The following is a 115,343-nucleotide window of genomic DNA, read 5'->3' as shown; positions in this document are numbered from 1 at the left end:
GCCTCCATCCTCGGCATCCGGCAGGCATGGCTTGGATTCGTCGACTCGGGCCTGCCCGAAGGTGATCCGCTTCCGCCGCTTCCGGCCGGTTCCTTCGCCTCGCTGCCCCTGGAGCGGGCCGCGGCGCCGCTGGTGCGGCTGGTGCGTTCGTTCAAGCCGCACGTCATCCTCAGCTACGACGAAAATGGCGGCTACCCGCACCCGGACCACATCATGGCCCACCGCGTGGCGGTGGAAGCTTTTGAAGCCGCCGGCGATCCCGGACGCTACCCGGACGCGGGGGAGGCCTGGGAGCCGAGCAAGCTCTACTATGACCGCGCCTTCAGCCCGGATCGGTTCCGTGCGCTGCACTTTGCGCTGGAAGAAGCGGGACTCCAGTCCCCGTATGCCGAGCGTTTGGCTGCGTGGCTGGAGTCCGACGCCGAGGGCCACACCCCGCCGCCGGCGCCGCATCCCACCACCACGCAGATTGACTGCGGCGACTACTTCGAAGTGCGTGATGACGCCCTGCGCGCCCATCGGACGCAGGTGGACCCACTGGGGTTCTTCTTTGCCGTCTCACCTGACATGCAGCGCCGGACCTGGCCTTGGGAGGACTACTCCCTGATCCATTCAAGGGTGCCGTCCGAGCTCCCGGAGAAGGATCTGTTCGCCGGGCTAAGATAGTCAGAGCAGGCTATTTCTATCCAGCGTAGAAGTCGGGTGCGACGCCAAGGCCCGTGCTGTCCGCTTCCTGCTGCATCCGTTCCACCAGAAGGTATCAACCGTGCATTCTCTGCTCCTCCGCCTCGCCACCACGCCGACTCCGCTGCCCACTCCGACACTTCGGGACGGGATCTCCGAGGACCAGGTAACCCCAGGCCTGCTGGGGTTCATCATGACGGCCTTCTTCGTGGTGGCCACGGCCCTGCTGATCGTCGACATGGTGCGGCGGATCCGCCGGGTGCGCTACCGCGCCCAGGTAGAGGAAGAACGCATGGCGGCCGCAACCGCGGCAGACGTGGAGGCTGCTGACGCCCAGGACGGGCTCGACGACGGCCCGCACCCGGCAGCGCCCGACTCCAACGGAAGCGGGCTCCAGGGGCCGAGGGAGTAAACCGGCGTCAGGCGAGGACCGCCAGGGCGATGGCAGCGAAGTGGGCTGCGAAGGCGAACACCGTCAGCGCATGGAACAGTTCGTGGAAGCCGAAGTGGTGGTAGCTGAAGTTTGGTTTCTTCAGGGCGTAGAAGACGGCGCCCGTGATGTACAGGACCCCGCCCACGCAGACCAGGACTGCTGAGGCAGGGCTGGCCTGGAAGAACTGCGGCAGGTAAAACAGGGCGCCACAACCCAGTGCAATGTAGATGGGCACGTACAGCCAGCGGGGTGCGTCGGTCCACAGCAACCGGAACAGCACGCCAAGAATGGCCCCGGTCCAGATGACCCACAGGAGTATCACCGCCTGCGAGCGTTCCAGGAGCGTCCAGGCAAGCGGCGTGTAGGTGCCGGCGATGACCAGCATGATGTTGGTGTGGTCCAGCCGCTTGAGGACCAGCTTGACCCGCGGGGACCAATTGCCGCGGTGGTAGACCGCGCTGACGCCGAACAGCAGCACACCGGTGGCGGCGAAGACGGCAGACGTAATCTTCCGGTCGGCGGTGGGGGCCAGGACAACGAGGGCGATGCCCGCGGCAAGCGCGAGCGGGGCCGTGACGGTGTGGATCCAGCCCCGCCATTTCGGCTTGATCATCAGCAGTTCAGCAAGCCGGACGGCGGCATCATCAACTGCGTTGGGCCCCGTGCCTTCGCCGGGGTTCCGGTCCTCCGGGCTGGATGGCTGGGAAGCCTGCGGGGAGTTGCTGTTCATTGCTCCAGAATAACTTACGCGTCGGTAAGTTACTGGCTGGTAACTTACTGGATGCCCCGCCACCGCCGCTCCGCGCGTCCCGGGGCGGTTCGGGCGGTAGCCTAGGATGTGGATGTACGTACGGCAGGAAAGTCAGGTGAGTGGACGCGTGGAGTTGCCCGGGTTCCTCTATGGCTACTACGAACGCCGGCTGCTCAAGGACCTCCCGCGCGACCGGATTCCCCGGCACATTGGCGTCATGGTGGACGGCAACCGGCGCTGGGCCAAGCAGTTCAACGCTCCCACCAGCCAGGGCCACCAGGCCGGGGCGGACAAGATCCACGAGTTCCTCGGCTGGTGCCAGGAACTCGGCGTCAAGGTGGTCACGCTGTACATGCTGTCCACGGACAACATGAACCGGTCCAGCGAAGAACTGGACCTCCTCATGGGCATCATCGCCAACACGCTGGACCGGCTCGATGACGACGCCAATATTTCCGTCCATGCGATGGGCGCGCCTGAACTGCTTCCGGACTACCTGGCCGAGCGGCTCAACAAGCTGACTGCCAGGACCCCGGTGCGGGAGAAAATCCACGTCAACGTGGCGGTCGGGTACGGGGGGCGACGGGAAATTGTCGACGCCGTCCGCGAACTCCTGCACGACGCCGTCGCCAAGGGTATGGACATCTCCAAACTCGCCGATGACCTGTGTGTCGATGACATCTCGCGCTTCCTCTACACCCGAGGCCAGCCTGACCCGGACCTGGTGATCAGGACATCGGGGGAGCAACGGCTCTCCGGCTTCCTCATGTGGCAGAGCGCCTACAGCGAGTTCTACTTTTGCGAGGCCTTGTGGCCTGCCTTCCGCAAGGTCGATTTCCTCCGGGCCCTGCGTGACTACGCCGGCCGGCAGCGGCGCTTCGGCGCCTGAAACCCCCGGTTCATAACGAGTTCACACACAGGCAAGGAAATCGCCGGGAAATGGTTGCGGAAATTACCCCGAATGGATTTACGTTATAACCATCAGCAGGCAAAACCGCCCGCTGATCGGGGAGGCCAATACATGGAGCGAAACATCGCACCGGTTGTATGGGAGGCCGGACCCGGCCTCGTGGCCGAGCCGCCTCACCAATAACAATTCCGGGCTGGTGCCCGGGGCTGGAGTCGATGTGGCTACTTCTGAACAACTGCCCGAGGTCCTGGCTGGACAGGGCGGGAAAGCTACCTCTCGCGCCGAGCGCGTCACTTTTGAAACCGGCGCAGCAAGTGATGCTGCGGCCGGTTTTGCTGTCTCCGGAAGGGAAGCCGACATCCACACCTTCGTCATCGACACGTCCGTCCTGCTCTCGGACCCGCGGGCACTGCTGCGGTTTGCCGAGCACGAGGTCGTGGTGCCAATCGTTGTCATCACCGAACTCGAGGCAAAACGGCACGATCCCGAACTCGGCTACTTCGCCCGGAAGGCCCTGCGGCTCCTGGATGACCTCCGGGTCAAGCACGGCGGCCTGAACCAGGCCATTCCAATTGGTGACGACGGCGGCACCCTGGTGGTGGAGCTCAACCACATCTCGGCGGAGGTACTGCCGCTGGGGTTCCGCAGCGGTGACAATGACAGCCGGATCCTTGCCGTCGCCAAGAACCTGGCCAACGAGGGCCGCAACGTCACGGTCGTCTCGAAGGACCTCCCCATGCGGGTCAAGGCCTCCGCCATGGGGCTCACCGCCGACGAGTACCGCAACGAGCTGGTCAAGGACTCCGGCTGGACCGGCGTTGCCGAAATCGAAGCCGACGAACAGGAAATCTCCACCCTGTACGGGCACGAGCCCGTGTTCATCCCCGCCGCGGCGGAACTGCCGGTCAACACCGGGCTGGTCCTGCTCTCCAACCGAGGCTCGGCCCTGGGCCGGGTGGGGGCGGACAAGCAGGTGCGCCTGGTGAAGGGCGATCGCGACGTGTTCGGCCTCCATGGCCGGTCCGCCGAGCAGCGGCTGGCCATCGACATGCTGATGGATCCCGGCGTCGGCATCGTGTCCATTGGCGGACGGGCCGGCACCGGAAAATCGGCGCTCGCCCTCTGTGCCGGCCTCGAAGCCGTGCTCGAACGCCGCGAACACCGGAAGGTGATCGTGTTCCGGCCCCTGTACGCCGTGGGCGGCCAGGAGCTTGGCTACCTGCCCGGCTCGGAATCCGAAAAGATGAACCCCTGGGCTCAAGCCGTCTTCGACACGCTTGGTGCCTTGGTCAGCCAGGAAGTGGTGGAGGAAGTCATGGACCGCGGCATGCTGGAAGTCATGCCCCTCACCCACATCCGCGGCCGGTCCCTGCACGACGCCTTCGTGATCGTGGACGAGGCACAGTCGCTGGAGAAGAACGTCCTGCTGACCGTCATGAGCCGGATGGGCCAGAACTCCAAGATCGTCCTCACCCACGACGTCGCCCAGCGGGACAACCTCCGCGTCGGCCGCCACGACGGAATCGCCGCCGTCGTCGAAACCCTGAAGGGACACCCGCTCTTCGGCCACATCACCCTGACCCGCTCCGAACGCTCGCCCATCGCAGCCCTGGTAACAGAACTGCTCGAGGGCTAGCCGGGGTGCGTAGGGCACCCTTCCTCTGCGTGCTGGCTCGTTCCTCGCCTTTGACGCACGCTGCCGGAAGGCTGCCCTACGCACAAGCCGGGTTACGGGGTCTTCTCGTAGGAACGCATCGCCGCCCTCCGCGCTAAGCGACGGAGAAGGACCGTGGCCCGGCGTACCCAGCCCGGACTTACGTGGCGTGCAGGAACTTCGCCGCTGCTTTGTGGCCGTCTACCTTCAGCTTCCATTCGGGGCGTTTGAAGGTTTCGGGGGTGAGGCGGACGTGCTGGAGGGTTTCGACTTTGGTGCCCCAAGTTTTGCGGGTGGTGCCGTTCAGTTCGTAGCCGAGGGAGCGCGAAACGCCCAGGGAGGCGGTGTTCCAGGCGGCGGCCTCGGATTCTGCGACCTCTGCGCCAAGCCAGTCAAAAGCCCACAGAACGACGGCGGCACGCATCTCTTTGCCCAGGCCGCGGCCCTGGACGGACTGCTGCAGCCAGGAGCCGGTGCTGACGGTCTTGAGCTGAGAAAAGTCCTTGGCGCCAATGTCCTGGCAGCCGACAAAGCGGCCCTCGTGCCAGATGCCAAGGAGCAAGGTCCAGTTTTCGGCGGAGCATCCAGCCCTGCACCGCCAGTACCAGCGGGCCATGTTCGGGCCCAGTTCGTCCTCCGGAAGCTCTGTCCAGGGCATACTGAACGGGTTCCGGCCCGGCTCATGGATGCCGCTGCGCGCCGCTGCCACGGCGGCGGGGATGTCCTGGTCGGTGATGGGGCGGAGCTCCAGCCGGGGCGTCGTCAGCTTAAGGCCGAACAGGGGCCAGATGGAGCTCATGGAGGTCATCCGGGAAGCCTAGCTGATCGCTGGCGCCGGCTCCTGTCACGCTCACGCGGGGAGGTCCCAGCTGATATGCCGCCGGACGTCCGTGAGGTTCATGGACTGGGCCAGGAACAGGTCATCGAGCATGTATTCGTCCACCGCAATGATCCGGATCCAGTGCCCGTAATCCTCGGTCCCTGGTTCCAGTGACTGGCTGGCGACGCAGACCCCCGTGCCGACGTCCACGCGGAGTCGCGTGCGCCCGGGAAGGCACAGCGGAGCAGCGGCATCCCCTGGATGGTAGGCGGCGTTCGGGACCACCACCGCTTCCAGGACGGGCCTGCCATCGTGTTCGCCATACCGGACGTCCTTGATGTCCAGCGCATTGCTGCCCGGGAACTCGATCGGCACAGGAGCGTTGCCGGCAAGTTCAACAGGGTCCAATGCAGCCGAGAAGCGGCCGTTGCCGAACCCCGGTTCGCCGTAAGCGGCCTCAGGCCGGCGGCGGACCTGCCCGGCGTCGTCATACACGGGGGTGACCAGGTGCGGCGGCAGGAGCCAGGACTTGCGGGTGGCGCTGACGTAGAAAACGTCACGGGAATCGTTGATTCCGGTGGTGCTGTGCAGAACCAGGCCCGCCGGATTTTCCAGCCTTAGCGCCCCCGGCCGCCGCAGCCAGGCCCGGACGAAGGGCGCACCGGGCGCGGGTGCGGTCTCGAACGCCTGGTCCCAGTACTCGAACCTCAGCGACTGCCACTTCCAGGGGGATGACCGGCACAGGTTCCGGAACATGGCGGCGGGGTCCGCGGGCGCGGCAGGAGGGTCCGGAACCGCCCGGCGCCGGGACTCCCAGGTCGACATATCCACAGTTTACGCGGTGGCGCTACGGCCGGTACGGGTGGATCCAGTAGCATCCGAGGGGTGATTGGACGACTGGGCGAGCTGTGGCTGTACACCCCCGTGGCCTTCTGGCTGGTACTTGCCGCGTGCCTCTACTTTGTGGTGATGGCTGTTCGGCTCACCGTCATCGATGTCCGGCACCACCTCCTGCCCAACCGCATCGTGTTCCCGTCCTATGCCGTGGCGGGGCTCCTTCTCCTGGCCGCAGCGGCAGTGGCGGCCTGGGGCGGTTCGGTGCCGGACACGGGGGAGCCGAACGGAATGCCCGTCATGCCTGTCCTCAGGGTGGTGGCCGGTGCGGCGATCCTCTGGCTTTTCTATTTCGTCCTTCGCCTCGTTTATCCACCCGGGATGGGGTTCGGCGACGTCAAGCTGGCTGGAGTGCTGGGCATGTACCTCGGCTACCTCAGCTGGGGGCACCTCTTCGCCGGTACATTCCTGGCGTTCCTGCTCGGCGGACTGTGGTCCCTGGCACTCCTGGCGGCCCGCAGGGGAACGCTGAAGTCTTCCATTCCGTTTGGCCCGTTCATGCTTGCCGGGGCCGCGGCCGCCATGTTCCTGCCGGCCTGAGGCGTTCGTGGTCTTGGGTAGGCTGGCATTATGCCTGCACCCGAATACGTCCTGAAACTGCGCAAGAAGATCGGCAACGACCCCCTCTGGGTTCCCGGCGTCCGGGGCGTGGTGGTCGACGACGCGGGCAGGATCCTGCTGGCCCAGCGGGCGGACAACCGGCAGTGGGCGCTGATCAGCGGGATGCTGGACCCTGGGGAGCAGCCCGCGCGCGGCCTGGTCCGGGAGATCTTCGAGGAAACCGCCGTGGTGGCAGAAGCCGAACGCGTGGTGTCCGTGGGAGCGGTTGGTCCGGTGACTTACCCCAACGGGGACGTCTGCGAGTTCCTCGACATCGTGTTCCTGTGCCGTTACGTCTCCGGCGAAGCCAGGGTGAACGATGACGAGTCCCTGGCCGTTGGCTGGTTCGGCCTGGACGAGCTTCCCGCTCTCATGCCCGGGCACCTCACCAGCATCCGCCAGGCGCTGACGCCGGCAGGAGCCGTCCACTTCGAGCCCTAAGAATGGTGGCGCCCCGCCTGGTATAGCTGCCAGGCGGGGCACCAGGGACTACATACGGAGCAGGGACGCCGCAACCCCCAAGAGTGCGGCGTCCCTGCTGGTTTTTCCGGTCGGTCTGGGGGGTGGCCCGGCACCCGGCCGGCCGCGGCCGGCCCAGGCTTCCGACGACGGTCAGCGGCCCGGGGAGACCAGCTCGCCGTCGTCGTCCCTGGCATGTGCTCCGTCAGCGCCGGGGGCGGCGAGCCCGGCCTCGGCGGCAGCGGGCAGGCCGGCGGCGAGCCGTTCTGCTTCCTCCCCGCCGACCGCCTCGCCGCGTGCCACCATACCGGCGGTGTCCGACAACGGGATCTGCTTCAGCGTGAGGGCCAGCAGGAGGGCCACGGCGATGAACGGCAGCAGGTACCAGAAGACCGGTGCCAACGAATCCGCGTAGGCATTCACGATGGCATCGCGCAGCTGTGCCGGGAGCTGGCTCAGCGCCTGCGGGTCCAGCGTCCGGGCGGACTGTCCGGCCTGCGCTGCGGAGGCTCCAGCACCGGTGAAGGCGTTGGTCAGCGCCTCGGAGAGGCGCGTAGTGAAGATCGACCCGAAGACGGCGACGCCCATGGCGGCGCCCACTTCGCGGAAGTAGTTGTTGGTGCTGGTGGCGGTGCCGATCTGGTCCGCGGGGACGGAGTTCTGGACCACCAGGACCACCACCTGCATGATCAGGCCCAGCCCGGCCCCGAAGACGAACAGCTGGAGGCAAATGACCCAGATGGGCGTGCTCGCGGCAAGCGTCGTCATCCACAGCATGGCGGCCATGGTGAATGCGGCACCCAGGATGGGGAACATCTTGTACTTGCCGGTCTTGGAAATCCGGATGCCCGAGTAGATGGACGTGCCCATGAGGCCGGCCATCATGGGCAGCATCAGCAGCCCGGACTCGGCAGCGGACGTGCCCGAGGACATCTGCAGGAACGTGGGGACAAACGCGATGGCGGAGAACATGCCAAGGCCCAGGGTGAAGCCGATTGCGGTGGCATTGATGAAGATCCGGTTCCTGAACAGGCTCAACGGGATAATCGGGTCCTCAGCGCGGCGCTCCACCATGACGAACGCGGCGGCCGAGACCAGCAGGCCCGCTCCAAAGGCCCAGGTGAGGGGTGAATCCCAGCCTTCATCTTTCTTGCCGCCAAAGTCGGTGAAAAAGATCAGGCAGGTGGTGGCCGCGGAGAGCAGAACCACGCCAAGGATGTCGATCCGCTTGTCGGCCTTCTTGTTGGGCAGCGTCAGCGCGAACCAGGCGATGGCGAACGCGGCAACGCCCACCGGGATGTTGATGTAGAACGCCCATTCCCAGGTGAGGTGGTCAACGAAGAAACCGCCCAGCAGCGGGCCGGCCACGGCAGACAGGCCGAAGATGGCGCCCAGGGGGCCCATGTATTTGCCGCGTTCCTTGGCGGGGACGATGTCGGCGATGATCGCCTGGGACAGGATCATCAGGCCGCCGCCGCCCAGGCCCTGGATGGCGCGGAAGATGACGAAGCCCCAGAAGTCTGTAGCCAGTGCGCAGCCCAGGGACGCGAGGGTGAAAAGCGCGATGGCTGCCAGGAAGAGGTTGCGGCGGCCCAGGATGTCGCCGAACTTGCCGTAGATGGGCATCACGATGGTGGTGGCCAGCAGGTAGGCAGTGGTGATCCAGGCCTGGTGTTCCACGCCGCCCAGCTTGCCCACGATGGTGGGCATGGCGGTGGAAACGATGGTCTGGTCAAGGCTGGACAAGAGCATTCCGGCGATCAGCGCGGAAAAGATGATCCAGATGCGTTTTTGCGTCAGCAGGAGTGGCCCTGCCGGCGCCTTGGTGGTGGCGGTACTCATGATTGTCCTTCTGCGGCGGTGGTGTCCGGAATGTCGAATGGCTGGGAGAAGAGCAGGCTGGCAGCGGAGATGTTCTCCAGGAGCAGGTCCCGGTACGGGCGTGTGTTGCCGTCGGAGAAGTAGGCCATGCTGCTCTTCCGGGCGATGGTGCTCAACAGGACCACGGCCATCTGCACCACGGGGTGGTCCGGGTTGACTCCTTCGCGGCGGGCGACGTCCTTGGCGAACTGGGCTTCCCGCTGCTCGGTCACTCCGATGATGCGGAGGATGAGCTGCGGTTCCTTGCGGACCACGCCTATCAGTTGCCGGGTGTCTTCCTCGGACGCCGTCATGTCCTCGGCCAAACGCAAGGAGAGCCCGATCAGGTCCCGGAAGAGGGTGGGCGAAATGTCCCCTGGCGGCGAGCCTGCGCCGCCGGCCACGAATTCGTCGATGATCCCGGACGGGATGTCATCATCAGCGTGGCCGATGATGGCGTCTTCCTTGGTGGGGAAGTAGTTGAAGAACGTGCGGCGCGAGATATCCGCGGCCTCGCATACGTCCTCCACGGTGTAACCGTTGAGCCCCTGCTCGGCGGTCATGCTCCGCGCGGCAGCGGTGATGGCGCGCCGGGTGGCAGCCCGTTTGCGTTCACGAAGGCCGGGGTCTGAAGTTGCACTGTGGTTCACATAGTAAAGTTTTGCACTGAATCCATTGTAGTGCAACTTCATGATGCGCCGCAGGCAGTGGGCTTAAAGTACGACGGCGGCCCGTACCTTTCGTGCGAAAGGTGCCGGCCGCCGTCGGGCGCTGTGGCTTGTTATGCCTTGTGCGCCGGAGACGTCATGGTGGTGACGTCCAAGGCCTTGTCCAGGTCCGCCTCGGAAACCTTGCCGTCGCCTTCGCCGACGAAGCCGAGCTTCTCGGTGGCCTGGCGGATGGTCAGGCCCTCCTTGACGGCCGTCTTGGCGATCTTGGCGGCGTTCTCGTAGCCGATGTACTTGTTCAGGGGCGTAACGATGGACGGCGAGGCCTCGGCCAGGAAGCGGGCGCGCTCCACGTTGGCGGTGATGCCGTCGATCATCTTGTCCGCCATGACACGGCTGGTGTTGGCCAGCAGGCGGATGGACTCGAGCAGGTTGGCGGCCATGACCGGGATGCCGACGTTGAGCTCGAAGGCGCCGTTGGTGCCGGACCAGGCGATGGCGGTGTCGTTGCCGATGACCTGGGCGGCCACCATGATGGACGCCTCGCAGATCACCGGGTTGACCTTGCCGGGCATGATGGAGGAGCCGGGCTGCAGGTCCGGGATGGCGATTTCGCCGAGGCCGGTGTTGGGGCCGGAGCCCATCCAGCGGAGATCGTTGTTGATCTTCATGAAGGAGATGGCGATGTTGCGCAGCTGGCTGGAAGCTTCGATCAGGCCGTCGCGGTTGGCCTGGGCTTCGAAGTGGTCGCGGGCTTCGGTCAGCGGCAGGCCGGTGTCCGTGGCGAGAAGCTCGATGACACGCTCGGGGAAACCCGCGGGGGTGTTGATGCCGGTGCCCACGGCTGTGCCGCCCAGCGGAACCTCTGCCACACGGGGGAGTGAGGCGTTGATCCGTTCGATGCCGTAGCGGACCTGTGCGGCGTAGCCGCCGAATTCCTGGCCCAGGGTCACCGGGGTGGCGTCCATGAGGTGGGTGCGGCCGGACTTGACGACATCCTTGAACTCGACGGCTTTGCGCTCCAGCGACTCGGCCAGGTAGCCCAGGGCCGGGATGAGGTCGTTGATCAGCGCGGAGGTGGCGGCCACGTGGACCGACGTGGGGAAGACGTCGTTGGAGGACTGCGAAGCGTTGACGTGGTCGTTCGGGTGGACAACCTTGTCACTGCCGGCGGCCTTCAGCGCACGCGTGGCCAGCTCTGCCAGGACCTCGTTGGTGTTCATGTTCGAGGACGTTCCGGAGCCGGTCTGGAAAACGTCGATGGGGAAGTCGCCGTCGTACTTGCCCGCGGCCACTTCGTCGGCAGCGTCTGCAATCGCCTTGGCCAGCTCGCCGTCGAGCACGCCCAGTTCTGCGTTGGCCTGGGCGGCAGCCTTCTTGACCCGGGCCAGCGCCTCGATGTGGGTGCGTTCCAGGGTCTTGCCGGAAATGGGGAAGTTTTCCACTGCCCGCTGCGTCTGCGCGCGGTACAGTGCGTTCACGGGGACGCGGACTTCGCCCATCGTGTCATGTTCAATGCGGAACTCTTCAGTGGAAGTCATGGGGCTAGCTTATGGCGATCAGGCGCCCCATCGAAAACCGTTAAGGGGGCCGCACGGTCGCCCGTGCGGCCCCCTGCGAGGTGAGGCTAGAGCTCGCCCTTTCCGTAAACCAGGTCAGCCCGGCCTTCGGCCAGGCGGTAGGAAAGGCCAACGACGGCGGTACGGCCGGCCTCGATTGCGTCGGAAATCACACGAGAGCTGTCCGCCAGGCGCTGCGACGTCTGCTTGACGTGCTCCACCACCATGTCGTTGACCTCGGGCTGGTCATTGCGCAGTGAGGTCAGGACGGAGGGCGTGATGCGCTCCACGAGGTCGCGGATGAAGCCTGCCGGCATCTCGCCGGTCTGCACGGCGTCCTTCGTGGCTGTCACGGCGCCGCAGCTGTCATGGCCGAGGATGACGATCAGGGGCACGTTCAGCACGCCGACGCTGTACTCCAGGGAGCCCAGGACGGCGTCGTCGATCACCTGGCCCGCGGTGCGGACCACGAAGACGTCGCCCAGGCCGACGTCGAAAATGATTTCTGCGGCGAGCCGGGAGTCGGAACAGCCGAAGATCACCGCAAACGGATTCTGTGTCTCCACCAGCGATGAGCGGCGCGACGCATTCTGGTTCGGATGGGAGGACTCGCCGTTTACGAAACGTTCGTTGCCTTCGCGCAGGCGGCGCCAGGCCAGTGCAGGGGTCAGGTTAGTCGTCACGGCCCCACCTTACGGCGTCGGGGCCGCCGAGGGTGAAACTGTGACGGCCGGGCTGCTGTCCAGGGAGGTCACGACGGCGGCTGCCAGCGTGGAGAACTCGTCCAGTTGGGCGGCACCGGAGAGGACGACGGTACTGCCCCGGTAGTTCAGGATCATCGACTTTTCCCCCTTGCCGGTATCGCGCAGTTCCCAGTCCTTGCCGCCGGCGTTCCTGGTACCAGTGACGGGGGCGTTCTTTGTCTGCTGGAGGAGCCAGGTGGGGTTGGCGCTCTTGGTCTGCACCAGGGCGATGAACGAGGTCTTGGGTGTCAGGTAGCCGACCTCCCATGTGGGCACGCCGCTGCCCGTGCCGGTCTCCCACCGTGCGTAGTTGGCGCGGAAGGCGTTGCCGGTATCCGGCGCGACGGGTGTGAATCCGGCCACATCCGCGGCATTCCGGGCCACCGACGCAACATCGATGTCCGGCCGGTAGCCGTCACTCTTCGGCTGCGGGTTCATCAGGACCACAGGCAGGAAAGCGGCAATGCTGAGCACCAGGGCGATGATCATGCCGATCACCGAGGCGTTGGCCCGCTTGGCGGCCGCCGCCGGAATGACGGGCTTTACGGGGGTATCCGCGCCGGCCCTTGCGGCCTCGGGCCGGCCTTCGGGCTGTGCCTGGCCGGAGTTGGGGCTGGTGGCTTCCTGCATGTCATTCACTTCTCTATAGTCGCCCATCCCGGAGCCGGAGTTCCATTCGGCGGCATCAGGCCCCGGTGGCACCCGCACGCACATTGCGCTGCCGCGTCATGGGCCGCCCGCCACGCGGCCTACCGCGACTATGATCGATACCAGAGGAATCACCGCTCTGCTGCACCGGCAAGCGGGTTCAATGATCGCCACTCGAAGAAGAGGTTCACGTGTCACCAGCGTCCATGACCCAGAAGTACTCCACGATTTCACCGTCCCTTGCGGTGGGCCACGACGAGCCGGACCGCAACCTTGCCCTTGAACTCGTCCGCGTCACCGAGGCCGCTGCCATCGCCGGCGGCCACTGGGTTGGCTTTGGCGACAAGAACACCGCGGATGGTGCGGCCGTCGATGCCATGCGTTCCTTCCTGCAGACCGTCCACTTCAACGGCGTCGTGGTGATCGGCGAAGGCGAAAAAGACGAAGCACCCATGCTGTTCAACGGCGAGCGTGTCGGCGACGGCACCGGCCCGGAGTGCGACGTCGCGGTCGATCCGATCGACGGAACCCGGCTGACCGCCCTTGGCATCAACAACGCCCTGGCCGTCCTCGCCGTGGCCGAGCGCGGCTCCATGTTCGATCCCTCCGCCGTGTTCTACATGGAGAAGCTCGTCACCGGCCCTGAAGCTGCGGACATGGTGGACCTGCGCCTGCCGGTCAAGCAGAACCTGCACCTGATCGCCAAGGCCAAGGGAGTGAAGGTGAACCAGCTCAACGTCATGATCCTGGACCGTGACCGGCACCGCCCGCTCGTGGAAGAAATCCGCGAAGCCGGCGCTCGCACCAAGTTCATCATGGACGGCGATGTCGCCGGCGCTATCGCGGCGGCCCGCTCCGGCACCGGCGTGGACGCCCTGATGGGCATCGGCGGAACTCCTGAGGGGATTGTGGCCGCCTGCGCCATCAAGTCCCTTGGCGGCGTCATCCAGGGCCGTCTCTGGCCCACCAGCGACGAAGAGAAGCAGAAGGCCATCGACGCCGGCCACGACCTGGACCGCGTGCTTTCAACCAACGACCTCGTCTCCAGCGACAACTGCTACTTCGCCGCGACGGGCATCACCGACGGCGACCTGCTCAAGGGCGTGCGGTACTCCAAGGACAAGGTCCTGACCCAGTCCATCGTGATGCGGTCAAAGTCGGGAACCATCCGCTTTGTGGACGGCGAGCACCAGGCCAGCAAGTGGGAGGGCTACGCCCGCAAGAGCTGATCTTCATCCGGTAACGGATACCAAAGCCCCGGGGCGCCGTGCGCGCTCCGGGGCTTTGCCATTAACGCCTTGGTATAGGGTTTAAGCCATGATTCCTGCCGTTGTGCCCTGTACTGACCGCGCCCTCTGGGACGAAAATGTCGACCGGTTCCAGGGCCACCCGCAGCAGCTGTGGGGCTGGGGCGAGACCAAGGCGATGCACGGCTGGTCCGTGGACCGGGTGCTCGTCAAGGCCGGTGAGGACACCATCGGCTGCGCGCAGCTGCTGGTCCGGAAGCTGCCCGTCCCGTTCCGCGCGCTGGTCTACATCCCGCGCGGGCCAATGTGCTCGGCGGAGAACACCCAGGCAGTACTCAACCGGTTGGCCGAGCACGCAGCCCTCCGGCACCGGGGCGTTGCCCTCAGCATTGAACCGGACTGGGACCGTGATTCCGCCTTCGCCGGTGCGGTGGCCGCCGCCGGCTTCCGGGAATCGACCAACACCGTGCTGATCCCCAGGACGCTCATCCTGGACCTCACCCGGTCAGACGACGAACTGATGGCGGAGATGTCCAAGTCAACGCGGGCCAACATCCGCAAGGCGATGCGCAGCGACGTGGAATTCCGCAAGGTCAAGAATGACTCCGAACTTGAGCAGGTGCTCGCCATCTACCACGACACCGCCGAACGTGCGGGCTTCGGCATCCATGAGGACCAGTATTACCGCGACATCTTCCGGAACCTGGGTGACGCTTCGCCGATCATCGCAGCGTTCGACGGCGAGCAGATGCTTGCCTTCACCTGGCTTTCCCGCAGCGGGAGCACCGCGTTCGAACTCTACGGCGGGGTGTCCGCCGAAGGACAGAAGCAGCGCGTGAATTACGGGGTCAAGTGGGCGGCGCTGCAGTCCATGCGGGAAGACGGCTGCAGCCGGTATGACTTCAACGGCCTGCTGAACGACGGTATCTCCGACTTCAAGAAGCAGTTCGCCAAGCACGAGGACATGCTCCTGGGCACCTGGGAGAAGCCGCTGTCGCCGTTCTACCCCGCCTACTCCACAGCCATGCCCCTGGCCCGCATGGGCCTCCAGGGGGCCCGCCGGCTCGTCAAGAGCGCGGCGGGCCGGGCGCAGGGGGCTGCTAAAGCGCCGCTAGAGGCCGGTGGTCACCGCGAAGGCAAGGGCAGGCTCACTGCTGCCCGCCGCGCGGTGGACGTTGACGGGGGCTTCGGCTGCCGCCACGAACGCGCTGGCGCCACGTGACAGCTCCAGGTCGCCCTTGGGGGAGTCCAGGTAGACGGCACCGGCCACCACAATGACCACGGCGGCGCCGGACTGGGCCAACGGGACGGGACCGGAGTCCGGGCCCAGCTCGATGCGCTGAAGCTGGAACTCCCCGAACGGCGGCCGGTACAGTTCCTGGTCCATCATGGTCTTCTCGGCACGAAGCATCGGTACTGCCACGGGGCGGAAATCGACGGTGTGCAGGAGTTCGGGAACATCCACGAACTTGGGCGTCAGGCCGCCGCGCAGGACGTTGTCCGAGGACGCCATGACCTCCACGCCGAGGCCGTGCAGGTACGCGTGGACGTTCCCCGCCGGCAGGTAGACGGCCTCACCCGGTTGCAACGAGATCCTGTTCAGCAACAGCGAGATCAGGACTCCGGGATCCCCAGGGTACTTCTCGTTGAGGCTGATGACGGTTCCAAGTTCGGACTCGTACGGCGCCAGCGCAGCCCCTGAGAGCAAAGCTGCCACCACCAGCGCCGTATCCTCCGCCACAGCCTGGCCGCCGGCGATCAGCCGTTCGAAGGCGTCGTGGAGGCCCGCGCCTTCGTCTGCCGCGGAGAGGTCGGACAAGAGCGCCTGCAGCAGGGCAGGGCACTCGTCCGGAGACGGGAAGGTCCCGGCAATGTGCAGCAGGATCTTCCGGGTCTCCGCAGCGGGGCGAAACCCACACAGCGCCTCGAAGGGCGTGAGGGCGAAGATCATCTCCGGCTTGTGGTTGTCGTCCCGATAGTTCCGGTTGGCGGCATGGGGGGCGAGCCCGGCGTCGTTCTCCCGTGCGAACCCGGCCCGTGCCTGCTCCAGGCTCGGATGGACCTGGAGGGACAGCGGCTGGGCTGCGGCCAGGATCTTGGCCAGGAAGGGCAGCCGGGGGCCAAAAGCGGAGACTGATTCCGCGCCCAGGAAATGTTCCGGGTCGGAAGCAATCAGGTCGTCGAGCGGGCGTCGGGCGCCGTCCTCGGGCACATAGGCCAGCGACGGCGAATCAGGGTGCGCGCCGATCCACAGTTCGGCCTCGGGGCGCCCGGATTCGGGGCGGCCAAGCAGCGAGGCGATCGCCGTCGTCGAACCCCATGCGTAATCCCGAAGGACGTTCTCGATCTGGTACAAGGATGTTCCGTTTCCCTAGGTGTGATGGGCCGGCTACAGTGCGGCGCACTGGCCGTTGGTGGCCACGAGGTTGCGGATGGCCTGTTCGTTGCCCTGGCGCTTGAAATCGTCCAGCATCTGCTCGGTAATCGGCTCACCGTCGGGAGTGGTGGTCACCGGCGTGAAGTCCGACGGCGCCGCGGACTCCTGCGGCAGTCCTCCGGTCATGGCCCGGGATAGTCCGGCCGGCCCTGCGGCCTGGACGTGCCCGGCACCCGCTGCCGGTGCGGTGATGGCGTCGTCGCCCGCTCCGGCTGCCTGGGGTCCTGACGCGGACGCCAGAAGCTGGTCGACGCGTTCGTGGATCTGGTCGAAATCGGGGTTGGTGGAGAAAGCGGGGTCGAAGTCCGGCGGCCCGATGGTGAGCCGCTTGACCTCCTTGCCCTTGGCCTTGATGGCCAGGTCCACAAAGCTGCCCAGCTGCGTGGAGGAGATGTTGGACTCCACCACCTTGGTGCCGGCGTTGGCAATGTCCTCGAACTTGGACAGCAGGGTGGCCGGGTCCAGTTGCTTGAGCATGGCCTGCTGCACGCACTGCTGGCGGGCAATACGGGCGTAATCGTCCACGAACTCGCGCGAACGCCCGTACCAGAGGGCATGGTAGCCGTCCAAGGTGTTGTCGCCGGCCGGTATCCAGCCCAGGGGCATGCCGTGGATGCCGTTTGCCTCATCGATGGTTTCGCCGCTGATGGGCACCCAGCCCAGCCGGCCTTGATCCTGATGCCGCCCATGGCATCGATCAGCTTGGAAAAGCCATCCATGTCCACCAGGACGTAAGCCTGGATGTCCATGCCCAGCGTCCCGGACACGGCCTCCAGGGTGGCCTGCGCCCCAGGGTCCGCTACGCCCGGGTAGAGATTGGCGTGCTCGTTGGTGACCTCCGTGTTGATGGCGTTGATCAGGCATTCGTCGCCACAGTCGTAGCCGTCGGGGTAGATGGCGCGCATGGGGGAGTTTGCGCTGAACTGGGCGTTCTGGAAGTTCCGGGGGATGGAAATAATGGCTGTCTGCCCGGTCTTGGCGTCAACACTCAGCACGGAGAGGCTGTCCGGGCGGCGACCCGTGCGGTCGTTGCCGGCGTCGCCGCCCATCATCAGGAAGTTGTACCTGCCGTCCACGGGCTGAATGGCCGGACCGGACGAGAAGATGCTGCCGATCGCGTTGCGGCCCACGTTCAGCAGGTAGGCCGCATAGCCCATGGAGCCGCTGCCCAGGACCAGCGCCAACACCAGGGCGATCCCGACGGCGGGGCGGGCCCGCGGTGCCAGCAGGACCGGGCGGATGATTCGCAGGGTGTTGACGAACAACAAGGCCCAGCCAACAGCCAGGGCCGTCAGCAGGATCACCAGGACCAGCGACGTGACGGTGTTGGTGAAGACGTTGATCACCAACGTCCGGTCCAGCAGCAGCAGGACCCCTGCCAGGATCAGGAGTGCCCAGACCCCCAGCGTGACGCGCAACGCGATCCGGCCCAGCCTCCGGTCACCGGCCACGAGCTGGGCACTCCCCGGCACCAGCAGCGTCAGGAGGACCAACACAAACGCCCGTTTAGTGCGGACTGGCTGTGACGCGCTGGCCGGGTAGCGGACCGGATCAGTCAACATCGCTCCGGTGCCTGGCTTCTGAGTGCTGCTGGCCATGCCCGCCGCCCTAACGGCTGCCCCGAAGGGAGCTGGACCCGTCAGGGAAGACTTCGCTCACTTTTTGGCGCAGGCTGGCGCCCTTGCGGGAGGCGACGGCGTTGAGGTCGGCGGCGAAGTCCAAGAGGTCGGCGCGCAGAGACGCGGCGAGTTCGTCCGTGCCGGAGGCAAGCATCCGCACGGCCAGGAGGCCTGCATTGCGTGCACCGCCGATGGATACCGTGGCCACCGGAACGCCCGCAGGCATCTGGACGATGGACAGCAGGGAGTCCATGCCGTCAAGGGTCTTCAACGGAACGGGCACACCGATGACAGGCAGGGGCGTGACGCTGGCCAGCATGCCCGGCAGGTGCGCAGCGCCGCCGGCTCCGGCGATGATGACACGCAGCCCCCGCTCGTGCGCCGTCTGGCCATAGCGGATCATCTCGGTCGGCATCCGGTGTGCTGAGACGACGTCGGCTTCGAACGGAATGCCGAACTCGGCGAGGGCCTCGGCCGCCGCCTCCATGACAGGCCAGTCGGAGTCGGAACCCATGACCAGGCCCACCAGGGGGCTGGCACCGGGACCGGCGGCTGGGGTGGCTTCGGCGCTCATGCGTTCTCCTCGAAAATAGGGGAAGGTTCCTCGGCACGGGCACGTCCATCACGGATGATGGCCGCCACCGCCGTTGCCCGGCGCCTGACCGAGTCAACGTCCGTCGTCGAACTTCCCACCAGGTTGACATGGCCGATCTTACGTCCAGGCCGCACGGATTTGCCGTAGCAGTGGACCTTGGCGGCCGGCTCGCTGGCGAGGGCCATCGGATAGGCCGAGAAAAGGTCCTGGTTTTCCCCGCCCAGGAAGTTCTTCATCACTGTCACGGGGGCCAGCGCATCGGTGGCACCCAACGGCAGGTTCAGGACAGCGCGTAGATGCTGTTCGAACTGGCTGGTAATGGAGCCGTCCTGGGTCCAGTGACCGGTGTTGTGCGGCCGCATGGCCAGTTCGTTGATCAGGAAGCCGGCGCCGGCACCGGGCGTCTCGAAAAGTTCAACAGCAAGGACACCGGTGACGTTGAGTTCCGCCGCGATGCGCAGGGCGGCGTCCTCGGCGGCGGCGGCAACCTCCAGCGGGATGTCCAGTGCAGGGGCGATCACCTCGTCACAGACACCATCCACCTGGATGGTGTGGACCACCGGCCAGGCCCGGGCTTCGCCATCCGGGGTCCGCGCCACCAGGGCCGACAGTTCGCGGGTGAACTCCACCTTCGCCTCGGCCAGCAGCGGACTCATGGCGGCGAACCATTCTTCGGCGCCGGCCGCCTCCTCGGCGGACGCAACAATCCGGACGCCCTTGCCGTCGTAACCGCCGCGCGGCATCTTCAGCACCACGGGCCATCCCGTTTCCTCGCCGAAGCTGACCAGGTCCGCGACATCGGCCACCGACGCCCAGGCGGGGTTGGGCAGCTCAAACCGGTCGATGGCGGCGCGCATGACCAGTTTGTCCTGGGCGTGGACCAGGGCGTCAGGTCCGGGCTGGACATTGACCCCGGCTTCCTGGAGAGCCCTGAGGTGCGCCGTGGGCACATGCTCGTGGTCAAAGGTCATCACATCAAGGCCCCGGGAGAAGTCCAGGAGGGTCTGCAGGTCCTTGTAATCGCCCACCGGCGTGGCCGGTACGGCAGACACCGCGGAAACGTCGTCGCCTTCAGCGAGGACACGGAGTTCAAAGCCGAGTGCTGTAGCGGCAGGGGCCATCATTCGCGCAAGCTGGCCGCCGCCAACTACACCTATTACTGGAAAAGTCACGTAAGCCAGCCTACCGAAGACGTGCCGTATCCCGCTTTTCCGGCCAGGAAGCAAAAGACATTTTCTGCTGCGGGGCCGGGAGCGGGGACGTCCGGGGCCAGTCCAAAGCTTTGGGGGCTAAAATAGGTCCTTGGCCGAGTGGCCCACAGTTCGGACGGCCATGGAGGGTCATGTTTAGCGCACTTGCAGATCGAATCCGGGGGCTAGCCTCGCTCTTCTGGCGGGAAGTGGCCAAATTCGGGGCCGTAGGCGGTGTGGCATTCGTCATCGATAACGGGCTCACGTATTACCTGATGCACGGCCCGATGTCAGACAGCGAAGCAAAGGCGCGCTTCGTGGGCGCCACCGTGGCCACGGTCTTCTCGTGGGTCGCAAACCGTTTCTGGACTTTCCGGCACCGGCGCCAGGCCAACGTGCTTCGCGAATTCGTCATGTTCGTCATCATCAACGGCATCGGGATCGGGATCTCCACCGGGTTCACCGCGCTGGCCAAGTACGGGATGGGCATCAACGACAAGAACCTGCTGTTCCTGGCAGGGGTCGCCGGCATCCTCGTCGCCACGGTGGTCCGCTTCTTTGCCTACCGTTTCCTGGTCTTCAACCAGGAACTGGACCAGGAGCCGGAGTTCTCCCACGACCACGAACTCATCGAAGCCCATCCGCACCGGGAGCCCGCGCGCACGGAACGTCCGGCTTCCACCCCTGTCGACGGTGGCCCGAAGGCCTAGGACCCGCCGCTGCTAGCTGCCGTGGATGCGTTCGTCGGCCAGCAGCTTGCCCGTGAGTTCAACATCCGCGTGGGTCAGGACCACGGAACCGCCGTGCTGCCAGGCGCCCAATGCGTTGGACAGCACCCACTCGAGTCCTTTGCCCGCCGGAATATGGAGGCGGACGCCTTCATCATGGGCTGCACCAAAATCCGTGAGCAGGTCTTTGTGCTGCACCGGGCGCCCGACGCCCGTCAGGAGCGCACGGGCTGAGGGGTCCGGATCCGCGTGCGGCATGAACACGTCCCCGTGGGACCGCACCTCCGCCGCGTAGTCGATGCAGCCGCCCGGAAGGTCGCCTGCCCAGCGCATGGCGAGGGCAGGCAGCGCTACTGCAATCACGGCGTCGTGCGCATTCATTGCTTCGCCAGGCGTGTCGGTCACCAGGAAGTCTGCCGGGCCGCCGTCGAGCACTGTTTCCAGGCCGAGCTGCCAGCCCGCCAGTGCCCAGACCAGGGCTTTCCAGTGCGCCGGAAGCGCAAGCCCGAGCCGCATGCCGGGCTCCGCGTCGAGCTCGTCCTGCAGCAGGTTGCTGGTCTTGGCCACCCAGTTGTCCAGGACCCGCCCCGACAATTCCACGCGTTCCGAATCCGGCCCGTACCACGTCAGGCGCGGTGCCGTGGAGTTGCCGGAGCGGAGGCTGCCCATCAGGTTGATGGCGGGGATCGATGTCATGGCTTCATCCTGCCATCCTGGAATCCCCCGGGGCACCAGCGGGGAGGCGCTGTTACCCATCCGCTGCCCGAGTGATGTTTATCACTCCAGCTACTAAGCGTGCTTGCTATTTTGGCTTACAGCGGGTATTTTCCCCGTCGTGGCGCTGTTTTTGTGGCTTTCCCGCCCGGAATGTACTGCTTCGGACCCGCGCCACGCCGAGGCCGGCAAAAAACCCGGGCGTGGCGTGCGCAAAGTTCTCAGGTTCCACTGTCTATTATCCCGGCTACGGCTTGACTCGACCTAGTTACACGCGTGTAATTAGGTATCTAAAGCAATTGCGCAAATACCGGCACACAACCGAGTGTCCAAGTATGAAGGCAGTGGCTGCAACGTCAGGAGGGTCGCCGTGGGGCAAGCAGAGCGTATCCAGGAAGATGCCGTCGTAGCCGGCCAGGCAACGGCAAAGTACCGTGCACGGGGGGTGCCAAGCGATTGGTACGTGGACCCCGCCGATCCTGATGCGGCGGAGCGGTACAAGAGGAATACCGGCAGCGTCCTCGAGGACCAGGCCACTGCGTTCCTCGCGGCGCACGAGGCCCTGCTGGACGGTGCGGAGGCGGAGGAAGATCTGGATCCGCCCATGGAGCTTGCCGCGGGAAGCGCGCAGCCGGTATGGATCGGGCTGCCCTTCCAGCAGGATTTCGACGACGAAGGCGAACTTGGCTGGCAGACTGACGCCCTGTGCGCCCAGACTGATCCGGAGGCGTTCTTTCCGGAAAAGGGCGGTTCCACCCGCGACGCCAAGAAGGTCTGCGGCGCCTGCAACGTAAGGTCGCAGTGCCTGGAGTACGCGCTGGCCAATGACGAACGGTTCGGCATCTGGGGAGGCCTTTCCGAGCGTGAGCGCCGGCGGCTTAGGAAGCGAGCGATCTAATTCTTCAGGATGTCCATGTCACTGCCGTTGTGGTCGCCCACAACGGCAGTGCCTATCTGCCCAGAACCCTGTCGGCCCTGGCTGGCCAAACCCGGCCAGTTGACCGTGCCATCGGCGTGGATGCCGGATCCACCGACGACTCCCACAACCTGCTCCGGGAATACCTGGGCGATGCCAGCGTCCTGGCCTACCCCCGGTCCAAGGGCGGCATGGGCGCGGCCATCTCCGCCGGGCTCGCCGGGCTGGTTCCTCCGGCCGGAGCGGGTGGCGGTGACAGGGCGGAATGGATCTGGCTGCTGCACGACGACGCTGCGCCGGCGCCGGAAGCACTCGCTGAACTCCTGGGGGCCGTGGAGCGTGCGCCCTCTGTGACCGTGGCCGGCTGCAAACAGCTCGACTGGCACTCGCCGCGGCGGCTCATCGACGTCGGTCTCTCCACCAGCCGGTGGGCTGAGCGGCTCACCCTGATTGACGCCGACGAGATGGACCAGGGCCAGTATGACGGCCGCACCGACACTTTCGCCGTCAATTCCGCGGGAATGCTGGTCCGCCGGGACGTCTGGGAACAACTGGGCGGTTTCGACCCCGCCCTGCCGGGCAGCGGCGACGACGTGGATTTCTGCTGGCGGAACCGGCTCGCCGGCCACCGGGTGGTGGTGGTACCCGCCGCCCGCATGTTCCACGTCGCGCACCGGCCCCATGCCCTGGGCAACCCGGCAGCAGCCCGCAAGGCGCAGGTACACCTGCGGCTCAAGCACAGTCCCCTCTGGATGGTTCCGGTCCACGGCCTTGGCGCGTTTCTGGGCAGCCTCTTCAAACTCGTCTTGAGCATCGTCGTCAAGGATCCCGGCCACGGCATCTCCCAGCTCCTGGCCACCTGCGCGGCCCTGGGCAGGCCGCAAGCCGTGGCCAAGGCCCGGAGGGCGGCCAAGCGTACCCGGCGGATCCGACGCTCGGTGATCCGTAAGCTGCAAACCCCACGCCGCGAAGTGTGGAGCCACCGCCGGTCCCTGATGGAGGCGCTGGGATCGGACGGATCCGGCGCTGACCACTTGGTGCAGGATCCGCTCGCGCACCAGCCCAGCGGCGACGCCGCCGATGACTTTGCCGCCCTCGCCACCGCCAAGAGGGGATGGGTGGGCAATGGGGCCCTGGCCGCCGTCATCATCGCGTCAGGCGCCTCTCTCCTGGCCTTGACCGGCCTTTTACGGGCCGGTGCCGTGACCGGCGGCGGTCTGATTCCGGTGTCGGCCGGCTTGGGGGACATCTGGCACAACGCCTCCAGCTGGTGGATCAGCCTGGGCGCCGGACTTCCCGGCCACGGCGACCCCTTTGACTATGTGCTGTGGATCATCGGCGTCCTGGGCGGCGGCGATGCCAACCCTGCCATGCCCTGGCTGCTCCTTCTGGGCGCACCGCTCTCCGGACTCACCGCTTGGTTTGCGGCGGGCGGGCTGACGGTCCGGCGCCGGCTTCGCCTCGCGGCGGCTCTCTTCTGGGCGGCCGCGCCGGCCCTGCAGGTTGCCCTCAACCAGGGCCGCGCCGGCGCGCTCATAGCGCACATCATGATTCCGTTGGTGGTCCTGGGCCTGCTGCGCGCTACCGGTTCAGCCGTCGGCCACGGCCGCTTCAACCTGGATTCCCCTGCCGATGCCCGGCCCGCGGACCAACCGGCCGCCAAAGCGGGAGTCAACGGCATGCCGTCCTGGACAGCCGCAGCCGCAGCCGGCCTGGCGCTGGCCGTCACCACAGCCTCGGCGCCCTCCCTGCTTGTCCCTGCCGTTGTGCTCATCGTCCTCTGCGGCGTCCTGCTGGGCCGGCGCGGGCGGACCGTGTGGTGGGCCCTGCTGCCCAGTGCGGCCCTGTTCGTCCCGTTCGCACTTTCCACCCTCGACCGGCCGCGTGCCCTCCTGGCCGACCCCGGCCTCCCGCTCGGATTCGATGCCGCGCCATTGTGGCAGCAAATCATCGGACAGCCCTTGGCGTTCGACCCCGCCGGCGGCCTTCAGGGACTGGGATTGTTCGCCGCCGGGCCGGTGCCATGGGCCCTGCTGATGGCACTCCTCATCGCGGTTCCGATGCTGGCCCTGGCCGTCATTGGCCTCTTCTTCCCGGGACGCCCGGTCCGGGCCGTGCGATGGTTCTGGGTTGCGGCGCTGGTGGCCCTGGCCAGCGGATGGCTGACCAGCCATGTGGCCACGGGCATCAATGCGGATTCCCTGGTGACCCCCTTCCCCGGGCCGGCAGTCTCGGCCGCCTCCTTTGCCCTGCTGTCCGCCGCCGTCCTGGGAGCCGGCCAGGTCATGTCCGCCGTGGACCGCAAGGGCGCTGCCGCGTCCAAGGCCAACACTGCGGCGCGCGCCGGGCTGGCATTGGGCCTGGTTGTACTCCTGGCCGGACCGTTTGCCGGTATGGCCGCCTGGTCCGCGCAGAACCTGTTGCGTCCCGCCGCAGTTCCCGCGTCCCCTTCGGCGGCACCGGGCGGCACTTCCGTTCAATCCGGTTCCGGGACCGGGGGAGAACTGGGCGCACCACGGCTGGTGGAGGCCGCGAACGAACGGTCGCTTCCCGCTACGGCCATCGACCGCGGCACCGGACCCGAACAGACCCGCACCCTGCTCATCAGCACCGGTGATGACGGAACCTACAAGGCCTCCCTGATGCGGGGGGCCGGCACCACGCTCGACAACCTTTCCGCTATTGCCTCCGCCCGTAACATCATTGGTGGCCCCGGTGCGGAAGAGGTTCGTGACGACGACGACGTCACAGCCGCTGTCCGCCGCGTCGTGGCCACGCTGGTTGCCGGTCAGGGAGTTGATCCCCGTACCGACCTCGAACAGCTTGGCGTGGGGTTCGTGGTGCTGCGGGCCGCGGACACTGCGGCCCAGCTGACGGCCAGCCGGATGGATGCCGTACCCGGGCTGGTGGCGGTGGGGCAGACCGACGTCGGCTGGCTGTGGCGCATCAGCCCGTCGAACCAGGCGGTCCTGCAGGCTGCGGATGTCGCCCACCGTGTCCGCATCGTGGATCCACGGGGTGCCACCACAACCTCCCTCCCCTCGGGCACGGACGTGGTTGACGCTGCCGTACCGTCCGGTGCAGAGGGTCGGCTGGTGGTCCTCGCCGAGCGGGCAGACCCGGGCTGGAGTGCCTGGCTCGATGGCCGCAAGCTGACTTCCACGACCTCCGGCTGGTCACAGGCCTTCACCCTTCCGGCCTCGGCCGGCCAGCTTACGGTCCGCTACGAAAACCCGTGGGCTTTTTGGACCGCTGCCGGCCAGATCACGGTGATCGGCCTGACCCTCATCCTCGCCATCCCGATGCCGACGCAACGGCCGCGGACCGGCATCTCCCGCGACGAGGGCTCCCTGCGTAAGGAACACCAACATGCATGAGCACACCCCGCCGGTGGCCGCCGAGGCTCCGGCCCCGGTCCACGCACCGGCCACAGTCCACGGGGGAACCGGCGGGGACGCCAAGCCGTCCGACGACGGTTCAACCCGGGTGCCGCGCGGCAGGGGCCGGGCAGCATCGGTGGCCGGAGTGGCGGCAGGGGTTCTCATCCTCGCCGGCGGCGGAGCCGTGGTGGCCGCCGGATCGCTGGTACAGGGGCCGGCGTCGAGCCGTGTTCTTCCAGCAGCCGAGGCAGCTGTTCCGGCGGGAGCCAGCGTTGGTGTGTGCCCCGGCCCTGCGAGGCTGTTGGAAGGCACGGCCACAGGTACTGATGCCCAGTTCCGGCCGGAGTCGGCCACCGCCGCGACCAAGGTCACCGCCGCCGTGCTCGGCGCGGGCGGCGTACTGCCGGCGAGCCGCCTGACCCGCCTGGACGGGGCAGCCGTCGTCGAGATCGCCAAGGACGCGGGGCAGGCTCCCGCTGCCGGTACACCGCAGGAGCTCCTCGCCGGAGTGGTGGCCGACCGGGCCGCAGACCAGGTCAATGTCCTCAGCGCCAATGCGGTGGCCAACCAGAACGCATCTGCTGCAGGTGCCATGAAATACACCGCCACCGACGGCGACCTGCAAGGGAGCGCCGCGGCCACCTGCGGACAACCTTCGAACGACCAATGGCTGGCAGGAGCCAGCACCACGGTGGGCCGCACGTCCGTCCTGGCCCTGACCAACGCCTCCAGCACCCCTGCCACGGTAAGCCTTGAGTTGTACGGTGGCGCAGGGCAGATCCAGGCGCCGGGCAGCCGTGGCCTGCTGGTGGCGCCCGGCACCACGCGCAGCGTCGTACTTGCCGGCCTGGCGCCCAACGTTCCCCAGCTCAGCGTCCGTGTCCGCAGCGCCGGTGGTCCTGTGGCCGCGTCGATCCAGCAAAGCGTCCTGCGCGGCCTGACCCCGGGCGGAGTGGACTTCATTGCGCCAGGGGCGGCTCCGTCTGTCCGGCAGGTGGTGACGGGCGTGGATATCCAGGACCCGGCCGGGGTTGCCGCGCTGGCGTCCCGCAGTGGCTACGGGGATGCCGCGCCGGTGCTCCAACTGACGGTTCCGGGTGCTTCCGACGCAGTAGTGGAGATCAAACTCTACGGACGGGGCGGCCAAACCGCGCTTCCTTCGGGCGGTGTGGTCACGGCAAAGGCCGGCTCCGTCACCGAAGTATCCCTGGCCGGAGTTCCGGCGGGCCAGTACACCATTGCCGCCTCATCAGACGTTTCCTTCGTGGCCGCCGCACGAATGAGCCGCGGCCTCCAGGCCGGGCAACCCTCGGATGTAGCGTGGGCGGGCTCCGCCGTGCGGCTGGGCAGCCAGCACGTTGTTCCCGTCCCCAAGGGCGGCCTCCGTCAGCTGGTGTTCGGGGCACTGGACACGAGGGCCACCATCACCTACGCCCCCATCACCGCGGACGGCAAGGTGCGGGCGGCCGCCACCGCGGACATCGCCGGCGGAACCACCGCCACCATCACCGTTCCGGAGCAAGTCGAGGGTGCCGACGTCGTGGGTTATGTGGTGTCGGCGTCGGGAGATGCCGCCTACGGTGCCGTGCTTCTGGGCCAGGACGGGCGCAATGACATCTCCAACCTGGCCTTCCTGCCGGCCGCCGCCGGACAGGAAACCGTCCCGGTCACGCTGGGCTATTAGCAGCCCCGGCAACCAAGACCAGCCGGGCCAGCGCCGGGGGAGGTTCCGCCGCGGGGCAACCCTGCCCCCGGGTCAGTAGCGGCGTCGGTAAACTGGGTCCAGGGTCTCCGGTGCCACCCCGAGCATTTCAGCCGTGTGCTCCACCACGACGTCGTGGACCAGGTCCTGGAGCTCTTCGACGCTGGAGCATGCCTGCTCAACAACGCGGCGGTACACGGTAATCATGGGGCCATCCCCACCGGCGGCGGGACTGTAGGCCCCCATGGGCGGCGTCGTGCCGTTGGCAGCCAACTGTTCGAGGTCCGCCGGAATTTCGTCGACGCCGAACCTGACGCCGTCAAGGGTCTTGCCCCAGATGTCATGGAGCCGCTGCGCGGAGTCCAGCACCAGGTCGTCGAAGCGGTCGCCGCGGGTCCGGTAACCGGGGTGGGTGGGGAGCATCACTTCGCCGCGGAGGCCGCGTCCGTGGCGGTTCCGGCGCCGCCGCATAAAGCTTCTGCCGGTGGTTTCCATGCCCGGCGCGGCCGTGGCATCCGGGTCAGCCAACCGGACCGAAAAACCTGATTCATGGTTCGATGACTGCATACATTGACTCTAAACCCGGGGGCGGATTTACGCGATATATTCCCTTGGCGGGCCGGGCGCGTCGGGAGGGCCGCCAATGCGCGGCTTTCGCGGGATATGGGGGTAGTCTGTGATGTCGTGGGAGCTATCCGTCAGTGTTCAAGGTCCGCCTGCCGCCAGTCGGCGGTAGCCACCTTGACGTACGTGTATGCGGACTCCACCGCCGTCCTGGGGCCGCTGGCCACCTATGCCGAGCCGCACTGCTACGACCTCTGTGAACAGCACGCGGACTCGCTGACGGTTCCGCGTGGCTGGGAAGTGTTGCGGCTGGCCATGCCTTCCACCCCGCAGCAGCCCGGGCCGGATGACCTCCTGGCGCTCGCAAACGCCGTCCGGGATGCCGCGGCGCGCCCCTCGGAGCCTCAGCCGTCCGCCCAGCGCGGCCCCCATTCCGCCCTCGAAGCGCCGGCAGGAACCGAAGGGACCCGGCGGGGGCACCTGCGGGTCCTTCGGGAACCTTCCTGACCGGCATCTGGCGGTAGGCTGGTTGCTGCACATCTTTTCCGCTACCGGCGCGAGCGCGCCCGCCAGGGAGCAAGAACACATGCCAAAGATCAGTCCCGAGCTGTTGTCCGTCCTGCGCTGCCCCGTGACCGGCTCGCCCCTGGTCCAGGAAGGCGAAGAGCTGGTGGCCACCGCCGCAGATGAAGCCGGCGTCAGGAACCGGTACGCCATTGAAGATGGGATTCCGTTGCTGCTTCCGCCGGAACTGCTGGCAGCAGCGGCAACGGCGGGTTCGGACCAGCACGATCCTGCCGCGGCGGGGCAATAGATCCAACTGCATCAGCCCGCACAGAGAAAAAGCAGAGCGGGGACCAGGACCCCGGACCAAGCAAAGGACCATTCATGACTTTTGAGTACAAAGTTGCCGACATTTCCCTGGCGGAAGCCGGACGGCACCAGATCCGCCTGGCGGAGCACGAAATGCCCGGCCTGATGTCCTTGCGCGAAGAGTTTGGACCGACGCAGCCGCTCAAGGGTGCCCGGATCGCCGGCTCCCTGCACATGACGGTGCAGACGGCGGTGCTGATCGAGACGCTCACCGCGCTGGGCGCGGAGGTCCGCTGGGCCTCCTGCAACATCTTCTCCACCCAGGACGAGGCCGCAGCGGCAGTAGTTGTGGGCAACGGCACCGTTGAAGACCCTCAGGGCGTGCCCGTGTTCGCCTGGAAGGGCGAGACCCTCGAAGAGTACTGGTGGACGGCCGAACAGATCCTCACCTGGCCCGGTGCCGAGTCCAACCCCGAGCTGGGTCCCAACATGATCCTGGACGACGGCGGCGACGCCACAATGCTGGTCCACAAGGGCGTTGAGTTCGAGGCCGCGGGCAATGTCCCCTCCGCCGACCCCGAAGACTCCGAGGAGTACGGCATCTTCCTTGAGGTGCTCCGCCGCTCCCTCGCTGCGGACCCGAAGAAGTGGACCCGCACGGCGGCCACCATCAAGGGCGTCAGCGAAGAAACCACCACCGGCGTCCACCGCCTGTACCAGCTCGCGGACCAGGGCAAGCTGCTGTTCCCGGCCATCAACGTCAATGACTCCGTCACCAAGAGCAAGTTCGACAACAAGTACGGCATCCGCCACTCCCTGCCTGACGGCATCAACCGTGCCACCGACGTGCTCATGGGCGGCAAGGTCGCCGTCGTCTGCGGTTACGGCGACGTCGGCAAGGGTGCCGCGGAGGCCCTCCGCGGCCAGGGCTCACGGGTAATCGTCACCGAGATCGATCCCATCTGCGCGCTGCAGGCAGCCATGGACGGCTACCAGGTGGCCAAGCTGGAATCGGTCCTGGCCAAGGGTGACATCTTCATCACCACCACGGGCAACAAAGATGTCATCATGGCCGGGCACATGACGGGCATGAAGAACAAGGCCATCGTGGGCAACATCGGCCACTTCGACAACGAAATCGACATTGCCGGGCTGGCCCGCGTTCCCGGCGTGAAGAAGGTTGAGATCAAGCCGCAGGTCCACGAATGGGTCTTCGATGCCGGCAGCGATGCCGAGCGCTCCATCATCGTGCTCTCCGAAGGCCGGCTCCTCAACCTGGGCAACGCCACGGGCCACCCGTCCTTCGTGATGAGCAACTCCTTCGCCAACCAGACCATCGCGCAGATCGAGCTGTGGACCAAGAAGGACCAGGACGAGTACGGGAACAAGGTGTACGTCCTGCCCAAGGTCCTGGACGAAAAGGTGGCGCGCCTGCACCTGGACGCCCTGGGCGTGGAGCTTACCGAGCTGACCAAGGACCAGGCTGAATACCTGGACATCGACGCAGCCGGCCCCTACAAGCCTGAGCACTATCGTTACTGACACGTAAGGGCCCGGGCGCCGCAACGCGCCCGGGCCGTTATTTTCTGCACGTAGGATCAACAATATGGAGCCTGAGGTAAAGCCCCGCCGCCGGGGGAGCGTAACGAAGATTCTCGCCGTCGCTGCCGTGTGTGTCCTGGCTGCCGTGGGCGGGGTTTTCGCCGCCGTCGCACCGGGCCTTGCAGGCGGTCCGCTCGAATCGGAAGCCGCCTCCGCACTGCGGACCGCGCCCGGCATCGCTTCCCCCGTGGTGCCTCCGGTGACGCTGGATGCGGCACCGGCCAACGGCGCCAAGCAGGTCAACCCTGCGGCACCGGTTTCCCTCAAAGTGGCCAACGGGACCATCCAGCGCGTTACCCTCACCAGCACCGCCGGGAAGATCGTCGAGGGCAGCATTGACCCCAACGGCACGGCATGGTCCGCTTCCGGCCCGCTGGAGTTCAACACCGACTACAGCTACACCTACGTGGTCAAGGACTCGGCCGGACGCGAAACCAGCACCACCCAGGCCTTCAACACAGTCTCCAGCTCGCATGAGGCGGACGCCGCCATCTACCCGCTCAACGGCATGAAGGTAGGCGTAGGACAGCCCCTGCAGATCATTTTCAGCGAGCCGGTGGTCAACCGCGACGCCGTGGAAAAGGCCATCAAAATCACCACCACGGCGGGCCAGGGCGGTGCTTTCCACTGGTACAGCGACACCATGGTCCGGTACCGGCCAGAAAACTTCTGGGCGGCCAACTCCACCATCACCATGGACATGCAGCTCTTCGGTGTCGACCTGGGCAACGGCCAGATCGCGAACTTCAACAAAAAGGTCAACGTCTCGATCGGCGACAAGAAAGTGGCGGTCGCTGACGCCACCGCCCACACGTTCACGCTCAGCATCAACGACCAACCCGTCAAGACCTTGCCGGTCAGTATGGGGGACAAGCGGTTCCCTTCGGCCAAGGGATACGCGGTGCTGATGGAAAAGAACCGGTTCGACCACTTCCGTGCCTCCACCATCGGCCTGAAACCCGGTGACCCCGCCTACTACGGTGAAGCCGACGTCGAATACACCATTCGCCTCACCCTGAGCGGCGCCTACATCCACCAGGCACTTGAATCCGCCTACCCCTATATCGGAAACACCAACGTCTCCCACGGCTGCATCGGATTCCTGCCGGACGGCGCAGCCTGGGTGTTCGACAATATGGGAACCGGAGACGTGGTCCAGATCATCAACACTGAGGGCGATTACGCGGCCAACACCGACGGCTATGGCGACTGGAACATCCCGTGGAACGAGTACGCCAACTGAATCAGTTGCTGAACGGGAGCCGCTGGAGCCGTTGACCCACCTCGGTATTCCGGTGGCGCGACTCTGAAAGCCTGGTGAATTCCCGGTTCCGCCGTTCTGCCACGACGGCGGCGAGGAAGTCGTCAGGCCCGGTCCCCGGCGGCGGGGCAGGTGATACGTGCGCCGACAGTTCAGCGGCGATCGCCGAGGCCATCCCCGCCCTGGACTGCGGTGCCATCCGGCCGGCCTGGCGGATGAACTGCGCGGCCCTGCGCGCCGTGGCGTCCGGGATCCGGCCAATGTCCGCGGCCCCTGCCCAGGGTTGCAGGTGGGGCGGCACGAACACGCGGATTGCCTCGTCGGCGGGCACCCGGCTGCGGACCGCGTAGGTGCCGGCCAACATGTCGCCCAGCCGCCGGGATTTGTCATTGAAAAGCGCTACGGCACACGCCAGGCCGCCGAACGTCAGGTAGATTTCGAGGAATCCGGTAAGCCCCCGGATCAAGGCGTGCCGGAACCTGATACTGCCGCCGTCCTCGCGGACAACCCTCAGCCCGGTGGCCAGCTTGCCCAGCGACCTGCCCCGGCTCAGTGTCTCGACGCCCACCGGCACGACGACGAGGCAGAACACCGCTGCGGCCAGGGCCAGGGCACGCGCGGCGGCCTCATCCAGGCCTTTGCCGGCGGCCGCCAGGCCAAACATGAATCCCACCAGCAGGACCACATGGAAAACGACGTCGATGACCAGGCCCAGTGCGCGGGCGGCGAAGGTGGCCGGACGAAGTTCGAGTACGACTGCCTCGCCGGTGATGATCGGACTCACTGCGTCCCTGCCCTTCGCAGCTGGTGATGCGGACGACCGCATGGTGCGGACGGTCAAAGTCTAATGCCGGGCGCTAGGCTGTAGCCGTGGATATGGACGCCTTCTCCGCCGTCAATGCGGACAAGTGGTCGCGGCTGAAGGAGCTCGCTGCCAAACGCAGGCTCTCCGGCGCCGAGGCCGATGAACTGCTGGCCCTGTACCAGTCCGCGTCAGGGCATTTGTCGCTGGTCCGCTCCATCGCGCCCGAGAGCGCATTGTCCGCCTCCCTCTCCGCCACGCTCGCCCTGGCCAGGACCCCGCTTCACCGGTGCAAGGTCCAATGCCACGGCCGACCTCGCAAGGTTCTTCGTGGCGGCCCTGCCGGCGGCGCTGTACCGCCTGAGGTGGATCACGCTGGCCTGCGGGGCAGTATTCGTCCTTGTCGCTGCCGCCTACGCGGCGTGGATCGGGACATCACCGGACGCGCTGCGTGCCGTGGCGTCTGAGACTGCCGCTGCGCAGTACGTCGACCAGGATTTCATCAACTACTACTCGGAAAATCCGGCAGCGTCCTTCGCCGGTGCGGTGTGGACCAACAACGCCTGGATCTGCGCGCAGGCTGTGGCACTTGGTATTACCGGTGCTTGGGTGCCGATGATCCTGTTCAACAACGCCCAGGGGGTGGGCATCGCGGCCGGGATCTTCGCGTCGGCCGGTAAATCCGACGTCTTCTTCAGCTACATCCTGCCGCACGGCCTGATGGAGCTCACCGCTGTGTTCGTGGCTGCGGCCGCTGGTCTGCGGATCTTCTGGGCGATGGTCTCACCGGGCCCGCGGACCAGGAGCCGCGCCGTCGCGGAAGAGGGCAGGTCGCTGGTCACGGTGGCCCTGGGACTGGTCCTGGTGCTGTTCGTCTCGGGCCTGGTGGAAGGCTTCGTCACGCCCAGCCCGCTGCCGGCCTGGGCCAGGATTGGCATCGGTGCGGCGGTTCTTTCGGCTTACTGGGTCTACGTACTGGTGTGGGGCCGGCGGGCCTTCATGGCCGGGGAACGCGGGGACCTCCGCAGCGAAGACGCCGGGTACACGGAAATCGCTGCCTGAATCGTTGTAATCCAGCCGGGGTGGTTCCTCGCCCAGCAGAAGTTCCGGAAGGTAGGCTCGAAGGCAGAATGAATCGCGCCGGCAGACTGGGACCGGTGCGGAACCCGACGGAAGTGACGCTGCTGTGAACGACGAAACACCGGCCCGCGCCAAAAGCGATGCGCCGCAGGCGGAACCACTCCTGGACAGCTCCGGGGATTCCGACGAGCCCGCGTTTTCCTGGCTGGCGCCCGCCGGCGGCAAGAACTCCGGCCGGGAAGAAGCCGTGGAAGAAACCAAAGCACCGCAGCCTGACAGCAGGGCCGGCCGCAGGGCGGCGGAAACCGCCGTCGGCTCCTCAAGCGCCGGATCGTCAGGGGCCGGGACCCCGGCCGCCGGGTCCACGCCGGAAGCTGCCGGCACCTCCGCGGATGAGACCCGCGGAAGCGCCGGCTCGCAGGTCTTCAAGGAGCCACTGCCCACCTCCGCACTGCATGTCCGCCCGCCCGAGGAAGAGGTGGAGCGCCGCAACGCCCAGCGTGAAAGCGCCGCCAACGCCAAGCCCGTGGCGCCCCGCGTCATGCAGGTCCTGCTGGCCATCATCTCTCCCGTGATCCTCCTCATCCTGGCCGTCCGGGCCGTGACCAGCCCGCTCTTCCTGTGGGTGGAGTACAACCGTCCCGGCTTCCCCGGCGACGGATACGGCTTCAGCACCGACGACAGGATGACCTACGGTTCCTATGCCGTGGACTACCTGAGTAATTGGGCCGGCCCGCGGTACCTGGGAGACCTGGTGCAGCGCGGCGGCGAAAAGCTCTTCAAGGACGGCGAAGTCAGCCACATGGCGGACGTCAAGGTGGTCATCCTCTCCACCTTCGGCGCCGGCACAGCGCTGCTCATCCTCGCCCTGATCGCCATCTTGTACCTCCGCAAGCGCAGCACCGGTGGGATCCGGCGCGCCCTCTTCGCCGGTTCGATCATCACCCTGGTGCTCATCCTGGGCCTGGGCACGCTGGCGGCCCTGGGCTGGCAGCAGTTCTTCACCGAATTCCACCGGATCTTCTTTGCCGACGGGTCCTGGACCTTCAGCCTGGACGACACCCTGATCCGGTTGTTCCCGAGCCAATTCTGGATTGATGCCGGCATCGGAATCGGCGGCATGGTGCTCCTGGCGTCCATCATTACGCTGGTGCTGACCTGGCCGACCCGCCGCCGTCGCGGTATTGTCCGGGAAGAAACAAGCGCCGCCGCGGAACCGGCAACGGTGGATCAGCCGTAGATCCTGGCGATCTCCGCCTGGTACTCCTTGACCACGGCGGCACGCTTCAGTTTCAACGACGGCGTCAGGTGCCCGGATTCCACGCTGAATTCGGTATTGAGCAGCGCAAAAGTCCGCACCGACTCGGCCTTGGACACCAACTGGTTGGCCAGGTCCACCGCTTCCTGCACGGCGGCCAGGACCTGGGGATCGCGAGTGGCTTCGCTGAGGGCGAGCGGGGGCAGGCCACGCTCGGCCCGCCAGTTGGCCACGCCTTCCGGGTCCAGGGTGAGTAAAGCGGACACGAACGGCTTCCCGTCACCCACCACCACCGCATGGCCCACCAGCTGATGGGCTCGGATCTTCTCTTCCAGCGGCCCCGGCGCCACGTTCTTGCCGCCCGCGGTGACCAGCAGGTCCTTCTTCCGGCCGGTGACGGTGAGGAAGCCGTCCTTGTCCAGCACGCCAAGGTCTCCGGTCCTCAAGAAGCCGTCCACGAACGCCTCGGCATTCGCGGCCGGGTTGGCGTGGTAACCCCGGAACACGCCGATTCCCTTGACCAGGATCTCGCCGTCCTCGGCCACACGGATGGTGGTGCCCGGGACGGGGATCCCCACCGTCCCCACCTTCGTGCGGGACGGGGTGTTGGCTGTGCACGGTGCCGTGGTTTCGGTGAGCCCATAACCTTCCAGGACGGGAATGCCCACGCCCCTGAAGAAGTGCGCGTCCTCGGAGGCAAGTGGACTGGCTCCCGATACGGTGTATCCCACCTCGCCACCGAGCGCCTGCCGCAGCCGGGGATAGACCAACCGGTCGAACACGGCGTGCCGCACGCGGTTGAGCAGCCCGGGGCCGGGACCCTCTCCGCGGTTCTGCCGGTCCTGCGCCCGTGAGAACTCGATGGCTGCCGCCGAGGCAGCCTCGAACAGCCGGCCCTTGCCCGCCACCGCGGCCTTGTGCGCCGCCGTTGCCCGGACTTTCTCGAAGATCCGCGGCACCACCAACAGGAACGTCGGCCGGAACGAGCCAAGATCCTCCAGCAACTGCGCAGCGCCGGGAGTGTGCCCCAGGGTTGCCCCGGCGGTAAGGCACACCACCTGCACGGCCCGTGCCAGCACATGGGCCAACGGAAGGAACATCAGCGTGCGTGCCTGGTCCTTTTGCAGGATTTCCGGCAGGAACGCAACGATGTTCTTGGCTACCAGTGCGAAGTTCCCGTGCGTGATCTCGCATCCCTTGGGCTTGCCCGTGGTGCCCGACGTGTACACCAGGGACGCCAGGTCGTCCAGGCGGGCGCGGCTGCGCTGCCGTTCCAGCTCGGCGTCGCTGACCCCTGCGCCGGCAGCGGCGAGGCTGGCAAGGTCCGGGGCCTCGCCGTCGTAATCCATCCGCACCACGTTGACCAGGCGGTCCCTGAGCGCGGCAGAGCCGGCCAGGACGCCGGCCACGAGCTGCACCGTGGCGTGGTCACCGGCGAACACCCGGCGGACCCCAGCGTCCTGGATGATCCACTCCACCTGGCTGGCGGATGACGTTTCGTAGATCGGCACGGTGACGCCGCCGGCGAACCAGATGGCAAAGTCCACCAGTGTCCACTCATAGGAGGTACGGGCCATCACGGCCACCGTGTCGCCGGGTTCGAGGCCGCCGGCGATGAGCCCTTTGGCCAGGGCGCTGACGTCCTGGAGGAACTTCTGCGCGGAAACGTCCACCCAGCCGTTTGGGCCCTTGCGCCGGTACAGGGCGTGGGCCGGGTTGGCGGCGTGCTGCTCCAGCAGCAGGTCAGTCACGTTGCTGTTGGCATCAAGCTCAACCAGCAGTTCCGTGCTCGCTTCTCTCACAGCAGGTCTCCGTTTCCGCTGCTACGCCGCGGCGGCGTCTCCAACAGGTCTCTGTTGCCATCCTGCCCTAGATCCAGGACGGCATCCACATCCGGACTTTCCAGTCGACATAGGGGATGACTTCGGCGGTCCAGATCGGGTAGAAGAACGCCGAAAGCAGGACGACGGCGGCAAGGTACAGCGCCACCAGGTACAGGCCGGAGCGGAGCCGCCAGGGCGGGTCGGTGGCGCGGCCCAGGACCAGGCCCAGGCAATACACCAGGGCAAGGATCAGGAAGGGCTCAAAGGACACCGCGTAGAAGTAGAACATGGTGCGCTCGGGGTACATGAACCACGGCAGGTATCCCGCCGCCACGCCCGCCAGCACCGCGCCCGCGCGCCAGTCCCGGCGGCCCGCCCACCAGAACAGCAGGACCACCAGGGAGATGGCGGCCGCCCACCAGATCAGGGGGTTTCCAACGGACAAGATGGCGGAGGTGCACTTTTCCACGTCGCAGCCGGGGGTGCCCTGCGGAGGGGACTCATAGAAGAACGACGTCGGCCGTCCCATCACCAGCCAGCTCCAGGGGCTTGCCTGGTACGGGTGCTCGGAGCTCAGGCCCTGGTGGAACTTGTAGGCTTCCAGGTGGTAGTGGATGAGGGACCGGACGGAATCGGGGAGCCAACCCCACTCGGTGGAGGGATTGCTCTCGGCCCAGTGGCGGAAGTAGGCGTTGTCCGAGAGGAACCAGCCAGTCCACGTGGCCGAGTAAACGATGCCTGCCACGGGTACCAACGCGCCGAAGGCGGGGATGCCGTCACGGATGACACCGCCGCTGATCCAGCCCCGGATGCCCGCTACCCGGCGCGCGTTGAGGTCCCAGAGCACCGTGAGGATACCGAACCCGGCGAGGAAGAAGAGGCCTGACCACTTGGTGCCCACTGCCAGGCCCAGGCAGATCCCGGCGGCGACCCGCCACCAACGGACCCCAAGCCAGGGCCCGGCCAGCAGGGCCCCGCCCGGCGGTTGTCCGCCGTTCGCGGCGGCAGTCCGCGCCAGCCGCGCTGCCAGCCGACGGCGCCCGTCGTCCCGGTCCATGAGCAGGGCGCCGAACGCGGCGAGGATCCAGAACGTCAGGAAGATGTCCAGGAGCGATGTGCGGGACATCACCAGGTGGTGGCCGTCGACGGCGAGGAGCAGCCCCGCGGCGCCCGCCAACGGAAGGGAACGGAACAGTTTCAAGGCGATCAGCGACACCAGCAGCACCGTGAGGGTCCCCGTCAGCGCCGCTGCGAAGCGCCAGCCGAACGGATTGTCCGGCCCGAAGAGCCACATGCCTGCCGCGATCATCCATTTGCCCACCGGCGGATGGACGACGTACTCCGGGGTGTTCAACAAGACATCGGGGTTGCCGGTGTTGAACGAGTCGTTGGCCTTGTCCGGCCAGCTCCGCTCGTAACCGCTGATCAGGTAGGAGTACGCATCCTTGACGTAGTACGTCTCGTCGAACACCAGCTTGTGCGGCACCTCGAGGTGGACGAACCGGAGGACACCGCCGATGAGCGCCGTCAGGACAGGGACCAGGACGAACCACAGGCGCAGCGACGCCGGGTAGTCCCGCCAGGACGAGTGCGCGCCCAGAAGCCGTGCCGTCAGGGCCGGGACGGTAAACGCCTCGTCCGGCCGGCTGATCCATCGATGGGCCTGCTCCTTGCCCTCCACGGCTGTTGCCGCAGCTCCGGCCGGGGACGGCGGCCGGGTGGGTTCACCGGCGCCGGCCGGCCGCGTCGAGGTCTGCGTCACGAGCCCCATGCTACCTTTTGCGGCTGGAAGACCCGGCAGCAGTAGGCTGGGTGGGTGGACCCGAACCCCAGCACCCTTCCTGATCCAGGCCCGTCGACGACGGGACGGATTGTCCTTGCCGCCACCCCGATCGGGAATACCGGTGATGCCTCCGCGCGCCTCGTGGAACTGCTGGGCACCGCCGACATCGTGGCGGCAGAGGACACCCGCCGCCTGCACCGCCTGGTCCAGAGCCTGGGGGTGGAAGTGTCCGGCCGGGTTATCAGCTACCACGAGCACAATGAGGCAACCAGGACGGCCGAGCTCCTTGACCAGGTGCGGGCGGGCAGCACGCTGGTCATGGTGACCGACGCGGGCATGCCGGCGGTCTCAGACCCCGGCTTCCGGCTGGTGGAGGGCGCCATCGCGGCCGGACTTCCCGTCACTGCGGTTCCGGGTCCCTCCGCGGTGCTCACTGCCCTGGCGCTGTCCGGCCTGCCCACAGACAGGTTCTGCTTTGAAGGGTTCCTTCCCCGCAAGGCAGGCGAACGGGCGTCGCGACTGGCTGACCTCTCCGCGGAGCGCCGCACCATGGTGTTCTTCGAGGCCCCGCACCGGCTGGAAGCCATGCTCCGGGCGCTGCGGGAGCGGTTCGGTCCGGACCGGCCCATCGCGGTGTGCCGTGAACTGACCAAAACGTACGAGGAAGTGATCCGCGGAACCATCGGCGAACTCCTCCAGTGGGCGGAAGGTAACGAGGTCCGCGGCGAGATCGCGGTGGTCCTGGGCGGGGCTCCGGAACAGGCGGCCGGGAAGCCGGAGGACCACGTCGCTGCCGTCAACGAGCTGGTGGCCCAGGGCATCCGGCTGAAGGAGGCCGTGGCCGCGGTTGCCGAGGACGTCCGGGTCAGCAAGCGCGAGCTCTACTCGGCAGTCCTCGCCGCCCGCTGACGACCGCTCCCCGGAGCGCTTCTGCATCTGTGCAGGTGCACAGTACCGGGCCGATTTGGCAGTGCGCAACGGCGTAGACCGGGGGAGGGGCCCGCAGTAGTCTGGCTGTTAATCAGCCCAATGATCCCGGTCACTCCGGCCGCGGCGCAGGGCTGCCAGAAACCCTACTGACGAGGGAGTCATCGTGACTGTCACTGCACAGCCGGCCGTTACCGCCGAGCGCGAAACCCGGCTTTTGGCCTCCGTTCCCACCGGGCTGCTCATCAACGGTGAGTGGCGCGACGCCGCTTCGGGCAAGACGTTCGACGTCGAGGACCCCGCTACCGGGAAGGTGCTGCTGAGCATCGCCGACGCCGGCCCCGAGGATGGTGCTGCAGCCCTGGACGCGGCCGCTGCGGCCCAGGAATCCTGGGCGAAGGTGCCGCCCCGTGAACGCGGCGAAATCCTCCGCCGGGCCTTCGACCTCGTGACCGAACGGGCCGAGGACTTCGCACTGCTGATGACCCTGGAAATGGGCAAGCCGCTGGCCGAGGCCCGCGGCGAAGTAACGTACGGCGCTGAGTTCCTGCGCTGGTTCTCCGAGGAAGCCGTCCGGGCCTTCGGCCGGTACTCGGTCTCCCCGGACGGCAAGTCCCGGCTGCTGGTGACCAAGAAGCCGGTGGGCCCGTGCCTGCTGATCACGCCGTGGAACTTCCCGCTGGCCATGGCCACCCGCAAGATCGCCCCGGCCGTGGCCGCCGGCTGCACCATGGTGCTGAAGTCCGCCAACCTGACGCCGCTGACGTCCCAGCTGTTCGCCGCCGTGATGCAGGAAGCCGGCCTGCCCGCCGGTGTCCTGAACGTCATCCCGACCTCGACGGCCGGGGCCACCACCGGGCCGCTGATCAAGGACTCCCGGCTGCGCAAGCTCTCCTTCACCGGCTCCACCGAAGTGGGCCGGCGCCTGCTCTCGGACGCATCCGAGACCGTGCTGCGGACCTCCATGGAACTGGGCGGGAACGCCCCGTTCGTGGTCTTCGAGGACGCCGACCTGGATGCGGCCGTGACCGGTGCCATGCTGGCGAAGCTGCGGAACATGGGTGAGGCCTGCACCGCCGCCAACCGGTTCATCGTGCACGAGTCCGTGGCAACCGAATTCGCGGAGAAGTTCGCTGCGAAAATGAAGGACATGACTACCGCCCGCGGTACCGAACCCGAGTCCAAGGTGGGCCCGCTGATCGATGCCAAGAGCCGGGACAAGGTCCACGAGCTGGTCTCCGATGCCGTCGCCTCCGGTGCCAAAGCCGTCCTGGGCGGCGCACCGGTGGAAGGGCCGGGCTACTTCTACCAGCCCACCATCCTCTCCGGCGTCACTGAGGGCACCCGGATCCTCTCCGAGGAAATCTTCGGCCCCGTTGCCCCGATCATCACCTTCAGCAGCGAGGACGAAGCGGTGAGGCTGGCCAACAACACCGAATACGGGCTGGTGGCCTACGTCTTCACCAAGGACCTCAACCGAGGCATCCGTATGGGTGAGCGGCTCGAGACCGGCATGCTCGGCCTGAACGCCGGCGTCATCTCCAACGCCGCTGCACCGTTCGGCGGAGTCAAGCAGTCCGGACTGGGCCGCGAAGGCGGCCTCGAAGGCATCGAGGAATACCTCTACACCCAGTACATCGGCATCGCCGACCCCTACGCGGGATAGCTCCGGCGGTTCCATTTCCACACGTGCCGGCCGGGACTTTTCCCGGCCGGCACTTTTTGGTTTACCGCCCGCCCGTCCCGCGAACGCCGTCGTCCGCCGCTGCCCCCGGACGTCCCGCAACCGGTGCTCCGTCCTGTGCGGTGGAACGGCTGTTTCGGGCATGGGCGGCCACGTGGAAGGCTTTCCGGATGCCCGTGCCGGCCGCCCGGAACGGCACGTCAACGAGCAGACCCAACCTGCGGATGACCGACGGAGGAAGCCAGGCCGCCCGCAGGCGGCGGGGCAGGGTGGCGTTCTGCCGGAGGGAGTCCGCCAGGGCGGCGACTCCGGCCTTGATGTCCTGGGCGGCCGGGTGCGCCCGGCCGCGGGTCGGCGGGGAGCCGTCGTCCGGGCGGCCGTACCTGTGGTGCTCGAAGGCGGAGGTGAGCAATGCCACGGCCTGGTGTGCCTCACGGTCCATGCCGTCGGGTTCGCCCAGCAGGGTTTCCCGGAACCGGGCCGAATACGCCCGGGGAGACTCGCTGGGTCCGGCCGGCAGGCCGTAATCGGTGCCAAGGTCCGTCAGTTCATTCCACGCCAGCGGGACGGCCTGATCCGGCGATCTTGGGTTCAGCCGCCGCGTCCTGGTGGCGGAACGGGCCAGGTGCGGTGCGGCCGCCAGGAGCAGCACGCCCAGCACCGCGGCTGCACTGAGGAGCCACGGCATCACGCGGGCGGCATCGCCCTCGCCGCTGCCGGTGCCTCCGGGAACCGGGAGGGCGGTGGCGCTGGCGGAGGCGGAGGGCGCCGGGGCGGCATCCGGGACGAGGCCGTCATTGTTGCCCAGGGTATCCGGGACGGCGGGCGCCGGTCCGTCGACGGCGTAGTCCGGGACCACGCCCCGCGACGGCGTAGGTTCGAACGGAACCCAGCCCAGGCCCTGGAAGTACAGCTCGGGCCAGGCGTGGGCGTCGCGGGCGTCAGCCTCGTATTCCGGGAGCGCACCTTGCCCGGCCACCGTTATGGTCGCCCCGGTCAACCTGCCGGGGGCATAGCCCACGGCGATCCTGCTGGGAATTCCTTCCAGCCGCGCCATTACGGCCATGGCGGAGGCGTAGTGGATGCAGTATCCGCTCTTTTGCTGCAGGAAGTCCGCCAGGACAGAGAGGCCGTTTCCGTCATAGCCGCCCTGTACCGGGGACTGCAGGGAGTACGTGAACTCGGAGGATCGCAGGTACCTCTGGATGGCCATGGCCTTTTGGTACGGTGTCCCTGCGGCACCGGCTACTGTCTTGGCGGTGGTTTTGACGATGTCCGGGACATTGCCCGGAATCCGGCTGAAGTCGTCAGGGATACCGCGGACGGGCCCGGAAGCCTGGGCAAGGAGGGCGGCCGAGAGCTTTGGCTCCGTCGACGTCACGACGTATTCCTGGCGCCGGGTGGTGGTGTCGGTACCTTTGATGCTCAGGGTGGCAGGGTCCCACGTCCACTCGCCGCCGAGGCCCCGGATGGTTTCCGGCGCATAGGGGACCGGCAGGTAGGGACTCGTGAAGGATCCGGTGTCGACGGCGGTGACCACGCGCACCTGCTCGTCCGCGAGGACTGCGTAACCGGGGTCGATCCGGCCGTCCAGCGGGACCCGGGACGCGGTGCGGTCATCCGGGCCCCAGGAGTCGCCGTCGAAGTTGTCGACGGTGACCGAACGCAGGTAGAGGGGGGTGGCCGAATTCGTGGCGTAGGTGATCCTCCCGCTCCCGTCCGGTGCACGGAGGCTGCTTCCCAGCGTGATCATCGGGTTCAGGCCGGCGGTGCCGCCCCACGGATTGAGCCTTGACCCTTGCGGGAAGGTGCCCTGGTCGAAGCCGGGAATGGCAAGTGGCAGCAGCAAGGTGGCCACCAGGGCCACGGCCCCGGTCAGCGCTGCGCGCCTGGCCAGGCCGGGGCTGCGGGGCGCGCCGGGCTGTATCCGTCCGTCCGGGGCAAACCCCTGGCTGCAGGCCAGGATCAACAGGTAGCCGGCTGCGGTGGCAGCGAAGCTCCATGCGCCCACGCTCTGGGGCTTGATCATGGCCGGAACCACCAGCAACGCCAGCAGGCCCGTCCCGGAGGCGGCCGGCATGCCGAGGGGCACTGCGAGGGCATCCACCAGGATGACGGCCAGGCCAAGCACGGCGCAGACCACCATCACGATTCCAGCGTTCGGAGCCACCGGCGCCGTCTCCGACAGGACGGTCTCGCCGGCCCGCCGCATCAGCCGGTCCAGGTCGGGAAAGGTGGCGCCGGTTGGAAAAACCCAGAGGAAACTTGAACTGCGGAAGAACGTCAGCGTGAGGACGGCAGCCAGGGAGATAAATCCGCCTGCCGCGACCAGGAGGGGCCCGGCGCGGACAGAACGCATGGCTGCCAGGGTCAAACTGACCGCCAGTACGGTGGTCAGGGCGGGCCAGAACCAGTTCCAGCCCCGGAGGACGCCGTTCAGCGACAGGGCCGCCCCGCAGACAGCCACCGAAATCGCCACCGCCATCGCCCATGGATAAGCACCGGCCCTCGCACGGCCCGCAGGCGGTGCCGGATTGTTGTGGGCTTCATGTCCGCTGTCCGCAGGCCGGGCCGGTGCCATAGTCATTTGGCCACTCCTGCTCCGCGGCGGACCTCGGACGCGGGTGCCACGGGCAGGGCCGGGTCCTCGTCGAACTGCCCCCATGCTGCCGTGAGCCGGGCATGCGGCGTCACGGCGGCAGCACGCCAGCCGCGCTGCCGCAGTACGTCCAGCACGCCGTGGAAGTCAGCCGGCTTGTCCACGGCAAGGAGGGCGAAGGCGTTGGTGCCGTACGCGGCCGCGGGTGCCAACGCCGTCGCCTCCTCGGCACTGATCCTTCCCAGCACGGCGATCAACGGTCCGCGCATCCGGTGCGCGCTCAGCTTGTCCATCAGGTGGTCGTCAAAGGCCGGCGGTTCCTGGTCCGCGCCCGGAGCCTTGGTTCCGCTGACAGCCCGGTGCCTCCTGTTCCTGCCCGGGAAGTCCGGGACCCCACCGTCCCGCCGCAGGTGGGATGGCCCGGACAGATGGATCGCGGCCAGGCTTTCGGCAATGGACTGCAGGCCGTAGGTGCCACTGAACTCTTCAGCCGCAGGTTCCGGGGAAGAGGGCGAATGCAGGAAGGCCGGATTACCGCCGGCATCGAGGATGCGGAGGCTGTAATTGCGTTCCGCCAGGTGGGCGCTGACGGACATGGCGGCGACGACCGACCACTCAAAGGTGTCGCTGGTGGCCAGCCCATGGCCGTTTCGACCGGGAAGCCCGGGCATCGTCGTCCCGGTCGCGCCGCCAAACGCACCCGAGCGATGGTCCAGGATGATGGTGGCTTCCGGCGTGGTGACTGATTCCTCCTGGCGGACCATCAGGGCCCCGTGCCTCGCCGTGGCGGCCCAGTGGACCCGGCGCATAGGGTCGCCGTGCCGGTATTCGCGGGTCATGACGTCGTCATCGCTCGGATTGGCGCGGATGCGGGTGGTAGTGACGCCGTCGTTGCCGCGCGCTCCGTCCAGCACCGTGGCAGGCAGCGCGACGGCGGCCGGCGTCACGGTGAGGACATCGCCGTCGTCGATGGCCTGGCGGTGCAGCGATAGACCGAACGGGTCGGTGAACTCCGCCGTGACCGGCCCGATCCGGAACAGGCCGCGGTAGCCCGACGTCAGGTGGTACTCGTAGCGGCTGGTGCCGCCCGCAGCGGAACGGGAAGGAAACCGGAATGCCGGAGCCTGGCCAAATTGCGGGGGCAGCCGCTCCTCCATGGTTACGTGGCCCGTCCCCGGGCCCGTCCTGCCCACCGCAAGATGGACGATGGCCGGGGCGGACGTTTCCACGGTCGAGGGATTGAATTCCCGGTACACCCGGAACTTCGGTTTCACCAGCCGGATCCCGGCCAGGGACACCAGCGGCAGCACCAGCAGCAGCAGTGCCAGGGTCAACAGGTCCCGGCGCCCCATGACCTGCGCAGCGGCCAGGGCGAACGCCCCCGCGGCGAGCATGCCCCAGCCGCGCCTGGTGAACAGGTGCCGGGGAAGCTTGTCCAGGAGCGCCATGGTCCGCCCCTAGCGGTTCCTGCCGCCGGCAGCCGCCGCCGGGCGCGACGCCTGCCCCGGGGGCGCTTGCGGAACGGGCAGCCGGGAGAGGATTTTTTGCAGGACGCTGTGCGGGTTTTCCCCCGCGCCGGCGGCCTTCCGGTCGACGATAATCCGATGCGCCAGCACGGCCTCGGCGACGCCTGCGACGTCGTCCGGCAGGACGAAATCGCGTCCGTCCAGCGCAGCCGTGGCCTTGGCCGCACGCAGCAGCTGCAGCATGGAACGGGGGCTCGCACCCAGCCGGAGCAGGGGGCTTTCCCTGGTGGCGCGGCCCAGCGAGACGGTGTATTCCTTCACGGCCGCCGAAACGTAGACCTGCTGGACGGTGGTAGTCATCGCCGCCACTTCAGACGCCGTCACCACCGGGGTGACAGTGGCCAGCGGTGATACCGCCTGGTGGGTCTCAAGCATTTCGATCTCGGCGTCCTTGTCCGGATAGCCCATGGAGATCCGGGCCATGAAGCGGTCCCGCTGTGCCTCCGGCAGGGGATACGTGCCCTCCATCTCGATGGGGTTCTGGGTGGCCACTACCATGAACGGTTCGTCAAGCTTGTAGGTGTTGCCGTCCACCGTCACCTGGTGCTCCTCCATGCACTCCAGCAGGGCGGACTGCGTCTTGGCGGAGGCGCGGTTGATCTCGTCACCAATGACGATGTTCGCGAAGACGGCGCCGGGCCGGAATTCAAAGAGCCGTGAGGCCTGGTTGTAAATGGACACACCGGTCACGTCCGAGGGCAGCAGGTCCGGGGTGAACTGAATGCGGTTGACGGTGCAGTCGATGGTCCGGGCGAGCGTCTTGGCCAGGAGGGTTTTTCCGACGCCGGGAACATCCTCCACCAGCAGGTGGCCTTGCGCGAGCAGGACAGTCAGCGCCAGCTTGGCGGCATCCGACTTGCCGTCGATCACCGTGTTGACTGTGGTGAGGATGCGTTGGGCCGCGGCGTGGAACGCCTCCGCGTCCATGGCCGCGGGCCGGTGCCCGTTCAGCCTGCTGACGGCATCCGTGACGCCGGCCAGGTTGAGGTTCGGTGCGCTCCCATCGTTGGCAGTGCGTCGGTGGGGTTCCATCGGCAACCTTTCAGCCCGGGTTTCGCCTGGACGGGACAGCAAGCCTGCCTTCGCCCGTCGGTGGGGCGTGCGCGTGTGTTCGTTCCAGACTACTAACACAACTGCCGTGCCTGACAGAGAGTTCCGGCAAATATGCCACCGCTTTGGGCGGCTAGGCTGGTTGGATGTGCAATCCGCTGACTCCCGCCGCCTACCGGGCGCCCGACTCAGGGCCTGCGGATCCGGAAGCTCCGGCCCGCAAGCAATATCCGCCCGCTCCCGAACCCCTGCCCGTACCGGTCATGGACAACCACACCCACCTGGACTTCCCTGATGGAACGGCGCCGGTGGGAATCAAGGCCGCGCTGGACGCGGCAGCAGCGGTAGGGGTCCAGGGGGCGGTCCAGGTGGGCTGCGACCTGGAGTCGTCACGGTTCACGGTGGAAGCCGTGCAGCAGGACCAGCGGCTCCTGGGAGCCGTTGCCCTGCACCCCAACGATGCTCCGCACTACGCCGCCAGGGGCGAACTGGAGGCGGCCCTCGCAGAGATCGAGAGCCTCGCGGCGCATCCCCGGGTCCGGGCGATCGGCGAGACGGGGCTGGACTTCTACCGTACGGAAGGTGAAGGGCTGCGCCACCAGGAGTATTCGTTCCGGCGGCACATCGACATCGCCAAGCGTTTGAACCTCACCCTCCAGATCCATGACCGGGACGCGCACGACGACGTGGTGCGGGTGCTGCGGGAGGAAGGCGCACCGGACAGGGTGGTGTTCCACTGCTTCTCCGGCGACGAGGACCTTGCGAGGACCTGCAACGAACAGGGGTGGTGGATGTCCTTCGCCGGGACCCTGACCTTCAAGAACGCCGCGAATCTTCGCGCCGCGCTCGCCGTTGCTGACCGCGGGCTCATCATGGTGGAAACGGATGCCCCGTTCCTGACCCCGCATCCGCACCGGGGGCGGCCAAATGCCAGCTACATGGTCCCGTATACGGTCCGGGCCATGGCAGAATTGACAGGCTCCGACCTCGCCGGCCTGTGTAACGCCATCAGCGAAAATACCGTGCGGGCTTACGGATCCTGGGCCTGAAAACCTTGCCCGTTCCGTGATCGACGACCATACCTGGTATGCAAAAATGTTGGTCGCTTTATAACGCTACGGTTACAGTGGACAACTATTAGCCGGGGTCGGGGAAGGCCAACGGGTAATTTCGCTCCATTTGAAGCCGCTCCGGGCACGTCAGTTCCCGGCCATGCCGCTGTGTGGAGTGTGGCGGTGCATCGATGCCCGGACGGTCTTTTTGAGGTTGCTCCGGGCATTTTATTGCGCGATTCCCCGTGCCCGGACGGACCTAGAGTTACGGGCAATCGTGATCAAGTTCTTCACATCGGACGGCAAGTTCAGCTATATCAAGGTTGGCGCCCAACTGCTGGTGCTCTGCGGTCTCGTCGCAGGCCTCGTGGCTTTCGTGGGCAATAACAAAACAATCACGCTCAACGTGGACGGCAAGACCTCGTCCGTGCAGTCCTTTGGTGGAACAGTGGCGCAGGTGGTCAAGAGCGCCAACCTGGACCTGAAGCCCAGCGACCGCGTATCGCCTTCGCTGGACGCTTCCGTGCAAAACGGCACCGTCATCAACGTCAATCAGGCCAAAGAGGTCAAGGTCAGCCTTGACGGGGCCGAAAAGACGGTCAACACCACGGCCCGGGATGTGGAAGACCTCGTGACCGAGCTCGGCGTCGCCAGCGCATCGGCCGTCTCGGTGCCCAAGGATGCCACGCTGGCACTGGCCGGTTCCTACGTCTCCATCTCCACACCCAAGACCATCAGCATCGTGGCCGATGGCAAGGTGAACACCGCCACCACCACGGCTGCAACCGTAGGCAAGGTCCTCGAGGATGCCGGCGTTACCCTCGGCGCCAATGACCGGTCCTCCCAGCCGGCCAACGCCGACGTGGTGAACAACATGGTCATCAAGGTCTCCCGGGTGGACACCAGCCAGACCGCTGTTACCAGCGAAGACGTGCCGTTCCAGACCGTTACCGCTGAAAGCGCCGACATGCTCAAGGGTGACAAGCAGGTGACCCAGGCCGGGGCCGCCGGAAAGATTGAGCGCACCTTCAAGCTGGTGCTCGTTGACGGCAGGGAAGCATCGCGCACCCTCGTGTCCGAGAACGTCGCCGTGCAGCCGGTTACCGAAAAGGTCACCGTTGGCACCAAGGCCAAGCCCGCCCTCGAAGCCGCACCCGCGGCAGCAGGTGCCAACACCGGTGCGGCCGCGCCGGCCATGATGAACGAAGCCATGTGGGACAAGATTGCCCAGTGTGAATCCACCGGAAACTGGAGCATCAACAGCGGCAACGGCTACTACGGCGGCCTCCAGTTCGACATCCGCACGTGGATCGGAGCCGGCGGCGGGGCGTATGCCCCGAACGCCAGCCTGGCCACCAAGGCCCAGCAGATCGATATCGCCAACCGCGTGTACGCCCAGCGCGGGCTGTCACCGTGGGGCTGCGGCTGGGCAGCCAGCAGCTGATTCGGCTGACAAGCACGAAGCACACAGCGTGGCCGGGCCCGGATATCCGGGCGCCCGGCCACTGCCGTTAAGCCGACCGGGTGGACCTGCCGAGCGGGATAGGATACCTAGGTGACTGAACCGATCCCCGCCGTGCCCGCACCGTTGTTCGGCGCCTCCGACATCCGACGGCTGGCAGAGGAAATCGGGATCAGGCCCACGAAAACCCTCGGCCAGAACTTCGTGATCGACGGCAATACCATCCGGCGGATCGTTACCGCCGCCGGAGTGGGGCCGGAGGAGACCGTCCTTGAGGTCGGGCCAGGGCTTGGCTCCCTGACCCTGGGGCTGCTCGACGCTGCGGCGGCCGTGGTCGCCGTCGAAATCGATCCGGTCCTTGCAGCGAAGCTTCCGGAAACAGTCAAGGAATGGCGCCCCGCCGCCGCCGGGGCGTTCCACCTGGTCCACGCCGACGCCATGAAGGTCACCGGGTTGCCGGTGGAACCTACCGCCCTGGTGGCCAACCTGCCCTACAACGTGGCGGTTCCGGTGGTGCTGCACCTGCTGCAGCATTTCCCAAGCCTGCGGCACGGACTCGTGATGGTGCAGGACGAGGTGGCGGACCGCCTTGCCGCAGGCCCGGGGTCCAAGACCTACGGGGTACCGTCGGTCAAGGCCGCCTGGTACAGCCAGATGCGCAAAGCCGGCGTGATCGGCATGAACGTTTTTTGGCCGGCCCCCAAAATCCATTCCGGCCTGGTGGCCTTTACCCGCCGCGAGCCGCCGGCCACCACTGCCACCCGCGAACAAGTGTTTGCAGTGGTGGACGCAGCCTTCGCGCAGCGGCGCAAGACGCTTCGGGCCGCGCTCGCCGGCTGGGCAGGCGGTGCTCCGGAAGCGGAACGCTGCCTGGTTGCAGCGGGCGTGGACCCCACTGCCCGCGGCGAGGTCATCGATATCCAGGCCTTCGCCAGGATCGCCGAAGCCAGGGAATCACGGCCGTGAACGCCCCGGCAGGCCGCTTCGCGGCCAGGACCGTCCGGGTCAAAGCACCCGGCAAGGTCAATGTATCCCTGGCGGTAGGCCAGCTCCGGCCGGACGGCTACCACTCGGTCGCCAGTGTCTACCTCGCGGTATCCCTCTATGAGGAAGTTGCGGCCACCAGCACCGCGACTCCCGGGATCACGCTTAGCCTGAGCCCCGAAAGCACCCTGGACCTCGACGCCGTCGACATCCCCCTGGACAGCAACAACCTGGCCTACAAAGCAGCGGCGATCATGGCTGATGTTTCCGAGCACGCCACCGGCGTGCACCTGGAGATCACCAAGCGCGTCCCCGTGGCCGGCGGCATGGGTGGGGGCTCAGCCGACGCCGCCGCCACGCTCCTGGCCTGCGACGCCCTTTGGAACAGCGGGCTGTCCCGGGAAGAATTGGCCCATCTTGCCGCGGAACTGGGCGCGGACGTTCCCTTCTCGCTGCTCGGCGGCACCGCGGTGGGCCTGGGTTTGGGCGACAAACTTTCCCCTGCCCTGGCCAAGGCCCAGACCCACTGGGTGCTGGTGGTGGCCGACTACGGCCTGTCCACCCCGGAGGTGTACCGCACCCTTGACAGGCTGCGGGACGCCGAAGGCCTCACCGCGGACGAGCCCACCGGCGTCGACCCGCACATCCTGGCGGCCATGCGCAGCGGTGACGCCGAATCCCTGAGCCGCGTCCTGGTCAACGACCTGCAGCGCGCCTCCATCTCCCTATCCCCGGCACTGCGCGATACGCTGGGCATCGGTGAATCCCATGGCGCGATCGCCGGAATCGTGTCCGGTTCCGGCCCCACCGTGGCCCTGCTCGCCGACGACCCCGTGGCGGCCGAGGCACTCGCCGAGGATCTTCGGCACCAGGGCCTGGCGGCCCTCCACGTGCACGGCCCCGTCCCCGGGGCGCGCATCATCTCTGATACACACCACTAGACCCCTTAGTTCGGCAGCAGAAAGCAGTTCCTTTTGGCACACCTTCTTGGCGGCGAGAACCTCACAGTCTCCTACGCGACCCGTACCGTCCTGGACGGCCTCACCCTGGGCCTTGAGGAGGGCGACCGGATCGGGATGGTGGGCCGGAACGGCGACGGCAAGTCCACGCTGATGCGGCTGCTGGCCCTGCGCTCCACGCCTGATTCCGGCCGTGTGACCAAGCGCGGCGACGTCAACGTGGGGTATCTGGACCAAAGCGACGTGCTCGACGGCGACCTGACGGTAGGTGCCGCGATCGTGGGGGACCAGGCGGATTACGAATGGGCGCGCAACCCGCAAATACGCGAAATCATGGGCGGCCTGGTGTCCGACGTCGACTGGCATGCCAACGTGCACGCCCTTTCCGGCGGACAGAAGCGGCGGGTGGCCCTGGCCAAGCTGCTGATCGAGGACCACGACGTCATCATGCTCGACGAACCCACCAACCACCTCGACGTCGAAGGCGTTGCCTGGCTTGCCCGACACCTGAAGACGCGCTGGCGGGCCAACCAGGGCGCCTTCCTGGTGGTCACCCACGACCGCTGGTTCCTGGACGAGGTCTGCACCAAAACCTGGGAAGTGCATGACGGCATCGTGGACCCCTTCGAGGGCGGTTACGCCGCGTACGTCCTGGCCCGCGCGGAACGGGACCGGATGGCGTCCGTGGTGGAAGGCAAGCGCCAGCAGCTGGTCAAGAAGGAGTTGGCGTGGCTTCGCCGCGGCGCACCGGCCCGGACGGCCAAACCCAAGTTCCGGATCGAGGCCGCCAACGCCCTCATTGCCGATGTCCCCGCACCGCGCGACTCGATGGCGCTGAACAAAATGGCCACCGCCCGCCAGGGCAAGGACGTGCTGGACCTGGAAAACATCTCCCTGAACTTCCGGGGCGACGACGCCGGCCGGAAGCTCTTCGACAACATCACCCTCCGCCTGGCTCCGGGCGAGCGGCTGGGGCTGGTGGGCGTCAACGGTGCCGGCAAGACCACCCTGCTGAAGCTGCTCAACGGCGAGATCACGCCCGACGCCGGGAAGCTCAAGCGGGGAAAGACCGTGGTCACGGCGGTTCTCACGCAGGAGGTCAAGGAGCTCGACGCCGTAGCGGACCTGCGCGTCATCGAGGTCATTGAGCGGGAGAAACGGTCTTTCAACGTGGGCGGCAAAGAATTCACCGCAGGCCAGTTGGTGGAGCAGCTTGGTTTCACCAACCAGAAGCAGTGGACACCGGTGAAGGACCTGTCCGGCGGTGAGCGGCGCCGGCTGCAGCTGCTGAGGCTGCTGGTGGGGGAGCCCAACGTCCTGATGCTCGACGAGCCAACCAACGACCTTGATACCGACACCCTCGCCGCCGTGGAGGACGTCCTGGACGGCTGGCCCGGCACCCTGGTGGTGGTCAGTCACGACCGCTACCTCCTCGAACGCGTCACCGACCACCAGATGGCCCTGCTGGGCGACGGCAAGCTCCGCGGCCTGCCCGGCGGCGTGGACCAGTACCTTGAGTTGCGCGAAGCAGCCCTGGCCGGTTCGACCGTCACCGGCGGCGGAAACCCCGTGACAAGTGCCGGCCAGGCGCCCGCCACAGACGGAACATCCGGGCCGTCCGAGGCCGAGAAGCGGGACGCCCGCAAGGCCCTCAACAGGATCGAACGGCAGCTCAAGAAGCTTGACCAGCAGGAGAAAAAACTCCACGACGACATGGTCAAAAGCACGGAGAAGTCCGATTTCGACGCACTCGCCGAACAAAACCGGCAACTCAAGGACCTGGCCGACGAGAAGGACACCCTGGAACTGGAGTGGCTGGAGTCCTCAGAACTCCTCGGCGACTGACAAAGGCGACGCGGGCACGAGCGGTGCAGGAGGCCTTCGTGTAGTCGCGCATCGCGGCGAATCGGGCGCCGGAGGTCGCCCAGCGACCGCAGGTGCCCCTATGCGTTGTGTCTAAGCGACGGCGAAGGGCTCCTGTGCCGCGGCCGGAACCACGGCCAGGCGCTCAGGATTCAGACTGCAGCTCCGGGTCCTTCTTGAGGCCAGTCAGGCCGTTCCAGGCGAGGTTGACCAGGTGCGCGGCCACCGTCTGTTTGTCCGGCTGGCGGCTGTCCTGCCACCATTGGCCGGTCATGGCTACCATGCCGACGAGCATCTGCGCGTACATGGCGCCGTCCTCACCGCTGAAGCCGCGGCGCGAGAATTCGTCGGAGAGGATGTGTTCCACCCGTGCGGTGACGTGGGAGAGCAGGGTAGAGAAGGCGCCCTCGGGCTGGGACGGGGGAGCGTCCCGCATGAGGATCCGGAAGCCCTCGGTGCGTTCCTCAATGTAGGTGAGCAGGGCCAGGGCGGCGCGTTCGACGAGGACACGGGGTTTGGCTTCCTCGGTGAGGGCGTTATTAATGGCGTCCAGCAGGATGTGGAACTCGCACTCCACCACCTGCGTGTACAACCCCTCCTTGGACCCGAAGTGCTCGTAGATGACCGGCTTGGACACTCCCGCGCTGGCAGCGATCTCCTCAATCGTGGTCCCGTCGAGCCCACGGGCGGCGAAAAGGCCGCGGCCGACGTCGATCAGCTGGCTTCGCCGCTGCAGGCCGGTCATCCGCATCCGCGGCGGGTTGTTGCTCACGTTCCCATCATGCCCCACCGTCCGCGGGGCCGATTCCCCAGCGGCCGCGGGGCCGATTCCGCCCGGCCGGCTGGGCAGAATCGGCCGGTGTCGCGCGGTGCCCTGAACCCATGGCAAAATAGGGACTTGTGCCCGGGCCTTGAGTCCTCCGGCACGGTCCGCTCTGGTGTAATGGCAGCACCCCGGCCTTTGGAGCCGTGGAGTATAGGTTCGAGTCCTATGGGCGGAACTGCTGTGCGAGGAGCGTTCAGTAGGATGGCACCCGGTGCCGGGCGGACAGGCCCGCCGGACACCGCAAAGCGCCAGCACAACGTAGCAAGGAGAGCCCGTACGTGATCCCTGAGAATGCCGGCCCGGCCGCAGTCATCGTTCTGGCAGCAGGCGCCGGCACCCGGATGAAATCGCGTACACCCAAGATCCTCCACGAGATTGGCGGCCTTTCCATGGTGGGCCACGCCCTCCGTGCCGCCCGCAGCATCAACCCGCAGCGGCTTGCCATCGTGGTGCGCCACGAACGTGACTTGGTGGCCGGGCATGTATCGGCGCTGGATCCCGACGCCGTCATTGTGGACCAGGACGACGTGCCGGGCACCGGCCGCGCCGTGGAAGCCGCCCTTGAGGCGCTTCACGCGGAACAGGGCCTGACCGGCACAGTTGTGGTCACCTACGGCGACGTGCCGCTGCTGTCCGGGGAACTCCTGGACGAGCTCGTGGCCGCCCACGAGCGTGACGGCAACGCGGTCACCGTCCTCACTGCCGTCCTGGACGACGCCACCGGCTACGGCCGCATCCTTCGGGGCGAGGATGGCTCCGTCACGGGCATCCGCGAGCACAAGGATTCTTCCGAGGCCGAGCGGCTGATCCGTGAGGTCAACTCCGGGATCTACGCCTTCGACGCGGAAGTTCTCCGCGAGGCCCTGGGCAAGGTCACCACAGACAACGCCCAAGGCGAGAAATACCTCACCGACGTCCTGTCCCTGGCACGCGCTGCCGGTGGCCGGGTTGCCGCCGTCGTCACCGCCGACCGCTGGCAGGTGGAAGGCGCGAACGACCGCGTCCAGCTCGCCGCCCTGGGCGCCGAACTGAACCGCCGCACCGTCGAAGCCTGGATGCGCGCAGGCGTGACGGTAGTGGACCCGGCCACAACGTGGATCGACGCGTCCGTCACGCTCGACGAGGACGTACGGCTCCTGCCCAACACCCAGCTGCACGGCGCTACCGCCGTGGCGAGGGACGCCGTCGTCGGACCGGATACCACCCTGACCGATGTCACGGTCGGCGAGGGCGCAACGGTGATCCGCACCCATGGTTCCGGATCGGTCATCGGCGCACACGCCGCCGTCGGCCCCTTCACCTACCTGCGGCCGGGCACCGTCCTGGGCGAACAGGGCAAGATCGGCGCCTTCTACGAAACCAAGAACGTCACCATCGGCCGGGGGTCAAAGCTGTCCCACCTGGGCTACGCGGGCGACGCCGAAATCGGCGAAGACACCAACATCGGCTGTGGAAACATCACGGCAAACTACGACGGCGAGAAGAAGCACCGCACGGTCATCGGCTCGGGCGTGCGTACTGGCTCCAACACCGTCTTTGTTGCCCCGGTCACCGTGGGGGACGGCGCCTACAGCGGCGCCGGCGCGGTGATCCGCAAGGACGTACCGGCCGGCGCCCTCGCTTTGAGCGTCGCCGCCCAGCGCAACGCCGAGGGTTGGGTCCCCGCGAACCGTCCGGGAACCCGCTCCGCCGAACTGGCCCAGGCGGCCACCAAGAACTCCTCCAGTACCCCGGCATCTACAGAAGAGGGCAAGTAACAATGAGCGAAATTACGGCGCGCGGCGAAAAAAAGCTGGTGCTCGCCTCCGGGCGGGCCCATCCGGAGCTGGCGCGGGAAATCGCCAAGGAACTCGGCACCGACCTTCTTCCGGTTGATGCCTATGACTTTGCGAACGGCGAAATCTACGTCCGCGCGGGTGAAAGCGTCCGTGGCACCGACGCCTTCGTGATCCAGGCCCACCCTGCACCGCTGAACAACCACCTGATGGAACAGTTGATCATGATCGATTCGCTGAAGCGGGCCTCGGCCAAGCGGATCACGGTTGTCTCACCGTTCTACCCCTACGCCCGGCAGGACAAGAAGGGCCGCGGCCGCGAACCCATCTCCGCCCGCCTGGTGGCAGACCTCTACAAGACTGCCGGCGCGGACCGCATCATGAGCGTGGACCTGCACACCTCCCAGATCCAGGGCTTCTTCGACGGACCCGTGGACCACCTGATGGCAATCCCGCTGCTCGCCGACTACATCCGCACCCGCGTCGCGGCCGACAACATCACCGTTGTCTCCCCGGATACCGGCCGCGTCCGGGTGGCAGAACAGTGGGCCGAACGCCTGGGCGGGGCGCCCCTCGCTTTCGTGCACAAGAGCCGGGACCTCACCGTCCCCAACCAGGCTGTCTCCAAGACGGTCGTGGGCCAGATCGAGGGACGTACCTGCGTCCTGATCGACGACATGATCGACACCGGCGGAACGATCTCCGGCGCCGTCAACGTGCTGAAGAACGCCGGCGCCAAGGATGTCATCATTGCGGCCACTCACGCCGTCTTCTCGGAGCCCGCCGCCCGCCGCCTGTCCGAGTCCGGTGCGCGCGAAGTAGTGGTTACGAACACCCTGCCGCTCACCGCTTCCCAGCGGTTCCCGCAGCTGACCGTGCTGTCCATCGCGCCGCTGATCGCCCGCGCCGTCCGTGAAGTGTTCGACGACGGTTCGGTCACCAGCCTCTTCGACGGCAAGGCGTAGTCCCTGGCGGTTGAGCTTGCCGAAACCCAGGCTTGGGCAAGCTCAACCGCCGTTTTCAGGAATCAGGCCCCGCGCTGGTAGGCTTGACCCCGATACCTTGGCGAGGGAGAGCAATGTCTCCGTTATCGACTGGGTCTGCTTGTCCCTTGCTGAGAGGGACTGCCTTCTTGAAGGGCCGCTCACCGGCCGCCCGGCGTTGAAGGTCACACCAGACCTCCGCCCTTGCTGAACACCGTTTCGTCTTCAAGGAGATTTCCATGTCTGAGCAGAAGCTCGCAGCAGAACTGCGCACCGAATTCGGCAAGGGCTACGCCCGCCGCGCACGGATGGCCAACCTGATCCCTGCCGTCATCTACGGCCACGGCGCAGAGCCCATCCACGTCACCCTTCCGGCCAAGGCCACCACCCTGGCCGTCCGCACCGCCAACGCCCTGTTGTCCCTGGACATCAACGGTGAAGGCCACCTGGCCCTGGTGAAGGACATCCAGCGCGACCCCGTAAAGCAGATCATCGAGCACATCGACCTCCTGACCGTCCGCAAGGGCGAGAAGGTCACCGTTGACGTTCCCGTGCACGTTGAGGGCGAGACCGCTCCGGGCACCGTCCACAACCTGGAACTGACGGTTGTGTCCCTCGAAGCCGAGGCCACCCACCTGCCCGAGTCCGTCGTCGTCAGCATCGAAGGCCGCGCCGCCGGCGAACACATCCACGGCTCCGACCTGGTCCTGCCCAAGGGCACCGTGCTGCTGACCGACGCCGAGGCGCTTGTCGTGAACATCTCCGAGGCCGTCGAAAACGCAGTGGAAGAGGAAACCGAAGCTGCGGCCGAGGAAGCTCCCGCGGCAGCCGAAGAAGCAGCCGCAGAGTAAGTACTGCGCACTTCCTGACAGTGGCCGGACCCCGCACGGGGCCGGCCACTGTCGTGTCCGCACAGCGCCGTTCCCGCCCCAACCGCCCCCATAGGATTGATCCATGACTGATACCTGGCTGATCGTCGGCCTCGGCAACCCCGGGGCGCAGTACCAAGGCAACAGGCACAACATTGGCCAGATGGTCCTTGACGAGCTCGCCTCCCGGATCGGCGCAGGCTTCAAGACCCACAAGGCCCGGGCCCAGGTCCTTGAGGGGCGGCTGGGAATCGGCGGCCCCCGGGTAATCCTGGCCAAGCCGATGAGCTACATGAACGTCACCGGCGGCCCGGTCTCTGCCCTGGCCAACTTCTACGGCATCGCCCCGGACCACGTGGTGGCCGTCCACGATGAGATCGACATTCCCTTCAACACGGTTAAGCTCAAGCTTGGCGGCGGCGAAGGCGGCCACAACGGCCTGCGCGATATTTCCAAAGCCCTCGCCACCAAGGACTACCTCCGGGTCCGGGTCGGAGTGGGCCGCCCGCCCGGCCGGATGGACACGGCAGACTACGTCCTGCGCGATTTCGGCACCGCAGAACGGAAGGAATTGCCCTTCCTGCTCGATGACGCGGCGGATGCCGTCGAGTCCTTGCTCCGGGAAGGACTCACCGCCACACAGCAGAAGTTCCACCCCGCCAAGTCCGGATCACGCCAAGCCGAATCGTAAAAGTTCCTTTGTGCCCTGTTTCGTTGTCAGTGGCAAGGGGTACTCTTCTTCCTATGCGGGGGAGCAATGGGGCTACATCCCGCTACTGCAGGATGTAGGGGACAAGTTCATGTCAATCGAGCCACTCAGCTGGGGACGTGGGTCAACACCTCAGGGTGATGGGCTGGCCACAGGATCCTCTGCCGTGCCGGAGGGCCAGCAGTGGTCCGTGCCGGCACGAAGTGCCAACCTTGACGCCGTCCGCACAGCGCTGACCAGCGAACACTCCTTTGGAGCGGTCATCACGGGCGCCCGCGGAGTGGGGAAATCCTCCCTGGCCAGGGCAGCGGTGGCAGACCTGGGTCCGGACGTCTGGTCGCTCCAGCTCCGAAGCGCACCCTCCGGCTCCAACACCCCGTATGGTTGCCTTTCCTTCCTGCTTGCCCGGTTGCCGCAGGCCTACATGGGTTCACCTACCGCCATCCTGCGCGGGATCACCTCCCTGATCCGAAGCGACGCCGCGGGCAGGCCCTGCATCATCACGCTGGACACCTCCGGCACCATTGACGACATGAGCGCCGGCGTGCTGTTGAACGTCTTGTTGACGGGCACGGCCCGGATCATCGCCGTCGCTCCCAAAGCCAGCGACCTCCCGGCGGATTTCCACTGGCTCCTCACGGACCGCATGCTCACCGAAGTCCGGCTCAGCAACCTGAACGAACTGCAGACCCGGCAGGTCCTGCTGTCCCTCCTGGGGCACCGCGTCTCATCGTCTTTGGTCACCACCTACCACCAGATGGTGGGCGGCAACCCCCTGCTGCTCAAAGCCCTGGTCACCGAGCAACAGCTCGCCGGAAACCTGGTGCTGTCCGAGTCCGTCTGGACGCTCCGGGACAAAGTGGTGCTCGACGGCGCCGCGAGCCTGGATGACATCGTCAGGTCCCGCTGGACACGGGAAACACCGGAAACCCGCGAGGTCATCGAAATGTTGTCCTGCGCCCGCCGGGTGGAACTGTCCAGGCTGACCGCCATCTATGGCGCCGACGTCGTAGCGGACATGGAGGATGCAGGACTGTTGGAGATCGACGACTCCGAGCACCGCTGGGTATCGCTGCGGGAAAAGTACATTGGCGATGTCGTCAGGACCTGGCTGAGCATTTCCCGGCGGCGGGAGCTCCGCAGCGTGCTGCTGGGCGGCACAGAGCCTGACCCCGCCGCCATGACCGTCGAAGAACTAATGTCCTTTGCCGCCTGGACCCATGAATGCGAGGCGGAACTCAGCCCGGCGCTGGCGCTTGCGGCCGCCCAGGCCGCGGTTCAACTCTTCGACCCCCGGTTTGCGTTGACCTATGCGGAGATGCTGCAACGGACGGACGCCCAGTGGGCCTCCGCCCAGCGGCAAAAGGCTGCCGCGTACCTGCAGCTGGACATGGGGGTCCAGGCCCTTTCAGCCCTTGAGGACATCACCCACCCGGAACTGGAGGCCCTCGACCTCGAAGAGTACGCCCAGGTGGTGGCCGCCAAGGCAAGGGTCATGCTCTGCATTCCGGAGCAGGCCGGCAAGGTGGAAGAGCTCTTCGCCTCGGCCCGCGAACGCCTGGACAAAGTGGGGGACCACTACGCCTGGCCTGCGGCCGCCGCGGTGGCCGCCAACCGCATCTCGCTGAGCGAATTCGAGTACCAGGCGCACGTGGGCAGGTATACCGCCATGATTCCCGCACTTGAGCGCGCTGCTGATCCAGCCGCCAATCCGGACATCGGCTACCGGCTCCAGTGCGCGATCATCCTGATGAGCTCCCTGGCCATGACAGGCCGGGAGATGGACGCCCTGGGACTCCTGCGCCAGATCGGCGGCCAACTCAGCGATGCCTCGCATATTGTGGGCCTCCGTGAGCGGTATACCAGGGAGGCTTACTTCGTGCTGCTGATGGCCGGCCAGTGGGGGCGCTGCATCGACCTCATGGCCCCTTTCAGTGCCGGCCAACCCTTCCGGCTCCCTTATCGCAGCGCGGCCACAGAGATCGCGGCCGGGATCGCCTTCGCATTTTCCGGCCGTGGCGAAGCCGCCTTGGAACCCCTGATTTCGGCCGCCGCGCAGCTGGAGTTGCAACCGGTCCAGGGTGCGTTGCGCACCGCCTACGCGGCCACGGCATTGGCCTACGCCCAGACCGGCAATGCCGCGCTGTCACGCAAATACCTGACGAAACTCCAGAGGATGCCCGGCAGGTCAGGATTTGCCGTGGAGAGCATCATCGAGTTCTGTGCACTGGTTGCCGGACGCTGGCTTGGCGACTCCGAAGCAGTCACAAGCCTCAAGCAGGCAACCCGTGCGAACGTTGAAGCGGGCCGGTACACCGTTGCCGGGATCTACCTGCTGGCGGCAACGGTCAATGGCAGCGATGCCGACTTCCGCCTCCTGGAGGAGATCGCCGGCCACCGGCAAGGTCCGCTGGCCGAGGTTTCCCGGCTGATAGCCGTGGGCAGCCGGACAAAGGATGCCAAAGCGCTTCTCGCCGGCGGCGAACTCGCGGCCACGCTCGAACTCGACGCCGTTGAAGCGCGGTGCATGGCCCTGGCCGTGGACTTCGCCCGCCAGATCGGGGACGCCCTTTCGGCAAGGACCGCGCAGGCAAGGCTGGACATCCTCGCCGCCACGGTGGCGAATCTGCCCATCGTGCCCAGCAGCGGGAGCCCGCTGCTGACCAGCCGTGAACGGCAGATTGCGCGGATGGCCGGCCGGGGCGCCTCAAACCGTGACATCGCCCTGGAAATGGGTGTATCAGTCCGCACCGTCGAAGGCCACCTGTACCAGGTGTTCACCAAGCTGGGCGTAACTTCAAGGGGTGATCTGACTGGACTCGTCTAATGGCCACAAACCCACATCTGCCCATCGGCTCCTGACCGGCCGGCGGGAGCCCGTGGACCGGATCTGCAACCTGATCGGGAACGGCACCCACCATGCCGTCTTCATCATGGCCGGCCCGGGGATCGGAAAGTCGGCGGTGACCGATGCCGTCACCGAGCGGCTCGCCGGGCACCTGAACGTGGTGCGGGTCCACGCGAGTTCGGCCCTTGCCGGGGTGCCGTTCGGGGTCCTGACCCCCTATACCGGGGAACTCACGGCTGAGGAGTCGGTCTCGCCGGTCGCCGTGCTGCGGTCCATGTGGTCGTACTTCGAAAAAATCAAGACCGGCAACGGCCTGGCAGTCCTGCTCGCGGTGGATGACGCACATCACCTGGACGAGGCTTCCGCGGGCGTCCTGGCTGAGCTGATTTCGGCGGGCTGGGCAACTGTGGTGGCGGCGGCCCGCCCCCGGCCGGGCCTCCCGCAGCCGCTCGAGCAGCTCTGGTACGACGGCCTTGCCGAGCGCGTGGACCTAAGGCCCCTGAACCGGGAACAGATAGAGGAAGTCCTGGCCCACGTCCTGGACGGGACCGTTCCCGCCGCGACGGTGGACGCCATATGGAGCGCATCGGGCGGAAATCCGCGAATCCTTGACGCCTTGCTGCATGACTCCGCAGAGACCGGCGTCCTGGCCAAACGCAACGGAATCTGGATGCTGCTCGGCGAACTCCCCGCCGACGGGCCCCGGCTGGCGGCCGTTGTTGCCAAGGACCATCTGCGCCGGGGGCCCGAGGAACAGGAAGCCCTGAAGCTCATTGCCCTGGCCGGCCCGGTGGGTCGCAAGGTCATCGAAGACATCAGCGGGGCCGCGGTGGTCAGGTCCCTGCTGGACCAGCAGATGATCGTAGAGACCCCCGGGGTGCCATCGGAGCTGTTCATCTGGAACGCGCTTTTCGCCGGCGCCATCAGGAACACGGTTTCGGTCTCCCGGAGCCTCCAGTTGTTGGAGAAGGTCAAGGCACACCAGGATCCCGGCCAGCTCCAGGGGGAAGGCCGGCTCCGGTCGGTGGAGTGGGCGCTGGAGTGTGGCCTCCGCGTCAGCGACGACGAGATGCTGGCCGCCGCCAAAGTGGCGTTGCTCCGGTACCGCAATCACAGTGCGCGGTCCATAGCGGCCAGGATCCGCAACCCCGCCATGGTTCCCCTGGCCCAGGCCATCCAGGCCCGGGCTTTGTACAACGAGGGCTCCTACCAGGAGGCCGCCACCCTCCTGGACGGCTGCTGGCTCCGGCTGGCCGAAGATCCCCAGGGGCCGGCAGCCCTGGTACTCCTGGTGTCGGCACACCAGGCCAACGGCCGGCTGTTGGCTGATGTGGCGGAGGACGTGGAACGGGCCTGCCCGCAATCGGACCCGGATGGCAGCTGGCAGGCAGAGCTGGTGCAGGTGCTGCAGCTCGGTGCCGAGGTCAACTTCCAGGTCCTCGGCGACGAAGTTGACCGGATCCGTAAACGCGGCGCAGCGGGCTCCGGGGGAGAGCCGCTGCGTGCCTTGGCGGAGGCGCTCCTGGCCCATGCCCTGGCCGCTGCCGGGCGTCCCGTCCAGGGATTGGATGCTGCCCTGTTGGCGGCCTCGGAGCTTCCTCCGCTGGAAGGCAGCCTGTTCTTCTTCCCCGAGTTCGTGCTGGGGCGGCTGGTGTCCGGCTACCTGGCCATGGGCGAGTGGGAATCGGCCGAGCGGGAGCTCAACAGCTACGCGGCAGGCCACGGCGCCGGCGCGGCCACCTTTGACGGAAGCCTCAATGTGCTCCGCGGCTACTCCCTGCTTCGGCAGGGGCGGATGGAACGGGCGTACCAGATCCTGCTGCCCGCCGTGGAAGCACTGAGGCTCAATGATCCGTTGCAGTTGTACCGCTTTGGGACGGCGCTGGGCTATTACGTGGCGGCCCGGCTTGGCGATGTCGAACAGGCGAAACGGCTGGAACAGGATCACAGGGATGCCATTGCCGGCGGCCCCGCACACGACCTTCTGGCCGAGGCGTACGTGGCGGCGGCGGCGGAATACATGGCCCGCGACGGCAAGGGGCTGGCTGCGCTGCAGACGCTGATGACCACGACGGAGGCAGCCGCCAGGGCCGGAAACCTCCTCGAAGTCCTGGCCATGTGCTGGGACCTGGGGGACCCCTCCGTGATCCCCATGGTCCAGACTGTTGCCCGCGGCGTGGAAGGCCGCTGGGCGGAGGCTCTGCTGACCCTGGCTACGGCGTGGGAAAACGCCGACGGCGACGCCCTGATGGCAACGGCTGCCTCGCTGGAGGAAGCAGCCTTTGTCAACCTGGCCCGGGAGGCATACGCCCGTGCCAGTACGGTGCTTGAGCAGGCTGGCGAACGCCGCCGGTCCCGGCAGGCGGTGGCCCAGCGTGAAAAGTGCGATCACGAACTCGGTGAACGCTTCCGCGAGGGACGTTTCATCGCCGCCGCACCCGCGGTCCACCTCACCCGCCGCGAACAGGACATCGTTGAATTGGCAGTCCAGGGCCTGACCGACCGGGAGATCGCCCAGCGCTTGATGGTGTCGGTGCGCACGGTGGAAGGCCACCTCTACCGCACCTACGTCAAGCTCGGCGTACGCAGCCGCGATGAGCTGGAGACGGCCCTGCCCAAATAGCCGCGGCTGCGCTGTGCCGTGTGCCGTGGGTGCCACGCGCCGCGGAACCAGGCCACGGGCTCAGTGTGCGCGCCCCTGAATGCACACAGTGCCGCGGCCCGGTAGTGGACCCCCACAGATTCGAGTACACCCTACTCGTGCACGGGAGGGCACTACCGGATTTACTTAAGGAGGCAAAGCAAAGCGGCAGGCTGGAAGCCGCGGAGCAGCCGATCAGGACATTGAGGCCCCTCAACTTTCCGGTCCCCCAACGGACCGGGCACAGACGGGGCCGGCGACGTCAGAGTCTTCTGAGACCGAGACTCTCCCCCCAGCCGTCGCCGGCCCTCTGCTCCCTCGGCTGAAGCCCGGGGCAGCGGTGGCGGCTGCCCCTCCGGGCGGCCGCCACAGCCGTGTTGTGGGACAATTGGGTGTCAGACATTGGCAGCCCAAGGAGTTTGTTTTGGCCGTAGTATCAACGCCAGCCACACTGGAACGCGCCCTGCCGGTCATGGACAACGCGGAAGTGCTGCGCATCCGCAATGACTTTCCGGTGCTGAACCAGCTGGTCAACGGGCAGCCGCTGGTGTACCTGGACTCCGGCGCCACTTCGCAAAACCCGGTGAGCGTCATCGAGGCCGAGCAGGAGTTCTACGAGCAACGCAACGCTGCCGTGCATCGCGGGGCGCACCATCTTGCGGTGGAGGCCACCGAAGCCTTCGAAGATGCCCGGCAAACCATCGCCGACTTCATCGGTGCCGGCTATGAAGAGACCATCTGGACCTCGAACGCAACCGAGGGGCTCAACCTCATCTCCTACGCGCTGTCCAACGCCGGCCTCTGGGCCGCCCGGGGCCGCGGCGACCAGGGCCTGCGGGAACTGGCGCTCGTGCCCGGGGACGAGATCGTGGTGACCGAGATGGAACACCATGCCAACCTGATTCCATGGCAGGAGCTTGCCTTCCGTACCGGTGCGACGCTCCGTTACATTCCCATCGATGACCACGGCAGCCTGCGCATGGACGCAGCCGCAACGGTCATCGGGCCGCGGACCAAAGTCCTGGCCTTCACGCATGCCTCCAACGTCCTGGGCATCATCAACCCGGTGCAGGAACTGACGGGCCTGGGACGTGCCGCGGGCGCCCTCGTGGTCCTGGACGCCTGCCAGTCCGCCCCGCACCTGCCCTTGAACGTCAAGGAACTCGACGTGGACTTCGCGGTGCTCTCCGGCCACAAGATGCTCGCTCCCACGGGCATCGGCGTGCTGTACGGCCGGCAGGAACTCCTGGACATCCTGCCGCCGTTCCTGACCGGCGGCTCGATGATCACCACCGTCACCATGGAACGGGCCGAATACCTTCCCGCACCCCAACGCTTCGAGGCAGGTACCCAGCGCATCTCCCAGGCCGTGGCTTTGGCTGCAGCAGCCAACTACCTCACGGAAACCGGGCTGGACCGGATCCACACGTGGGAATCCGAACTCGGCCAGCGCATGGTTGTGGGCCTGGAATCCATTCCCGGCGTCAGGGTCCTGGGCCCGGCTGCAGGAAAGGAACGGATTGGCCTTGCCGCGTTCGACGTCGAAGGCGTCCACGCCCACGACGTCGGGCAGTTCCTGGACTCGCGCGGGATCGCCGTCCGCGTCGGGCACCACTGCGCCCAGCCGCTGCACCGGCGGCTTGGGCTGACGGCCACCACCCGCGCCAGCGCCTACCTGTACAACACCACCGACGACGTGGACTGCTTCCTTGAAGCCGTGGCCGGCGTCCGGGCCTACTTCCGCGCCTAGCGGAAAACACGAAGGGTGACACCATGAGCCTCGACCAGCTGTACCAGCAGATCATCCTGGACCATTCCAAGGCACGCCACGGCAGCGGCCTGGCAGCCACCCACGCCCCGGACGGCGCAGTAACGGGCCAATCGCACCAGCTCAACCCGGTATGTGGAGACGAAGTCACGCTCCGGCTGGCGGTGCAGGACGGCAAGGTTGCCCAGGTGGCCTGGGACGGAGCCGGCTGCTCCATTTCCATGGCCTCGGCGTCGGTCCTCTCAGAGCTCGCCCTCGGAATGACAGTTGCCGAACTCCACCAGGTGATCGACAGCTTCCGGGAGGTGCTCCGTTCACGGGGCAAGGTCCAGGCGGACCCCGAACTGCTGGGAGACGCCGCCGCCTTCGAGGGGGTGGCCCGCTACGCGGCCCGGGTCAAGTGCGCCATGATTTCCTGGGTGGCCGCGGAGGATGCCCTCAACCAGGCGGCATAATCCGGGGAACAGGCCAAACGGAAAACAGCCCGGATCTTGCCTCCAACAGGAGGAAGATCCGGGCTGTTTTCGTGCGAGGAAACGGCCGGCTCAGCCCAGCAGCCCGAGGACGCCGATGACTGCGGTGGCGAGCCCGAGCACCATGGAGATGCTGACCAGCACCACATGCACGGTGAGGAACCTGGTGGCCTTGCCTGCACGGTCCCTGGCCCGGGGGTCGTTCATGACCCGGCGCAGGAACTGCGGCCAGACCACCAGCGACCAAACGCCGGCGACAATCAGGACCAGCGCAGCGAAAACGGGAAGCACCATGTGTTTAGTGGCTTTCCAGCCAGGCCTGCGCCTGCGTGGCCTGCAGGTTCAACGCCTTGGCCACCATGGGCTCGGCGGCGTCGGCAATCTTGCCGCCCAGGAACGGCACGGAGGACTTCACCGCGCCCTCAAGCTCCACCCGGGTCCCGCCGGCGTCGGCCACCAGCCGCTGCACGGCCGAGACATCCACCGGGGCGCCGGCGATCTTCAGCGAGATGGTGCTCTGGCGGGATCCGTCGGCGGCGGGGGCATCCCAGTTTTCCACCTGCGTCACCTTGAGGTGCTCACCCACGAACTTGCGGGCGATTTCGGGCAGCCGGGTGGTGGGGAGGGTCCGCACCGACGTGGCGCTGAACGCGCCGGCGGTGTCGCCGTCGATGTTGAAGGACTCCAGTTCGCCGCCCACCAGCTGGCTGACGTGGCGCTGGAAATCCTCGTTCACCAGCACAGCGGCAACGCTGTCAACGGAGTGCGGAAGGGTGGTGGTTGCGCTCAGCGCCATGGGTCCTCCTGGGACGTCGGGAAAGGATTTACGCCTCCAACATCCTACGGGGTCACCTGTGCGCGCTCCGCATCGGCCAGTTTTTGGGCGGCTGCGGTAATGTTCCGGGCCATGGCCGGGAAGATCAGGCTGTGGAAGGGGAGCACGCCCAGCCAGTAGAGTCGGCCGCTCAGGCCTTTGGGGAAGAAAATGGCCCGCTGCCGGTAGCGGCTGCCCCCGCCGTCAGGCTCCACGGAGAGCTCCAGCCAGGCACGGCCGGGCGCCCGCATCTCGGCGCGCAGCCGGAGCAGCCGGCCGCGGTCGATCCGTTCCACCCGCCACCAGTCCACCACTTCGCCGGCGGCCAGGGTATGCGGGTGCCGGCGGCCACGCAGCAGGCCTGCGCCGCCGGTCAGCTTGTCCAGCCAGCCCCGCACCTGCCACGCCAGGGGGAGCGAGTACCAGCCGTTGCGCCCCCCGATGCCCTCGATAATGGTCCATACGTGCGCAGGGTCCACGTCTCCGTGGAACGTCCGCTCATCGATGTACACCTTGTGCCCGGCCCATTCCGGGTCGCTGGGCAACGGGTCGGAATCCGCGCCCGCATTCGCCCAGGTGGTCTCCACCTGGCCGTCCCGTTCCTTGCCCAGCGCCAGGGCCACCGCGGTGCGGTATGGGGTGAGGCCGCCGTCGGGCTGTGGAATGAACTGGTCGATGTCGTGCTCGTTGGATACCGCGTCATGCTGCAGCGACTGGACCAGGGGGACCGCCATGGACCACGGAATGGGTGTGGTGAGGGCCACCCACATGCCCGCCAGTTTGGGCGCCGGCACGGGCAGCGCCAACACCACCCGGTAGGGCAGGCCGGCTTCGGCAGCGTATTCCTGCATCATCCTGGCGTAGGTCAGGACCTGCCGGCACCCGATGTCGAAGGTGCGGTTGATGGGGCCCGCCAGGGATGCCGCAGCCACCAGGTAATAGAGCACGTCGCGGACGGCGATGGCTTCGATCCGGTTGCGCACCCAGCTTGGTGCCGGCATGAGGGGCAGGGTCTCGGACAGGTGGCGGATCATCTCGAAGGAGGCGGAGCCGGAACCGATCACCACACCCGCCTGGTACACGATCGAATCCACCGGGCTGTCCAGGAAGACCTTGCCCACGGCCTCGCGCGAGCGCATGTGGGTGGAGAGCTCCACGCCCTTCGGGTGCAGCCCGCCCAGGTAGACGATCCGGCTGACGCCGGCCGTCGCGGCAGCATCCGCCGCCGTCGCGGCCATCGCTCTTTCCTTCGCCTCGAACCCGGCGCCGGCGGCCATGGAGTGCACCAGGTAATAAAAGACGTCGACGCCGGCAAGGGCTTCGCGGAGTGCGTCGCCGTCGTCAAGGCTGCTTTCCACCACGTCCACTTTGGTGCGCCAGGGGACGCCGGAGATCTTGTCGGGGGAGCGGACCAGGACCTTTACCGCGTGGCCTGCTTCAAGGAGCCTTGGCACCAGCCGGCCGCCGATGTAGCCGGTGGCCCCGGTGACAAGGACGGTCTTTGGTGTTGGTCGGGCAGTCGTTTTCGCTCATGCTGGCTCCTGTTCGTCCCTTGCGGTTCGGAGCGGCGGCCTGTCCGGACGGCTGCTCCGACGCCGAATGCGATGGCACTGCCAGCCTAGGCCTGCAGCCTCCGCGCTGCCATGTCGGTCCCGCGGGGTAGGCTGGAAGTCCCCGGGATTCGCAGCGAATTTCGGGTTTTCGCGTTGCCTGCGATTTTTTGATGAACACCACAGGAGCTTCTGCCATGAGTCTTCCCGGCCAGTCCGCCGCCGGCACGTCCAGCGCCGGCAAAACCCGTTACGGCACGTCCGGCGCGGTTCCCACGCTGGATGGCCTGCGCCGGGCTTTGGAACCGGACCAGACATTCGGCCGTGTCCGGGCCGAGGCCGCCAGGGGCTTCGAGGGCCGCGGCCAGGACTACCAGATCAGCGCGCCCGCCGGCCTGCGCCCCGTACTGCTCGCGGAGATGGCAGACGGCCTGGCAGCGTCCGCGGTCGGTGGCGAACCGGGGGTTGTGCTGGCCGTGACCGCCACCGGCAGGGAAGCCGAAGACCTCTCCGCGGCACTGCGGGCCTACCTGCCGGCGGATACCGTGGCCGAGTTCCCCAGCTGGGAAACCCTTCCGCACGAGCGGCTTTCGCCGCGTTCGGACACCGTGGGCAGGCGGCTGTCCGTCCTGCGCCGCCTGGCCCACCCGGAAAGTTCGACGACGGCGCGGCTGCGCGTCGTCGTCGCGCCCGTTCGCGCCGTGGTCCAGCCGGTGGTGGCCGGCCTGGGTGACCTGGTTCCGGTCACATTGAGAGTGGGCCAGGAGGTGCCGTTTTCCGACGTGGTGAAGAGCCTCGCGGATGCTGCCTACGCCCGGGTGGACATGGTCACGCACCGCGGCGAATTCGCCGTCCGCGGCGGCATCATCGACGTCTTTCCGCCCACCGAGGACCACCCCGTCCGGGTGGAGTTCTTCGGGGACGAAGTGGACCAGATGCGCTGGTTCGCCGTAGCCGACCAGCGGTCGCTGTCCGCGCCCGGCATCCACCACCCCACGGAACTGCACGCCCCGCCGTGCCGCGAAATCCTCATCACGCCGTCCGTGATGTCCCGCGCCGCCACGTTGAAGGCCCAGCTGCCGGCCGCGGCGGACATGCTGGAAAAGATAGCCGGCGGCATCGCCGTGGAGGGCATGGAATCCCTGGCCCCGGTACTGGTGGATGCCATGGTGCCGTTCGTGGACCAGCTGCCCGCGGATTCCGTCGCCGTCGTCATCGAACCCGAGAAGGTGCGCACCCGCGCCCACGACCTCGCCGCCACCAACGAGGAGTTCCTTGAGGCGGCCTGGTCCACGGCGTCCGACGGCGGGAGCGCACCCTTGGACCTCAGCTCCCAGGCCAGCGCGGCCCTCCATTCGGCGAGCTTCCGCTCCCTGGCCGAAACCCGCGGGTCCGCCTTGGCGCACGGGGTCTCCTGGTGGTCCATCACCTCACTGGCGCAGGATTCAGAACTGCTCCCCGAGATCGACGTATTGAACCTGCATGCCCGCGAACCCCGCGGCTACCAGGGCGATGTGGCGGAAATGATGGAGTTCATCGGTTCGCACGTCCGCGACCAGTGGCGCATCGTGGTGGCTACCGAAGGTCCCGGGCCGGCCCAGCGCCTGGCCGAACTCTTCCATGACGCGGACATCCCGTGCGCCCGGGTGGACAGCCTGGACCACGAGCCCCAGGCGGGCATCATCGAAGTGACCACTGCCGCCGTCGGCCGCGGCTTTGTCCTTGACGGGCTCAAAGTGGGCCTGCTGACTGAGGCCGACCTCCTGGGCCGGACTTCCGCCGGGTCCACCAAGGACATGCGGCGCATGCCCTCCAAGCGGCGCAACGCCGTGGACCCGCTGCAGTTGGTGGCGGGTGACCACGTGGTGCACGAACAGCACGGCATCGGCCGGTTCGTGGAACTGATCCAGCGCAAGGTGGCTGGTGGCGGCGACGGCGTCCGCGAATACCTGGTCCTGGAATACGCGCCCTCGAAACGCGGCGCGCCCGGCGACCGGCTGTTCGTCCCCACGGACCAGCTGGACCAGGTGACCCGTTACGTGGGCGGGGACACCCCTGTCCTGAGCAAGATGGGCGGCGCGGACTGGGCCAGCACCAAGTCCAAGGCGCGCAAAGCCGTCAAGGAAATCGCCGGTGAGCTGATCCGGCTGTACTCGGCCCGGATGGCGTCCCGCGGGCACGCGTTTGCCCCGGATACCCCCTGGCAGCGCGAACTCGAAGAAGCCTTCCCTTATGTGGAGACGCCGGACCAGCTGACCACCATCAACGAGGTCAAGGCCGACATGGAGCGGGAAATCCCCATGGACCGGCTGGTGTCAGGCGACGTGGGCTACGGCAAGACCGAAATCGCCGTCAGGGCCGCATTCAAAGCCGTGCAGGACGGCAAGCAGGTGGCCGTGCTGGTGCCCACCACCCTGCTCGCCCAGCAGCACTACGAGACCTTCACCGAGCGCTTCTCCGGCTTCCCGCTGCGGGTCAAGGCGCTGTCCCGGTTCCAGGGGACGAAGGAAACCAAGGAGACCGTGGAGGGCGTCAAGAGCGGCTCGGTGGACGTCGTGATCGGTACCCACCGGCTGCTCTCCAAGGACTTTGAGTTCAAGGACCTCGGCCTGGTGATCGTGGACGAGGAGCAGCGGTTCGGCGTCGAACACAAGGAAGCGCTGAAGAAGATGCGCACTAACGTGGACGTCCTGGCGATGAGCGCGACGCCGATCCCGCGCACCCTGGAGATGTCCCTGACCGGCATCCGGGAGACCTCCACCCTGGCCACCCCGCCGGAGGAAAGGCATCCGGTACTGACCTACGTGGGCCCATACACGGACAAGCAGACCTCTGCGGCGATCCGCCGCGAACTGATGCGCGAGGGACAGGTGTTCTTCGTGCACAACCGGGTCTCGACGATCGAGCGAACCGCCGCGAAGATCCGCGAACTGGTGCCTGAGGCGCGTGTGGAGGTGGCGCACGGCAAGATGTCGGAGAGCCGGCTGGAGCAGATCATCGTGGACTTCTGGGAGAAGCGGTTCGACGTCCTGGTCTGCACCACCATCATCGAAACGGGGCTGGATATCTCCAACGCCAACACCCTGATCGTGGACGGGGCGGACAAGTACGGCCTGTCCCAGCTGCACCAGCTCCGCGGCCGGGTGGGCCGTGGCCGGGAGCGTGCGTACGCGTACTTCCTGTACCCCTCGGAGAAGCCGCTTGGCGAGGTGGCGCTGGAGCGGCTCAAGGCCGTGGCCGCGCACAACGAACTGGGCGCCGGCATGCAGCTGGCCATGAAGGACCTGGAGATCCGCGGTGCCGGCAACCTGCTGGGCGGTGAACAGTCCGGGCACATCCAGGGGGTTGGGTTCGACCTGTACATCCGGCTGGTGGGCGAGGCCGTGGCGGACTTCCGCGGCGAAGCCGAAGAGAAGGCCGCGGAGATGAAGATCGAGCTGCCCGTCAACGCACACCTGCCGCACGACTACGTCCCCGGCGAGCGGCTGCGCCTGGAGGCCTACCGGAAGCTCGCGGCCGCGGTCACCAACGAGGCCATCGACGAGGTCACGGCCGAGCTCGTGGACCGCTACGGCGAGCTGCCCCTGCCCGCGCAGAACCTGGTGGCCGTGGCCCGGTTCCGGGTGGGCGCACGCGAGGCCGGCCTGACAGACGTCGCGCTGCAGGGCAACTTCATCAAGTTCTCCCCGGCCACCCTGCCTGAGTCGAAGGTGATGCGCCTGAACCGCATGTACCCGGGCTCGCAATCCAAGCCCGCACTGGACGCCGTCCTCATACCCAAGCCGAAAACCGCACGGATCGGCGGCCGGGACCTGCAGGACGCGGAGATCCTCGAATGGGCCAACGGCGTGATCCGGAACATCTTCTCAGATGCTCCCCTGACTGTCGGTTAGAGGTGATGGGAGGACACCACGCCGCGTCGGGAGCCGCGGCGTGGGTAGCTGTTGCGTCCACCGGGCCGTACACGCTGGGCTGGTATCCGCTGGATCCCACCGGCATCCTCATCGGAGGCATGGCCACGGCGGGCACGGCCCTGGTGTGCGACTGGGACCACCGGTCAAGCACGGTGGCCCACTCGCTCCCGCCACTGTCCAATGTGATCGCGCGGGGCATCGAGAACGCCAGCGGCGGCCACCGGCAGGGCACGCATTCCATCCTGGGCGCCGCAGTGTTCGTGTTCCTGGCCGGCCTGGCATCGCAGGTGCATCTGGAGACCCCGTGGGGGCACCTGTCCGTGGGTGCAGGGCTGTTGTGCATGTTCCTGATCAACATCGCGGCGAAGGCACTGAAGCTCTTTCCCAAGAGCGGCTTCATCTCGAACTGGATCTTCGCCCTGGCGATGGCCGGCCTGGTCACGTTCTACGCGCCGGAACAATGGACCTGGCTGCCGACGTCGATGCTCATCGGCGTGGTGGTGCATATTGTTGGCGACCTGGTCACCACCGGGGGAGTGCCGTTGCTGTGGCCGCTGGTCATCAGGCCACCCCGGCTGCTGCGGAGGCTTCCCCTGCTGCGGAACGTTTGGCGGCCCAATGGCGCCCTCTCCGTACCCCTGCTGGGACGGGCCGGATCCAAGCGGGAGTGGCTGGTGCTGATCCCGGTCAGCGCGTACGCCATGGTGGGCATGTCCATGGCCGGCTGGGCCATCGCCCGGGACCACTGGGGCACTGTGACCGCGACCGCAGGTGCCTGGATCAGGCTCTGGTTCTAGCGGCGGGGCAGGCTTCCACCAACACAGCAAAGGACCCCGGACATTGTCCGGGGTCCTTTGACGCTGCCTGCTGTGGGTCAGTGCTCGCCTGCTGAGTCGGAGCGTCCGAGGACGGTCTGCGGGATCCAGAACGCCAGCGCGAACAGGACAAGGCACACGGCCATCGGCCAGGCGTTGCTCAGGGTGAGGAATGACAGGGAGTAGAGGGCGCCAAGGAAAAGAGCGAAGCTGATCACGAAAAGGACGGCGCTGGTGGCCACGTTGTTCTCGTTCTGCGGTGTGCGGACCGTGTCCTGGTTCGACGTCGTGTCCCGGCTGGACGCGTTGATCTTGCTGGACATGTGTTCCTCCTCCGCCCCGTGGGGCTTGGTCTGTGGCGGCCGTCCGGTTCCGGTCAGTAAGCGGCTGAACCCTGTTCACGCTTGACGATGGCAATCCCGGAGCTGGCGCCGATTCGTGTTGCACCTGCTGCAATCATAGCCTGAGCATCGGCCAGGGACCGTACGCCGCCGGAGGCCTTGACCCCCATGTTCGGGCCCACGGCCTTGCGCATCAGGGCCACGTCGTCAACGGTGGCGCCGCCACCGTTGAAGCCCGTGGAGGTCTTCACGAAATCGGCGCCGGCCTCCACTGCCGCCTGGCACGCAAGGACCTTCTGTGCGTCGGTCAGGAGGGCCGTTTCGATGATCACCTTCAGGATGGCACCGCCGGCATGCACGGTCTCGGCCACGGCAGCGATGTCATCCGTCAGGGCGCCCTTGTCGCCTGCCCTGGCAGCGGCGATGTTGATCACCATGTCCACCTCGTCCGCGCCGTCCAGCACCGCGCCGCGGGCCTCGAACGACTTCACGTCCGTGGGGGTCGCCCCCAGCGGAAAGCCCACCACGGAGCAGGTGAGGACCCCCGAACCCTTCAGCGCGGTGGTGACGGTCTTGACCCAGACAGGGTTGACGCAGACCGACTTGAACCCGTACTCAGCGGCCTCGGCACAGACTCTCAGGACCTCGACTTCCGAGGCTTCGGGCTTGAGCAGCGTGTGGTCGATGTAGGAGGCGATGTTCCCGTCACCGGCGGGTGCGGCGGTGCCTGGCTGAACAGTGGCTTCATTGCTCATGATGGTCCTCTCGAGGGGCTTCGTGGGCCCGGCGCGTCAGTGACTCTTTTCGGAAACCATCTTGTCACAGCGGACCGGGGCCGCACCGGATACCCGGAAGGGGACGCCGCGGGAGAGCCGGGCCGGCCCGGTCAGGCGGCCACCTGGAGTGCAGGCGCGGGAGCGGCGGACGGAGCCGCTGTGGCAACAGCGGTCAGCAACTGGCTGGCGCAGGCACCCGCAGCGGACGCCGCCGCGACCAGCAGGCCCAGCCGCACGCCGTCGAACGCCGCGGCGTCACCGATGGCCCAAATGCCGGGGACCGAGGTGCGGAAGTCACGGCTGATCACGATGCCGCCGCCGGCGGCCGTTCGCACACCCGCAGTGGCGGCGAGGCTGTCCCGGGACACCCGCTCCTCGGCCAGGACCACCAGGTCTCCGGTCATGCTGCTGCCGTCCTCGAAGACGACGGCGGACGTGGCCAGGCCGGAGGGGGATCCGCCCGGGGCAACGGAAGGTACGACGGCGGCGGGCCGGGCCGTGGTGCGGATGGGCCGCACGCCCTTGGCCCGGAGTACTGCTTCAGCCTGTCCGGCAGCCGCGCCCGTACCGACGAGGATGCCGACGGGCCGTCGCCCCAGCTCCCGGGTGATTTCCTGCACTCCCTCGGCGATGCGCGGGGCGTCATCGATGGTGGAGTAGCTCAGGCACTGGGCGGCGCCGTCCACGGGGTTGGCGACGGGGGCGGAACCGGTGGCAATGACCAGGTGGTCGTACGCGAATTCCATGCCGTCGGCGGTGGCCACCGTTCGGTTGGCGGCGTCGACATGGCTTGCTGGCTGGCCGAACCGCACGGAAACCTGGGGCAGCATGGCCAGCTCCAGCAGTTCGGCGGGGGTGTCGTCACGGTTGCTCAGCACGGTGATGTTGCCGGTGAAACGGGCGCGGTCCAACTGTGCCACCAGGGCTTGGGCGGCCGGTCCGGCGCCGGCGATGACGATGCGGGTTGCGTCGGAGGTGGACGGTGAGGGTGCCGGAGCGGACATGTGCTGGCCCTTTCGCTGGTGGCCGGTAACCGGCCGGAACTTCGTGATGGAACCCAGCGTAGGGGCTTGCTTTTTCGGTTGTGTTACCCGTCCATTGCTGTTTCCAGGGGTCCTGTTCGCCAGTATTTACCGGCCGGTAACACAACCCGTGACGCACCTCTCATCCGGGAGCGGGCCGACACAATCGGCTCTTTTCCGGACGCTAGAGGCGGATCCGGTAGCCGCGCTTGACCACGGTTTCAATGAGCTTGCCGTCCGGCAGCGAGGACCGCAGCCGGCTGACCGTCATGTCCAGCGCGTGCACGGAACCCCGAAGTTCCAGCAGGTCGGAGAGGGATTCACGGGACAGGACAGCGCCGCCGGCACCCAGCAGGGCGCGCAGGAGCAGCAAGGGAGCGGGTGCCAGTTCCACTGCCTGGCCGTCGATCCGCAGGCTGCGGCCGCGAAGCTCGATGTTTCCGGAGCGGGTATCCAGCCGCCGGACGTGGTTCAGTGCCAGGTGCTCGCACACCAGCCGGATGAGGGCCCCCATGCGGAAACGTTCCGGGATGAGCGGCGTCACGCCCGCGTCGAGGAGAGGCTGTGCTGTCACGGGACCCACCACGGCGGTGGTGACATTCAGCTTCAGGCTCTCCACCAACTGCTTGTACAGCCCCATCTCATGGGCCGTGCTCCACATGGCGTCCACCGCGGGGGCACTGGTGAAGGTGAGGACGTCCAGGTTCCCGTTGCAGGCGGCCTCGATCAGCCGCGGAAGCTTGTCTTCGCCGTCAGGCTTCACCCAGCGGTAGGGCGTGACGGTCAGGACGGTGGCACCGGACATCCGCAACCGTTCGATCTGGCGGACATCGGTGTAGCCGTGCAGCTGCATGGCCACGGTCTTGCCCTTCACGCCTTCGGTGAGCAGCATGTCCACCAAGGTGGCGGTGGTCTCGTCACTGCTGATCCCGACGTCGGCAAGGCCGGCCGCGCGCACGGCACCGCGGGCTTTGGGTCCCCGGACGAACATCCGGCAGCTTCCCAGCGTTTCCAGCAGTTCATCGCCAATGCCGAAGGAGTCTGCGGCCTCGCACCAACGGCGCATGCCGTAGGCCGTGGTGGCAATGCACAGGTCCGGCTTCGCCGCGATGATGGCCCGGGTGTCCTCGATGAGGCGCATGTCCTCCTGGACGGGGGCGATCTTCAGTGCAGGGGCATGCAGCACTTCCGCGCCGCGCCGTTCCAGCGCCTCGATGAGGTCGCGGGAGCGCCGGTCCGAGGTGACGCCGATGCGGAACCCCTCCAGCGGCGATTCCGCGGCATCCGTTGCTTCTTCAGCCTGCGTGGGTTCGGGCTGCGTCTGTTCGGCCGGTGCAAGTGCGGTCATGGGGGTCAATCCTTTCATGATCCCAGCAGCGAGGCCGCCAGCCTGTCCAGGTCGGCGGCGGCTCCGGCATGCTGCCGGTTGACTTCGGCCACCCGGACCACCTCGCCGATGACCAGTACTGCCGGGTTGCTGCAACCGGCAGCGGCGGAGGTGATGGTGCCCAGGTCCGCGATGGTGGTGCGCTGGCCGGGCCGGTAGCCGCGTTCCACCACTGCCATGGGCATGTCCGGGCGCATCCCGGCGCGGCGCAGGCCTGCGGCGAGCTGGTGAAGGGTCCCGATGCCCATCAGCACCACGATGGTCCCGCCCAGGCCGGCCAGGTGGTGGTGTTCTTTTTCGGTGAGCGGGGCGTGCCCGGAAACCACCGTGAACATGTGGCTGACTTCGCGGTGGGTGACCGGGATGCCGGCGGCGGCCGGCACCGAGATGGCGCTGGTCACACCGGACACTACGTGGACCTTGACACCGGCGGCCACGCACGCGGCTACCTCCTCGCCGCCTCGGCCGAAGACATAGGGGTCCCCGCCCTTGAGGCGGACCACGTTGTTGCCGGCCAGGGCGCTGTCGACCATCAGTTTTTCGATGTCCGACTGGCTGACCTTGTGGTGGCCCGGCTTCTTTCCGACGTCCACCAGCTCGGCGGAAGTCAGCAGCGGCAGCTCCTGGTACGGGGCCAGCCGGTCATAGAAGACGACGTCCGCATCCCGGAGCGCCTTGACCGCAGCCACGGTGAGCAGGTCACCGGTGCCGGGACCGCCGCCCACCAGGGTGACGTGCCCGGCAGGGCCTGCGGCAGGCTCCGCGGCGACCGGGATGCCGGCGTCCCGGCAGCGGTCCACTAGGGCGCCCCAGCCTGGCTGTCCGTCCTCGACGGCGGCGACCAGGAACAGCCGCTCAGGCAGGTGGGCGCCGTGGGCGCTGCCCGGGCTGCTGAGGCGGTGGACGACGGCGCCCGCGGCTTCGTACCGCCGCACCGCCTGCCGCGCGGCAGTGTCTGTGCCGGTCACCAGGACGTCCCGGCCCGTGAGGTCGATACTGAGCTGCATGTTATGCCTCGTTTCCAGTTGTTTCCGGCGTGGCGGCGCGGATCGGGATGGAAGCGCCAATCAGGACTTTGCCTTTTTCCTCCGCGGTGGCGGGGCGCATCTGGCCGCGCTCGTCCGGGACGAACGTGATGGAATCGTCCTTCTGGTCGGGTGCGTTGACGAAGGAACGGAACCGGCGTAGCCGTTCGGGGTCCTTGAGGGTGTCCGCCCATTCATCCACGTAGGTGTCCACGTGTTTCGCCATGGCCGCTTCAAGGTCGGCGGCGATGCCCAGGGTGTCCTTGACCACCACGTCCTCGACGTGCTTGATGCCGCCCTCGAGCTCTTCCTGCCACCGGGCGGTGCGCTGAAGGCGGTCCGCAGTGCGGATGTAGTACATGAAGTAGCGGTCGATGTACTTGATGAGGGTTTCGTCGTCCAGGTCCTTGGCCAGGAGCTGGGCGTGGGCGGGGGTGGCTCCGCCGTTGCCGCCGACGTAGAGGTTCCAGCCGTCCGCGGTGGCGATGACGCCGACGTCCTTGCCGCGGGCCTCGGCACATTCACGGGCACAGCCGGAGACGCCCATTTTCAGCTTGTGCGGGCTGCGCAGGCCGCGGTAGCGCAGCTCCAGCTGGATGGCCATGGCTACCGAGTCCTGCACGCCGAACCGGCACCAGGTGGAACCGACGCACGACTTCACCGTCCGCAGACTCTTGCCGTACGCCTGGCCGGACTCGAAGCCGGCGTCCACCAATTCCTTCCAGATCTCCGGGAGCTGCTCCAGCCGGGCACCGAACATGTCGATCCGCTGGCCGCCGGTGATCTTGGTGTAGAGGCCGTACTTTTCGGCGACGGCGGCGATCACACCGAGCTTCTTGGGAGTAATTTCCCCGCCCGCGATGCGGGGGACCACCGAGTAGGTGCCATCCTTCTGCATGTTGGCCAGGGCCCGGTCGTTGGTGTCCTGGAGGGTGCCGCGGCCGGCGTCCAGCACGTAGGCGCTGTTCTGGCTGGCCAGGATGTTGGCAATGGTGGGCTTGCAGATGTCGCAGCCTGCCCCGGTGCCATACTTGGCCATGATCTCCTCGAAGGAGGTCAGTCCCAGGACGCGGATGGCGTCGAACAGTTCCTGGCGGGACAGCTCGATGTGCTCGCACAGCGCCTTGGAGACCTCGACGCCGGACTTGGTCAGCTCGGTTTCCAGCAGCTTCTTCAGCATGGGGACACAGGAACCGCACTGGGTTCCGGCACGGGTGCAGCCCTTCAGCTCGCCCAGTTCCTGGACGGGCGCATTGCCCTCGCATGCGCCGCAGCCGTTGATGGCGTCCCGGATGGTTCCGGCCGTGACGTTGTTGCAGGAGCAGAGGGTGGCGTCGTCGGGAAGCTCGGTTTCGGGGGCTTCGCCGCCGCCTGCGGCGCTGAGGAATGCGCCGGGCTCGGCGGGAAGTTCGCGGCCCAGGAGCGGGCGCAGGCTCATGTAGGGAGAGGCGTCGCCGACGAAAATGCCGCCCAGGAGGGTCTTGGCGTCATCCGTGGTGACGATTTTCTGGTACACGCCGCGTGCGGGATCCGCGTAAACGATTTCGAGGGCGTGCTCGGTGCGGGCAAAGGCGTCCCCGAAGCTGGCCACGTCCACGCCGGAGAGCTTAAGTTTGGTGGCGGTGTCGAAGCCGGGGAAGGTGGCGTCGCCGCCGTGCAGCCGGTCGGCAACGATCTCGGCCATGGTGTTGGCGGGAGCCACCAGGCCAAGGCACATGCCGCCGAAGTTGGCTACCTCGCCGATGGCCCAGATGCCGGGGACCTCGGTGGCGCAGTAGTCGTTGATGACCACGCCGCCGCGCTGGCCCAGGCTGAAAAGCTGCTCTTCGCCGTCGGCGGCCCGGAAGAGCTCGTCGCGGGGCTTGACGCCGACCGCCACGATCACCAGGTCGGCCGGGATGATGCGTTCATCGGCCATCAGCACCCCGGTGACCTGGCCGTCGTCGTCCGCCAGGATCTCGGACGGGAACACTCCGCCGTGGACCTCGAAGCCCTTGGCTTCGATCAGGCGGCCCAGGGCCTGGCCTGCGCCCTCGTCCAGTTGGGTGTTCATCAGCCAGGGGGCCCCGTTGATGACTACGGGGGTGGCGCCGAGCTGTTCGGTGCCGGCGGCGGATTCGAGCCCCAGGAGGCCGCCGCCGATGGTGACGGCGTTGATCTTGCGGCCGAGCTTTTCGGTGAGTTCTGTGACGGCCTTGTTGATGGCCCACACGTCCTCGAGCGTCCGGTAGACGTGGGCGTGCTGGGCGCCGGGGATGGGCAGGCGCACGGCGTCCGAGCCTGTGGCCACCACCAGTTCGTCATATTCGTAGGTGTTGCCTGCGGCCGTTTCCACCGTCTTGGCTTCGGCGTTGACCTTGACGACGCGCTCGCCGGTCTTCAGGGCCACGGAGCCGTGGTCCCACATGGTGGCCGTTCCCAGCGTCAGGTCCACGCCGGTGTCCGTGAGGGCCTTGGAGAGTGCCACCCGGTCGTAGGGGAGGTGGGCTTCTTCGGTGAGGACCGTGACATGCCAGCCGTCGAGGCCGCGGGCATGCATGGCGTCCGCGAAACGGTGGGCCGCAGGGCCGCCGCCGGCGACGACGATGCGGCGCGGAGTCTCGGTGCTTGAAGTCTGTTCGGTCACGGTGGGCCTTTCGCATGGGCCGCAGACGGTGCTCTGCAGCTTGTGCCTCCAGCCTAGGGAGGGGCAGTTTCGCCTCAGTTTCCCTTTTGTTTCGTCAACTTAACTTCTGCATCACGAACGCATTTCCGGCCGCGTGAATTCTCTTTTACCCGCCGGACACATTCACCGCACCCCCTTGAAACACCCGGAACCTAGCGTGGAACACGGCAGCACAAGCAGCCGCTTGCAAAGACAACAGGCACAGGGAGAGGAGCCGGACATGACGGCAACACTGGAACTTGGGGCGCTCGCCGCCGAATCAGACACCGCCGGATTCCGGACCGGCTGGCACCGTGTCTGCGCGGTGGATGACCTCGAACCCGCCTGGGGCGAGGCCGCCCTGGTAGCAGGCATGCAGGTGGCGTTGTTCCGCACCGGCCCAAGCGAAGTCTTCGCCGTGGGCCATCAGGATCCGGCCACCGGCGCGCACGTCATGGCGCGCGGCATCCTTGGTTCCAAGGGCACGCGCCCCACGATCGCCTCGCCGCTGCACAAAGAGGTCTACGACCTCGAAACCGGTGAATGCTTCACCACCCCGGGCCTGCGCCTGGATGCGTTCAGCACCCGGATCACCAACGGGTTCGTCGAAGTGAAACTCTAGGACTTTCCCGCACACACGAAAGGGGCGCCAAGCGGCGCCCCTTTGGCGTTTAACCCAGGGCGGTTAAAGTCCCAGTGCCTCGCTGACATCGTGCAGGACCTCGTCCAGCGCGGCCCGCGCAGCCTGCCGCGCCGCCGGGAGTTCCGCAGCGGAACCCACCTGGTGGATCACTTCGAGGTAGCACTTGAGTTTGGGCTCCGTGCCGCTGGGCCGGATGATCACGCGGGTCAGGTCCCTGGTGATGTACAGGAGGCCCTCCGTGGGCGGCAGCTGCCCGGTTCCCTCCGCCAGGTCCGTGAAGACTTCCACCGCCGACTGCCCGAACGATTCCGGCGGCGAGACCCGCAGCCGGTTCATCATGGCGTCCAGGAGACCCAGGTCCGCGACCCTGATGCTCAGCTGGTCGCTGGCGTGCAGGCCGTGCTGGAGGTACAGCTCGTCGAGGGTGTCGAAGACCGTTTTGCCGGCGGCTTTGGCGGTGGCCGCGAGTTCGGCGACCAGGAGGGCGGCGGAAATGCCGTCCTTGTCCTTCACCAGGTCAGGCGCAACGCAGTAACCCAGCGCTTCCTCGTAGCCGTAGGTGAGGCCGGGGACCCGGGAAATCCACTTGAACCCCGTCAGGGTTGCCTCATGGGCGAATCCCGCGGCGGCCGCAACGCGAGCCAGCAGACGTGAGGACACGATCGAATTGGCGAAGACGCCCTGGTGGTCCGCCTCGGCGCCGGTGCCGGCGTCCGCGAGCCTGGCGGCAATATGGGCCCCCAGCAAGGCGCCAACTTCGTCTCCGCGGAGCATCCGCCAGGCACCGGTGTCCGGGTCCTTGGCGGCGACGGCAGCCCTGTCGGCGTCGGGATCGTTCGCTATGACGAGGTCGGCGTCGAGCCGTACGGCCGCCTCCACGGCGAGGTCGAGTGCCCCGGGTTCTTCCGGGTTGGGGAAGCTGACGGTGGGAAATTCGGGGTCCGGTTCGGCCTGTTCGGCCACCATGGTGACATCCGTGAAACCTGCCGCTTTCAGGACCTCCAGTGCTGTAGCGCCGCCCACGCCGTGCAGCGGGGTCAGGACGATCCGCAGGTCCCGGGCGGGGAACCGGTCCGGCATGGCCAGTGCCGCCGTCGCCTGCCGGTAGTCCGCGGCCAGCGAGCCGTCCAGGACGGTCCACCCGCTGTCCGCCAGTTCGATTGAGTCAACGGGACCCACGGCGCTGATCCGCTCGGCGATCCGGGCATCATAGGGTGCCACGATCTGGGCGCCGTCACCATCAGCGGACACCGCATGCCGGCCCAGGTAGACCTTGTACCCGTTGTCCTGTGGCGGGTTGTGGCTGGCGGTAACCATGACGCCGCCGTCGCATTCCAAGGCGCGAACGGCGTACGCCAGCAGGGGAGTGGGGAGGGCTGCCGGGAGCAGGAACGTCTCGATGCCCGCCGCGGTGAAGATGGCGGCGGTTTCGGCTGCGAAGACATCCGAGTTATGCCGGGCGTCATAGCCGACGACGGCCCGCGGCCGGGTGCCGGAAGCGGAGTCGGCAACGGCGTCCACCAGGAAGGCGGCCAGTCCGGCTGCGGCGCGGCGGACCACCACCCGGTTCATCCGGTTCGGCCCGGGTCCGAGCGCGGCACGCAGGCCCGCCGTGCCGAACTGCAGCGTGCCGCGGAAGCTGTCTTCCAGTTCCTGCCGGGCCGCGGGGTCGCCCTCTTCAACCAGGCTGACAAGCTCAAGCAGCGATGCTTGTGTTGCGGGATCCGGATCCAGGGCAGCCCATTCCCGGGCCCCGGCAAGCAGGCGAAGTTCGGCATCGGAAGGCGTCATGGGCCTAACGCTATCGTCATTGCAGGTCCGCTGCCCGCACCCCGGCAGCCCGGGGCGTTCAGAGCCGGGCGATGATGTCGGCCAGCAACCGGGAGATGCGCGGGCCCGCGGCGTGGCCGGATTCGATGACTTCCTGGTGGCTGAGCGGCTGGGGGCTGATGCCCGCTGCCAGGTTGGTGACCAGGGAAATACCGAACACTTCCATTCCGGCGTGGCGGCCGGCAATGGCCTCCAGGGCCGTCGACATGCCGATCAGGTCCGCCCCGATCCGCTTGGCGTACTGTACTTCAGCCGGCGTCTCGTAGTGCGGGCCGGGGAACTGGGCGTAGATGCCCTCGTCCAGGGTGGGATCCACCTCGCGGGCCAGCTCACGGAGCCGGGGGGAATACAGGTCTGTGAGGTCCACGAACGTGGCGCCCTCCAGCGGGGACGCGGCGGTGAGGTTGATGTGGTCGCTGATCAACACCGGGGTGCCGGGCGCCCACGCCTCGTTCAGCCCGCCGCAGCCGTTGGTGAGGACCAGCGTGCCGCACCCGGCCGCCGCGGCGGTGCGGATGCCGTGCACCACTGCACGGACGCCCTTCCCCTCGTAGTAGTGTGTCCGCGCACCCAGGACCAAGGCGCGCTTTCCGTCCTTGGTCAGGACTGACCGGATGGTTCCCACGTGGCCTTCCACGGCGGGGGCATGGAAGCCGGGGACTTCCTCCGCGGAGAGGGTGGCAGTGGTTTCGCCAATGAGGTCGGCCGCCTCGCCCCATCCGGAACCGAGGACCAGGGCGACGTCGTGGCGGTCCACGCCGGTCTCCTCGGCAATGTAGTCCGCGGCGGCGCGGGCGGCGGCGAACGGGTCCGTGTTCAGGAAGTCTGTTGTACTCACCAGTACAAGTTATCCTGCCGCCAGTGTTGGCCTCATCACGGCTGGCCCCGAAAGCGCCCGTTTTCTTGGTGGTCGGGCCGGAATGGGCGAGAATGGATGACTGTGACTACGCATCCAGATTTCAGTTCCCCCCGAATCGCGATCCTGGGAGGCGGTCCCGGCGGATACGAAGCGGCCATGGTCGCCGCCTCGCTCGGGGCGACGGTCACCATCATCGAACGTGCCGGGCTCGGTGGCTCCGCCGTGCTGACCGACGTCGTTCCTTCCAAGACCCTCATCGCCACGGCCGACCTCATGACCCGGGTGGCTGAGGCCGGCGAGCTGGGAGTGAAGTTCGACGTCGACGGCGGTGACTTCGTGCCCGTGATGCACGCCGACCTCAAGCACATCAACGACCGGCTCCTCAACCTGGCGCGCAACCAGTCCCAGGACATCCGTGACGGGCTGGAGAAGCTGGGCGTTCGCATCATCGCCGGCTCCGGCCGCCTCCTGAACCCCCACACCATCGAGGTCTTGACCGCTGACGGCACCGAGACGGTGGAAGCCGACACCATCCTGCTGGCCGTTGGCGCGCACCCCCGCGAACTGGAAACAGCCCGCCCGGACGGTGAGCGGATCCTGAACTGGACCCAGATCTACGATCTTGACGAACTGCCCGAGGAACTGATCGTCGTCGGCTCCGGCGTGACAGGTGCCGAGTTCGCCTCCGCCTACAACGGCCTCGGCTCCAAGGTCACCCTGGTCTCCAGCCGCGACCGCGTGCTGCCGGGCTCGGACGTGGACGCCGCCGTGGTGCTGGAGGAAGTCTTCGAGCGCCGTGGGGTCCGGGTCCTGTCCCGCTCCCGCGCCCAGTCCGTGGAACGCACGGACGACGGCGTGGTGGTGACCCTCGCCGACGGCTCCACCGTGACCGGAAGCCACTGCCTGCTCTGCCTGGGCTCCATCCCCAACACCGCGGGACTGGGCCTTGAAGAAGCCGGGGTGGCCGTCAGCGACAGCGGCCACATCAAGGTTGACGGCGTGTCCCGCACCACCGCCCCGAACATCTACGCTGCCGGCGACTGCACCGGCGTCCTGCCGCTGGCCTCCGTGGCCGCCATGCAGGGCCGCATCGCAGTGGCGCACTTCATGGGAGACGGCGTGACCCCGCTCAAACTCCACCAGGTGGCGTCGAACATCTTCACGTCCCCGGAGATCGCCAACGTGGGGGTGTCCGAGGCCGAGATCGAGTCCGGCAAGTACCAGGCGGACATCATCAAGCTTTCGCTTCGGAGCAACGCCCGCGCCAAGATGCGCAACGCCAAGGACGGCTTCGTGAAGATCTTTGCCCGTAAGGGCTCCGGAACCGTGATTGGCGGCGTGGTGGTGGGTCCCAACGCGTCGGAGCTGATCTTCCCGATCTCCATCGCGGTCAAGCAGAAGCTGCACGTGGATGACCTCGCCAGCACCTTCACCGTGTACCCGTCCCTGACCGGTTCCATCTCCGAGGCCGCCCGCCGCCTGCACGTCCACATGTAGTCAAGGGGCCAGGACCTAGGCCGCCGCGACCGCCTGGAAGTGCTTTTCGATGAGCCCCTTGATGTCCTCGTGGCAACCGCCGCATCCCGTGCCGGCCCGGGTGGCCTTGGATACTTCCGCCACGGTTGAGCAGCCATCCTCCACAGCGCCCTGGATTGCGGCTCCGCTGACACCCGCGCACCGGCAGACGGTACCGGCGGGGTCGGCGGTGCCGGCGCCGGGGACCTGGTCTGGGCCGTCCAGGCGCAAAAGCAGGGAACGGTCGGCCGGGAGTTCCGCGCCCCGTTCGAAAAGCCCTACCAGTTCGGCCGCGGTGCGCGGCATCCCGACGGACACGAGGCCTTCCAGCACTCCGCCGCGGGTGGTCATCTTGACGTAGCGGCCATGCTCCGGATCGGCCCATTGGGCGATTTGCAGGCGCGGCCGGCCGTTGACGGCCCCCGCCGTGAGCGCTTCCTCGTCCCAGGGGTCGGCGCCGTTGTCCCCGGCTACCGCCATGTTCAGGCCGCGGGCCTTCAACACCACGACGCCGGGCTGTTCCGGCGGCAGGCCAGGCAGCAGGTCCGCCTCCGCGGCTGCCCCTTCGGCCAGGAGGGTGAGGTAGCCGCCCAGCCATTCGGCCTGGCGCCAGCCGGGACCCACAAGCCCGGAGGGTCCCTTGGCGTTCCTGCATGCGGCGCAGCCCGGATCCGGGCAGTGAACCTCCGCGCAGTCGCCGATGGCGAAAATGTGCGGTTCGTGGTGCGCCCGCAGCCGGTGGTCCACCAGGATCCCGGTTCCGGTGGACAGTCCGCAGCCTTCGGCCAGTTCGGTCCGCGGACGGACCCCACACGAGATGACCAGGAGGTCGCCGTCGATCGCTGATCCGTCGTCCAGGAGCAAAGCCGAGAAACCGCCGTCGGGCGCATTGTGCTCAACGCCGGTGGAGCGGGCGTTGCCTGCCACCCGGACGCCGCACCGGCGCAGCCCGGCGGCCAGGACGGCGCCGCCGCCGCGGTCGATGTTGCGGCCCAGGGGGTGCGGCCCGTTGTGGACCACGGTGACCGTGGCCCCTTCCTCCGCCGCCGCCAGGGCCGTCTCCAAACCCAGGACGCCGCCGCCCAGGATCACTACCCGCTTGCCGCCGTCCACCGCCTGCCGGAGCACGTCCGCGTCGCGGAGGTCGCGTAAAGCCGTAACCCCGGCGGGAAGCACGGGGGAGGCCGGGTCGGGGTTGATGCCGGTGAGGTTGGGGATGACGGGCCGGGAGCCGGTGGCAAACACCAGCCTGTCGTAGTGCACCGCGGTGCCGTCCGAAAGCAGGACCTGCTGCCGCGCCCGGTCCACCCGCTTGACCCGCACACCCAGGCGGACATCCACCCCCTCGGCCGCCAGTTCGGCGGCGTCGGCGAGGGCCAGGGCGCCGGCGGTGGTGCGGCCGACGCCGAGGTCCGCTACCAGGACGCGGTTGTAGGCGGCCTCGGACTCCTCGCCCACCACGGTGAGGCGGGCATGTCCGCCGCGGACGGCGGGCATGAGCTCGTCCACCAGCCTGGCGGCCACGGGGCCGAATCCCACGATCACAATCTGCTCGCTCATGAAGCCTCCGTCTTTTGCAGCATACGGGCGGAATCGGGTGCGGCCACGGGCCGGACCCACACGGTGTTGAACTTGAATTCAGGCATCCCGGAGACGGGATCAGTGGCGGCTTCGGTCAGCCGGTTGGCGCTTTCGGCCCCCGGGAAGTGGAAGGGCAGGAAGACCGTTTCCGGGCGGATGGCCGTGCTGAGCTCCGCCCGGCAGACCACCTCCCCGCGGTCGTTCGCCACGGAGAGCAGCGAGCCGGCGGTAATGCCCAGGGCCTCGGCGGCCGCGGGGTGGATCTGCGCCTTCGCTTCCGGCTGCGCGGCGAGCAGTTCGGAGACACGCCGCGTCTGCGCGCCGGACTGGTAGTGCTCCAGGAGGCGCCCGGTGATGAGGGTCATTTCCTTGCCGCCGGCCGCCGCGTTCGCACCGGAGTTGGCAGCGGAAGGACGACGGCGGCGGGGAGCCACCGGGACCATGACCGCCTTGCCGTCCGGGTGTGCGAAGCCGTCCCGGAACAGCCGCGGCGTGCCGGTGCTGCCGGCCGGGTAGGGCCAGTAGGCGGCCTCGCCCCGGTCCAGCATGGCGTAGTCGATGCCGGAGTAGTCGGCCAGGCCGCCCGCGGAGGCGAGCCGCAGTTCCTCGAAGACGGTCTCGGGGTCCTCGCTGTAGGTGGAGGGGGCGTCCAGCCGCTCGGCCAGCCGGGCCATGATCCACAGCTCGCTGCGGGTGCCTGCGGGTGGTGAGATGGCGCGGCGCCGGCGCAGGACGCGTCCTTCCAGATTGGTCAGGGTGCCTTCTTCTTCGGCCCACTGGAGGACCGGAAGAATGAGGTCAGCCTCCGCAGCGGTCTCCGACATGAAGAAGTCGCACACCACCAGGAAGTCCAGGCTGCGCAGGCCCTTGATGACCGCGTTGGCGTCGGGGGCGGCCACGGCGATGTTGGAGGCGTGAACGAAGAGGCACCGGACGCCGTCGGGCTGTCCCAGCGACTTCAGCAGTTGGACGGCAGGCAGCCCGGGGCCGGGGATCAACGCCTCGGGTACGCCCCACACGGAGGCCACGTGGGCACGGGCTGCGGGGTCGGTGATCTTCCGGTAGCCGGGGAGCTGGTCAGCCTTCTGGCCGTGCTCGCGGCCACCCTGGCCGTTGCCCTGCCCGGTGAGGGTACCGTAGCCGCTGCGGGCCGAGCCCGGCAGGCCCAGCAGGAGGCTGAGGTTGATGGCGGCGGTGGCGGTGTCGGTGCCGTCCACGTGCTGTTCCACGCCCCGGCCGGTGAGGATGTAGCTGCCGCCTGCACGCGCCCCGGCGGCAAGCCTGCGGGCAGTTTCCCGGATCAGGTCCGCGGGCACGCCGGTGATGGATTGCACGCGCTCGGGCCAGAAAGCGTTGACGCTGCGGGCTACGGCGTTGTAGCCGGAGGTACGGTCCTGCAGGTAGCCGGTGTCCACCAGGTTTTCGTGGATGACCACGTGCGAGAGCCCCAGCAGCAGGGTGAGGTCGGTGCCCGGCAGGGGCTGGAGGTGGATGCCGCCGCCGTCGGCCGTGAAGGCTGCCGTGGCGGAACGGCGCGGATCCACCACGATCAATCCGCCGGCGTTGCGGGCACCCTGCAGGTGCTGGACGAACGGCGGCATGGTCTCGGCCACGTTCGAACCGAGCATCAGGATGGTGCCGGCGGTGTCCAGGGCTTCGAGCGGGAACGGCAGGCCGCGGTCCACGCCGAAGGCGCGCATGCCGGCGGCAGCTGCCGAGGACATGCAGAACCTGCCGTTGTAGTCGATCCGGGAGGTGCCCAGGGCCAGCCGGGCGAACTTGCCCAGCTGGTAGGCCTTCTCGTTGGTGAGTCCGCCGCCGCCAAAGACGCCGACGGCGTCCGCTCCGTGGCGTGCGCGGGCATCTTTCACTGCCGCCGCGGCCAGGTCCAGGGCCTGGTCCCAGCCGATGGGCCGGTGGACCCCGTCGGGGCCCTTCAACAGCGGTTCGGTGATCCTGCCGGCGTGGTTCAGCAACGCCGCGGAAGTCCACCCCTTGCGGCAGAGTCCGCCGCGGTTGGTGGGGAAGTCCCGGCCGGCCACTTCCAGGGCCGGGGACGGCGTGGGGTTCAGGTCAAAAGGAGCAGGCACGGGGCCTGGCCCCGGCTGTGCAGCCGGGGCCAGGTCCGCGGGGGACGTGAGCGTCATGGCGCACTGCAGGGCGCAATAGGGGCAGTGCGTGTCGGCGCTTTTGGCCATGTTAGACGTGTCCCATCGCGTTCCGGCCGGCGTTGCGGATGTAGCAGGTCCAGCAGACCAGCAGCATCACCACATAGGCGCCAACGAATCCGTAGAAGGCCGGGGTGTAGGAGCCACTGGCAGTGCTGGAGGCATTCAGGACCTGGGGGATGACGAAGCCGCCATACGCGCCGATCGCGGAGATCAGGCCGAGTGCCGAGGATGCGAGGCGCTGGGTTGCAACGGAGCTTGCGCCGTTGCGTGCCGCCCGGCTGGAGGTGGCGAAGATGACGGGGATCATCCGGTAGGTGGCGCCGTTTCCAAAGCCGCTGGCGGTGAACAGCATCAGGAAGAGGACCAGGAAGAGCCAGAAGTTCTTCAGCGGCAGGGTCCAGATCATGGTGAGGGTGATGACGGCCATGGAAGCGAAGGCTGCCACGGTCATCCGGGCCCCACCCATCCTGTCCGCCATGCGTCCGCCGTACGGGCGGGCCAGCGAGCCCACCAGGGGGCCCAGGAATGCAAGGGACAGGGCCACCGTGCCTACTCCGATGGAGGAGAACGCGGGGAAGTAGTCCTTGATCAGCTTGGGGAACACACCGGCGAAGCCGATAAACGAGCCAAAGGTACCGATGTACAGCAGCGCCATGACCCACAGGTGCGGTTCCTTGAGCGCGGCGACCGAGCCGGCCACGTCGCCCTTGGCGCTGGTGAGGTTGTTCATGTACTTGAAGGCGCCGAACGCTGCGAGAAGGATGAAGGGAACCCACATCCAGCCGGCCATGGGAAGGTTGACGGTGCCGGCGGCCAGCAGGGTGATCACAATGGGAACGGCAAGTTGTGCGATGGCGGCGCCCAGGTTTCCGCCCGCGGCGTTCAGTCCCAGCGCCCAGCCCTTTTCCCTGGCCGGGTAGAAGAAAGTGATGTTGGCCATGGAGCTGGCGAAGTTGCCGCCGCCGAAGCCGGCGAGGGCGGCCACCAGGAGCATGACGCCGAACGGCGTGCCCGGGTTGGAGACACACAGTGCCAGTCCGGTGGAGGGGATCAGGAGCAACAGGGCGGACACGATGGTCCAGTTCCGTCCGCCGAAGCGGGGGACCATGAAGGTATAGGGGATGCGGAGGGTGGCGCCCACCAGGCTGGGCATCGAAATGAGCCAGAAGATCTCCGAGGTGGAGAAAGTGAAGCCGGCGGCGGGAAGCTGGACCACCACGATGGACCACAACTGCCACACCACGAAGCCGAGGAACTCGGCGAAGATGGACCAGTTCAAGTTGCGGCGGGCGATGGCGCGGCCGGCGGTTTCCCACTGCTCCTTGTTCTCGGCATCCCAGTTGGCGATCCAGCGGCCGGGGCGGAATTCAAGGGCAGGAGAGTCTGTGGTGCGGGTACGGCCGGGCTGTGCGCTGGCGGATGCGGCAACGGCTGCCGGCCCTGTGGCCTCATCAAAGTCAAGGGTATTTCCGGCGCCGGCATCAACGGTGCGGTCAACAGTCACGGGTTACCTCCTTCAGGGGATGTTGTTCCTCCAAGGTAGGGAAGGCTCGTTTCGCGGACAGTCGATGTTTGTTAACGCGCTGTGACTTTTGCCTATCCGGGTCAGCAAACCGGCGTGAGGCCCGGCCGGGAGACTGCATCATGAGACGCACAACACAGGTCCGAATAATGGACGATTCGTCCATTGACTGGACGTGGCGAAGTAAGATCGAACTCTAACTATTCGAGCCGGGAGGCGGCCCTGCCTGCGCCCGGCCGGTCTCACGAAAGCGTTTACCTATGTCATCCCCCGATACCACCACGGTGCCTGGTGCGCACCAGCCGGTGAACTCCCGCGGCCGCGTCATCGTGGCGAGCCTGATCGGCACCACCGTGGAGTTCTACGACTTCTACGTCTACGCCACCGCCGCCGTACTGGTCTTTCCGAAGCTCTTCTTCCCGGGCCAGAACGAGACCACCCAGCTGCTGAGCTCCTTCGCAGTCTTCGGCGTTGCCTTCGTCGCCCGCCCGCTCGGCTCCATCATCTTCGGCCACTTCGGTGACAAGTTCGGCCGTAAGGGAACCCTCGTCGCGTCGCTGCTGACGATGGGCATTGCGACCTTCCTGATCGGCTGCCTTCCCACCGCGTTGGTCCCGGGCTGGGGATTCTGGGCACCGGCCCTGCTGGTGATCATGCGCTTTGCCCAAGGCCTGGCGCTGGGCGGCGAGTGGAGCGGCGCGGCGCTGCTGGCCACGGAAAATGCCCCCGCCAACAAGCGGGCCATCTACGGCACGTTCCCGCAGCTGGGCGCACCCATTGGCTTCATCATTGCCAACGTCATCTTCCTGGTGGCCAGCTACACGCTGACGCCGGAGGCCTTCCAGGCCTGGGGCTGGCGCGTCCCGTTCCTGCTCAGCGCCGTCATGGTGATCCTGGGCCTGTATGTCCGGCTCAAGCTGATCGAAACCCCCGCCTTCACCAAGGTGGTGGAGTCCAACGAGGTCGCGAAGCTTCCGCTGGGCCGCGTCTTCAAGTCCAGCTGGCGGCAGCTGATCCTGGGCACCTTCATCATGCTGGCCACGTACGTGCTCTTCTACCTGATGACCACGTTCACCCTCACGTACGGCACCAAGCCCACGCTGGCCGGTGCGCAGGCGGCCGCCGAAAAGGCCGGAAAGCCCATGACTGAGGCTGCCGCTGCCGCGTTCGTTCCCGGTCTGGGCTACACCCGCAACGACTTCCTGTGGATGCTGATCGCCGGCGTCGTCTTCTTCGGCATCTTCACCCTGGTTTCCGGACCCCTGGCCGAAAAGTACGGCCGCCGCAAGATGCTTCTCGCCGTCACTGCCGGCATCTTCGTGTTCGGCCTGCTGTTCGTCCCGCTGTTCAGCGGCGGCTTCGTGGGCACCATGGGCCTGCTGATCGTTGGTTTCTCCCTGATGGGCCTGACCTTCGGGCCCATGGGGGCGCTGCTGCCGGAACTATTCCCCACGAACGTCCGCTACACCGGCTCTGCCATCAGCTACAACTTCTCGTCCATCCTGGGCGCAGCGGTGGCGCCGTTCATCGCCGTCGCGCTGTGGGAAGCGGCCAAAGGCAGCCCCGTCCTGGTCGGTGTGTACCTGACGTCCATGGCCGTGCTCACCCTGATCGCGCTGTTCCTCACCCGCGAAACCCGCGACCTTGACTACGAGAACAACGTGGCCTGATTTCTCCAACGCCACAATGCCCGGTGCGGCCATCCGGCCCGCCGGGCTTTTTCATGCCCCGCGGGCGTAGCGGGCCACGAAGTTCTTCAGGACGGTCATCGGCTCGGTCACGGTGAACCGGCGGGCGGCCGCCATCAGCTCTTCGGCGGATTCCGGCGGGAAGTAACCGGCGTGCCGGTAGATATCGATCCGGGTCACCAGCCCCTCGGCGTCCAGTTCGGGGTGGAACTGGGTGGCATAGAGGTTGGTCTTGATGCGGAACATGTGGACCGGGCACGCTGTGGAGCGCGCCAGCAGGACGGCGTGCCCCGGCAGCGCACTGACCGCCTCCTTGTGGCCGGTGAACCCCGTAAACGTCCGGGGCAGCCCGTGCAGCAGGGGATCCTGCAGCCCGGCGTCCGTCAGTTCGATCTCCACCGCTCCCAGCGGTTCCCCATAGGTCCGGTCGATCACCGCGCCCTGGTGCGTGCCAAGGGTTCCCACCCCGTAGCAGGCGCCCAGGAACGGAAAGTCGAGGGCCACCACCTGGTCAAGGAGGCCTGAAAGCTCCCGTTCCACCCGGTGCTGGACCGCACTCTTGTCCGCGGGCGGGTCGCTGGAGGTGAACGGGCTGCCGCCGACGATCACGCCGGAGTACTGCGAAAGGTCCAGTGCGGGCAGCGGAGCTGCCTCAAGCCGTACCCGGTGCAGGTCCCGCTCCTCCAGGCCGCCGTACCTCAGGTAGGCGGCGTACTCGTCCTCGGCGGCGGCGTCCTCGGCCCTGGAAGCGAGAAGCAGAAAAGGCAGCATCTGCTAAGTCTGCCTGTTGGCGCCGACCCCTGCCAGCACCGGACGTGTCCGTGCCGGCAGGGTTTCGCCAAGGGTCAGGCGGCGGGCTGGGTCAGGGAGCGGCGGGACTGGGGCCGGGCCGCGGGGTCCGCGTGCCGGTGCACCAGCTTCCAGTAGCCTTCCTCGCGGCGGAAGATGCTCGTGACGCGCAGCGCGAATTCCTCCGTGGCGGCCGCGGCATCGAGCCGTGCCCGGAAATGCTCGGTTTCCACGAGGTAGGCGGTGTCGCGGGCGGTGTAGGAGGTGACGGTGTCGAAGCCCAGCATCTCGCCGTCGCGGAACTGCCGCGCCGCCTGGTCAAGCCGGGCCTCCACCTGCGCCCAGCCGCGGGCGATGCCGCCGAACGGGTTGGCCAGGGTGACGTCGTCCTGCCGGGAGTACAGGTCCTTGATGGGAGCAGGGTTGCCCCGGGTGATTTCGGGAACCGCCTGGTGGTAGCGGTCCACTTCTTCCTGGAAACTTGGTGCAAGCATGGCCGGTGCAGCGCTTTCTAGTCTTCGATGGTGGCGATGATGGCGCCCGCGGACACCGTTTCGCCCGCCGTCGCGGTGAGTCCGGTGATGGTGCCGGAACGGTGCGCCGTCAACGGCTGCTCCATCTTCATGGCCTCCAGGACCACCACCAGGTCCCCTTCGGACACCACGTCACCGTGCGAAACAGCGACCTTCACGATTGTTCCCTGCATAGGGGAGGTAAGGGCGTTGCCGGTGGCGGCAGCGGGGCCGGCGGACCGGGACCGTTTCTTCGACTTGCCGGGCTTGCCCGCGGCTGCTGCGGTTCCGGGGGTGCCCAGGGACGCCGGGAGGACCACTTCCAGCCGCTTGCCGCCCACCTCGACGACGACCCGCTGGCGTTCGCCGGCGTCGGCCTCTTCATCCGTGGCGCCGCTCGGGGTCCAGGCGGGGATGTCGTTGGTGAAGGCCGTCTCGATCCAGCGGGTGTGGACCTTGAACGGCCCCTCGGCCGGGGCGAAGTCGGGGTTGCTGACCACGGCGAGGTCGAACGGAATGACGGTGGGAATGCCTTCCACCACCATTTCCTCAAGTGCGCGGCGGGAGCGCTGCAGGGCCTGGGCGCGGGTGGCGCCGGTGACGACCAGCTTGGAGAGCATGGAGTCGAAGTTGCCGCTGATGACGTCGCCCTGCTCCACGCCGGAATCGATCCGCACGCCGGGACCGGTGGGGTTCTTCAGGACACTGATGGTGCCGGGGGCGGGCATGAAGTTCCGGCCGGGGTCCTCGCCGGTGATACGGAATTCGAAGGAGTGGCCGCGGACCTCGGGGTCGCCGTAGCCGAGCTCCTCGCCGCGGGCCAGCCGGAACTGTTCGCGGACCAGGTCGATCCCGGTGACTTCCTCGGAGACGCAGTGCTCCACCTGGAGGCGGGTGTTGACTTCGAGGAAGGAAATGGTGCCGTCCTGGCCTACCAGGAACTCGCAGGTGCCGGCGCCGAGGTAGCCGGCTTCCTTGAGGATGGCCTTGGAGGACTCGTAGAGCCGCTGGTTCTGCTCCTCGGTGAGGAACGGGGCCGGGGCTTCCTCCACGAGTTTCTGGTTGCGGCGCTGCAGGGAGCAGTCGCGGGTGGAGACGACCACTACGTTGCCGTGCGCGTCGGCCAGGCACTGGGTCTCGACGTGGCGGGGGGCGTCCAGGAAGCGCTCAATGAAGCACTCGCCGCGGCCGAAGGCGGCGGTGGCTTCGCGGACGGCGGACTCGAAGAGTTCGGGGATTTCCTCGCGGGTGCGGGCCACCTTGATGCCGCGTCCGCCGCCGCCAAAGGCCGCCTTGATGGCGACCGGCAGGCCGAACTTGTCCACGAATTCGAGGATTTCCTCGGCGGATTCCACCGGATCGGCGGTGCCGGGGACCTGCGGGGCGCCGACCTTCTCGGCAATGTGACGGGCCTGCACCTTGTCGCCCAGGGCGGAAATGGCCTCGGGTGAGGGGCCGATCCAGGTGATGCCGGCGGCAATCACCTTGGCGGCGAATTCGGCGTTCTCGGCCAGGAATCCATATCCGGGGTGGATCGCGTCGGCGCCGGACTGGCGGGCGGCGCCGATGATCTTGTCCATCACCAGGTAGGACTCGGCGGCCGTCGTGCCACCCAGGGCATATGCCTCGTCAGCGAGCCGGACGTGGAGCGCATCGCGGTCCGGGTCGGCGTAGACGGCCACCGAGGCGATGCCTTCGTCCCGGGCCGCACGGATGATGCGGACGGCGATTTCCCCGCGGTTGGCGATCAGCACCTTTGTGAGGGTCGTCGACTGCGTGGGACCTGCGGACTGCTCCAAATTTGCTGACAAGGCGTCTCCTTCTTTCCTTCAGGGAGCCTAGCGCGGTTTTGAGGGTTCCGCCGATATTACTTGCGGAATCCGCGTGTAAACCAGCCTTCCTTTGTAGGGAAGCTACAAGGCATCCCGAAAATGTAGCTCTTAGCGCGCGGGCCAGAGATCCGTGATGCGTACATTGGCGGCGGCAAGAAGGCCCCGGAGGGTGGAGACGGACAGGCCGACGACGGCGTGCGGGTCACCGTCGACCTTCCGGATGAAGGCCCCGCCCAGGCCGTCGATGGTGAACGAACCGGCGCAGTGCAGCGGCTCGCCGGTGGCGATGTAGGCGTCGATTTCCGCCGGTTCCATGTCCATGAAGGCGACCTCGGCGGAGGCGACCGCCCCGAGGGTGGCGCCCGAACCGCGGCCGCCGCTGCCGTCGTCGTCCGTGTCCCTGCAATCCACCAGCCAATGGCCCGTGTGCAGCACCCCCGCGTTGCCGCTCATCCGGAGCATCCGGTCCCGGGCGACGTCGGCCGTGTAGGGCTTGCCGTGCGCCTCGCCGTCGAACTCGAAGACGGAATCGCAGCCCAGCACCAGGGCACCCTCCGCTTCCGGCAGCGACGCCACGGCCTCGGCCTTGGCCCTGGCGAGCAGCAGTGCGGTGTCGTGCGGGTCGGTGACGCCGTACCGCTCCTGGACGGCGGCCTCGTCGACGTCGGACACCAGGACCGTGTGCCGGATGCCGGCCTCGGCCAGGAGCTTGGTGCGGGCGGGGGACTGGGACGCGAGAATCAGATGGTGCACGGCTTCAGCCTAGTGGACCAGTTCGCCCGGGGCGGCGGCGGCCGGGCCACGGTTGAGCTTGGCCCCTTCCACGTCCACGTCCGGCAGGATCCGGTCCAGCCACCGCGGCAGCCACCAGGACCTGGCACCCAGCAGGTACATCACGGCCGGGACAATGGTCATCCGGACCACGAAGGCGTCGAACAGGACACCGAAGGCCATGGCAAAGCCCAGCGGCCGGACCATGGTGAGGTGGCTGAAGATGAAGCCGGAGAACACGCTGACCATGATGATCGCAGCGGCTGTCACCACGGCGGCTGCGTGCCGGAAGCCCACCCGGACAGCTTCCTTGGCCTCGGAGCCGTGCATGTACGCCTCGCGCATGCCGGAGGCGATGAACACCTGGTAGTCCATGGCCAGCCCAAACAGCACGCCGATCAGGATGATGGGCAGGAAGCTGAGCACGGCGCCCGGGTTGGCGACGTCGAACACGCCCCCCAGCCAGCCCCACTGGTACACCGCCACCACCGCGCCGAAGGCCGCCGACAGGGACAGCAGGAACCCGCCGGTGGCCAGCAGCGGGACCACGATGGAGCGGAACACCAGCAGCAACAGGACCAGGGAAAGCCCGACGACGATCGCCAGGTAGGGCGGCAGGGCGGCGCCGAGCTTGGTGGAGACATCCACGTTGCCGGCCGTCTGCCCGGTCAGGCCCATGGCGACGCCGTAGTCCGACTGGATTTCGCCGTTGAGTCCGCGCAGTTCGGCGACCACTTTGACGGTGCTCGCGCTGGCGGGGCCTTCCTTGGGAATGACCTGGAACACGGCGGTCCGGCGGTCCTCGCTCAGGGCCACCGGCACGGCGGCCACCACGTTGTCCACGGCGCGGAGCTTGTCCGCGATGTCGTACTGCAGCTTCTGCGCCTGGCCTGCGTCCAGGTTCGCTGGGAACTCGCCCACCGCCACGATCGGGCCCGTCACACCCTCGCCGAAGCTGCGCGCCGTCAGGTCATAGGCCTGGTAGGCCTCCGAATCCACAGGCTCGGAGCCGCCGTCCGGCAGGGCCAGCTGCAGCTGCGTGGCCGGCAGTGCCAGGGTGCCGAGCACCAGGACGCCGGCCACCAGGGCAACCCACGGGTGCCGGGTGACCAGTCCGCCCCAACCGCGCGTACTGCGCTGCCGGTCGGTGGCGAGGTCTGCGGCTTCGTGGCCCGGCTCGGCGTTGTGCGCCTCGGCCTTGGCCCATGCCCGCCGGGAGATGATGCGGCGGCCGATCAGGGACAGCACGGCGGGGGTCAGGGTGATGGCCACGAGCACGGCCACGGCCACGGTCCCCGCCGCCGCAAGGCCCATGACGGTGAGGAACGGCAGCCCGGGGACCACCAAGGCAGCGAGGGCGATGATGACGGTGAGGCCGGCGAAGACCACCGCGTTGCCGGAGGTGCCGTTGGCCCGGGCCACCGACTCCTCTGCGTCCATCCCGGCCAGGAGCTGGGTCCGGTGCCGGTTGACGATGAACAGTGAGTAGTCGATGCCGACGGCGAGGCCGAGCATGAGGGCCAGCATGGGGGAGATGGAGCTCATGTCGAACAGGCCGGAGAGTGCAAAGGTCACGCCCACGCCCACGCCGACGCCCATGATGGCCATCAGCAGCGGCAGGCCGGCGGCGATCAGGGTACCCAGCATGAGGATCAGGACCAGCGCGGCGACCGCGATGCCCACGATCTCCGCTGTCCCGAACAGGGCCGAGATGTCCTCCGTGATTTCCTTGCTGGCCAGCGCCTTGACGCCGGCTGACGACGTTTCATGGGCGATGTCCTGAACCTGTTTCCGGACCGCCGGGGCCAGCCCGTTGATGGAGGTGTTGAACTGGACCTGGGCGACGGCGGCCTGGTTGTCCTCGGAGACGAAACGGATGGCGGATGCCGCCTGGGCCTGGCGTTTGCCGAGCTCCAGCTTGGCCTTGTTGGCCTCCAGTTCCTGGGTGCCGGCGTCGAGCTTGGCCTGGCCTGCCGCCAGCGCCGCCTTCTGCTGGCCGAGTTGGGCGTCGATCACTGCTGCCGGTGCCCCGGCGGCCGTGAGCTGCTGCTCGGCCGCGGCCAGCTGCGCCTTGCCGGCGTCCAGCTGGGCCCGGGAAGCGTCGAGCTGTGCCTGGCCGGCGGCCAGCTGCTGTTCACCGTCCGTGATCGCCTTGGCGGCCTGGTCCACCTGGGCCTGGGTGGCGAACGGGTCAACTGTGCCGCGGACCTCGGGCAGCGTCTGGAGCTTCTTCAGCGCGTCTGTGACGGCGGCGCGGCTCTGGTCCGTGAAGCCGCCGCCCGGGGCTTCGAACACGATGGTCGCGCTTCCGCCGGAGGCGGACGGGAGGTCCTGCTTGAGCTTGTCAGCGATCCGTTGGGTTTCGGTTCCAGGGATCTGGAAGTTGTTGGACAGGGTGCCGTGGAATGCTGCGGCCGAGCCGCCCACGGCCACCAGCACGGCGAGCCACAAGGAGATGACAAGCCAGCGCCGGCGGTAGGAGAACTTGCCAAGGCGGTAGAGGAGGAGTGCCATGCGGAACCGATCTGATCAGGAGGAGCGGGTAGCGGAAGGTGAAGCAGCGGGGGTGAAGCCTGTGCCCAGCAGGGCTATCGAGTCGATCAGCAGTTGGCGCAGCTCGGTCAGGGAACCTGCTGTGAGGTCCGGGCCCCGCCTGCTGAACCAGACCTCCATGGCGGCCTTGCCACAGGAGATGATGGAGCCGGCCAAAGCGTGGACATAGAGTTCGTCCTGCCCGCCCGGCGTGCCGGCGAGGCGCTCGCGGGCGACGGCGAAGACCTGCGCCCGGCAGTGGTCCCATGCTTCCAGTTCGGAGTGGGCCATCAGCGGGCTCTGCTGGGTCAGGGTAAACAGTTCTGCCAGCGGAGCGACGGCTTTGGGATCGGCCAGGGCCACCAGGGCCGCCTGGGCCGATTCGAGCATGGGCTCCTCTGCCGGGCGGAGCCGCAACTGTTGGATGGCGGTGTCCAGGAAACCGTGCACGATGGATGCCAGGGCCGCGTCGGTGCTGCTGAAGTAGTTGAAGAACGTGCGGCGCGAGATTCCGGCGGCGTCGGCGATGTCCTCCACCGTGAAGTTTCCCGGGCCCTTGGCGCGCAGCAGTCCAAGGGCGGCGTCGGTAATGGCCTGCCTGGTGGCTGCCTTGTTCAACTCCCGCCGCGACTGCGGTGCCTGCTGGTCATCGGGGGAGGGGAGGGTGGTTGGCACGTAATTACACTACGTGCAACTTTGCACTATATGCAACCAAATTCCGGTTCGGATTCACAGGAGAACGAAAGGTTCCCAACAGCCTTTCCCGAACCTGGCGGTGGATGCTTGAGAGGTCTCGGTGAGAGAGGCATAAACCTACAGCCGTCGCAGGACGGCGAATCAGGAGACAAGAGATGTCACGTACCAAGAAGATGACCCTGGGCCTGTCAGCGGCTGCGCTGGTCCTTGGCGCCGGTATCGGAGTGGCCGGCATGGCCTCCGCAACCACCACGACGCCAACTCCCACACCCACCGCCAGCTCAAGCGCCTCGACTGATGGAGGCAACGGCGCCGCCCCCGATGGCATGCACAGGCACGGCGGCCGCGGCGGCCACGGCGAAGACCAGGCTGCCGCGCTGGCCACCAAGCTCGGCGTGGACCAGACCAAGGTCCAGGACGCGCTGAAGGCCTTCCGCGAAGCCAACAAGCCCACCGCCCCGGCTGACGGCCAGAAACCGGACCCGGCCGCCCGCGAAGCAGCGCTTGCGAAGTCGCTGGCCGACGCGCTGGGAATTGACGAGTCGAAGGTGACGGCCGCCCTCCAGGAGATCCGCAGCGATGAGCAGTCTGAGCACGCTGCAGAGCTCAAGACCCGCCTGGACAAGGCTGTCACCGACGGAAAGCTGACGCAGGCCGAAGCCGATGCCGTAACCAAAGCGGTCCAGAACGGCGTGATCGGCGGTGGCGGGCGCTGACCGAAGCCCCGGGCCCGGCGGAACCATGGTTCCCCTGACCGGTAGAAGTCCCTAACAGTACGAAGTCCCTAAACAGCACGAAGTCCCCCGGGAAAATTTCCCGGGGGACTTCGTGCTGCGGGGCTGCTGGTTACGCCTTGGCGTCCTGCAGTTCGCGCGGAGTGGTGTCGGCGCTGATTCCATCGGTGGGCTCACCGGCGGCGGCGTCATTGTCATCCACGAACGGGGTGCCGTTGCGCGGTGCGTTGTACAGCGACTCGTCCAGGATGCCCTGGCGCTTGGCCACGATGGTGGGAACCAGGGCCTGGCCCGCAACGTTCACGGCGGTGCGGCCCATGTCCAGGATGGGGTCGATGGCGAGCAGGAGCCCGACGCCGGCCAGCGGCAGTCCCAGCGTGGAGAGGGTCAGCGTCAGCATCACCACGGCGCCGGTGGTGCCGGCGGTCGCTGCGGAGCCCAGCACGGAGACCAGGGCGATCAGCACGTACTGGCTGAAGTCCAGGTGGATCCCGAAGAACTGGGCCACGAAGATCGCGGACACGGCCGGGTAGATGGCCGCGCAGCCGTCCATCTTGGTGGTGGCGCCCAGCGGCACTGCGAAGGAAGCGTAGGCGCGCGGGACGCCGAGGCTGCGTTCAGTGACGCGCTGGGTCAGCGGCAGGGTGCCCACCGAGGAACGGGACACGAAGGCCAGCTGGACGGCCGGCCACACACCGGAGAAGTACTGCTTGATGGACAGGCCGTGGCTGCGGACCAGGACGGGGTAGACCACGAACAGCACCAGGGCCAGGCCAACGTAGATCGCGACGGCGAACTTGCCGAGCGAGCCGATGGTGTCCCAGCCGTAGACTGCGACGGCGTTGCCGATCAGGCCGATGGTGCCGAGCGGAGCGATGCGGATGATCCACCACAGCACTTTCTGGATGACGGCAAGGGCCGAGGCGTTCAGGTTCAGGAAGGGCTCAGCGGCCTTGCCGACCTTGAGGGCCGCAACGCCGACGGCGATGGCGATCACCAGGATCTGCAGGACGTTGAAGCTGACCGAGGTGGTGACTGCGCCGGAGTCGCCAACGGTGGAACTGGCGCCGAGGCCCAGGAAGTTCTTGGGAAAGAGGCCTACGAGGAACGCCCACCAGTCACCGGATTTGCCGGTGTACTTGGCTTCCTCGGTGATGCCGGTGTTGGCGCCGGGCTGCAGCAGCACGCCCAGGCCGATACCGATCAGCACCGCAATCAGGGACGTGATGGCGAACCACAGGAGCGTGTTCCATGCCAGCCTGGCAGCGTTGGATACCTGGCGCAGGTTGGAGATGGAGCTGACGACGGCGGTGAAGATCAACGGAACCACGGCGGTCTGCAGCAGCGAGACGTAGCTCGAGCCGATGGTCTGCAGCGTGGCGCCGAGGGCGTTCGGGTTGGCCTTGGTGCTGCCGGTGTACTTGGCCAGCAGGCCGAGGCCAAGGCCCACGACGAGGGCGGCAATGATCTGGAAGCCGAAGGAGGCCGCCCACTTGGGCAACTGGAATCCGGTCTTCCCCGCGGAGGATGGGGTGCTTGTCTGAGTGGTCACCAGAACAAGCTAGACCTGCACCGCATACCACGTCGAAAGAATATTGAGAAATATTACGCAACTACAATAACGCCCGGCGCTGCAAAACCCCTGAAAACCAAGGCAGGCAGCGGCGTTTGTTACTTATTCCCGGACCGGATGTGCTTAATGTCTCTCACCCCAGTGGTTGAGCCTGTCGAAACCGAGGGGGTTTCGACAGGCTCAACCACCGGATTATCCCAAGAGCGCCCGGCGGAGGGTGTCCAGTCCTACGGAGCCGATGTTGAGGGCCTTGGTGTGGAACTCCTTGAGGTCGAACCCCGGCCGGGACTCAAGTTCGGCGCGGATTTGTTCCCAGAGCCGCTGGCCCACCTTGTAGGAGGGTGCCTGGCCCGGCCAGCCGAGGTAGCGGGTGAACTCGAAATTGAGCTGGCCTTCGCTGATGGGGAGGTTTTCCTTGAGGAAGCCGTAGCCCTTGTCGGCGGTCCAGGTGCCGGATCCCCAGCGTTCGGGCACGTCCAGCTCGAGGTGCACGCCGATGTCGAAGACGACGCGGGCGGCCCGCATGCGCTGCATGTCCAGCATTCCCATGTGGTCGCCGGGGTCGGTGAGGTAGCCCAGTTCCTGCATCAGTTTCTCGGCGTAGAGGGCCCAGCCTTCGCCGTGCCCGGAGGTCCAGCAGACGTTGCGGCGCCAGTTGTTCAGCAGTTCCCGCCGGTAGGTGGCGGTGGCTACCTGGAGGTGGTGGCCGGGGACGCCCTCGTGGTACACGGTGGTGGTCTCGGCCCAGGTGGTGAAGGTGTCCTCGCCGGCGGGGACGGACCACCACATGCGGCCGGGGCGGGCTGAAGTCGTCGGACGGGCCGGTGTAGTAGATGCCGCCCTCGTCCGTGGGGGCGATCCGGCATTCGAGGGTCTTCATGACATCCGGAATGTCGAAGTGCACTCCGGCGAGCCCGGCCATGGCCTTGTCAGAGAGGTCCTGCATCCATGCTTGCAGTGCGTCGGTGCCTTTCAGCTGCCGTGCGGGATCGTTGTTGAGGATTTCCTTGGCTTCGGCGATGGTGGCGCCGGCCTTGATGGTGGCGGCAACGCGTTCCTGTTCGGCGATGAGGCGGTCCAGTTCCTGGACGCCCCAGGCGTACGTTTCTTCGAGGTCCACTTCGGCGCCGAGGAATGAGCGGGAAGCCAGTGCGTAACGTGCCCTGCCCACGGCGTCCTTCTCAGGCGCGGCCGGGAGCAGCTCGGTGCGCAAGAACTCTGCCAGCCCGGCGTAGGCGCTGCGGGCGGCTCCGGCTCCGGCGTCGAGCTTGTCCTGAAGTGCCGCGGGCAGCGGTCCGTCAGCGGTGGCTGCACCGGCGGCCACCTTGGCGAAGAATCCGTCTGCTGCCGCGTACTTGGTCACCTGTTCGATGACGATCCGCACCTGCCGGGCGGCGGCCACCCGGCCGGCGTCCCGGGCCATGCGCAGGGATTCGATATAGCCGCTGATGGCGGCCGGCACGTTGCCAGCGCGGCCGGCGATGTGTTCCCAGTCCTGCCCGGTGGCGGTGGGCATGAGGTCGAAGATGGCCCGGATGTCCTGCGCGGGGGAGGCGATGTTGTTCAGTTCGGCGTACTCCCAGCCGGAGGCGTGGATCAGCAGTTGCAGGCCGAGCCGCTCCCGCATGGCATCCAGGGTGACGGCGTCCACGTCGTCTTCCGGCTCCAGGCCCTCCAGTGAGGCCAGTGCGTCCCGCGCGGCCTCGGCGAATCCGGCGATGCCTGCGGGGGAGAAGTCCTGGTATTCCGTCTCGTGGCCCGGCAGGCCAAGGGTGGTGGCGAACGTCGGGTTGAGTCTGATCAGGGTGTCCGTGTAAGCGTCAGCGACGGCGTCGATGCGGGTATGCGGGCGCGCGGCGGGTGCAGTGTCTGTAGTCACATTCCGAGACTACCCGGCTGGGCGGACCGGGTGGGGAGGGTCAGCTGTGGCTGCGCTTCCAGGCGCCGGGGCCGGGCGACGGGGCGAGCCGCAACTGTTGCCGGCGCACCCAGTGCCGCACGCTGGGGGACTTGGCGGGGGCTGGGCTTTCCCCGCCCAGGGAAAGGACGACGGCGGTGAGTGCGGCCAGCTCCTCGGCGTTCGGCTGTCCTTTGACGACAGAAAGCAGCGGAGCAGCTTCGGTCTCCCGGGCTTCGCCGGCCTCCGTGGGATCCTGCGCTGGGCCCACGCCCGCAGGGTTCCCTGGCTGAGCTTGCGAAGTTAGGGGGCGGGTGGGGATCACAGCGGGATGTTCCCGTGCTTCTTGGCGGGGAGGCTGGCGCGTTTGTCGCGCAGTGCCCGCAGGCCCTTGATGATCTGGACGCGGGTCTCGGAGGGGGCGATCACGGCGTCCACATAGCCCAGTTCTGCCGCCTGGTAGGGGTTGAGGAGTTCTTCCTCGTACTGCCGGATGACCTCGGCGCGGCGGGCTTCGACGTCCCCGCCATCTTCCGCTACGGCGGCGAGGTCGCGGCGGTAGAGGATGTTAACGGCACCCTGGGCACCCATGACGCCGATTTGCGCGGTGGGCCACGCCAGGTTCAGGTCGGCGCCAAGCTTCTTGGAGCCCATCACGATGTAGGCGCCGCCGTAGGCCTTGCGGGTGATGACGGTGAGCTTGGGGACGGTGGCCTCGGCGTATGCGTAGAGGAGCTTGGCGCCGCGCCGGATGATGCCCTGGAACTCCTGGTCCTTGCCGGGAAGGAAGCCGGGAACGTCCACCAGGGTGATGATGGGGATGTTGAAGGCGTCGCAGTGGCGGACGAACCGGGCCGCTTTTTCGGAGGCGGCGATGTCCAGGGTGCCGGCGAACTGCAGCGGCTGGTTGGCAACGATGCCCACCGTATGGCCCTCCACGCGGCCGTAGCCGATCATCACATTGGGTGCGTAAAGTGCCTGCATCTCAAGGAAGTGCCCGTCGTCCACGATCTGTTCGACGACGGCCCGCATGTCGTAGGGCTGGTTGGCGGAGTCCGGAACCAGCGCGTCCAGGGCGAGGTCGTCGTCGTCGACCTCCAGCTCTTGCTGGTGTCCCAGCACGGGTGCCTCCGAGAGGTTGTTGGAGGGCAGGAAGTCCAGCAGTTCGCGCACGAACTCGATGGCGTCGGTTTCGTCGGAGGCCAAGTAGGTGGACGTTCCGGTGGTGGCGTTGTGCTGCCGTGCGCCACCCAGCGTTTCCATGTCCACGTCCTCGCCGGTGACTGTCTTAATGACGTCGGGGCCGGTGATGAACATGTGGGAGGTCTTGTCCACCATCACCACGTAGTCGGTGAGGGCGGGGGAGTAGGCGGCGCCGCCGGCGGAGGGGCCCATGATGAGCGAGATCTGCGGCACCACGCCGGACGCGTGGACGTTGTTCCGGAAGATGTCCGCGAACATGGCCAAGGACGCCACGCCTTCCTGGATGCGTGCGCCGCCGCCGTCCAGGATGCCCACCACGGGGCAGCCATTGCGGAGTGCGAATTCCTGGACCTTGACGATCTTTTCGCCGTTGACCTGGCTCAGCGATCCGCCGTAGACGCTGAAATCCTGGCTGTAGACGGCCACCAGGCGGCCGTCAACGGTGCCGTAGCCGGAGACCAGGCCGTCGCCCAGCGGCTTCTTCTTTTCCATGCCGAAGGCCGTGGAGCGGTGCACGGCAAGGGCGTCGAATTCAACAAACGAGTCTTCGTCCAGGAGCAGTTCGATGCGTTCGCGGGCGGTGTTCTTGCCGCGGGCATGCTGCTTTTCGATGGCCTCAAGGCCGGAGGGCTGTGCGGCACGCGCCTGGCGGTCGCGGAAATCTGCGATCTTTCCCGCTGTCGTTGTCAGATCGTGGCTCATCAAGTGTCTCCGGCTCTGTAGCAAGTCAGTTCTGTTGGCTGGCGGTCCGAATTGGCGGGAGCTTTAAGTAGCATCCACACAAAAGACGAACCCTGCTGGCAAGTCTAATGACGCATTCGGCGCCCGCAGCTGTAGGGAACCTACAATTTTCTGCCGTTCCAGCACCCTCTCCATTATGTTACCCGCCAGTAACTTAGTTGGGTTACAGTGTTCCCATGACTTCAAGCAATGAGGCTTTGCAGACGTCCGAGAGCCCCTACCGGGCGGCTGGTTCCCTGGCGGGTCGCACCATTCTGATCTCCGGCGGAAGCCGCGGAATCGGCCTGGCCATCGCCAAGAGGGCGGCCCGGGACGGCGCCAACATTGTGCTACTGGCCAAAACCGGCAATCCGCACCCGAAATTGGCGGGCACCGTCTTTACCGCCGCCGAGGAACTGGTGGAGGCGGGCGGCCAGGCGTTGCCGCTGGTGGGCGACGTCCGCCGGGACGAGGACGTCGCAGGAGCCGTGGCCGCAGCCGTGGAACGCTTCGGCGGCATCGACGTCGTCATCAACAACGCCTCGGCCATCGACCTCTCCACCACTGACGCCGTCGAGATGAAAAAATACGACCTCATGCAGGACATCAACGTCCGCGGAACCTTCCTGCTGTCCAAGCTCGCGCTCCCCGCGCTGCGGGCCTCGGCGCAGGGGCATATCCTGACGCTGTCCCCGCCGCTGAACCTGCACCCCTCCTGGGCAGGGAAACACCTCGCCTACACCATGGCCAAGTACGGGATGAGCCTGACCACGCTGGGCCTGGCCGAGGAACTGAAAGCCGACGGCGTCCGGGTGAACTCCCTGTGGCCGTGCACCCTGATCGACACGGCAGCCATCCGTAACATGCCGCACGGCGAAAAAATGGTGCTGGCCGCCCGGGGCCCGCAAATCATGGCCGATGCCGCCCACGCCATCCTGACGGGAAGCCACCTTGCCGCCGGAGATGCGGTGTCAGGCAACTTCTATACGGACGAGCAGGTTCTGGCGGCCGCGGGCGTCACGGACTTCCGTCCGTACAGCCTTGGTGCACCGGAAGACCAGTTGGTTCCGGACATCTTCCTTTAGGGCCGACTGCTTCCACCCGGTCCACACGCCCACCGCCATTGCCGGCGGGTGTGCGGTGGGCCCGTGCGGCGTCCCGGGGGGATTCCGGGCTGCTCGGTGGTCTTCAGCTTCGCTCGGTAGGATTCAGGTATGGATGACGCGCACGTACCGGGCACCCCCCTGAACCGAATGGACCTGGCAGACCAGCGTTTCCTCTCCGCCACGGGCATCCCCCGGATCGACGTCGTGGACTCGACCGGTTCCACCAATGCCGACCTCCTGCGGGCCGTCACGGTGGAAAGCGCAGCCTGGCCGGACCTTTCTGTCCTGACCGCCGAATACCAGACTGCCGCCCGGGGCCGGCTGGACAGGCGTTGGGAAGCGCCACCGCTGAGCTCGGTGTCCGTCTCCGTGGTGTTGCGTCCCGTCAATGCGGACGGCCGCCCGCTCCCTACGCAGAGCTACTCCTGGTTGTCACTGATCGCCGCCCTTGCGCTGCGCGAGACCTTGCTGGAGACCGCCGGCATCCCGGCCGAGCTCAAGTGGCCCAACGATGTCCTGGTGCGCGGCCGGAAGATCGCCGGCATCCTGGCCCAGCTTGGCCCGATGGCGGACGGCAACGTGCCGCCCGTCGTCCTGGGCACCGGGTTGAACGTCACCCTGCGTGAACGCGAACTCCCGGTCCCCACCGCGACATCGGTGGCGCTCGAAGGTGCCCGGACCACCGACCGCACCGCCCTGCTGAAGAGCTACCTGGCCCATTTCGCCACCCTCTACCGCAGTTTCTGCAACGCCGACGGCGACCCCACGGCCGGGTTGGCCGGCGGCCCTTCCCTGCACAAGCGGGTGGAGGCCGTGATGGTTACGCTCGGCAAGCAGGTGCGGGCACAGCTGCCCGGCGACCACGAGATCATTGGACACGCCTCCCGGCTGGATGACTACGGCTCCCTGCTGGTGGTGGACCGCGACGCGCGGGAGCACGTGGTGACCGCCGGCGACGTAGTGCACCTGCGGCCGTGGACATCACCGGAAGAACCCGGCCAAGGCGGTTATGCGTAGAAGCCTCGTTCCCGGGGAACAAGTTATCGTCACCACCCGCCCCCAGCCCAGGAAACTGGCCGGTGCAGCCGCAGCTTTCGTACTGGCGCCGGCGCTGGCAGCCTTCGCCAGCGCCTGGATCATCCGCGGCGGCGCTGCCCGGGTGGTGCCGGCCCTGGGCCGGCAATGGACGTCATGGCTCGTCGCCTGCTGCGTCCTTGCAGCAGCCGCCGTATGGCTGGGCTACTGCCTGCCGCGGCTGCTCCGCTGGCAAGGCACCCGTTACACCCTGACCAGCCAGCGGATGGTGGCCCGGTACGGCGTGCTGAACCGGCGCGACCAACAGGTGAACCTGGTGTCCGTGCGTAACCTGACCGTCCACGAATCCCTGCTTCAGCGGTTGGTGCGCTCCGGGAATATATCCTTGGAAACCGGGCACCAGGGCGTGGTGACCTTTCCTGACGTGCCCGAGGTTGCCCGGTTCCGCGACTTTATCCTCGACGCCATCGGGGAACTGCCGGACGACACTGAGGCCCGGCCGGGTGCGACGTACTATCCCGCCGGGGCTTTTCCGGAGGACATGAGAGAAGGTGGACGGGATGACCGATGAGGACCAGCAGGAACGCGTCAACAGCATCGATCCCGGCTCCGCCGCCGTCGACACCGCCGCAGGATTCCAAGGCGAACCGGCTGCCGGGGACTCCCGGCCTGTATCGGAGCCACCCGCGTCCGAACCCGCACCACCGGAAGCCGCCGCGGACAGGCACCCGGCTACCGGCGCCATGTCTGCCGAACGCCTCGCCATGAAAGCCCTGGAAGCAAGGCTCCTCGGCGGGGAACGCAAGCTCCGTCGTCGTGAAGTGGCCGCCGGCGCAGGCCTCTCCCTCCTCTCCGCCCGCAAACTCTGGCGCGCCCTGGGGTTCCCGAACTTCGGCGACGACGACGTTGCCTTCACCGAACGCGACCAGGCGGCCCTGTCCACCATGGTGGACTTGGTCCGCGCCGGCAAGCTCACGGAGGAAGCGGCCATCTCGGTCACGCGCGCCATTGGCCAAATGACGGACCGGATGGTCGTGTGGCAGATCGAGGCCCTCGTGGAAGATATGGTCCACGAGCAGGGCGTCACGGACGCCGTCGCCCGCAAGCGCCTGGTCAACGAACTTCCCGCCCTGGTGGACGCACTCGAGGAGGTGCTCGTCTACTCCTGGCGCCGCCAGCTCAACGCGGGCGTCCAACGGCTCGCCGTACGCGCCGAGGCCGGCCTCCAGGCGAGCGAGGAGGGCCGCGAGGGCGACGAGGACGACGCCCCGCTGCCTCTGGCCCGCGCCGTCGGCTTCGCCGACCTGGTGTCCTACACCAGCCTGTCCCGGCGGATGAACGAAAAGACGCTGGCCCGGCTGGTCCAGCGGTTCGAAAACAAGTGCGCCGAAATCATCTCGGTGGGCGGTGGCCGGCTGGTCAAGACCGTGGGCGACGAAGTCCTCTACATCGCCGAAACCCCAGCCGCCGGCGCCGAGATCTCCCTGGCGCTCGCCGAAGCTTTCACCGCCGACGAAATCCTTCCCGAAGCCCGGGTGGCCATGGTGTGGGGAAGGATCCTGTCCCGCCTCGGCGACATCTACGGCCCCACCGTCAACCTGGCGGCCCGCCTGACCACCCTCGCTGACCCGGGAACCGTGCTGGTGGACTCCATGACCGCCTCCGCCCTGGAGCACGACGAGCGGTTCGTCATGATTCCCCAAGACCCGGAAAATGTCCGCGGTTTCGGTGAAATCAAACCGGTCCGCCTCACCCGTGGACGCGGCAAGGGCCTGGTCCTGGACTAGGAGCCTCACCTGCCACGGGTGCTGCCGGCCGGCCGAAAACAATTTGTCCACTTGTTGGCGGATAGCGGTATGGTTGTGGTGCCCGGAGTCCAGTGACACCGGCTGCCGGCAGGGGCAGAGAGCTATCGGGGGATAACACTTCATGAAACGTCGGGACCAAGCGCGCGCTGAAAGCCCTGCTTCAGCCATGCCCTGGAAGCGCCGGCTGCTGGGCTCGCGGTGGTTCGCCGGTACTGCGTTTGGTGTGGTGGTGGGTGTGGTGGTGACGGGTGCGGTGTTGTATCCGGGGTTTAAGACCACTGAGGTTGAGTTGAATGATGGTGGCGTGTGGGTGGTGTCGAAGGCTAAGAATGCTGTGGGGCGCCTTAATTATCCTTCGCGGGTGTTGGATGGTGCGGTGACGCCGGCGTCGACGACGTTTGATGTGTTGCAGCATGCCGGTGAGGTGTTTGTTGATGATGCGACTGGTTCGACGTTGAATCAGGTGTCGCCGGCGAATATGCGTCTTGGCGGGGATAAGCGGTTGCCGGGCTCTGCTGCGGTGAGTTTTGGGGCGCAGACGATTTCGGTGACGGATCCGGGGTCGGGCAAGGTGTGGGCGGTGTCGCCGTCGACGGTGAATGGTTTTGATGAGGAGGCGTCGGAGCCTGTTTTGGTGGGTTCTGAGGGGATTGTTTCTGCGGTCGGGGCTGATGACCGGATTTATTCGGCGGATCCGAAGACCGGTGTGGTGTCGGTGACGGGGGTGGATGCCGATGGTGTGGTGACGTCCTCGGAGTCCGGTGCGTGGGATGGGCTTAAGGGTGCCGGGGATCTGCAGATGACGGTGGTGGGGGATAAGCCGGTGGTGTTGGATGCTGCGGCTGGGAACCTGTTTTTGCCTGGTGGTAAGCGGTTGGTGTTGGAGAATGCGCGGGATGCGAAGTTGCAGCAGGCCGGCCCGGGCAGTGATTTTGTGGCTGTTGCGACGCGGAAGGCGTTGTTGAAGCAGCCTCTTGATGGGGCGGCGGCGAAGACGGTGTCGTTTGATGGTGAGGGTGTGCCTGCTGCTCCGGTGCAGTTGGGCGGGTGTGTGCATGCGGCGTGGTCGGGGGCGAACAAGTATGTTCGTGACTGCACCAATGATGCTGATGACAAGAATGTTCCGGTGCCTAAGGCGAGTGCGTCGCCGTCGTATGTTTTCCGGGTGAACCGGGACCTGGTGGTCCTGAATGATGTGAACTCGGGCAATGTGTGGCTGGTGAACCAGAACATGCAGCTGGTCAACAACTGGGACGACGTCATCCCGCCGCAACAGACCTCGGACGACGCCGACAAGGACTCCGCCGATGAGGTGCAGCAGACCGTCCTGCCGGACCGCACCAAACCCAACAGCGCCCCCGTGGCCAAACCGGACACCTTCGGTGTGCGCGCCGGAAAGACCACCGTCCTTCCCGTGCTGGACAACGACTCCGACCCCGACGGCGACGTCCTGACCGTCCGCACGCCCGACCCCCTGAAGTCAGGCCTGCTCGCGCCGATCTACGGCGCCACCGGGTTCCAGGTCAGTGTCGGCGCCGACAAGACCGGCTCCGAGACGTTCAAATACACGGTGGACGACGGCCGCGGCCTGTCAGCCTCCGCCGATGTCACGCTCAACATCGTGCCGCCGGGAGAGAACTCGGCGCCCAGGCAAAAGCCCAACCGCAACACCACCCTGGTGGTGCAGGCAGGCAAGGTGGTCAGCCAAAACATCCTCACCGACTGGATCGACCCCGACGGCGACGACCTCTTCGTCGTCGGCGCCACCGGCAGCGACCCCCGCGACCAAGTCCGGATCCGGCCCGACGGCCTGCTCAGCTTCCAGGATTCCGGGGCGGAACCGGGACGCAAAACCGTCACCGTGACCGTCTCCGATGGCCGGTCCACCACCGAGGGAAAGGTCACCGTCGACGTCCGCGCGCCCGGAGCGCTGCCGCCCATCGCCAACGCCGACCACGTGGTCGCCGTCGCCGGAGTGGACACGGTGATCGCGCCGCTGAAGAACGACTCAGACCCGCAAGGCGGCGCGCTGCGCCTCGCCCAGGTGACCCCGGACGGCAACTCCACCGCCACGATGGGGGCCGACCAGCAAACCTTCACGTTCAATTCCACCGCCGAGGGCGCGCACTACGTTACTTACCTGGCCACCAACGGACCTGCCAGCGCCCAGCAATTGGTGCGTGTCGACGTCGTACCCGGCAGCGGCGACGGCGCCCCCGTGGCCGTGCGCGACACTGCGCTGCTGCCCAGCGGCGGCAACGTGCTGGTGGATGTCCTCGGCAATGACTCCGACCCCTCCGGCGGCGTGCTCGTGGTCCAGTCCGTGACGGCTGCGGACGGCCTGCCCATCAGCGTCTCCGTGCTGGACCACTCCGTTGTCCGGATCACCGACATCCGTGCCCAGGGCCAGCTCACCGTCAAATACACCATCTCCAACGGCAAAGCCTCCGCCACCGGCGAGATTGCCGTGCTGGTGGTCCCCGCCCCGGCGAAACTGCAGGCACCCCAGGCCAAACCGGACGAGGCCACGGTCCGCGCGGGCGACGTCGTCACCATCCCCGTGCTGGCCAACGACACCGATCCCAATGGCGGCGCGCTCACCCTTGAACCGCAGTTGGCCCAGCAGCCGGACCCCGCGGACGGGCGCATCTTCACGGCTGGCGGAGCGGTGCGGTTCATCGCCGGAGACGTGCCCAAGACCGTGTACGCGATCTACAAGGTCACCAACGAATCAGGCCAGTCCGACTCCCAGCAGGTCACCATCCGGATCCGGGCCCGCGACGATCAGCTCAACACCCGGCCCGAACCGAAGAACCTCACCGCCAGGGTTGTGGCGGGCATGACCGTCCGCATCCCCGTACCCCTCGACGGCGTGGACAGCGACGGCGACTCCGTCCAGCTGACCGGGGTGGACAAGGCCCCTGCCATGGGCACGGCCGTGGTCAAGGACGGCTACCTCGAATTCACCGCAGCGGGTAACGCGGCAGGCACAGACACGTTCACCTACCGGGTCCGGGACCGCATCGGGGCCGAGAACACCGGCACCGTGATCGTCGGCATCGCACCGGCGGAAGCCACCAACCAGAAGCCCATTGCCGTTGACGACGCCGTGGACGTCCGCCCGGGACGCAAGATCGCCGTCGACGCCCTCACCAACGATTCAGACCCTGATGGTGACCCGATCACCCTGGTGTCCAACGGCTTCGAAGCCCGCCCGGACCTCGGCGTGGAGGCAGCCGAAGGCGGAAAGGTGCTGCTCACGGCCCCGAATGCCGCCGGTAACGAAAGCGTCAGCTACAAGATCCAGGACGACAAGAAAGCCCAGGCCGGTGCCGTGATCCGGGTGAAAGCCAGCCCCGACGCCGCGCTGAAGGCCCCGGTTGCCAAGGACGATGTGGTCACCCAGGCCGAGACGCTGGGCAAGTCCGCCGTCGACGTGCCGGTCCTGAAGAACGATTCAGACCCCGACGGCGTGGCGTCCGAACTCAAGATCGGCCTGCCTGACGGCAACCCCAACGCCCGCGTCACCGGCGACGGCACCGTGCGCGTCACGCTGGGGCCGGCAGACCAGCTGGTGCCCTACACCGTCACCGACGTTGACGGCCAAAGCGCGACGGCTGTCATCTGGGTGCCGGGGCAGGGCGAGCAACATCCCACCCTGGCCAAGACCGAACCCGTAGAGGTCATGTCAGGCAAGGAAATCACCCTCAACCTGGCGGATTACGTCCGGGTGCGGGAAGGCCGCACGCCCCGGATCACCCAGGTGGACAAGGTCCGGGTCCTGGGCGCAGAACCGGACAACGTGGTGGCCGGAAACGGCAATGCCCTGCGTTACGCCGCCCTCAAGGACTACGTGGGTCCCGGCTCCATCACCTTCGAAGTGACTGACGGCACAGGACCGGACGACCCCGCCGGCCTCAAGTCCACGCTGAGCATCATCACCAAGGTCATCCCGGACCCCAACGCCAACCATCCGCCCACCTTCAGCGGCGCCACCCTCGACGTTCCCGCCGGCGAGTCGGCCACCCTGGACCTCGGCAACCTGGCCAAGGACGTGGACGCCGGCGACCAGGACAAGCTCAAGTTCGAACTCGACGGCTCCCTGCCCGAGGGCTTCAACGCAACCGTGGACAAGGCAACCCTTAAGGTGACTCCTGATTCGGCCCGAGCCGCCGGCTGGAAGGGCAGCATCCCGCTCAAGGTCACCGACGGCCGCTCCGATCCGGTCCGCGCTACCATCACCGCCACCGTGGTCGCCTCCAACCGGCCGCTGCCCACGGCCAACGAGGACGTGGTGGAAAAGGCGAACGCCGGCAAGTCCGAGACCGTCAACGTCCTCGCCAACGACTTCAACCCCTTCCCGGAGACGCCCCTCCGGATCACCTCCGCCACCGTGGAGACCGGCTCGGCCGCAGGGCAGCCTGCCGTGTCGGGGGACTCGATCACGGTCACCCCGGCCAGCGGGTTCAAAGGCGTGATGGTGGTGCGGTACACCATCATGGACAAGACCGGGGACGTGTCCCGACAGACCGACGGCCGGGTCAGGCTCACCGTCCGCGACCGGCCCGACGCGCCCTCTGCGCCTTCTGCAACGGATGTCCGGAGCCGGACGGCCGTGCTCAAGTGGACACCGCCGTCGGACAACGGCGCAGCCATCACCAAATACACCGTGCACTCCGCCAGCGGCTTCAGCCAGGAGTGTGCCACCACCACCTGCACGCTGACCGGCCTGACCAACGACGTCAAGTACGTCTTTACCGTTACCGCCACGAACGAGGTCAACGAATCCGATCCGTCGCCGGCCTCCAACGAGATCAGGCCCGACGAAAAGCCGTCGCCGCCGGACGCCCCCGCCGTCAAGGCCGGCGACAAGAACATGGAAATCACGTGGCCGGCAGCCAAGACGGAAGGCTCGGCCGTCAAGAACTACAACCTGGAGATCTCACCGCCGCCAGCGAACGGGGCAGCGGTCAAGAACGGCGTGACCGGGCTGAGCTACACCTGGCCCGGACTCACCAACGGCGTGCGTTACAAGGTGCGCGCCCAGGCAGTCAACGAACTCGGCCCCTCAGACTGGAGCCCCTACTCTGCCGAGGACAACCCTGCCGGTGTTCCCGCGGCACCTGCCGCTCCGACGTCGTCCGTGGCCTCCTCGGTGGGAACGTCCAACCAGCTCAAGGTGGACTGGAACGAGCCAAACACCAACGGTGACGCCATCAGGAACTACTACGTCACCATGAGCGGTGGCGGCGGGGCGGCCCAAACGCAGATGGTGGCCGGCACCGTCCGGACGGCCAACTTCACCGCCAACAATTCCGAAGCGTCGTACACCTTTACCGTGCAGGCAGAGAACAAGGCCGGCAAGGGCGCTGTCAGTGCGGCGTCCGCTCCCCGCCGCGCCACGGGCAAGCTCGCACAGGTCTCCGGCGTAAGCGCCACGGAGGCCAACACCGGCGGTGCCGGCCGCTCCGTCACCATCAACTTCCGCGAGCTCACGGCCGCCGAACGCAATGGCTCAACGTACGCCGAAGTCAGTTACACCTACCGGGCCAGCACGGGACAGTCGGGGCCGATCAGGCCCGGGCAGACCGTCGGCGGGTTCGCCAACGGCAGTTCCACGGCCATCACCGTGATCGCCAACTCCTCGGTGGCGCCCAGTTCCGACGCCAGCACTCCGGCCACCGCCAACCCGTACGGTGCGCCGGGCACGCCCTCGGCCTCAGGGCAGGACGGTGCCGAGAACCAGAAGAACCTGACCCTGAGCTGGGCGTCCCCGGCAGCAGGCAGCTACGACATCGCCTACACCCAGATCAGGATCGACGGCGGGGGCTGGGAACGGGTGGCAGCCTCCGGCAGCCGCACCATCAACACCGCCGGCTTCAACGAGCGGCATTCGATCGACGTGCAGACGGTCAATTCACGCGGCACCGGCGGGCCCCTCGCCTCGGCGTCTGCCCAGTCCGGCGCGGCCAAGACCCGCTGGACCACCAGGCTGGCCAGCGGCATGGATCGCAGCTGTACCGACCTGCCCGGCGCCACCTCCTACGATCCGCAGAACTTCACCTGCGACGGGCAAAGCGGCTACAACCGGCCGTGGATGTCGCACCTGGACACCTTCGACGTCATGTGCTGGAAGCCGCACGGCACCACCTACAGCGGGGACGGCCAGTGGTACTACATCATGCGCGGCTCACCGAACGCCACCCGCTGGATCCAGTCGCTGCACACCACGCTGGGCTCGCCGGCACAGAGCGGAGTACCGCTGTGCACCTTCCCGACAGGAGCAACGCCATAGCCGCCGGGCACCGGGCAACGGTCCCGGCCGGTGCCCGGCAGGGGATAGAGGTCCCCATCGCGGGGTCTTGCGGGGCTTCGGTAGTCTTGGCGCGGGGAAAGAAAGCCTGCTGCCTGTCCCGCGAACAGGCCGGTATCCGGCAACACAATCTGAGGGAAAAGTAACGCTGTGACAACTCTGCTGGGGAAGCTTGGGCTGAAAAAGCGACATAGGAAAGCCGCCGCCGGTACTGCGTTTGGTGTGGTGGTGGGTGTGGTGGTGACGGGTGCGGTGTTGTATCCGGGGTTTAAGACCACTGAGGTTGAGTTGAATGATGGTGGCGTGTGGGTGGTGTCGAAGGCTAAGAATGCTGTGGGGCGCCTTAATTATCCTTCGCGGGTGTTGGATGGTGCGGTGACGCCGGCGTCGACGTCGTTTGATGTGTTGCAGCATGCCGGTGAGGTGTTTGTTGATGATGCGACTGGTTCGACGTTGAATCAGGTGTCGCCGGCGAATATGCGTCTTGGCGGGGATAAGCGGTTGCCGGGCTCTGCTGCGGTGAGTTTTGG

At 67.2% G+C, this 115,343-nt stretch carries 86 protein-coding genes, 1 tRNA gene and 4 pseudogenes (2 of these 91 cut by a window edge); 46 read left to right on the top strand and 45 right to left on the bottom strand.

Annotation, left to right across the window (positions count from 1 at the left end; translation table 11 throughout):
• Positions 1–666, top strand: partial view of a mycothiol conjugate amidase Mca gene (gene mca / locus QF050_RS18000; RefSeq protein ID WP_308931640.1) — the 3' portion only. The gene continues 240 nt to the left of window position 1, outside the view; only the last 666 of its 906 coding nucleotides appear in the window; the start codon falls outside the window, past its left edge; its stop codon occupies positions 664–666.
• Between the two features lie 100 nt (positions 667–766).
• Positions 767–1,096 (top strand): hypothetical protein, encoded by a 330-nt coding sequence (locus tag QF050_RS17995; protein ID WP_308931639.1) that lies wholly within the window; start codon positions 767–769, stop codon positions 1,094–1,096.
• A gap of 7 nt (positions 1,097–1,103) precedes the next feature.
• Here the strand turns inward: QF050_RS17995 and QF050_RS17990 are convergent, their stop codons facing one another.
• Positions 1,104–1,847: a hemolysin III family protein gene (locus QF050_RS17990; RefSeq protein WP_308931638.1), complete on the bottom strand. Its 744-nt coding sequence runs from the start codon at positions 1,845–1,847 to the stop codon at positions 1,104–1,106.
• A gap of 148 nt (positions 1,848–1,995) precedes the next feature.
• Here QF050_RS17990 and QF050_RS17985 point away from each other — a divergent pair, with 148 nt between their 5' ends.
• The gene (locus QF050_RS17985; RefSeq protein ID WP_018761888.1) at positions 1,996–2,757 is read left to right on the top strand and encodes an isoprenyl transferase; all 762 of its coding nucleotides are present in this window, start codon (positions 1,996–1,998) and stop codon (positions 2,755–2,757) included.
• 238 nt (positions 2,758–2,995) lie between these two features.
• Positions 2,996–4,414, top strand: a complete 1,419-nt coding sequence (locus tag QF050_RS17980) for a PhoH family protein (protein WP_308931637.1) — start codon at positions 2,996–2,998, stop codon at positions 4,412–4,414.
• 178 nt (positions 4,415–4,592) lie between these two features.
• Here the strand turns inward: QF050_RS17980 and QF050_RS17975 are convergent, their stop codons facing one another.
• Both QF050_RS17975 and QF050_RS17970 read right to left on the bottom strand, forming a co-directional pair.
• Positions 4,593–5,240: a GNAT family protein gene (locus tag QF050_RS17975; RefSeq protein ID WP_308931636.1), complete on the bottom strand. Its 648-nt coding sequence runs from the start codon at positions 5,238–5,240 to the stop codon at positions 4,593–4,595.
• Between the two features lie 42 nt (positions 5,241–5,282).
• A complete protein-coding gene (locus QF050_RS17970; RefSeq protein ID WP_308931635.1) occupies positions 5,283–6,077 on the bottom strand; it encodes a hypothetical protein in 795 nt (264 codons plus the stop codon).
• Positions 6,078–6,137: 60 nt separating this feature from the next.
• Here QF050_RS17970 and QF050_RS17965 point away from each other — a divergent pair, with 60 nt between their 5' ends.
• Together QF050_RS17965 and QF050_RS17960 are read left to right on the top strand one after the other, a co-directional pair.
• Positions 6,138–6,686: an A24 family peptidase gene (locus tag QF050_RS17965; RefSeq protein ID WP_308931634.1), complete on the top strand. Its 549-nt coding sequence runs from the start codon at positions 6,138–6,140 to the stop codon at positions 6,684–6,686.
• Between the two features lie 30 nt (positions 6,687–6,716).
• Complete coding sequence (locus QF050_RS17960; protein WP_308931633.1) at positions 6,717–7,187, top strand: NUDIX domain-containing protein; 471 nt, start codon at positions 6,717–6,719, stop codon at positions 7,185–7,187.
• A 171-nt stretch (positions 7,188–7,358) separates the two neighbouring features.
• Here the strand turns inward: QF050_RS17960 and QF050_RS17955 are convergent, their stop codons facing one another.
• From QF050_RS17955 to QF050_RS17935, 5 genes are all read right to left on the bottom strand, one after another.
• Complete coding sequence (locus QF050_RS17955) at positions 7,359–9,047, bottom strand: MDR family MFS transporter (protein WP_308931632.1); 1,689 nt, start codon at positions 9,045–9,047, stop codon at positions 7,359–7,361.
• On the bottom strand, positions 9,044–9,715 hold the full coding sequence (locus QF050_RS17950) for a TetR family transcriptional regulator (protein ID WP_308931631.1): 672 nt from the start codon (positions 9,713–9,715) through the stop codon (positions 9,044–9,046). The genes QF050_RS17955 and QF050_RS17950 overlap by 4 nt, the downstream gene beginning before the upstream one ends.
• Positions 9,716–9,846: 131 nt before the next feature.
• Positions 9,847–11,274, bottom strand: a complete 1,428-nt coding sequence (locus tag QF050_RS17945; RefSeq protein ID WP_308931630.1) for a class II fumarate hydratase — start codon at positions 11,272–11,274, stop codon at positions 9,847–9,849.
• Positions 11,275–11,360: 86 nt separating this feature from the next.
• Entirely contained in the window at positions 11,361–11,975 is a 615-nt protein-coding gene (locus QF050_RS17940) for a carbonic anhydrase (RefSeq protein WP_308931629.1), read from the bottom strand.
• Positions 11,976–11,984: 9 nt separating this feature from the next.
• Positions 11,985–12,665, bottom strand: coding sequence for a DUF4245 domain-containing protein (locus QF050_RS17935; RefSeq protein WP_308932211.1), 681 nt, complete (start codon positions 12,663–12,665; stop codon positions 11,985–11,987).
• A 224-nt stretch (positions 12,666–12,889) separates the two neighbouring features.
• Between QF050_RS17935 and glpX the strand changes: the two genes are divergently transcribed.
• Both glpX and QF050_RS17925 read left to right on the top strand, forming a co-directional pair.
• Positions 12,890–13,912, top strand: a complete 1,023-nt coding sequence (gene glpX / locus QF050_RS17930; protein ID WP_308932210.1) for a class II fructose-bisphosphatase — start codon at positions 12,890–12,892, stop codon at positions 13,910–13,912.
• A gap of 88 nt (positions 13,913–14,000) precedes the next feature.
• Positions 14,001–15,152 carry a peptidoglycan bridge formation glycyltransferase FemA/FemB family protein gene (locus tag QF050_RS17925; RefSeq protein ID WP_308931628.1) on the top strand — a complete coding sequence of 384 codons (1,152 nt, stop codon included), beginning with the start codon at positions 14,001–14,003 and terminating at the stop codon, positions 15,150–15,152.
• On the opposite strand, the gene manA is transcribed toward QF050_RS17925, so the two are convergent.
• The 4 genes and pseudogenes from manA to QF050_RS17905 form a co-directional block, all read right to left on the bottom strand.
• The gene (manA, locus tag QF050_RS17920; protein WP_308931627.1) at positions 15,042–16,286 is read right to left on the bottom strand and encodes a mannose-6-phosphate isomerase, class I; all 1,245 of its coding nucleotides are present in this window, start codon (positions 16,284–16,286) and stop codon (positions 15,042–15,044) included. The genes QF050_RS17925 and manA overlap by 111 nt on opposite strands.
• Positions 16,287–16,319: 33 nt before the next feature.
• Positions 16,320–17,965: pseudogene (locus QF050_RS17915) on the bottom strand (LCP family protein).
• A 10-nt stretch (positions 17,966–17,975) separates the two neighbouring features.
• The gene (gene purE, locus QF050_RS17910; RefSeq protein ID WP_308931626.1) at positions 17,976–18,560 is read right to left on the bottom strand and encodes a 5-(carboxyamino)imidazole ribonucleotide mutase; all 585 of its coding nucleotides are present in this window, start codon (positions 18,558–18,560) and stop codon (positions 17,976–17,978) included.
• Positions 18,557–19,753, bottom strand: coding sequence for a 5-(carboxyamino)imidazole ribonucleotide synthase (locus QF050_RS17905; RefSeq protein ID WP_308931625.1), 1,197 nt, complete (start codon positions 19,751–19,753; stop codon positions 18,557–18,559). The genes purE and QF050_RS17905 overlap by 4 nt, the downstream gene beginning before the upstream one ends.
• 170 nt (positions 19,754–19,923) lie before the next feature.
• Here QF050_RS17905 and QF050_RS17900 point away from each other — a divergent pair, with 170 nt between their 5' ends.
• A complete protein-coding gene (locus QF050_RS17900) occupies positions 19,924–20,481 on the top strand; it encodes a GtrA family protein (protein ID WP_308931624.1) in 558 nt (185 codons plus the stop codon).
• A 12-nt stretch (positions 20,482–20,493) separates the two neighbouring features.
• Here QF050_RS17900 and QF050_RS17895 read toward each other — a convergent pair whose 3' ends face one another.
• Positions 20,494–21,195 (bottom strand): TIGR03089 family protein, encoded by a 702-nt coding sequence (locus tag QF050_RS17895; protein WP_308931623.1) that lies wholly within the window; start codon positions 21,193–21,195, stop codon positions 20,494–20,496.
• A 388-nt stretch (positions 21,196–21,583) separates the two neighbouring features.
• On the opposite strand from QF050_RS17895, the gene QF050_RS17890 reads away from it, so the two are divergent.
• Genes QF050_RS17890 through QF050_RS17880 form a run of 3 tightly spaced genes read left to right on the top strand, consistent with a single transcriptional unit; the run spans position 21,584 to position 27,193 of the window.
• Positions 21,584–22,111: a WhiB family transcriptional regulator gene (locus QF050_RS17890; protein WP_308931622.1), complete on the top strand. Its 528-nt coding sequence runs from the start codon at positions 21,584–21,586 to the stop codon at positions 22,109–22,111.
• Positions 22,112–22,140: 29 nt separating this feature from the next.
• The gene (locus QF050_RS17885) at positions 22,141–25,506 is read left to right on the top strand and encodes a glycosyltransferase (RefSeq protein ID WP_374121546.1); all 3,366 of its coding nucleotides are present in this window, start codon (positions 22,141–22,143) and stop codon (positions 25,504–25,506) included.
• A complete protein-coding gene (locus tag QF050_RS17880; RefSeq protein ID WP_308931621.1) occupies positions 25,499–27,193 on the top strand; it encodes a DUF5719 family protein in 1,695 nt (564 codons plus the stop codon). Before QF050_RS17885 ends, QF050_RS17880 begins: the two co-directional genes overlap by 8 nt.
• 72 nt (positions 27,194–27,265) lie before the next feature.
• On the opposite strand, the gene QF050_RS17875 is transcribed toward QF050_RS17880, so the two are convergent.
• Positions 27,266–27,778, bottom strand: a complete 513-nt coding sequence (locus tag QF050_RS17875) for a metallopeptidase family protein (protein ID WP_308931620.1) — start codon at positions 27,776–27,778, stop codon at positions 27,266–27,268.
• A 96-nt stretch (positions 27,779–27,874) separates the two neighbouring features.
• On the opposite strand from QF050_RS17875, the gene QF050_RS17870 reads away from it, so the two are divergent.
• The 4 genes from QF050_RS17870 to QF050_RS17855 all read left to right on the top strand — a co-directional run bounded on the left by QF050_RS17870 (position 27,875) and on the right by QF050_RS17855 (position 31,433).
• The gene (locus QF050_RS17870; RefSeq protein ID WP_374121545.1) at positions 27,875–28,282 is read left to right on the top strand and encodes a DUF3499 domain-containing protein; all 408 of its coding nucleotides are present in this window, start codon (positions 27,875–27,877) and stop codon (positions 28,280–28,282) included.
• A gap of 79 nt (positions 28,283–28,361) precedes the next feature.
• Entirely contained in the window at positions 28,362–28,589 is a 228-nt protein-coding gene (locus QF050_RS17865; protein ID WP_308931618.1) for a hypothetical protein, read from the top strand.
• Positions 28,590–28,663: 74 nt separating this feature from the next.
• Positions 28,664–30,130: an adenosylhomocysteinase gene (gene ahcY, locus QF050_RS17860; protein WP_308931617.1), complete on the top strand. Its 1,467-nt coding sequence runs from the start codon at positions 28,664–28,666 to the stop codon at positions 30,128–30,130.
• A 64-nt stretch (positions 30,131–30,194) separates the two neighbouring features.
• Positions 30,195–31,433 carry an Ig-like domain-containing protein gene (locus QF050_RS17855; RefSeq protein ID WP_308931616.1) on the top strand — a complete coding sequence of 413 codons (1,239 nt, stop codon included), beginning with the start codon at positions 30,195–30,197 and terminating at the stop codon, positions 31,431–31,433.
• A gap of 1 nt (position 31,434) precedes the next feature.
• On the opposite strand, the gene QF050_RS17850 is transcribed toward QF050_RS17855, so the two are convergent.
• Positions 31,435–32,235, bottom strand: a complete 801-nt coding sequence (locus tag QF050_RS17850; RefSeq protein WP_308931615.1) for an RDD family protein — start codon at positions 32,233–32,235, stop codon at positions 31,435–31,437.
• A gap of 86 nt (positions 32,236–32,321) precedes the next feature.
• Between QF050_RS17850 and QF050_RS17845 the strand changes: the two are divergent.
• A pseudogene (locus QF050_RS17845) lies at positions 32,322–33,315 on the top strand (stage II sporulation protein M).
• Positions 33,316–33,439: 124 nt separating this feature from the next.
• Positions 33,440–34,573: a TIGR01906 family membrane protein gene (locus tag QF050_RS17840; protein WP_308931614.1), complete on the top strand. Its 1,134-nt coding sequence runs from the start codon at positions 33,440–33,442 to the stop codon at positions 34,571–34,573.
• Here QF050_RS17840 and QF050_RS17835 read toward each other — a convergent pair.
• Positions 34,564–36,393: an AMP-dependent synthetase/ligase gene (locus QF050_RS17835; RefSeq protein WP_308931613.1), complete on the bottom strand. Its 1,830-nt coding sequence runs from the start codon at positions 36,391–36,393 to the stop codon at positions 34,564–34,566. The genes QF050_RS17840 and QF050_RS17835 overlap by 10 nt on opposite strands.
• A gap of 67 nt (positions 36,394–36,460) precedes the next feature.
• Positions 36,461–38,185, bottom strand: coding sequence for a phospholipid carrier-dependent glycosyltransferase (locus tag QF050_RS17830; RefSeq protein ID WP_308931612.1), 1,725 nt, complete (start codon positions 38,183–38,185; stop codon positions 36,461–36,463).
• A gap of 45 nt (positions 38,186–38,230) precedes the next feature.
• Between QF050_RS17830 and rsmI the strand changes: the two genes are divergently transcribed.
• Positions 38,231–39,106: a 16S rRNA (cytidine(1402)-2'-O)-methyltransferase gene (gene rsmI / locus QF050_RS17825; protein ID WP_308931611.1), complete on the top strand. Its 876-nt coding sequence runs from the start codon at positions 38,231–38,233 to the stop codon at positions 39,104–39,106.
• A gap of 184 nt (positions 39,107–39,290) precedes the next feature.
• A complete protein-coding gene (locus tag QF050_RS17820) occupies positions 39,291–40,790 on the top strand; it encodes an NAD-dependent succinate-semialdehyde dehydrogenase (protein WP_308931610.1) in 1,500 nt (499 codons plus the stop codon).
• Between the two features lie 61 nt (positions 40,791–40,851).
• Here QF050_RS17820 and QF050_RS17815 read toward each other — a convergent pair whose 3' ends face one another.
• Genes QF050_RS17815 through QF050_RS17805 form a run of 3 tightly spaced genes read right to left on the bottom strand, consistent with a single transcriptional unit; the run spans position 40,852 to position 45,965 of the window.
• Positions 40,852–43,395, bottom strand: coding sequence for a DUF3488 and transglutaminase-like domain-containing protein (locus QF050_RS17815; protein WP_308931609.1), 2,544 nt, complete (start codon positions 43,393–43,395; stop codon positions 40,852–40,854).
• The gene (locus QF050_RS17810; protein ID WP_308931608.1) at positions 43,392–44,855 is read right to left on the bottom strand and encodes a DUF58 domain-containing protein; all 1,464 of its coding nucleotides are present in this window, start codon (positions 44,853–44,855) and stop codon (positions 43,392–43,394) included. The genes QF050_RS17815 and QF050_RS17810 overlap by 4 nt, the downstream gene beginning before the upstream one ends.
• A gap of 9 nt (positions 44,856–44,864) precedes the next feature.
• Positions 44,865–45,965 (bottom strand): MoxR family ATPase, encoded by a 1,101-nt coding sequence (locus QF050_RS17805; protein WP_308931607.1) that lies wholly within the window; start codon positions 45,963–45,965, stop codon positions 44,865–44,867.
• A 164-nt stretch (positions 45,966–46,129) separates the two neighbouring features.
• Here QF050_RS17805 and QF050_RS17800 point away from each other — a divergent pair, with 164 nt between their 5' ends.
• The 5 genes from QF050_RS17800 (at position 46,130) to QF050_RS17780 (ending at position 52,285) form a co-directional block, all read left to right on the top strand.
• On the top strand, positions 46,130–47,032 hold the full coding sequence (locus QF050_RS17800; RefSeq protein ID WP_308931606.1) for a TatD family hydrolase: 903 nt from the start codon (positions 46,130–46,132) through the stop codon (positions 47,030–47,032).
• Positions 47,033–47,312: 280 nt separating this feature from the next.
• Positions 47,313–48,479 (top strand): ubiquitin-like domain-containing protein, encoded by a 1,167-nt coding sequence (locus QF050_RS17795; protein ID WP_308931605.1) that lies wholly within the window; start codon positions 47,313–47,315, stop codon positions 48,477–48,479.
• Positions 48,480–48,590: 111 nt separating this feature from the next.
• The gene (gene rsmA, locus QF050_RS17790) at positions 48,591–49,463 is read left to right on the top strand and encodes a 16S rRNA (adenine(1518)-N(6)/adenine(1519)-N(6))-dimethyltransferase RsmA (RefSeq protein ID WP_308931604.1); all 873 of its coding nucleotides are present in this window, start codon (positions 48,591–48,593) and stop codon (positions 49,461–49,463) included.
• Positions 49,460–50,422: a 4-(cytidine 5'-diphospho)-2-C-methyl-D-erythritol kinase gene (locus tag QF050_RS17785; protein ID WP_308931603.1), complete on the top strand. Its 963-nt coding sequence runs from the start codon at positions 49,460–49,462 to the stop codon at positions 50,420–50,422. Before rsmA ends, QF050_RS17785 begins: the two co-directional genes overlap by 4 nt.
• 33 nt (positions 50,423–50,455) lie before the next feature.
• Positions 50,456–52,285: an ABC-F family ATP-binding cassette domain-containing protein gene (locus QF050_RS17780; protein ID WP_308931602.1), complete on the top strand. Its 1,830-nt coding sequence runs from the start codon at positions 50,456–50,458 to the stop codon at positions 52,283–52,285.
• 163 nt (positions 52,286–52,448) lie between these two features.
• Here QF050_RS17780 and QF050_RS17775 read toward each other — a convergent pair whose 3' ends face one another.
• Positions 52,449–53,075: a TetR/AcrR family transcriptional regulator gene (locus tag QF050_RS17775; protein ID WP_308931601.1), complete on the bottom strand. Its 627-nt coding sequence runs from the start codon at positions 53,073–53,075 to the stop codon at positions 52,449–52,451.
• A 157-nt stretch (positions 53,076–53,232) separates the two neighbouring features.
• Between QF050_RS17775 and QF050_RS17770 the strand changes: the two genes are divergently transcribed.
• The 9 genes from QF050_RS17770 to sufU all read left to right on the top strand — a co-directional run bounded on the left by QF050_RS17770 (position 53,233) and on the right by sufU (position 65,177).
• Positions 53,233–53,304: transfer RNA gene (locus QF050_RS17770), tRNA-Gln, on the top strand.
• A gap of 103 nt (positions 53,305–53,407) precedes the next feature.
• Complete coding sequence (glmU, locus tag QF050_RS17765) at positions 53,408–54,886, top strand: bifunctional UDP-N-acetylglucosamine diphosphorylase/glucosamine-1-phosphate N-acetyltransferase GlmU (protein WP_308931600.1); 1,479 nt, start codon at positions 53,408–53,410, stop codon at positions 54,884–54,886.
• A 2-nt stretch (positions 54,887–54,888) separates the two neighbouring features.
• Positions 54,889–55,869, top strand: a complete 981-nt coding sequence (locus QF050_RS17760) for a ribose-phosphate diphosphokinase (RefSeq protein WP_308931599.1) — start codon at positions 54,889–54,891, stop codon at positions 55,867–55,869.
• 257 nt (positions 55,870–56,126) lie between these two features.
• Positions 56,127–56,738 (top strand): 50S ribosomal protein L25/general stress protein Ctc, encoded by a 612-nt coding sequence (locus QF050_RS17755; RefSeq protein ID WP_308931598.1) that lies wholly within the window; start codon positions 56,127–56,129, stop codon positions 56,736–56,738.
• Between the two features lie 103 nt (positions 56,739–56,841).
• Complete coding sequence (pth, locus tag QF050_RS17750; RefSeq protein ID WP_308931597.1) at positions 56,842–57,447, top strand: aminoacyl-tRNA hydrolase; 606 nt, start codon at positions 56,842–56,844, stop codon at positions 57,445–57,447.
• 109 nt (positions 57,448–57,556) lie between these two features.
• On the top strand, positions 57,557–60,292 hold the full coding sequence (locus tag QF050_RS17745) for a LuxR C-terminal-related transcriptional regulator (RefSeq protein WP_308931596.1): 2,736 nt from the start codon (positions 57,557–57,559) through the stop codon (positions 60,290–60,292).
• 52 nt (positions 60,293–60,344) lie between these two features.
• Positions 60,345–62,936 carry a LuxR C-terminal-related transcriptional regulator gene (locus tag QF050_RS17740; protein ID WP_308931595.1) on the top strand — a complete coding sequence of 864 codons (2,592 nt, stop codon included), beginning with the start codon at positions 60,345–60,347 and terminating at the stop codon, positions 62,934–62,936.
• Positions 62,937–63,378: 442 nt separating this feature from the next.
• Positions 63,379–64,704, top strand: coding sequence for a SufS family cysteine desulfurase (locus QF050_RS17735; RefSeq protein ID WP_308931594.1), 1,326 nt, complete (start codon positions 63,379–63,381; stop codon positions 64,702–64,704).
• Between the two features lie 23 nt (positions 64,705–64,727).
• Entirely contained in the window at positions 64,728–65,177 is a 450-nt protein-coding gene (gene sufU / locus QF050_RS17730) for a Fe-S cluster assembly sulfur transfer protein SufU (RefSeq protein ID WP_308931593.1), read from the top strand.
• 90 nt (positions 65,178–65,267) lie between these two features.
• Here the strand turns inward: sufU and QF050_RS17725 are convergent, their stop codons facing one another.
• The 3 genes and pseudogenes from QF050_RS17725 to QF050_RS17715 all read right to left on the bottom strand — a co-directional run.
• Complete coding sequence (locus QF050_RS17725; RefSeq protein WP_308931592.1) at positions 65,268–65,489, bottom strand: SCO4848 family membrane protein; 222 nt, start codon at positions 65,487–65,489, stop codon at positions 65,268–65,270.
• Positions 65,490–65,493: 4 nt separating this feature from the next.
• Positions 65,494–65,991, bottom strand: a complete 498-nt coding sequence (locus QF050_RS17720) for a DUF2505 domain-containing protein (RefSeq protein WP_308931591.1) — start codon at positions 65,989–65,991, stop codon at positions 65,494–65,496.
• A 44-nt stretch (positions 65,992–66,035) separates the two neighbouring features.
• Positions 66,036–67,517, bottom strand: a pseudogene (locus QF050_RS17715) (SDR family oxidoreductase); the annotation flags it as partial.
• A gap of 239 nt (positions 67,518–67,756) precedes the next feature.
• On the opposite strand from QF050_RS17715, the gene mfd reads away from it, so the two are divergent.
• Positions 67,757–71,452 carry a transcription-repair coupling factor gene (gene mfd / locus QF050_RS17710; RefSeq protein WP_308931590.1) on the top strand — a complete coding sequence of 1,232 codons (3,696 nt, stop codon included), beginning with the start codon at positions 67,757–67,759 and terminating at the stop codon, positions 71,450–71,452.
• A 5-nt stretch (positions 71,453–71,457) separates the two neighbouring features.
• Positions 71,458–72,270: a metal-dependent hydrolase gene (locus QF050_RS17705; RefSeq protein WP_308931589.1), complete on the top strand. Its 813-nt coding sequence runs from the start codon at positions 71,458–71,460 to the stop codon at positions 72,268–72,270.
• A gap of 77 nt (positions 72,271–72,347) precedes the next feature.
• Here the strand turns inward: QF050_RS17705 and QF050_RS17700 are convergent, their stop codons facing one another.
• From QF050_RS17700 to nirB, 6 genes are all read right to left on the bottom strand, one after another.
• Positions 72,348–72,611, bottom strand: a complete 264-nt coding sequence (locus QF050_RS17700; RefSeq protein WP_308931588.1) for a hypothetical protein — start codon at positions 72,609–72,611, stop codon at positions 72,348–72,350.
• 53 nt (positions 72,612–72,664) lie between these two features.
• A complete protein-coding gene (gene deoC / locus QF050_RS17695) occupies positions 72,665–73,384 on the bottom strand; it encodes a deoxyribose-phosphate aldolase (RefSeq protein WP_308931587.1) in 720 nt (239 codons plus the stop codon).
• 131 nt (positions 73,385–73,515) lie between these two features.
• Positions 73,516–74,409: an FAD-dependent oxidoreductase gene (locus tag QF050_RS17690; RefSeq protein ID WP_308931586.1), complete on the bottom strand. Its 894-nt coding sequence runs from the start codon at positions 74,407–74,409 to the stop codon at positions 73,516–73,518.
• A gap of 202 nt (positions 74,410–74,611) precedes the next feature.
• Positions 74,612–75,775, bottom strand: coding sequence for a uroporphyrinogen-III synthase (locus tag QF050_RS17685; RefSeq protein WP_308931585.1), 1,164 nt, complete (start codon positions 75,773–75,775; stop codon positions 74,612–74,614).
• Between the two features lie 14 nt (positions 75,776–75,789).
• Positions 75,790–76,821, bottom strand: a complete 1,032-nt coding sequence (gene cobA / locus QF050_RS17680; protein ID WP_308931584.1) for a uroporphyrinogen-III C-methyltransferase — start codon at positions 76,819–76,821, stop codon at positions 75,790–75,792.
• Position 76,822: 1 nt separating this feature from the next.
• Positions 76,823–79,465 (bottom strand): nitrite reductase large subunit NirB, encoded by a 2,643-nt coding sequence (nirB, locus tag QF050_RS17675; RefSeq protein ID WP_308931583.1) that lies wholly within the window; start codon positions 79,463–79,465, stop codon positions 76,823–76,825.
• A gap of 259 nt (positions 79,466–79,724) precedes the next feature.
• Here nirB and nirD point away from each other — a divergent pair, with 259 nt between their 5' ends.
• A complete protein-coding gene (gene nirD, locus QF050_RS17670) occupies positions 79,725–80,105 on the top strand; it encodes a nitrite reductase small subunit NirD (protein ID WP_308931582.1) in 381 nt (126 codons plus the stop codon).
• A gap of 63 nt (positions 80,106–80,168) precedes the next feature.
• Here the strand turns inward: nirD and QF050_RS17665 are convergent, their stop codons facing one another.
• Positions 80,169–81,917 (bottom strand): phospho-sugar mutase, encoded by a 1,749-nt coding sequence (locus QF050_RS17665; RefSeq protein ID WP_308931581.1) that lies wholly within the window; start codon positions 81,915–81,917, stop codon positions 80,169–80,171.
• 58 nt (positions 81,918–81,975) lie between these two features.
• Positions 81,976–82,794 carry a purine-nucleoside phosphorylase gene (locus tag QF050_RS17660; RefSeq protein WP_308931580.1) on the bottom strand — a complete coding sequence of 273 codons (819 nt, stop codon included), beginning with the start codon at positions 82,792–82,794 and terminating at the stop codon, positions 81,976–81,978.
• 102 nt (positions 82,795–82,896) lie between these two features.
• Here QF050_RS17660 and QF050_RS17655 point away from each other — a divergent pair, with 102 nt between their 5' ends.
• A complete protein-coding gene (locus QF050_RS17655) occupies positions 82,897–84,312 on the top strand; it encodes an NAD(P)H-quinone dehydrogenase (RefSeq protein WP_308931579.1) in 1,416 nt (471 codons plus the stop codon).
• A 15-nt stretch (positions 84,313–84,327) separates the two neighbouring features.
• Here QF050_RS17655 and QF050_RS17650 read toward each other — a convergent pair whose 3' ends face one another.
• From QF050_RS17650 to QF050_RS17640, 3 genes are read right to left on the bottom strand one after another with little or no spacing between them, the layout of a single operon-like run.
• Positions 84,328–85,890, bottom strand: coding sequence for an FAD-dependent oxidoreductase (locus QF050_RS17650; RefSeq protein WP_308931578.1), 1,563 nt, complete (start codon positions 85,888–85,890; stop codon positions 84,328–84,330).
• Positions 85,887–88,109 (bottom strand): molybdopterin oxidoreductase family protein, encoded by a 2,223-nt coding sequence (locus tag QF050_RS17645; RefSeq protein ID WP_308931577.1) that lies wholly within the window; start codon positions 88,107–88,109, stop codon positions 85,887–85,889. The genes QF050_RS17650 and QF050_RS17645 overlap by 4 nt, the downstream gene beginning before the upstream one ends.
• A 1-nt stretch (position 88,110) precedes the next feature.
• Positions 88,111–89,586, bottom strand: coding sequence for an MFS transporter (locus QF050_RS17640; RefSeq protein ID WP_308931576.1), 1,476 nt, complete (start codon positions 89,584–89,586; stop codon positions 88,111–88,113).
• Between the two features lie 278 nt (positions 89,587–89,864).
• Here QF050_RS17640 and QF050_RS17635 point away from each other — a divergent pair, with 278 nt between their 5' ends.
• The gene (locus tag QF050_RS17635; protein WP_308931575.1) at positions 89,865–91,274 is read left to right on the top strand and encodes an MFS transporter; all 1,410 of its coding nucleotides are present in this window, start codon (positions 89,865–89,867) and stop codon (positions 91,272–91,274) included.
• Between the two features lie 51 nt (positions 91,275–91,325).
• Here the strand turns inward: QF050_RS17635 and QF050_RS17630 are convergent, their stop codons facing one another.
• From QF050_RS17630 to QF050_RS17605, 6 genes are all read right to left on the bottom strand, one after another.
• Complete coding sequence (locus tag QF050_RS17630) at positions 91,326–92,063, bottom strand: glutamine amidotransferase (protein ID WP_308931574.1); 738 nt, start codon at positions 92,061–92,063, stop codon at positions 91,326–91,328.
• Positions 92,064–92,137: 74 nt separating this feature from the next.
• A complete protein-coding gene (locus QF050_RS17625; protein ID WP_109863418.1) occupies positions 92,138–92,575 on the bottom strand; it encodes a nuclear transport factor 2 family protein in 438 nt (145 codons plus the stop codon).
• A 17-nt stretch (positions 92,576–92,592) separates the two neighbouring features.
• Complete coding sequence (locus tag QF050_RS17620) at positions 92,593–94,404, bottom strand: biotin carboxylase N-terminal domain-containing protein (protein WP_308931573.1); 1,812 nt, start codon at positions 94,402–94,404, stop codon at positions 92,593–92,595.
• 129 nt (positions 94,405–94,533) lie between these two features.
• Positions 94,534–95,178, bottom strand: coding sequence for a nucleoside triphosphate pyrophosphatase (locus QF050_RS17615; protein ID WP_308931572.1), 645 nt, complete (start codon positions 95,176–95,178; stop codon positions 94,534–94,536).
• Between the two features lie 9 nt (positions 95,179–95,187).
• Positions 95,188–97,710, bottom strand: coding sequence for an MMPL family transporter (locus QF050_RS17610; protein WP_308931571.1), 2,523 nt, complete (start codon positions 97,708–97,710; stop codon positions 95,188–95,190).
• A 15-nt stretch (positions 97,711–97,725) separates the two neighbouring features.
• Positions 97,726–98,403 carry a TetR/AcrR family transcriptional regulator gene (locus QF050_RS17605; protein ID WP_308931570.1) on the bottom strand — a complete coding sequence of 226 codons (678 nt, stop codon included), beginning with the start codon at positions 98,401–98,403 and terminating at the stop codon, positions 97,726–97,728.
• 176 nt (positions 98,404–98,579) lie between these two features.
• Between QF050_RS17605 and QF050_RS17600 the strand changes: the two genes are divergently transcribed.
• The gene (locus QF050_RS17600; protein ID WP_308931569.1) at positions 98,580–99,140 is read left to right on the top strand and encodes a hypothetical protein; all 561 of its coding nucleotides are present in this window, start codon (positions 98,580–98,582) and stop codon (positions 99,138–99,140) included.
• 130 nt (positions 99,141–99,270) lie between these two features.
• On the opposite strand, the gene QF050_RS17595 is transcribed toward QF050_RS17600, so the two are convergent.
• The 4 genes and pseudogenes from QF050_RS17595 to QF050_RS17580 form a co-directional block, all read right to left on the bottom strand.
• Complete coding sequence (locus tag QF050_RS17595; RefSeq protein WP_308931568.1) at positions 99,271–100,710, bottom strand: dicarboxylate/amino acid:cation symporter; 1,440 nt, start codon at positions 100,708–100,710, stop codon at positions 99,271–99,273.
• A 213-nt stretch (positions 100,711–100,923) separates the two neighbouring features.
• Positions 100,924–102,610 (bottom strand): annotated as a pseudogene (locus tag QF050_RS17590) (DUF885 domain-containing protein).
• Between the two features lie 40 nt (positions 102,611–102,650).
• Entirely contained in the window at positions 102,651–102,899 is a 249-nt protein-coding gene (locus QF050_RS17585; RefSeq protein ID WP_308931567.1) for an acyl-CoA carboxylase subunit epsilon, read from the bottom strand.
• A gap of 50 nt (positions 102,900–102,949) precedes the next feature.
• Positions 102,950–104,533 carry an acyl-CoA carboxylase subunit beta gene (locus QF050_RS17580; RefSeq protein ID WP_308931566.1) on the bottom strand — a complete coding sequence of 528 codons (1,584 nt, stop codon included), beginning with the start codon at positions 104,531–104,533 and terminating at the stop codon, positions 102,950–102,952.
• A 215-nt stretch (positions 104,534–104,748) separates the two neighbouring features.
• Between QF050_RS17580 and QF050_RS17575 the strand changes: the two genes are divergently transcribed.
• The 6 genes from QF050_RS17575 to QF050_RS17550 form a co-directional block, all read left to right on the top strand.
• Positions 104,749–105,636, top strand: coding sequence for an NAD(P)-dependent oxidoreductase (locus QF050_RS17575; RefSeq protein ID WP_308931565.1), 888 nt, complete (start codon positions 104,749–104,751; stop codon positions 105,634–105,636).
• Between the two features lie 129 nt (positions 105,637–105,765).
• A complete protein-coding gene (locus QF050_RS17570) occupies positions 105,766–106,674 on the top strand; it encodes a biotin--[acetyl-CoA-carboxylase] ligase (RefSeq protein ID WP_308931564.1) in 909 nt (302 codons plus the stop codon).
• Complete coding sequence (locus tag QF050_RS17565; protein WP_308931563.1) at positions 106,667–107,263, top strand: PH domain-containing protein; 597 nt, start codon at positions 106,667–106,669, stop codon at positions 107,261–107,263. The genes QF050_RS17570 and QF050_RS17565 overlap by 8 nt, the downstream gene beginning before the upstream one ends.
• A complete protein-coding gene (locus tag QF050_RS17560; protein ID WP_308931562.1) occupies positions 107,253–108,479 on the top strand; it encodes an adenylate/guanylate cyclase domain-containing protein in 1,227 nt (408 codons plus the stop codon). Before QF050_RS17565 ends, QF050_RS17560 begins: the two co-directional genes overlap by 11 nt.
• A gap of 187 nt (positions 108,480–108,666) precedes the next feature.
• A complete protein-coding gene (locus QF050_RS17555) occupies positions 108,667–114,795 on the top strand; it encodes an Ig-like domain-containing protein (RefSeq protein WP_308931561.1) in 6,129 nt (2,042 codons plus the stop codon).
• Positions 114,796–114,963: 168 nt separating this feature from the next.
• On the top strand, positions 114,964–115,343 hold the start of the coding sequence (locus QF050_RS17550; protein ID WP_308931560.1) for an Ig-like domain-containing protein. 5,731 nt of this gene lie beyond the right edge of the window; the window shows 380 of its 6,111 coding nt (coding positions 1–380); it begins with the start codon at positions 114,964–114,966; its stop codon lies off the right edge, out of view.

The organism is Arthrobacter sp. SLBN-112, from assembly GCF_030944625.1.
In the GTDB taxonomy this organism is placed as follows: Bacteria; Actinomycetota; Actinomycetes; order Actinomycetales; family Micrococcaceae; genus Arthrobacter.
The sequence above is the reverse complement of the archived record's forward strand: the minus strand, read 5'-3'. Positions and strand labels throughout refer to the sequence as shown.

Excerpts from the sequence above, each read along its gene's own strand:
- QF050_RS17690 (WP_308931586.1), bottom strand. The coding sequence starts at position 74,409 with ATGTCCGCTCCGGCACCCTCACCGTCCACCTCCGACGCAACCCGCATC.
- QF050_RS17635 (WP_308931575.1), top strand. The coding sequence starts at position 89,865 with ATGTCATCCCCCGATACCACCACGGTGCCTGGTGCGCACCAGCCGGTG.
- QF050_RS17895 (WP_308931623.1), bottom strand. The coding sequence starts at position 21,195 with ATGACATCGATCCCCGCCATCAACCTGATGGGCAGCCTCCGCTCCGGC.
- QF050_RS17830 (WP_308931612.1), bottom strand. The coding sequence starts at position 38,185 with ATGGGGCTCGTGACGCAGACCTCGACGCGGCCGGCCGGCGCCGGTGAA.
- QF050_RS17725 (WP_308931592.1), bottom strand. The coding sequence starts at position 65,489 with ATGGTGCTTCCCGTTTTCGCTGCGCTGGTCCTGATTGTCGCCGGCGTT.
- QF050_RS17760 (WP_308931599.1), top strand. The coding sequence starts at position 54,889 with ATGAGCGAAATTACGGCGCGCGGCGAAAAAAAGCTGGTGCTCGCCTCC.
- glpX (WP_308932210.1), top strand. The coding sequence starts at position 12,890 with ATGACCCAGAAGTACTCCACGATTTCACCGTCCCTTGCGGTGGGCCAC.
- mfd (WP_308931590.1), top strand. The coding sequence starts at position 67,757 with ATGAGTCTTCCCGGCCAGTCCGCCGCCGGCACGTCCAGCGCCGGCAAA.
- QF050_RS17580 (WP_308931566.1), bottom strand. The coding sequence starts at position 104,533 with ATGAGCCACGATCTGACAACGACAGCGGGAAAGATCGCAGATTTCCGC.
- QF050_RS17575 (WP_308931565.1), top strand. The coding sequence starts at position 104,749 with ATGACTTCAAGCAATGAGGCTTTGCAGACGTCCGAGAGCCCCTACCGG.
- nirD (WP_308931582.1), top strand. The coding sequence starts at position 79,725 with ATGACGGCAACACTGGAACTTGGGGCGCTCGCCGCCGAATCAGACACC.
- QF050_RS17900 (WP_308931624.1), top strand. The coding sequence starts at position 19,924 with ATGTTTAGCGCACTTGCAGATCGAATCCGGGGGCTAGCCTCGCTCTTC.
- pth (WP_308931597.1), top strand. The coding sequence starts at position 56,842 with ATGACTGATACCTGGCTGATCGTCGGCCTCGGCAACCCCGGGGCGCAG.
- QF050_RS17625 (WP_109863418.1), bottom strand. The coding sequence starts at position 92,575 with ATGCTTGCACCAAGTTTCCAGGAAGAAGTGGACCGCTACCACCAGGCG.
- QF050_RS17565 (WP_308931563.1), top strand. The coding sequence starts at position 106,667 with ATGCGTAGAAGCCTCGTTCCCGGGGAACAAGTTATCGTCACCACCCGC.
- QF050_RS17865 (WP_308931618.1), top strand. The coding sequence starts at position 28,362 with ATGCCAAAGATCAGTCCCGAGCTGTTGTCCGTCCTGCGCTGCCCCGTG.
- QF050_RS17705 (WP_308931589.1), top strand. The coding sequence starts at position 71,458 with ATGGGAGGACACCACGCCGCGTCGGGAGCCGCGGCGTGGGTAGCTGTT.
- QF050_RS17720 (WP_308931591.1), bottom strand. The coding sequence starts at position 65,991 with ATGGCGCTGAGCGCAACCACCACCCTTCCGCACTCCGTTGACAGCGTT.
- QF050_RS17560 (WP_308931562.1), top strand. The coding sequence starts at position 107,253 with ATGACCGATGAGGACCAGCAGGAACGCGTCAACAGCATCGATCCCGGC.
- deoC (WP_308931587.1), bottom strand. The coding sequence starts at position 73,384 with ATGAGCAATGAAGCCACTGTTCAGCCAGGCACCGCCGCACCCGCCGGT.
- QF050_RS17805 (WP_308931607.1), bottom strand. The coding sequence starts at position 45,965 with ATGGAACCCCACCGACGCACTGCCAACGATGGGAGCGCACCGAACCTC.
- QF050_RS17630 (WP_308931574.1), bottom strand. The coding sequence starts at position 92,063 with ATGCTGCCTTTTCTGCTTCTCGCTTCCAGGGCCGAGGACGCCGCCGCC.
- QF050_RS17665 (WP_308931581.1), bottom strand. The coding sequence starts at position 81,917 with ATGACGCCTTCCGATGCCGAACTTCGCCTGCTTGCCGGGGCCCGGGAA.
- QF050_RS17815 (WP_308931609.1), bottom strand. The coding sequence starts at position 43,395 with ATGACTATGGCACCGGCCCGGCCTGCGGACAGCGGACATGAAGCCCAC.
- QF050_RS17975 (WP_308931636.1), bottom strand. The coding sequence starts at position 5,240 with ATGACCTCCATGAGCTCCATCTGGCCCCTGTTCGGCCTTAAGCTGACG.
- QF050_RS17870 (WP_374121545.1), top strand. The coding sequence starts at position 27,875 with ATGGGGGTAGTCTGTGATGTCGTGGGAGCTATCCGTCAGTGTTCAAGG.
- QF050_RS17955 (WP_308931632.1), bottom strand. The coding sequence starts at position 9,047 with ATGAGTACCGCCACCACCAAGGCGCCGGCAGGGCCACTCCTGCTGACG.
- QF050_RS17990 (WP_308931638.1), bottom strand. The coding sequence starts at position 1,847 with ATGAACAGCAACTCCCCGCAGGCTTCCCAGCCATCCAGCCCGGAGGAC.
- QF050_RS17555 (WP_308931561.1), top strand. The coding sequence starts at position 108,667 with ATGCCCTGGAAGCGCCGGCTGCTGGGCTCGCGGTGGTTCGCCGGTACT.
- QF050_RS17970 (WP_308931635.1), bottom strand. The coding sequence starts at position 6,077 with ATGTCGACCTGGGAGTCCCGGCGCCGGGCGGTTCCGGACCCTCCTGCC.
- purE (WP_308931626.1), bottom strand. The coding sequence starts at position 18,560 with ATGAGCGCCGAAGCCACCCCAGCCGCCGGTCCCGGTGCCAGCCCCCTG.
- QF050_RS17610 (WP_308931571.1), bottom strand. The coding sequence starts at position 97,710 with ATGGCACTCCTCCTCTACCGCCTTGGCAAGTTCTCCTACCGCCGGCGC.
- QF050_RS17600 (WP_308931569.1), top strand. The coding sequence starts at position 98,580 with ATGTCACGTACCAAGAAGATGACCCTGGGCCTGTCAGCGGCTGCGCTG.
- QF050_RS17700 (WP_308931588.1), bottom strand. The coding sequence starts at position 72,611 with ATGTCCAGCAAGATCAACGCGTCCAGCCGGGACACGACGTCGAACCAG.
- sufU (WP_308931593.1), top strand. The coding sequence starts at position 64,728 with ATGAGCCTCGACCAGCTGTACCAGCAGATCATCCTGGACCATTCCAAG.
- QF050_RS17685 (WP_308931585.1), bottom strand. The coding sequence starts at position 75,775 with ATGACCGCACTTGCACCGGCCGAACAGACGCAGCCCGAACCCACGCAG.
- QF050_RS17755 (WP_308931598.1), top strand. The coding sequence starts at position 56,127 with ATGTCTGAGCAGAAGCTCGCAGCAGAACTGCGCACCGAATTCGGCAAG.
- QF050_RS17800 (WP_308931606.1), top strand. The coding sequence starts at position 46,130 with ATGTGCAATCCGCTGACTCCCGCCGCCTACCGGGCGCCCGACTCAGGG.
- QF050_RS17650 (WP_308931578.1), bottom strand. The coding sequence starts at position 85,890 with ATGAGCGAGCAGATTGTGATCGTGGGATTCGGCCCCGTGGCCGCCAGG.
- QF050_RS17925 (WP_308931628.1), top strand. The coding sequence starts at position 14,001 with ATGATTCCTGCCGTTGTGCCCTGTACTGACCGCGCCCTCTGGGACGAA.
- cobA (WP_308931584.1), bottom strand. The coding sequence starts at position 76,821 with ATGCAGCTCAGTATCGACCTCACGGGCCGGGACGTCCTGGTGACCGGC.
- QF050_RS17880 (WP_308931621.1), top strand. The coding sequence starts at position 25,499 with ATGCATGAGCACACCCCGCCGGTGGCCGCCGAGGCTCCGGCCCCGGTC.
- QF050_RS17945 (WP_308931630.1), bottom strand. The coding sequence starts at position 11,274 with ATGACTTCCACTGAAGAGTTCCGCATTGAACATGACACGATGGGCGAA.
- QF050_RS17855 (WP_308931616.1), top strand. The coding sequence starts at position 30,195 with ATGGAGCCTGAGGTAAAGCCCCGCCGCCGGGGGAGCGTAACGAAGATT.
- ahcY (WP_308931617.1), top strand. The coding sequence starts at position 28,664 with ATGACTTTTGAGTACAAAGTTGCCGACATTTCCCTGGCGGAAGCCGGA.
- QF050_RS17810 (WP_308931608.1), bottom strand. The coding sequence starts at position 44,855 with ATGGCGCTCCTGGACAAGCTTCCCCGGCACCTGTTCACCAGGCGCGGC.
- QF050_RS17875 (WP_308931620.1), bottom strand. The coding sequence starts at position 27,778 with ATGCAGTCATCGAACCATGAATCAGGTTTTTCGGTCCGGTTGGCTGAC.
- QF050_RS17745 (WP_308931596.1), top strand. The coding sequence starts at position 57,557 with ATGTCAATCGAGCCACTCAGCTGGGGACGTGGGTCAACACCTCAGGGT.
- QF050_RS17570 (WP_308931564.1), top strand. The coding sequence starts at position 105,766 with ATGGATGACGCGCACGTACCGGGCACCCCCCTGAACCGAATGGACCTG.
- QF050_RS17935 (WP_308932211.1), bottom strand. The coding sequence starts at position 12,665 with ATGCAGGAAGCCACCAGCCCCAACTCCGGCCAGGCACAGCCCGAAGGC.
- QF050_RS17645 (WP_308931577.1), bottom strand. The coding sequence starts at position 88,109 with ATGGCCAAAAGCGCCGACACGCACTGCCCCTATTGCGCCCTGCAGTGC.
- QF050_RS17960 (WP_308931633.1), top strand. The coding sequence starts at position 6,717 with ATGCCTGCACCCGAATACGTCCTGAAACTGCGCAAGAAGATCGGCAAC.